Origin of the sequence: Streptomyces sp. NPDC088910 (assembly GCF_044749865.1) — a bacterium.
In the GTDB taxonomy this organism is placed as follows: Bacteria; Actinomycetota; Actinomycetes; order Streptomycetales; family Streptomycetaceae; genus Actinacidiphila.
Genome location: NZ_JBIVIV010000002.1, coordinates 237254 through 352596, shown reverse-complemented (window position 1 = coordinate 352596; position 115343 = coordinate 237254). Strand labels below are relative to the sequence as shown.

The 115343-nt window shown below is 71.9% G+C and carries 89 protein-coding genes, 3 tRNA genes, 1 pseudogene, 3 CRISPR repeat arrays and 1 riboswitch (1 of these 97 cut by a window edge); of the genes and pseudogenes, 48 read left to right on the top strand and 45 right to left on the bottom strand.

Going from position 1 to position 115343, the window contains the following annotated elements:
- A protein-coding gene (locus ACIP4Z_RS06110) for a serine hydrolase domain-containing protein (protein WP_401306009.1) crosses the window boundary here: on the top strand, nucleotides 1-53 show its end. The gene continues 1366 nt to the left of window position 1, outside the view; only the last 53 of its 1419 coding nucleotides appear in the window; the start codon falls outside the window, past its left edge; it ends in the stop codon at nucleotides 51-53.
- 289 nt (nucleotides 54-342) lie between these two features.
- Here the strand turns inward: ACIP4Z_RS06110 and ACIP4Z_RS06105 are convergent.
- Together ACIP4Z_RS06105 and ACIP4Z_RS06100 are read right to left on the bottom strand one after the other, a co-directional pair.
- Nucleotides 343-1659: pseudogene (locus tag ACIP4Z_RS06105) on the bottom strand (MFS transporter); the annotation flags it as partial.
- A 188-nt stretch (nucleotides 1660-1847) separates the two neighbouring features.
- Entirely contained in the window at nucleotides 1848-2309 is a 462-nt protein-coding gene (locus tag ACIP4Z_RS06100; RefSeq protein ID WP_355336767.1) for a MarR family winged helix-turn-helix transcriptional regulator, read from the bottom strand.
- Between the two features lie 649 nt (nucleotides 2310-2958).
- Between ACIP4Z_RS06100 and ACIP4Z_RS06095 the strand changes: the two genes are divergently transcribed.
- Nucleotides 2959-4137, top strand: coding sequence for a globin domain-containing protein (locus tag ACIP4Z_RS06095; RefSeq protein WP_401305431.1), 1179 nt, complete (start codon nucleotides 2959-2961; stop codon nucleotides 4135-4137).
- Nucleotides 4138-4167: 30 nt separating this feature from the next.
- Here ACIP4Z_RS06095 and ACIP4Z_RS06090 read toward each other — a convergent pair whose 3' ends face one another.
- The 3 genes from ACIP4Z_RS06090 to ACIP4Z_RS06080 all read right to left on the bottom strand — a co-directional run bounded on the left by ACIP4Z_RS06090 (nucleotide 4168) and on the right by ACIP4Z_RS06080 (nucleotide 6608).
- Nucleotides 4168-4671 (bottom strand): NUDIX hydrolase, encoded by a 504-nt coding sequence (locus tag ACIP4Z_RS06090; RefSeq protein ID WP_355336765.1) that lies wholly within the window; start codon nucleotides 4669-4671, stop codon nucleotides 4168-4170.
- A 261-nt stretch (nucleotides 4672-4932) separates the two neighbouring features.
- Nucleotides 4933-6039 carry a cystathionine gamma-lyase gene (locus ACIP4Z_RS06085; protein ID WP_401306006.1) on the bottom strand — a complete coding sequence of 369 codons (1107 nt, stop codon included), beginning with the start codon at nucleotides 6037-6039 and terminating at the stop codon, nucleotides 4933-4935.
- A gap of 191 nt (nucleotides 6040-6230) precedes the next feature.
- The gene (locus tag ACIP4Z_RS06080) at nucleotides 6231-6608 is read right to left on the bottom strand and encodes a phage holin family protein (RefSeq protein WP_355336636.1); all 378 of its coding nucleotides are present in this window, start codon (nucleotides 6606-6608) and stop codon (nucleotides 6231-6233) included.
- Nucleotides 6609-6688: 80 nt separating this feature from the next.
- On the opposite strand from ACIP4Z_RS06080, the gene ACIP4Z_RS06075 reads away from it, so the two are divergent.
- Together ACIP4Z_RS06075 and ACIP4Z_RS06070 are read left to right on the top strand one after the other, a co-directional pair.
- Entirely contained in the window at nucleotides 6689-7006 is a 318-nt protein-coding gene (locus ACIP4Z_RS06075; RefSeq protein WP_355336635.1) for a cupin domain-containing protein, read from the top strand.
- Between the two features lie 121 nt (nucleotides 7007-7127).
- The gene (locus tag ACIP4Z_RS06070) at nucleotides 7128-7349 is read left to right on the top strand and encodes a DUF5326 family protein (protein ID WP_355336634.1); all 222 of its coding nucleotides are present in this window, start codon (nucleotides 7128-7130) and stop codon (nucleotides 7347-7349) included.
- On the opposite strand, the gene ACIP4Z_RS06065 is transcribed toward ACIP4Z_RS06070, so the two are convergent.
- A complete protein-coding gene (locus ACIP4Z_RS06065; RefSeq protein ID WP_401305428.1) occupies nucleotides 7306-8691 on the bottom strand; it encodes a YibE/F family protein in 1386 nt (461 codons plus the stop codon). The genes ACIP4Z_RS06070 and ACIP4Z_RS06065 overlap by 44 nt on opposite strands.
- A 60-nt stretch (nucleotides 8692-8751) precedes the next feature.
- A riboswitch (TPP riboswitch) is annotated at nucleotides 8752-8897 on the top strand.
- Here ACIP4Z_RS06065 and thiC point away from each other — a divergent pair.
- On the top strand, nucleotides 8890-10749 hold the full coding sequence (gene thiC, locus ACIP4Z_RS06060) for a phosphomethylpyrimidine synthase ThiC (protein WP_401305426.1): 1860 nt from the start codon (nucleotides 8890-8892) through the stop codon (nucleotides 10747-10749). (Overlaps the previous riboswitch by 8 nt.)
- A 58-nt stretch (nucleotides 10750-10807) precedes the next feature.
- Here the strand turns inward: thiC and ACIP4Z_RS06055 are convergent, their stop codons facing one another.
- Nucleotides 10808-12061: a helix-turn-helix domain-containing protein gene (locus ACIP4Z_RS06055; RefSeq protein WP_401305424.1), complete on the bottom strand. Its 1254-nt coding sequence runs from the start codon at nucleotides 12059-12061 to the stop codon at nucleotides 10808-10810.
- A 183-nt stretch (nucleotides 12062-12244) separates the two neighbouring features.
- Here ACIP4Z_RS06055 and ACIP4Z_RS06050 point away from each other — a divergent pair, with 183 nt between their 5' ends.
- The 5 genes from ACIP4Z_RS06050 to ACIP4Z_RS06030 all read left to right on the top strand — a co-directional run bounded on the left by ACIP4Z_RS06050 (nucleotide 12245) and on the right by ACIP4Z_RS06030 (nucleotide 16159).
- Nucleotides 12245-12685, top strand: coding sequence for an ATP-binding protein (locus tag ACIP4Z_RS06050; protein ID WP_401305422.1), 441 nt, complete (start codon nucleotides 12245-12247; stop codon nucleotides 12683-12685).
- The gene (locus ACIP4Z_RS06045; protein ID WP_401305420.1) at nucleotides 12682-13182 is read left to right on the top strand and encodes a hypothetical protein; all 501 of its coding nucleotides are present in this window, start codon (nucleotides 12682-12684) and stop codon (nucleotides 13180-13182) included. The genes ACIP4Z_RS06050 and ACIP4Z_RS06045 overlap by 4 nt, the downstream gene beginning before the upstream one ends.
- Before the next feature lie 297 nt (nucleotides 13183-13479).
- A complete protein-coding gene (locus tag ACIP4Z_RS06040; protein ID WP_401305418.1) occupies nucleotides 13480-14517 on the top strand; it encodes a LuxR C-terminal-related transcriptional regulator in 1038 nt (345 codons plus the stop codon).
- 40 nt (nucleotides 14518-14557) lie between these two features.
- Nucleotides 14558-14896 (top strand): hypothetical protein, encoded by a 339-nt coding sequence (locus tag ACIP4Z_RS06035; protein WP_401305416.1) that lies wholly within the window; start codon nucleotides 14558-14560, stop codon nucleotides 14894-14896.
- Between the two features lie 270 nt (nucleotides 14897-15166).
- On the top strand, nucleotides 15167-16159 hold the full coding sequence (locus ACIP4Z_RS06030; RefSeq protein ID WP_401305414.1) for a helix-turn-helix domain-containing protein: 993 nt from the start codon (nucleotides 15167-15169) through the stop codon (nucleotides 16157-16159).
- Here the strand turns inward: ACIP4Z_RS06030 and ACIP4Z_RS06025 are convergent.
- The 3 genes from ACIP4Z_RS06025 to ACIP4Z_RS06015 form a co-directional block, all read right to left on the bottom strand.
- Nucleotides 16099-17079: a hypothetical protein gene (locus tag ACIP4Z_RS06025; protein WP_401305412.1), complete on the bottom strand. Its 981-nt coding sequence runs from the start codon at nucleotides 17077-17079 to the stop codon at nucleotides 16099-16101. The two genes, ACIP4Z_RS06030 and ACIP4Z_RS06025, sit on opposite strands and share 61 nt — an antisense overlap.
- Nucleotides 17080-17317: 238 nt before the next feature.
- A complete protein-coding gene (locus ACIP4Z_RS06020; protein ID WP_401305410.1) occupies nucleotides 17318-18664 on the bottom strand; it encodes a metallophosphoesterase in 1347 nt (448 codons plus the stop codon).
- 228 nt (nucleotides 18665-18892) lie between these two features.
- A complete protein-coding gene (locus ACIP4Z_RS06015) occupies nucleotides 18893-19993 on the bottom strand; it encodes a LacI family DNA-binding transcriptional regulator (protein ID WP_355336624.1) in 1101 nt (366 codons plus the stop codon).
- Nucleotides 19994-20344: 351 nt separating this feature from the next.
- On the opposite strand from ACIP4Z_RS06015, the gene hisC reads away from it, so the two are divergent.
- The 5 genes from hisC (at nucleotide 20345) to ACIP4Z_RS05990 (ending at nucleotide 29783) form a co-directional block, all read left to right on the top strand.
- Nucleotides 20345-21430: a histidinol-phosphate transaminase gene (gene hisC / locus ACIP4Z_RS06010; protein WP_355336623.1), complete on the top strand. Its 1086-nt coding sequence runs from the start codon at nucleotides 20345-20347 to the stop codon at nucleotides 21428-21430.
- 180 nt (nucleotides 21431-21610) lie between these two features.
- Complete coding sequence (locus ACIP4Z_RS06005) at nucleotides 21611-23113, top strand: cytochrome ubiquinol oxidase subunit I (RefSeq protein ID WP_401306004.1); 1503 nt, start codon at nucleotides 21611-21613, stop codon at nucleotides 23111-23113.
- Nucleotides 23114-23184: 71 nt separating this feature from the next.
- Nucleotides 23185-24195 carry a cytochrome d ubiquinol oxidase subunit II gene (gene cydB / locus ACIP4Z_RS06000; protein ID WP_355336621.1) on the top strand — a complete coding sequence of 337 codons (1011 nt, stop codon included), beginning with the start codon at nucleotides 23185-23187 and terminating at the stop codon, nucleotides 24193-24195.
- A 77-nt stretch (nucleotides 24196-24272) separates the two neighbouring features.
- Nucleotides 24273-27887 carry a thiol reductant ABC exporter subunit CydD gene (gene cydD, locus ACIP4Z_RS05995; RefSeq protein ID WP_401305407.1) on the top strand — a complete coding sequence of 1205 codons (3615 nt, stop codon included), beginning with the start codon at nucleotides 24273-24275 and terminating at the stop codon, nucleotides 27885-27887.
- 36 nt (nucleotides 27888-27923) lie between these two features.
- Nucleotides 27924-29783 carry a GAF domain-containing protein gene (locus ACIP4Z_RS05990; RefSeq protein ID WP_401305405.1) on the top strand — a complete coding sequence of 620 codons (1860 nt, stop codon included), beginning with the start codon at nucleotides 27924-27926 and terminating at the stop codon, nucleotides 29781-29783.
- Between the two features lie 37 nt (nucleotides 29784-29820).
- Here ACIP4Z_RS05990 and ACIP4Z_RS05985 read toward each other — a convergent pair whose 3' ends face one another.
- Together ACIP4Z_RS05985 and ACIP4Z_RS05980 are read right to left on the bottom strand one after the other, a co-directional pair.
- A complete protein-coding gene (locus ACIP4Z_RS05985) occupies nucleotides 29821-30735 on the bottom strand; it encodes an HAD family hydrolase (protein WP_401305403.1) in 915 nt (304 codons plus the stop codon).
- 386 nt (nucleotides 30736-31121) lie between these two features.
- Nucleotides 31122-31565 (bottom strand): DUF6344 domain-containing protein, encoded by a 444-nt coding sequence (locus ACIP4Z_RS05980; RefSeq protein ID WP_401305401.1) that lies wholly within the window; start codon nucleotides 31563-31565, stop codon nucleotides 31122-31124.
- A gap of 189 nt (nucleotides 31566-31754) precedes the next feature.
- On the opposite strand from ACIP4Z_RS05980, the gene ACIP4Z_RS05975 reads away from it, so the two are divergent.
- On the top strand, nucleotides 31755-32666 hold the full coding sequence (locus ACIP4Z_RS05975) for an amidohydrolase family protein (RefSeq protein WP_401305399.1): 912 nt from the start codon (nucleotides 31755-31757) through the stop codon (nucleotides 32664-32666).
- Between the two features lie 10 nt (nucleotides 32667-32676).
- On the opposite strand, the gene ACIP4Z_RS05970 is transcribed toward ACIP4Z_RS05975, so the two are convergent.
- The 7 genes from ACIP4Z_RS05970 to ACIP4Z_RS05940 all read right to left on the bottom strand — a co-directional run bounded on the left by ACIP4Z_RS05970 (nucleotide 32677) and on the right by ACIP4Z_RS05940 (nucleotide 42336).
- The gene (locus tag ACIP4Z_RS05970) at nucleotides 32677-33351 is read right to left on the bottom strand and encodes a TetR family transcriptional regulator (RefSeq protein WP_401305397.1); all 675 of its coding nucleotides are present in this window, start codon (nucleotides 33349-33351) and stop codon (nucleotides 32677-32679) included.
- Complete coding sequence (locus ACIP4Z_RS05965) at nucleotides 33348-34844, bottom strand: MFS transporter (RefSeq protein WP_401305395.1); 1497 nt, start codon at nucleotides 34842-34844, stop codon at nucleotides 33348-33350. The genes ACIP4Z_RS05970 and ACIP4Z_RS05965 overlap by 4 nt, the downstream gene beginning before the upstream one ends.
- A 224-nt stretch (nucleotides 34845-35068) precedes the next feature.
- Nucleotides 35069-35971, bottom strand: coding sequence for a TauD/TfdA dioxygenase family protein (locus ACIP4Z_RS05960; protein ID WP_401306002.1), 903 nt, complete (start codon nucleotides 35969-35971; stop codon nucleotides 35069-35071).
- A gap of 239 nt (nucleotides 35972-36210) precedes the next feature.
- Nucleotides 36211-36966, bottom strand: coding sequence for an ATP-binding cassette domain-containing protein (locus ACIP4Z_RS05955; protein ID WP_391043497.1), 756 nt, complete (start codon nucleotides 36964-36966; stop codon nucleotides 36211-36213).
- A gap of 151 nt (nucleotides 36967-37117) precedes the next feature.
- Complete coding sequence (locus tag ACIP4Z_RS05950; RefSeq protein WP_355336612.1) at nucleotides 37118-38197, bottom strand: ABC transporter substrate-binding protein; 1080 nt, start codon at nucleotides 38195-38197, stop codon at nucleotides 37118-37120.
- Between the two features lie 171 nt (nucleotides 38198-38368).
- Nucleotides 38369-39229, bottom strand: a complete 861-nt coding sequence (locus ACIP4Z_RS05945) for an ABC transporter permease (RefSeq protein ID WP_401306000.1) — start codon at nucleotides 39227-39229, stop codon at nucleotides 38369-38371.
- A gap of 635 nt (nucleotides 39230-39864) precedes the next feature.
- Nucleotides 39865-42336, bottom strand: a complete 2472-nt coding sequence (locus tag ACIP4Z_RS05940) for a tetratricopeptide repeat protein (protein ID WP_401305393.1) — start codon at nucleotides 42334-42336, stop codon at nucleotides 39865-39867.
- Between the two features lie 254 nt (nucleotides 42337-42590).
- On the opposite strand from ACIP4Z_RS05940, the gene ACIP4Z_RS05935 reads away from it, so the two are divergent.
- Both ACIP4Z_RS05935 and ACIP4Z_RS05930 read left to right on the top strand, forming a co-directional pair.
- Nucleotides 42591-42785, top strand: coding sequence for a hypothetical protein (locus ACIP4Z_RS05935; RefSeq protein WP_401305391.1), 195 nt, complete (start codon nucleotides 42591-42593; stop codon nucleotides 42783-42785).
- Between the two features lie 173 nt (nucleotides 42786-42958).
- Nucleotides 42959-43861, top strand: coding sequence for an LLM class flavin-dependent oxidoreductase (locus tag ACIP4Z_RS05930; protein WP_401305389.1), 903 nt, complete (start codon nucleotides 42959-42961; stop codon nucleotides 43859-43861).
- A 32-nt stretch (nucleotides 43862-43893) separates the two neighbouring features.
- Here ACIP4Z_RS05930 and ACIP4Z_RS05925 read toward each other — a convergent pair whose 3' ends face one another.
- The 4 genes from ACIP4Z_RS05925 to ACIP4Z_RS05910 form a co-directional block, all read right to left on the bottom strand.
- The gene (locus ACIP4Z_RS05925; RefSeq protein WP_391158902.1) at nucleotides 43894-44844 is read right to left on the bottom strand and encodes a MerR family transcriptional regulator; all 951 of its coding nucleotides are present in this window, start codon (nucleotides 44842-44844) and stop codon (nucleotides 43894-43896) included.
- Nucleotides 44845-44872: 28 nt separating this feature from the next.
- A complete protein-coding gene (locus ACIP4Z_RS05920; protein WP_391042111.1) occupies nucleotides 44873-45766 on the bottom strand; it encodes a metal-dependent hydrolase in 894 nt (297 codons plus the stop codon).
- A gap of 132 nt (nucleotides 45767-45898) precedes the next feature.
- On the bottom strand, nucleotides 45899-47716 hold the full coding sequence (locus ACIP4Z_RS05915) for an SDR family oxidoreductase (protein WP_401305998.1): 1818 nt from the start codon (nucleotides 47714-47716) through the stop codon (nucleotides 45899-45901).
- A 98-nt stretch (nucleotides 47717-47814) separates the two neighbouring features.
- The gene (locus ACIP4Z_RS05910) at nucleotides 47815-48744 is read right to left on the bottom strand and encodes a M24 family metallopeptidase (protein WP_401305386.1); all 930 of its coding nucleotides are present in this window, start codon (nucleotides 48742-48744) and stop codon (nucleotides 47815-47817) included.
- A gap of 226 nt (nucleotides 48745-48970) precedes the next feature.
- On the opposite strand from ACIP4Z_RS05910, the gene ACIP4Z_RS05905 reads away from it, so the two are divergent.
- The 5 genes from ACIP4Z_RS05905 to ACIP4Z_RS05885 all read left to right on the top strand — a co-directional run bounded on the left by ACIP4Z_RS05905 (nucleotide 48971) and on the right by ACIP4Z_RS05885 (nucleotide 53612).
- A complete protein-coding gene (locus ACIP4Z_RS05905) occupies nucleotides 48971-50089 on the top strand; it encodes an ABC transporter ATP-binding protein (protein WP_401305996.1) in 1119 nt (372 codons plus the stop codon).
- 4 nt (nucleotides 50090-50093) lie between these two features.
- Nucleotides 50094-51017, top strand: coding sequence for an ABC-2 transporter permease (locus tag ACIP4Z_RS05900; protein WP_355336761.1), 924 nt, complete (start codon nucleotides 50094-50096; stop codon nucleotides 51015-51017).
- Entirely contained in the window at nucleotides 51014-51931 is a 918-nt protein-coding gene (locus ACIP4Z_RS05895; RefSeq protein WP_401305384.1) for an ABC transporter ATP-binding protein, read from the top strand. Before ACIP4Z_RS05900 ends, ACIP4Z_RS05895 begins: the two co-directional genes overlap by 4 nt.
- Nucleotides 51932-52013: 82 nt before the next feature.
- Nucleotides 52014-52733, top strand: coding sequence for an ABC transporter permease subunit (locus ACIP4Z_RS05890; RefSeq protein WP_355336760.1), 720 nt, complete (start codon nucleotides 52014-52016; stop codon nucleotides 52731-52733).
- A gap of 198 nt (nucleotides 52734-52931) precedes the next feature.
- Nucleotides 52932-53612 carry a rhomboid-like protein gene (locus tag ACIP4Z_RS05885; protein WP_391158912.1) on the top strand — a complete coding sequence of 227 codons (681 nt, stop codon included), beginning with the start codon at nucleotides 52932-52934 and terminating at the stop codon, nucleotides 53610-53612.
- Nucleotides 53613-53673: 61 nt separating this feature from the next.
- Here ACIP4Z_RS05885 and ACIP4Z_RS05880 read toward each other — a convergent pair whose 3' ends face one another.
- The 9 genes from ACIP4Z_RS05880 to ACIP4Z_RS05840 all read right to left on the bottom strand — a co-directional run bounded on the left by ACIP4Z_RS05880 (nucleotide 53674) and on the right by ACIP4Z_RS05840 (nucleotide 64518).
- Nucleotides 53674-54525 (bottom strand): HAD family hydrolase, encoded by an 852-nt coding sequence (locus ACIP4Z_RS05880; protein ID WP_401305382.1) that lies wholly within the window; start codon nucleotides 54523-54525, stop codon nucleotides 53674-53676.
- Between the two features lie 116 nt (nucleotides 54526-54641).
- Nucleotides 54642-55928, bottom strand: coding sequence for a serine--tRNA ligase (gene serS, locus ACIP4Z_RS05875; protein ID WP_355336600.1), 1287 nt, complete (start codon nucleotides 55926-55928; stop codon nucleotides 54642-54644).
- Nucleotides 55929-56530: 602 nt separating this feature from the next.
- Nucleotides 56531-57460 (bottom strand): prephenate dehydratase, encoded by a 930-nt coding sequence (pheA, locus tag ACIP4Z_RS05870; RefSeq protein ID WP_355336599.1) that lies wholly within the window; start codon nucleotides 57458-57460, stop codon nucleotides 56531-56533.
- A gap of 79 nt (nucleotides 57461-57539) precedes the next feature.
- A complete protein-coding gene (gene efeB, locus ACIP4Z_RS05865; RefSeq protein WP_401305993.1) occupies nucleotides 57540-58886 on the bottom strand; it encodes an iron uptake transporter deferrochelatase/peroxidase subunit in 1347 nt (448 codons plus the stop codon).
- Nucleotides 58887-58909: 23 nt separating this feature from the next.
- Nucleotides 58910-60952, bottom strand: coding sequence for a copper resistance CopC/CopD family protein (locus ACIP4Z_RS05860; protein WP_401305379.1), 2043 nt, complete (start codon nucleotides 60950-60952; stop codon nucleotides 58910-58912).
- A 68-nt stretch (nucleotides 60953-61020) separates the two neighbouring features.
- Nucleotides 61021-61557, bottom strand: coding sequence for a copper chaperone PCu(A)C (locus ACIP4Z_RS05855; RefSeq protein ID WP_401305377.1), 537 nt, complete (start codon nucleotides 61555-61557; stop codon nucleotides 61021-61023).
- Nucleotides 61554-62318, bottom strand: coding sequence for an SCO family protein (locus ACIP4Z_RS05850; protein WP_401305375.1), 765 nt, complete (start codon nucleotides 62316-62318; stop codon nucleotides 61554-61556). Before ACIP4Z_RS05850 ends, ACIP4Z_RS05855 begins: the two co-directional genes overlap by 4 nt.
- Before the next feature lie 285 nt (nucleotides 62319-62603).
- Entirely contained in the window at nucleotides 62604-63353 is a 750-nt protein-coding gene (locus tag ACIP4Z_RS05845) for a YcnI family protein (RefSeq protein ID WP_401305373.1), read from the bottom strand.
- A 298-nt stretch (nucleotides 63354-63651) separates the two neighbouring features.
- Nucleotides 63652-64518, bottom strand: coding sequence for a hypothetical protein (locus ACIP4Z_RS05840; RefSeq protein WP_401305371.1), 867 nt, complete (start codon nucleotides 64516-64518; stop codon nucleotides 63652-63654).
- A 205-nt stretch (nucleotides 64519-64723) separates the two neighbouring features.
- Between ACIP4Z_RS05840 and ACIP4Z_RS05835 the strand changes: the two genes are divergently transcribed.
- On the top strand, nucleotides 64724-65167 hold the full coding sequence (locus tag ACIP4Z_RS05835; RefSeq protein WP_391042124.1) for an ATP-binding protein: 444 nt from the start codon (nucleotides 64724-64726) through the stop codon (nucleotides 65165-65167).
- Nucleotides 65168-65225: 58 nt separating this feature from the next.
- On the opposite strand, the gene ACIP4Z_RS05830 is transcribed toward ACIP4Z_RS05835, so the two are convergent.
- Both ACIP4Z_RS05830 and ACIP4Z_RS05825 read right to left on the bottom strand, forming a co-directional pair.
- Complete coding sequence (locus ACIP4Z_RS05830; RefSeq protein WP_355336757.1) at nucleotides 65226-66638, bottom strand: aminopeptidase P family protein; 1413 nt, start codon at nucleotides 66636-66638, stop codon at nucleotides 65226-65228.
- Between the two features lie 451 nt (nucleotides 66639-67089).
- Nucleotides 67090-68712 carry a PP2C family protein-serine/threonine phosphatase gene (locus ACIP4Z_RS05825; RefSeq protein WP_401305368.1) on the bottom strand — a complete coding sequence of 541 codons (1623 nt, stop codon included), beginning with the start codon at nucleotides 68710-68712 and terminating at the stop codon, nucleotides 67090-67092.
- A 783-nt stretch (nucleotides 68713-69495) separates the two neighbouring features.
- Here ACIP4Z_RS05825 and ACIP4Z_RS05820 point away from each other — a divergent pair.
- Nucleotides 69496-70209 carry a bifunctional DNA primase/polymerase gene (locus tag ACIP4Z_RS05820; protein WP_401305366.1) on the top strand — a complete coding sequence of 238 codons (714 nt, stop codon included), beginning with the start codon at nucleotides 69496-69498 and terminating at the stop codon, nucleotides 70207-70209.
- Nucleotides 70210-70418: 209 nt separating this feature from the next.
- Nucleotides 70419-70688 carry a hypothetical protein gene (locus ACIP4Z_RS05815; protein WP_391042128.1) on the top strand — a complete coding sequence of 90 codons (270 nt, stop codon included), beginning with the start codon at nucleotides 70419-70421 and terminating at the stop codon, nucleotides 70686-70688.
- Nucleotides 70689-71436: 748 nt separating this feature from the next.
- Here the strand turns inward: ACIP4Z_RS05815 and ACIP4Z_RS05810 are convergent.
- From ACIP4Z_RS05810 to ACIP4Z_RS05800, 3 genes are all read right to left on the bottom strand, one after another.
- Nucleotides 71437-72399 (bottom strand): DUF5926 family protein, encoded by a 963-nt coding sequence (locus tag ACIP4Z_RS05810; RefSeq protein ID WP_188281531.1) that lies wholly within the window; start codon nucleotides 72397-72399, stop codon nucleotides 71437-71439.
- Between the two features lie 190 nt (nucleotides 72400-72589).
- Nucleotides 72590-73420 (bottom strand): ATP-binding protein, encoded by an 831-nt coding sequence (locus ACIP4Z_RS05805; RefSeq protein ID WP_401305363.1) that lies wholly within the window; start codon nucleotides 73418-73420, stop codon nucleotides 72590-72592.
- A 228-nt stretch (nucleotides 73421-73648) separates the two neighbouring features.
- Nucleotides 73649-74566, bottom strand: coding sequence for a glycerophosphodiester phosphodiesterase family protein (locus tag ACIP4Z_RS05800; protein ID WP_401305361.1), 918 nt, complete (start codon nucleotides 74564-74566; stop codon nucleotides 73649-73651).
- Between the two features lie 189 nt (nucleotides 74567-74755).
- Between ACIP4Z_RS05800 and ACIP4Z_RS05795 the strand changes: the two genes are divergently transcribed.
- Entirely contained in the window at nucleotides 74756-76555 is a 1800-nt protein-coding gene (locus ACIP4Z_RS05795) for a S1C family serine protease (RefSeq protein ID WP_401305359.1), read from the top strand.
- A gap of 36 nt (nucleotides 76556-76591) precedes the next feature.
- A tRNA-Ser gene (locus tag ACIP4Z_RS05790) sits at nucleotides 76592-76678 on the top strand.
- Nucleotides 76679-76873: 195 nt separating this feature from the next.
- Here the strand turns inward: ACIP4Z_RS05790 and ACIP4Z_RS05785 are convergent.
- On the bottom strand, nucleotides 76874-77734 hold the full coding sequence (locus ACIP4Z_RS05785) for a hypothetical protein (RefSeq protein ID WP_401305357.1): 861 nt from the start codon (nucleotides 77732-77734) through the stop codon (nucleotides 76874-76876).
- Between the two features lie 205 nt (nucleotides 77735-77939).
- Nucleotides 77940-79373: direct repeats of the CRISPR family, unit length 29 nt; unit sequence CTGCTCCCCGCCCGCGCGGGGCTGTTCCC.
- A gap of 1123 nt (nucleotides 79374-80496) precedes the next feature.
- Between ACIP4Z_RS05785 and casA the strand changes: the two genes are divergently transcribed.
- The 7 genes from casA to cas2e are packed head-to-tail and all read left to right on the top strand — an operon-like array spanning nucleotide 80497 to nucleotide 89723.
- Nucleotides 80497-85185: a type I-E CRISPR-associated protein Cse1/CasA gene (gene casA / locus ACIP4Z_RS05780; protein ID WP_401305991.1), complete on the top strand. Its 4689-nt coding sequence runs from the start codon at nucleotides 80497-80499 to the stop codon at nucleotides 85183-85185.
- Nucleotides 85185-85934: a type I-E CRISPR-associated protein Cse2/CasB gene (casB, locus tag ACIP4Z_RS05775; RefSeq protein WP_401305355.1), complete on the top strand. Its 750-nt coding sequence runs from the start codon at nucleotides 85185-85187 to the stop codon at nucleotides 85932-85934. The genes casA and casB overlap by 1 nt, the downstream gene beginning before the upstream one ends.
- Nucleotides 85816-86994, top strand: coding sequence for a type I-E CRISPR-associated protein Cas7/Cse4/CasC (gene cas7e / locus ACIP4Z_RS05770; RefSeq protein WP_401305989.1), 1179 nt, complete (start codon nucleotides 85816-85818; stop codon nucleotides 86992-86994). The genes casB and cas7e overlap by 119 nt, the downstream gene beginning before the upstream one ends.
- The gene (gene cas5e, locus ACIP4Z_RS05765) at nucleotides 86991-87686 is read left to right on the top strand and encodes a type I-E CRISPR-associated protein Cas5/CasD (protein ID WP_401305353.1); all 696 of its coding nucleotides are present in this window, start codon (nucleotides 86991-86993) and stop codon (nucleotides 87684-87686) included. The genes cas7e and cas5e overlap by 4 nt, the downstream gene beginning before the upstream one ends.
- Nucleotides 87686-88387, top strand: coding sequence for a type I-E CRISPR-associated protein Cas6/Cse3/CasE (cas6e, locus tag ACIP4Z_RS05760; protein ID WP_391158963.1), 702 nt, complete (start codon nucleotides 87686-87688; stop codon nucleotides 88385-88387). The genes cas5e and cas6e overlap by 1 nt, the downstream gene beginning before the upstream one ends.
- A 3-nt stretch (nucleotides 88388-88390) precedes the next feature.
- A complete protein-coding gene (cas1e, locus tag ACIP4Z_RS05755) occupies nucleotides 88391-89344 on the top strand; it encodes a type I-E CRISPR-associated endonuclease Cas1e (protein WP_401305351.1) in 954 nt (317 codons plus the stop codon).
- A 10-nt stretch (nucleotides 89345-89354) separates the two neighbouring features.
- Nucleotides 89355-89723 (top strand): type I-E CRISPR-associated endoribonuclease Cas2e, encoded by a 369-nt coding sequence (cas2e, locus tag ACIP4Z_RS05750; protein WP_391158967.1) that lies wholly within the window; start codon nucleotides 89355-89357, stop codon nucleotides 89721-89723.
- 156 nt (nucleotides 89724-89879) lie between these two features.
- Nucleotides 89880-90944: direct repeats of the CRISPR family, unit length 23 nt; unit sequence CCCGCGCCCGCGGGGCTGTTCCC.
- Nucleotides 90945-91254: 310 nt separating this feature from the next.
- On the opposite strand, the gene ACIP4Z_RS05745 is transcribed toward cas2e, so the two are convergent.
- From ACIP4Z_RS05745 to ACIP4Z_RS05735, 3 genes are read right to left on the bottom strand one after another with little or no spacing between them, the layout of a single operon-like run.
- Nucleotides 91255-91503, bottom strand: coding sequence for a hypothetical protein (locus ACIP4Z_RS05745; RefSeq protein WP_401305348.1), 249 nt, complete (start codon nucleotides 91501-91503; stop codon nucleotides 91255-91257).
- On the bottom strand, nucleotides 91503-91913 hold the full coding sequence (locus ACIP4Z_RS05740; protein ID WP_401305988.1) for an ATP-binding protein: 411 nt from the start codon (nucleotides 91911-91913) through the stop codon (nucleotides 91503-91505). The genes ACIP4Z_RS05745 and ACIP4Z_RS05740 overlap by 1 nt, the downstream gene beginning before the upstream one ends.
- A 46-nt stretch (nucleotides 91914-91959) precedes the next feature.
- Nucleotides 91960-92367, bottom strand: a complete 408-nt coding sequence (locus tag ACIP4Z_RS05735) for an NUDIX hydrolase (protein WP_401305986.1) — start codon at nucleotides 92365-92367, stop codon at nucleotides 91960-91962.
- A gap of 106 nt (nucleotides 92368-92473) precedes the next feature.
- On the opposite strand from ACIP4Z_RS05735, the gene ACIP4Z_RS05730 reads away from it, so the two are divergent.
- The 7 genes from ACIP4Z_RS05730 (at nucleotide 92474) to ACIP4Z_RS05700 (ending at nucleotide 100119) form a co-directional block, all read left to right on the top strand.
- Nucleotides 92474-93262, top strand: a complete 789-nt coding sequence (locus ACIP4Z_RS05730) for a GntR family transcriptional regulator (protein ID WP_401305346.1) — start codon at nucleotides 92474-92476, stop codon at nucleotides 93260-93262.
- Nucleotides 93263-93447: 185 nt separating this feature from the next.
- The gene (locus ACIP4Z_RS05725) at nucleotides 93448-93798 is read left to right on the top strand and encodes a hypothetical protein (protein WP_401305344.1); all 351 of its coding nucleotides are present in this window, start codon (nucleotides 93448-93450) and stop codon (nucleotides 93796-93798) included.
- A 351-nt stretch (nucleotides 93799-94149) separates the two neighbouring features.
- Nucleotides 94150-94605: direct repeats of the CRISPR family, unit length 29 nt; unit sequence CTGCTCCCCGCGCCCGCGGGGCTGTTCCC.
- Between the two features lie 1186 nt (nucleotides 94606-95791).
- Complete coding sequence (locus ACIP4Z_RS05720; protein WP_188281503.1) at nucleotides 95792-96097, top strand: hypothetical protein; 306 nt, start codon at nucleotides 95792-95794, stop codon at nucleotides 96095-96097.
- 148 nt (nucleotides 96098-96245) lie between these two features.
- The gene (locus ACIP4Z_RS05715) at nucleotides 96246-97409 is read left to right on the top strand and encodes a ribokinase (protein WP_401305342.1); all 1164 of its coding nucleotides are present in this window, start codon (nucleotides 96246-96248) and stop codon (nucleotides 97407-97409) included.
- 90 nt (nucleotides 97410-97499) lie between these two features.
- Nucleotides 97500-98531, top strand: a complete 1032-nt coding sequence (locus tag ACIP4Z_RS05710; protein ID WP_401305340.1) for a bifunctional MaoC family dehydratase N-terminal/OB-fold nucleic acid binding domain-containing protein — start codon at nucleotides 97500-97502, stop codon at nucleotides 98529-98531.
- Nucleotides 98528-98929, top strand: coding sequence for a MaoC/PaaZ C-terminal domain-containing protein (locus ACIP4Z_RS05705; RefSeq protein WP_391042189.1), 402 nt, complete (start codon nucleotides 98528-98530; stop codon nucleotides 98927-98929). Before ACIP4Z_RS05710 ends, ACIP4Z_RS05705 begins: the two co-directional genes overlap by 4 nt.
- Nucleotides 98926-100119, top strand: coding sequence for a lipid-transfer protein (locus ACIP4Z_RS05700; RefSeq protein WP_401305338.1), 1194 nt, complete (start codon nucleotides 98926-98928; stop codon nucleotides 100117-100119). Before ACIP4Z_RS05705 ends, ACIP4Z_RS05700 begins: the two co-directional genes overlap by 4 nt.
- Before the next feature lie 175 nt (nucleotides 100120-100294).
- On the opposite strand, the gene ACIP4Z_RS05695 is transcribed toward ACIP4Z_RS05700, so the two are convergent.
- Nucleotides 100295-100594: a hypothetical protein gene (locus ACIP4Z_RS05695; protein ID WP_355336556.1), complete on the bottom strand. Its 300-nt coding sequence runs from the start codon at nucleotides 100592-100594 to the stop codon at nucleotides 100295-100297.
- A 374-nt stretch (nucleotides 100595-100968) separates the two neighbouring features.
- On the opposite strand from ACIP4Z_RS05695, the gene ACIP4Z_RS05690 reads away from it, so the two are divergent.
- From ACIP4Z_RS05690 to ACIP4Z_RS05675, 4 genes are all read left to right on the top strand, one after another.
- Nucleotides 100969-102102, top strand: coding sequence for a DUF1906 domain-containing protein (locus ACIP4Z_RS05690; RefSeq protein WP_401305336.1), 1134 nt, complete (start codon nucleotides 100969-100971; stop codon nucleotides 102100-102102).
- Nucleotides 102103-102666: 564 nt separating this feature from the next.
- Nucleotides 102667-103191 carry a SigE family RNA polymerase sigma factor gene (locus ACIP4Z_RS05685; protein ID WP_355336554.1) on the top strand — a complete coding sequence of 175 codons (525 nt, stop codon included), beginning with the start codon at nucleotides 102667-102669 and terminating at the stop codon, nucleotides 103189-103191.
- Nucleotides 103192-103394: 203 nt separating this feature from the next.
- On the top strand, nucleotides 103395-105044 hold the full coding sequence (locus ACIP4Z_RS05680) for a long-chain fatty acid--CoA ligase (RefSeq protein ID WP_401305333.1): 1650 nt from the start codon (nucleotides 103395-103397) through the stop codon (nucleotides 105042-105044).
- A gap of 277 nt (nucleotides 105045-105321) precedes the next feature.
- Entirely contained in the window at nucleotides 105322-107301 is a 1980-nt protein-coding gene (locus ACIP4Z_RS05675; protein WP_401305331.1) for a hypothetical protein, read from the top strand.
- Between the two features lie 617 nt (nucleotides 107302-107918).
- Here ACIP4Z_RS05675 and ACIP4Z_RS05670 read toward each other — a convergent pair.
- Together ACIP4Z_RS05670 and ACIP4Z_RS05665 are read right to left on the bottom strand one after the other, a co-directional pair.
- Nucleotides 107919-111953 (bottom strand): PAS domain-containing protein, encoded by a 4035-nt coding sequence (locus ACIP4Z_RS05670; RefSeq protein ID WP_401305329.1) that lies wholly within the window; start codon nucleotides 111951-111953, stop codon nucleotides 107919-107921.
- Between the two features lie 286 nt (nucleotides 111954-112239).
- Entirely contained in the window at nucleotides 112240-112839 is a 600-nt protein-coding gene (locus ACIP4Z_RS05665) for an SSI family serine proteinase inhibitor (protein ID WP_401305327.1), read from the bottom strand.
- A gap of 180 nt (nucleotides 112840-113019) precedes the next feature.
- On the opposite strand from ACIP4Z_RS05665, the gene ACIP4Z_RS05660 reads away from it, so the two are divergent.
- A tRNA-Ser gene (locus ACIP4Z_RS05660) sits at nucleotides 113020-113113 on the top strand.
- A 177-nt stretch (nucleotides 113114-113290) separates the two neighbouring features.
- Nucleotides 113291-113363: transfer RNA gene (locus tag ACIP4Z_RS05655), tRNA-Arg, on the top strand.
- Nucleotides 113364-113676: 313 nt separating this feature from the next.
- On the opposite strand, the gene ACIP4Z_RS05650 is transcribed toward ACIP4Z_RS05655, so the two are convergent.
- Entirely contained in the window at nucleotides 113677-114534 is an 858-nt protein-coding gene (locus tag ACIP4Z_RS05650; RefSeq protein WP_401305325.1) for a nuclease-related domain-containing protein, read from the bottom strand.
- Between the last annotated feature and the right edge of the window lie 809 nt (nucleotides 114535-115343).

Here is a 115343-nt window from a genome sequence, read left to right as displayed (position 1 = left end):
CTGGCTCCGGTTCCGGTTCCGGTTCCGGGCAGGGGAACTGGCCGGTGCGCTGAGGCCGTTGGCCTCGGGAGTGCGGTCGGCGCCGTCCTGAGCGCTGTCCTGAGTGCCGTCCTGAGCGCTGTCCTGCGTGCCGTTCCGCGTGCTGTCCTTCGAGCCGTCCGAGGACGGGGGCCTGAGCAGGACGGCGGCGACCGCGGCGCCGAGGGCCAGCAGTCCGGCGGCGACCACGAAGGCCAGGTGGTAGCCGCTGGTCAGGGCGGCCGGTACGGAGTGGCCCGCGGCGAGCTTCCGGTCGGTGCGGGCGGCGGCCAGGGCGGCGAGTACGGAGAGGCCGAGCGCGCCGCCGATCTGCTGGGCGGTGTTGAAGACGCCGGACAGCAGCCCGGAGTCTGCGGGGGTCGCCTCCGACATGCCCAGCGTCATCAGGGAGGGCATGGCCAGGCCGAAGCCGACGCCGAAGACCAGGATCGCCGGGAGGATGTCGGCGGGGTACGAGGCGTGCGCGGAGGGGGCCCTCGCCAGGATGAGGAAGCCGCCCGCGAAGAGCAGCAGGCTGGGCAGCAGGACGGCGCGCTGGCCGAAGCGGGCGCCGAGCCGGGCGGACAGCAGCAGGGACATCACGCCGATCATCGCGCCGGTCGGCGCCAGCGCGAGCCCGATCCGCACCGGGCCGTAGCCGAGCACCTGCTGGAGGTAGAGGCTGGTCATGAACTGGAAGCCGAAGCCGCCCGCGACCATCAGCGCCAGCACCACGTTCGCGCCCGAGACGATCCGGGAGCGGAAGATCCGCAACGGCATCAACGGCTCGGCCGCCTTGGTCTGACGGATCAGGAACCCGGCCAGCAACAGGGCGGACAGCGCCGCGAGTCCTGCGGTGGCGGGGGACGTCCAGCCCCGGCCGGTGGTCCCGACGATGGTGTAGACGCCCAGCATCAGCGCGGCGGTGACCAGGACGGCACCCGGCGCGTCGACCCCGGGACGCGCGCTTCCGGCGCGGGGCTCAAGGGGTTCACCACGGGGCTCGCGGGACTCACCATTGGGCTCTCGGGACTCGCGGGGCTCGCGTACGGCGGCCGGGCGGTCGTCGGGCAGCAGGCGCAGGCTGAGCAGGGCGGCGGCCGAGCCGATGGGGAGGTTGACGAAGAAGATCCAGTGCCAGTTGATGGCCTGGGTGAGGATGCCGCCCACGAGCAGGCCGAGGACGCCGCCCGCGGACTGCACGAAGCTGTAGACGCCCATGGCGCGGGCCCGGCCGCGGGCGTCGGGGTAGAGCACGATGACCATGCCGAGGCTGACGGCCGAGACCATCGCACCGGCCGCGCCCTGGACGAAGCGGGCCGCGATCAGCAGCCCCGCGGAGTCCGCGAACCCGCACAGCAGCGAGGCGACGGTGAACGCCGCCAGGCCGGTGACCAGGATTCTGCGGCGGCCGAACAGGTCGCCGAGGCGGCCGGCGAGCAGCAGCAGCCCGGCGAAGGCGATGAGGTAGGCGTTGACCACCCAGGCGAGGCTCGACTGCGAAAAGCCCAGGTCGCGGCGGATGGACGGCAGCGCCACATTCACGATCGTGCCGTCGAGGATGATCATCAGGGTGCCCGCGCTGAGCACCGCGAGAGCCGCGCCGCGCGACGATCCGGCGGCATGGGGACGGAGTGGCATGAGGTCGCCTCCTGGCGAAAGGGATACCAGGAGCGACCGTAGCAGATGGTTTTGTTGAAGACTATCTCTTACGGGCTTACCTTGCGGGCGCGTGCCCGGCGGTGGAGCGGTGCGGTGTGCTGCGGTGCGGTGTGCTGCGGTGCGGGGTGCTGCGGTGCGGGGTCGGGGGCGGACCGCGGCGGAGCGGGCTACTTGCGGGACTGGCGCGGGCGGCGCACTCCCTGGCCGCCGTCCGGTGCGCCCGCGGGGGTCGCGAGATGGCCGTTGACCAGCCGGTTCAGCGCGGAGACAAAGGCGGTGCGCTCGCTCTCCGGCAGCGCGCCGAGCACGTCCTCGTGCACGTGGTCGACGATCTCCTGGCCCTCGGCCACGACCTTCTCGCCCGCCGGGGTCACCTTGATGATCCGCGCGCGCCGGTCGGTCGCCGACGGCACCCGCTCGGCCAGCCCCGCCCGCTCCAACTGGTCGACGGTGACGACCATCGTGGTCTTGTCCAGGTCGGACAGCTCGGCGAGCTGCGCCTGGGTCCGCTCGGCCTCCAGCGCGTGCGCCAGCACGCAGTGGGCGCGCGGCGACATGCCGATCTCCGCGAGCGCCGCCGACATCTGGGTGGCCAGTACGTGGGCGGTGTGCTGGAGCAGGTACGACATGTCGGCGGTCCGCGCCGACAGGGGGACGTGCGCTGCGGTGGTCGCGGCCTCTGCGGTCGCTGCTGTCTCTGCGGTCATGCGTCGAGACTAGCAAAATAGGTCCGCTACGGGACGATCCCGTAGCGGACCTATCGCGGACGGCGGACGGGACCCCGTGGAGACCTGGAGACACGGACTCCGGGGACGGCGCGGCGGATAGTACGCGAAACCGTTTCTCCAGTGGTGACGCTTCGCGCTATTCGTCCGGTGCCCTCACGCAGCGTGGCACGCTCACACGGCACCGCAGGCGAGCTGAGCGAAGGATCGACCACCGGGAGTTCGGGGCCACGTGATCATGGATGCCAAGACCACCGACCCGGCCTCACCGGCGTCTCCGCAGCCCAGGGGGCGGCGCCGCAAGATCGCGCAGCCCCGGCAGGAGCCCGCCGCACCCATGACGCGGCCCGCCGCCGCGCAGCGGCAGGAGCCGGGACCAGCGCCGGAACCCGAGCCGGAGCCGCGCGCTTCGGCGCCGACCGAGCCGTCCGCGTACACACCGGCGTCGATACCGGCGTCGGCGTTCACGGCCGCACCCGCATCCGCATCCGCACCGGCACCGGCACCAGCACCCGCACCGGCACCCGCGTTCGTACCGCCTCCCGTACCGCGGATGCCCGGACCCGAGACGCCCGCGTCCCCGGCGGCCTCCCCGGCCGGGTCCCCGTCGCCCGACGCGCTCCTCATCCGCCGCACCATGGAGGAGATCGGGCCGGTCGCGGACCGGACGGTCTCGTACTTCTACGCGCTCCTCTTCATCCACCACCCCGAGCTGCGCGACCTGTTCCCCGCCGCGATGGACGCGCAGCGCGACCGGCTGGTCAAGGCGCTGCTGACGGCGGCCGAGCACATCGACGACCCGGCGGCGCTCGGCGACTACCTGTCGCACCTGGGCCGGGGGCACCGCAAGTACGGCACCCGCGCCGAGCACTACCCGGCGGTCGGCGAGGCGCTGCTCGGCGCGCTCGCCCGGTACGCGTCGGCGGTGTGGGGCCCGGAGACCGAGGCCGCGTGGGTCCGCGCGTACGCCGCGATCTCGCAGACGATGATCGACGCGGCGGCCGAGGACGAACGGCACGCGCCGCCCTGGTGGCAGGCCGAGATCGTCAGCCACGAGCTGCGGACCCCCGACGTCGCGGTGGTCACCGTACGGCCCGACCAGCCGTACGCCTTCCTCGCCGGGCAGTACACGATGGTGGAGACCCCGTGGTGGCCGCGGATCTGGCGGAACTACTCCTTCGCCGCCGCGCCCCGCGACGACGGCCTGCTGACCTTCCACATCCGCGCGGTCCCGGCGGGCTGGGTCAGCAACGCGCTGGTCGGCAGGGCCCGCCCCGGTGACGTCGTGCGGCTCGGGCCGCCCTCCGGTTCGATGGTGGCCGACCACGCCTCGGACGACGGCATGCTCTGCCTCGGCGGCGGCACCGGCATAGCGCCGATCAAGGCGCTGGTGGAGGACGTCGCCCGGCACGGGCGGCGGCGCCCGGTCGAGGTCTTCTACGGCGCCCGCCGCACCAGTGACCTCTACGACCTCAACACGATGCTGCGCATGCAGCGCGAGCACTCCTGGCTGTCGGTCCGCACCGTCGTCGCCGACACCCCCAGCGACGCGCTGTCCGGGCCGCTGCCGGACGCCGTACGCGCGCACGGGCCGTGGGAGGCGTACGACGCGTATCTGTCGGGGCCGCCCGGGATGATCCGCAGCAGCGTGGACACGCTGGTGCGGATCGGGATGCCGTCGCACCGGATACGGCACGACCTCGTGCAGGAACTGGTCGCGGCGGGGGACTGACGCGACCGGCCGCCGGTCCCCTCACGGATGTCAGCCGAGGTCGGGGCCGAGCAGGCCCAGCACCCCTTCGATGTTCGCGTCCAGGTAGTGCCGCAGGGTCAGCGGCACGATGTCGACCGAGGCCAGGCCCATGCGGCTGAAGGGCACGCGCACGATCTCGTACTCCCCGCAGGGCTCGTCGATCTCCGGGCCGTGCCGCTGGTCGAGGTCCATGGACTCCAGGCGGCAGGCGAAGAAGTACTGCACCTTCACGCCGTGCGAGCCGTCGTCCGCGATGTGCTCGACGGTGTCGACGAAGGCGGGCACCACATCGGTGACCTTGGCGCCCAGCTCCTCGTCGACCTCGCGGTGCATGGCCGCGACCACGCTCGCGTCGTCGTCCTCGACCCCGCCGCCCGGCGTGAGCCAGTACGGGGCGAGGCCGGGCTTGGTGCGCTTGATCAGTACGAGCCGGTCGCCGTCGAGAACGATGGCGCGGGCCGTGCGCTTCACCACCGGCCGGGTGGTGGGGCCGTCATGCGTGTCCGGGGGCATGGTGGACATCTGCCGCAGTGCGCGCGGCGGCAAACTTGCCGCACCGCACAATTCCCGGCGCCGCCCCGGCGAATCGGAGCGCACCCCTCCGCCGCCGTGCCACCGCCGTGCCGCCGTGCGCCCGCGCGCCCTCACCCGTACGAAGACGCGCCTGAGCGCGCGGACGACCACGCGCTCACCCGTACGAAGACGCGCCTCGCCCCCCGGCGCCCGCGCCTTCACCCGTACGAAGACGCGCCTCGTCCCCCGGGGCCCGCGCGCTCACCCTGACGAAGACGCCGCTTCGTCCAGCGCGCGCAGCACATCGGCCACGATGTCCTCGGGGTCCTCGACACCCACCGAGAAGCGGACGAAGCCGGGCGGTACGGCGTCGCCGCCCCACCGTCCGCGGCGCTCCGCGGTGCTCTGGACGCTGCCGAAGCTGGTCGCCTCTGAGGTGAGGCGCAGTGCGGCCAGGAAGCGTTCGGCGTGGGCGCGGTCGGGGAGGGTGAAGGAGACGACGCCGCCGAAGCGCCGCATCTGGGTGGCGGCCACGGCGTGCGCGGGGTCGGACGGCAGGCCCGGGTGACGTACGTCCGTCACCTCGGCGCGGTTCAGCAGCTCACTCGCGAGGGTGAGCGCGTTCGCGGACTGCCGGTCCACGCGCAGGGCGAGCGTCGCCAGCGAACGGTGGGCGAGCCACGCCTCCATCGGCCCCGGAATGGCGCCGACCGTCTTGCGCCACTGCCTCACGCTCGCGTTCAGCCCGGCGTCGCGCGTGGTGACGTAGCCCATCAGCAGGTCACCGTGCCCGTTGAGCGCCTTCGTGCCGCTGGCCACGGAGAAGTCCGCGCCCAGGGCGAGCGGGCGCTGCCCGAGCGGCCCCGCGAGGGTGTTGTCGACGGCGACCAGCGCGCCCGCCGCGTGCGCGGCGTCCGACAGCCGGCGGATGTCGCACACGTCCAGGCCCGGATTCGACGGCGTCTCCAGCCACAGCAGCCGCGCGCCCTCCAGCGCCGCGAGCTGCCCGTCGCCGACGGTCGGCGCGAGCCGTACCGTCACGCCGTACGACTCCAGGCGCTCCCGCAGCGAGCGCGTCGCCTGGTAGCTGTCGGACGGCAGCACCACGGTGTCGCCCGCCCGCACCTGGGAGAACAGCACGGCGGCGACCGCGCCCATGCCGGAGGCGAAGGCGAGCGTCGCGGCGGCCGGGTCGCCGGGGCACTCCAGCTCCGAGACGGCCGCCTCCAGCCGCTCCCAGGTCGGATTCTCGTCCCGGCCGTACGTGTACGGGCCGCTGGCCTCGCCCGGCAGGTGGTAGTGCGAGACGAAGACCGGGCCGGGGAGCGAGGGTTCGTACGCGGTCGCCGGGGGCCGTCCCGCGTGCACGCTGCGGGTGCTGTCGCCAGCGGCCTCCGGCCGGGCGGCCTGATGCCGTTCGGCCGCCCGCTGTGCCGCTTCGTGTCCCGCGGCCCCCTGGTCGGTCCCCCGCCCGGTCTCCTGGTCGGCCCCCAGCTCGGTCTCGCGCCCGGCCCCTTGTGCCGCCCCCTGCTCGGTCCCCTTCTCAGGGTGGTGACTGGTCACTCGTCGTCCGGAAGGACGACGGCCAGCGCCCAGGAGACGATGCTGATGATCAGACCGCCGAGCACCGCGGTCCAGAAGCCGTGGACGTGGAAGTCGAGGCTGAGTTTGTCGGCCAGCCAGGAGGTCAGGAGCAGCATCAGGGCGTTCACCACCAGGGTGATCAGCCCGAGGGTGAGGATGAACAGCGGGAAGGACAGAACCTTCACGACCGGCTTCACGAGCCAGTTGACGACGCCGAAGACCAGGGCGACGAGGATGAGGGTGAGGACCTTGTGCCAGGTGCTGTCCCCGGTGAGCGTGATGTCCTTGAGCAGCCAGACGGCGACCGCGAGGGCACCGGCGTTCGCCAAGGTCTTGACGATGAAATTCTTCATGGTGTGATCGTCGCAGACCTGATCACCCAAGCAAGAGACCGGACAAGTACCGGACGGAGTCCGGACAAGGGGAGTACGCGATGAAGGTGTTCCGGCTGGACGACCTGGACGCGGAGCGGGCCGCCAACGAGGGGGCGTATCTCCGTTTCCTGCGCGAACGCACCATGTCGGCCGGGCTCTACGCGCTCAAGGCCGGGGAGAACGACCCCCAGCAGCCGCACGCCCAGGACGAGATCTACCTGGTGGTCAGCGGCCGGGCGGCGATCACCGTGGGGGAGGAGACGACCACCGTGGGTCGCGGCAGCGTCGTCTACGTACCGGCCGGGACCCCGCACCGCTTCCACCACATCACCGAGGACCTCAGGGTCATGGTGGTCTTCTCACCCCCGGAGCCCTAAGGGTGCGTTCAGGGTCGTATCCGGCCTCCTGGCCCTCCGCCGGAGGCATCGGTGGCCCTACAGTCGAAGTATCGGCGGAACACCGCCAGGACCCGAGAAGGAGAAGGAGACCGAGGACATCATGGAGAAGCTGCTGAAGGGCCTGCCGTGGTGGGTGAAGTGGGTGGCCATCCCGGTCATCGCGCTGATCGTCTTCGGCTCGCTGATCGCCAGCCTGGTGAGCATCGTCTTCGGACTGCTCTTCAAGGTGATCGTGTTCGTGGTCCTGGTCGGGGCGCTGGTGCTGGTCGTCAAGCGGGTCACCGGCGGCGGTGGCTCCTCCGGGTCGGGGCGGGACTGGTAGGTCCGGCGGGGCCGGTCGCGCCCTTGCCGCCGTTGTCGTCACCGTTCTTGCCGCCGCTCCTCTCGTGCCGGTCGGCGCTGACCACCAGCGCCGCCAGGGCCGTGGTCAGCGGCACCGAGGCGACCAGGCCGATGCTGCCCACCAGGGTGCGGACGATCTCCTCCGCCACCAGTTCGCTGCTGGCCACCCGCAGGACGCCGCTGCGCGCGATCGAGAAGAGCAGCAGCAGCGGCAGCGCGGCGCCCGCGTACGCCATCACCAAGGTGTTGACCACCGAGGCGATGTGGTCGCGGCCGATCCGCATACCGGCGCCGTAGAGTTTGCGCCAATTCGCGCCGGGATCGGCGTCCTTCAGCTCCCACACCGCCGAGGTCTGGGTGACGGTGACGTCGTCGAGCACGCCGAGCGAGCCGATGATGACTCCCGCGAGCAGGACGCCCTTGATCTCGATGCCGGGATAGAGGCTGTGGATCACGCCCGTCTCGTCCGAGGTGTTGCCGGTCAGCCGCGCCCAGTCGATGAAGACCGAGCCCAGGACGCCGATCAGCAGCAGTGAGCAGAGCGTGCCGAGGACGGCCACCGAGGTGCGGGCGTTGACGCCGTGGCACATGTACAGCGCGATGAGCATGATGGCGCTGCCGCCGACCACCGCCACCAGCAGCGGATTGTCGCCGCGGAGGATGGCCGGAAGGATGAAGAGGGTCAAGATCCCGAACGAGACGATCAGTGCGATCAGGGCCATCAGACCGCGCAGCCGTCCGACGACGATCACCGCGACCGCGAAGATCCCGGCGAGCAGCGCGAGCGGGAAGCCGCGGTCCACGTCGGTGACCGAATAGCGCAGCCCGGCGGGGGCGTTGGGCGCGTACGCGAGGACCACGCCCTCGCCCTTGGTGTAGCGGCGGGACTGGTCGGGGTGCACGATCTCGGTGAAGGTCGTCCCCTTGTCGGGCCCCGACTCGACCTCGATGGTGGCCTTCTGGCAGGTGTCGCTCGCGGCCGACGACGACTGGCCCGGGTTCTCCGCCTTGCAGGACACGTCGACCAGTCGCACCACCTTGCCCTGCCGGGTCTGCTGGTCGAAGCCGACGCCGCTGCGGGCGTGTTGGGGCGCGCCGCCCGGCCACAGCACGATCAGGCCGACGACGACGGCGGCGGCGAAGGGGACCAGGATCGCGGCGATGACCTTGCGCAGGTGCTGGGAGACCGGCGGCACGGGGCCGTGACCGTGGCCATGACTGTGGCTGTGTCCGTGACTGTGCCCGTGGCTCGCGCCGGGGCCGGGGCCAGGGCCGTGGCCGGGTCCGGGGCCGGGACTTGGGCTCTGCGGGGGCTCTTCCACGGGCTGATCATCGCAAGATCCCTGGTGCCTGTCCTCGCCGAACCGCTACCGTGGGGGCACCTTTGCAAACGCGGGAGCTCGGAGCACCGGGCTGAGAGGGCGCTGAACCTGTTGCCGGCACGGCATGACCGCCGGGACGAACGCTGCGCCGACCGCTGAACCTGTTACCGGGTAATGCCGGCGTAGGGAGTGGGTCTCATGACCATGCAGGACGCGCACACGCCTGAATCCAACGGGGACGAATCCGCCCGTACGGAGTCAGTCGGCTCGAACCGTACGGAAGCGGCCGGCTCGAACCGTACCGAAGTGGACGGTCCCGTACGGGACATCGGCTGGCACAAGTCGTACGTCGTCGGATCGCGGCCGGACCTGCGGGTGCCGGTCCGGCAGGTGCACCTCACCAATGGGGACGCCGTGACGCTGTACGACACGTCGGGCCCGTACACCGATCCGTCCGTGGAGACGGACGTCCGGCGCGGGCTCGCCCCGCTCCGGGAGCACTGGATCATCGCGCGCGGCGACACCGAGGAGTACCCGGGACGGCCGGTCCGCCCCGAGGACGACGGCCTCAAGCACACCTCGCCGCGCGGCGGGCTCCGCAATCTCGACGCGGTCTTCCCCGGCCGCCCCCGGCTCCCCCGCCGAGGCCGTACCGGGACGCCGGTCACCCAACTCGCCTACGCCAGGCGGGGCGAGATCACGCCGGAGATGGAGTACGTCGCGCTGCGCGAGAACGTCCCGTCCGAGATCGTCCGGGACGAGATCGCCGCGGGGAGGGCCGTACTGCCCGCCAACATCAACCACCCGGAGATCGAGCCGATGATCATCGGCAAGCGGTTCCTGGTGAAGGTCAACGCCAACATCGGCAATTCGGCGGTCACTTCCTCCATCGAGGAGGAGGTCGACAAGATGACCTGGGCCACCCGCTGGGGCGCCGACACGGTCATGGACCTGTCCACCGGCCGCAACATCCACACCACCCGCGAGTGGGTGCTGCGCAACTCCCCCGTCCCCATCGGCACCGTCCCGCTCTACCAGGCGCTGGAGAAGGTCGACGGCCGCGCGGAGGAGCTGAGTTGGGACGTCTACCGCGACACCGTCATCGAACAGGCCGAGCAGGGCGTCGACTACATGACGGTGCACGCGGGCGTGCTGCTCCGCTACGTCCCGCTGACCGCCCGCCGCAAGACCGGCATCGTCTCGCGCGGCGGCTCGATCATGGCCGCGTGGTGCCTGGCGCACCACCAGGAGAGCTTCCTCTACACGCACTTCGAGGAGCTGTGCGAGATCCTGGCCGCGTACGACGTCACGTACTCGCTCGGCGACGGCCTGCGCCCCGGCTCCATCGCGGACGCCAACGACGAGGCGCAGTTCGCCGAACTGCGCACCCTCGGCGAGCTGAACACCATCGCCAAGCGGCACCAGGTGCAGACGATGATCGAGGGCCCCGGGCACGTGCCCATGCACAAGATCAAGGAGAACATCGACCTCCAGCAGGAGATCTGCGAAGAGGCCCCGTTCTACACGCTCGGCCCGCTCACCACCGACATCGCCCCCGCCTACGACCACATCACCTCCGGCATCGGCGCCGCGATGATCGCCTGGTGGGGCACCGCGATGCTCTGCTACGTCACCCCCAAGGAACACCTCGGGCTGCCCGACCGCGACGACGTCAAGACCGGTGTGATCACCTACAAGATCGCCGCCCACGCCGCCGACCTCGCCAAGGGGCACGAAGGCGCCCAGGCGTGGGACGACGCCCTGTCCGACGCGCGCTTCGAATTCCGCTGGGAAGACCAGTTCAACCTCGCCCTCGACCCCGCCACCGCCCGCGCCTTCCACGACGAGACGCTCCCCGCCGAGCCCGCCAAGACCGCCCACTTCTGCTCCATGTGCGGCCCGAAATTCTGCTCGATGAAGATCTCCCACGACATCCGCCGCGACCACGGCGGCCCAGTAGCCCCCGCCTCCGCCTCCGAGGCCGAGCTGGGCATGGCCCAGAAATCCCGCGAATTCGCCGCCGCCGGCAACCGCGTCTACCTGCCGCTGGCGGACTGACACCCGAGGGCCCCGGCACCCCGGTGCCGGGGCCCTCACCGGGTGGATGTGGTGTTGATCAGTCGTTGTCTTTGAGAACGGTCGCCAGCTGACGGCCCTCCTTCGCTCCTCGCCGCATGAGGACGGCGGCGGTGGTGTGGAGTTCGTTCCATGAGTGCGGGCGGCCGATGTCGGAGGCGTCCGGGACGCTCGCCAGGGCCACAGTGGCGGCGCGCGCTGATTCGCCCGATGCGGCGAGGGCGTGGGCGAGGCACGTGCGATACCAGGTCTTGTCGCGCCGATACTCGTCCGGTAGGGCGTCGAGTCCGGCTGTCAGGTGGTCAACGGCCGATTGCCAGTCGTGCAGGTGCATGGCCGCCATGCCGCGTTGCAGGGTGAACCAGGTCTCGCCGTAGAAGTACATCCAGACCGGCTCGTCCTCCGGGTGGGCGGAGGCTCGGGTGATGATGTCCTGGGCTTCGTCCAGCAGGCGGTGGGCGTCGTCGGCTTCGCCGTTGAGGGCGTGCCCTCGCGCCGCCATCTGCGTGGCCATCCCCTGTACGCCGAGCGAGGTGCCAGGAGCCGACCAGCGCGAGGCTTCGGCGAGTTTGACGCATCGCGTGCCACGGCCCCTCGACCAGGCCATGTGGGCCTTCATGTTGAGGGTCGTGGCCGCCATGTTGGCGTCCCCGGCTTCCAACGCCCATTCGTGGGAGCGGTCGTACCAGGCCAACGCCGTGGCCGCATCGTCCTGGTCCTGCGCCATCCACGCGAGGAACTGGGCGTGTTCGGCAGCGAGCCGTACGACACGGTCGGCCAGCGGGCCACGGGCGCCCGCGTACAAGTCGACGACTGTGCGCAGTTGGTGACGCATGACATCGACGAGCGGGCGTGATCCGATCTCGTCCTCGGCCCTGCGGTGTTCGGCCAGCAGCCGGTCGAGCCAGTCGAGGGTGGGCGCGTCCACCCGGCGCGAGGTCTCGACAACACTGGTGACCCGTACCAACAGGTCCTCGTCCGGTGCGATCCCGGGCAGGGCCAGGCCCGATACGGGCGCCTCGGGCGACTGCCGGTGTTTCGTAGGGGAGTTGAGGGAAGCGGGGATACCCAAGCCGTCCACGATGCGCTGGCGTACTTCGGCCGAGGTCACGCGGCGATTTCCGCGCTCGATGTCGGAGACATCGGGTTGGACGAGTCCGACGCGTTCGCCGAGCTTGGTCTGGCTCAGGCCGGTGAGCTTTCGGTACGTACGGAAGACGGCGCCCCAGTCCTCACTGGTGACCGCCGCCGCTAATTGCGGGTGGGACCACAAGATCCCGGGAGTATCCCCCATACCTCAAATATAGGACGACCCCATAGGGACGTGGGATGGGTTCAGCAGGCTCTCGCCGCAAGGGTTTTGAGGGTGAGATCCGCGCGACCGGGTGAACGATCCGGTGGTGTGGCCGACCTGACGAGAGCGGGCTGACATGCGCGAGTTCATCCACCGCCATTGCGGACGTACGGGGGCTGTGCGGTGAGGACGGGAGTGCTGGAGGGGCGTCCTTCGGTCGCGGTGCATCGGTGGCGCCGCGACCCCCGCAACGTGGCCAAGGCGCGGCATGCGCTGCTGGGTCACATGGGTGAGTGGGGCATGACCGGACTGGCGGACACCGCCGTACTTGTCCTGTCGGAGTTGTTCACCAATGCCGTGCGGCACGCGCGGGGGCCGCAGGACCGGCTGGTCGAGACCCGGTACGAGCGGCTGACGGACGGCGCGCTGCGGATCGAGGTGCATGACGCCAACAGCGTCCGGCCCGAAGCCCGGGAGCCGTCCGTGGACGCCGAATCCGGGCGCGGCCTGGCCCTGGTCGACGTACTGACCGCCGGACGCTGGGGAGTGAGTGAACGCTTAGGCGTCGGGAAACTCGTCTGGGCCGTGTGCGCCGACGACACCGCTGACGAGGTGCCCCGGTGAGCCTGCGGGAAGCACTGCGGCTACGGGCACGGGAACCGTCGTACGAGGCGGGCGACCCGTGCGAGGACTGCGGCAACGCCCTCGTGCTGTGCGTTCAGTGCGGTGAGGACGTGCGCTGTCCGAACTGCGTTCCGTACGAACGGCCCTCGGCACGGGACGAGGCCCTGCGCGCCACGGTTCGGCTGGTGCGGGACCATCCCGAGGCGGGACTGCTGGCCGGGGCGCTGGCCTGTTCGCCGCCCGCCATGCTCGGCTGGGTCGGTATGACGTTCGTCGCACCCGGCCTGCTGCGCACCGGGGGCGCTCTGGCAGGGGCCGTCGCGTGCGGTGCCTTTCTCGCCATGGGCGTGACGGCGGGCGGGTTGCCGCTTGCCGGGGAGGTTCCCACCTGCCGGATCAACCGCACGACAGCGCCGTACGACCGCTGGTCGTGGACCGGAGCCGGGGCGGTGGCGGTCCAGATCGTCCTGGTGTCCCTCGGCGTCGCGGCCGCCTGAGGCCGCCCCGATCCCTGACGGCCGCTTCGGGCACCGGCCACGCACTAGCCTGAAGCCGAAGGCCCCGGCGCGATATGTCGGGGCCCTCGGCTTGTGTACGGCCGCTTCCGCGTGCGTACGGGAGGCCGGCGGAGGCGGCTCCGGCCTTGCGGCGCAGCTTGCGGCGGGCCCCCTGGCGCTGCTCGGCGAACAGCACGAGGGGCACCTCGTGAAGACCTGGTGGACGGGCTGTTGGGGGAAAAGGGGGGTGGGGGAGAATCGGGCGGGTCGGGTGGTGGGTGGGGAAGAGGGCAGGGGATGGGGCAGGCGAGGGGTGAGGGGCGGGATATCGAGTCCGCCGTCGTGATCTATACGGCGGTGGCGAACGGCGGTGGGGCTCCGTACGCGGGGCTGGCAGGGCTGGTGGGGCTGGACGAGGGGCGGCTGGAGTCGGGGCTGCGGACCTTGAAGGGCATGGGGCTGGTCCGGCTGGTGGAGGGGCGGGTCGAGACCGTCGACCCGGACGCCGCGCTGGCGGTGGCGATGGACACGTATCTGGGCACGGCCGCGGCGCAGTTGCGGAACGCGGCGGAGCTCAGCGAGACGACGCAGGCGCTGCTGACGGTGTTCCGGCCCGCGGCGGCACGGCTCCAGGAGCAGGTGGTCGTCCAGAACTTCGAGGACCTGGAGACCCGGCTGAGCGCGCTGGCCGACATCGACGCCACCGCGCGGGAGTCCGTGGACTCGCTGCACCCGGGCCCGATGCCGCAGGACATGGCGGTGCTGGAGCACTCCCTGGCCGGGGACGCGGCGATGGTACGGCGCGGGGTGCGGGTCCGCGCCCTGTACCCGCGCTCGCTGCTCCAGATCCCGAAGTACAGCAAGTATCTGAACGACCTGACCGACGTGGGCGTCGGCGTCCGGCTGATCGACCACGGCCCGCACGACCTGCTGGTGGTGGACCGGCACACCGTCGTCCTGCCGGGCGTCCCGCACGTACGGTCGTCGATGACGCTGGTGCGCGGCGCGGTGCTGGCCCGCTCGTACGTCTCGGTCTACGAGGACTACTGGCTGCGGGCGAAGCTGATGCCGCACATGGCGCGCGGCGGCCAAGCCACCCCCGCCCCCGACAGCGACGACGACCCCGCCGCCGCCACGGACTTCACCGACCAGGAGCGGACCATCATCCGGCTGATGGCCAACGGCTACAGTGACGACCGCATCGCCAGGACGCTGGGCGTCGCCCGGCGCACCGTGCAGCGCGTGATGACCAAGCTGATGGAACGGCTCCAGGTCTCCAGCCGCTTCGAGGTCGGCCTGAAGCTGGCCCGGCTGCTCGACCCGGACGACCTCTGACCCGGCCGCACCGTCCCCCCGCGGGCCGCAAAGTACGGGCGTGCGCCGCCACCGTCCATCCACCGCATCCGGGACGCCCACCGCACCCGGGACACCCACCGCATCCGCGCGACCACCGCATCCGCGCGACCACCGCATCCGGGACGACCACCGCATCCGGGACGACCACCGCATCCGGGACGACCACCGCATCCGGGACGACCACCGCATCCGGGACGACCACCGCATCCGGGACGCCCACCGCACCCGGGACACCCACCGCACCCGGGACACCCACCGCACCCGGGACACCCACCGCATCCGAGACGCCCACCGCACCCGGGACACCCGCCGCACCCGGGACGCCCACCGCACCCGCGTGACCACCGCATCCGCGTGACCACCGCATCCGCGTGACCACCCCGCGTGACCACCCCACCGTACTGGTGAACCACCCCACCACCCCACCGCCCCACCACCCCACCACCCCACCACCCCACCACCGAAGTGTGTCGCACTTGGGACAGTGCCCGATGTGGACAAGGCGATTCCGGCGGCTCGCGAGCATCCCCGCTTAGCATGAGCGGGGGCGCGAAATCGCAGGCCGCGGACGCCGGGTGACCCCTCACCCCCAAGGACGCGGCAGCCGAGAAGATCCGGGGGACAAGCCATGGACCGTCGTTCCGACGAGGACCCACCGCTGATCCAGGAGTTCCTGCGTGAGGCCCGCAGAAATTTCGTGGGCGAACCCGAGCCCATCACGGGCCACAACGGTTACCGCCCGCCGGGCCTGAGCCAGCACGCGGTGGCCCAGCGCCTGGGCATATCACCGCGCCTCTACCAGGACTGGGAGGGCTGCGGACGCCCCATCCCCGCCCACCGCCTCGACAGCCTCGCCAACGCGCTGCGGCTGGACTCGCGCAAGCGCGACGAGCTGTGGTTCATCGTCACCGGCGGCTACCCGCCGCGCGGCCCGGCGGAACCCGACCCCGAGGCCGTCACCGGCTGGACGTCGTACCTCCACGCGCTCCAGGTCCCCGCACTCACCGTGGACGGCGCCTGGCGGATTCTGGAGACCAACCAGGCGTGGCGCCAGCTCTTCGAGCCCGCGGGCCAGCCGCCGCCCGCAAATCTGCTGCGCTTCGTGCTCTTCGCGCCGTACGCGCGGCAGTTGTGCGCCGAGTGGCGGACCGGCTGGGCGACGGCGTTCCTGCGCCAGCTCCGGCTCCAGGCGCAGACCGCGCACCACCAGCCGCAGACCGGGCCCGACCAGGAGCTGCTCCGCGTCATCGCCGAACTGCGCGAGGACCCCGAACTGGCCCGGCTGTGGCAGACGGAGAGCGAGTCCACCCGGGTCGCGCTGCACCACGACGGCCAGGTACGGCTGCTGCGGCCACCGGCCGGCGGTTACGTCCAGCGGGTGCGCATGCTCGTGTCGTCCCCGGCGCACGATCCCCGGCGCCGAGTGCTGATGTTCATGCCCGCCGTGACGGCGCCCGGCCTGGCGGGGCCCGCCGGGACAGCACCCGGTACGACGGCGTCCGCGACGACGGCGCCCGGTACGGCGGGCCCCGCCGTCCCGACGCTGCGCAGGACCGGCCCCTACTCGGGCGTGTTGTCGGGGCCGCCGAAGTCCGGGCTGGTGAAGTCGGGACTGCTGTAGCGCGGACCGGAGAAGCGCGGCGCGGCGGGCGGCAGCGGCGCGGCCGGGTCGGGCGCCGGACTGCTGAAGTCCGGGCGGGAGTAGCCCAGTCGCGGCATGCGGCTGAGGTCCTGCCCGGTGGCGGGGCCGGGCACCGGGCTCACCGCCGGGCCGTGCGGCGGCTCGTGGGCGCTGGTCGGGGCGAGCGCCGCGCCGGCCGCCGCGTCCTCCAGGAAGGGCAGCATCCCGCGCTCCAGCAGCGCCCGGTACCAGGCGTCGCGCGCGTCGGCGACCTCCGGCGGCAGCGCGTCGGGCGAGTCGTGTATGGCGGAGGAGCCGTCGCGCAGCGCCGTGAGCAGCAGTCCGACCGCGCCGAGCAGTATCGACGCGGCGGTGACGGCGGCGAACAGCCAGCCCGCGGTGCGCAGCGGCGACGCGATGGCGGGCTCGGGGGCCATCGCGCGCAGCGCGTAACCGATCAGCAGGAAGATCACGGCGGCGGCGCCCGCGAGCAGCGGCGTCAGGACGGCGAGGACGGCGATCAGGCCCGCGCCGGAGCCCGCGCCCTCCGCGACGCCCATCGCCGCGTAGCCGAAGGACCGGTTGTCGCGGGCGCGCGCCGACTCGCGGGCGGCCTCCCGCGACGCCTCCCGGACGCCGCGGTACGTCTCGTACTCGGCGGTCGCCGCGTCGGCGATGAGTTCGGCCGCGCCGAGCGCCAGGGTGCGCAACTGCTCGCTGTTCAGGGCGGAGTGACCGTTGGAGTGGTTCGTCCGCCGCGAGGCGGGGCGGCTCTCCGCCACGTCCCCGCCGTCCGGCCCGAGGGCCCGCTCACGGTCGGGTCCGTGATCCCGCAGGACCGTGCGCAGCGCCTCGTCCAGCGCGCGTTCAAAGTCCGGGCGGTCTTCGGTGAGCAGGTGTGGAGCGCTGGTCATGTGCATCCCCCGATGCTCCGACTCCCCGAGCGCGGCCGGTGTTCCCCGAGGGGAACCGGCCCGGTCGGCCGAGTACGCGGAGAGCGGCGTGCCTACGGATACAGCGATGGTAGAGCGGGGAGGCGAGACCGTGACAGGGTGCAACCAGGAAATCTGACGGCGCGAAATGTGCCGGACACCGACACGCCACCCCAAAGACGCCGCGCGAGACGCCCGGCCCGCCGCGCGGAGCGCGACGGACCCGCTAACCCACCAGCGGCAGTTGGGCGACCAGCAGCCGTCCGTCCATCGTGACGCCGCCGTCCATCGCCACCGCCAGATTCTCCGCGTAGACCATCGGTCCGTTGACGGTGTGCACCCGCTCCTCGCCGTCGGCCGGATATTCGCCGCCGACCTCGCCGAGCAGGTACGGGATCGGGCTGTGCCCGTGCACGACGCGGTTGCCCCCGTAGGTGCCGAGCAGTTCGCGGGCGGCCCGCGGCCCGCCGTCGCCGCGGAAGGCGAACCGCTTGGTGAGCTTGCGGAACAGGTCCCAGCACTCGTCGGCGTCGCCCCGTTGGAGCACGCCGGTGACCGTGTCGTTCATCTCCTCGACGCTGCTGCCGTAGTCCAGATACGCGGTGGTGTCGGAGTGCACCAGCAGGTGGCCGTCGGTGACGTGGGCCGCGTCCAGCCGGGACATCCAGGTCAGATGGCGGTCCTCGAGACGGTCCATGTCGGTCGGCTGGCCGCCGTTGAGCCGCCAGGCGGCGAGGAAGGAGGCGGTGCCGCCGGTGGAGTTGACGGGGGTGTCGCCGAACCGGTGCGCGCCGAGCAGCAGCAGTTCGTGATTGCCCATCAGGGCACGGCAGTAGCCGCCCGCCGCCGCGGCCTCCGCCGAGAGCTGCATGACCAGTTCGATGACGCCGATGCCGTCGGGGCCGCGGTCGGTGAAGTCGCCGAGGAACCACAGCCGGGCGCTGCCCGCCGCCCAGTGGCCCTCCTCGTCGACCAGGCCGCACTCGCCGAGCGCCGCCAGCAACTCGTCCAGATAGCCGTGCACATCGCCGACCACGTACAGCGGTCCCGGCCGGTCGCCCGCCGCGCCGTCCGCGGTGATCACCGGCAGGTCGTGGGCGGTCGGCGTGTACTCCGCGGGGACCAGGGGCGCGTCGGGTCGCGTCGGCTCGTACGCGGCGGGCCGCTGTGCGGGCGGCGCGCTGTCGTACGCGGGCGGCACCGGTGGTACGGCGGCGCGGGCCGGTTCGTACGCCGGTGCCACACCCGCCCCGCCGGTGGTCGCCGACGGCACGGGCGGTACGGGCGCGGCGGCCGGGACCGCCGGTGCCGTGCCGGCCGGAGCCGGAGCCGAATCGATCAGCATGGGAGCCGGTTCCGTCGGAGCCGGAGCCGGAGCCGGAGCCGCGGCCCCGCCGTACCCGCCGGACGTCTCCCCGTAGCCGCCGCGCGGCTCGAATCCGACCGTCGGCTCAAACGCCGGAGCCGTGCCGAAACCGGCCGTCGGCTCGTGCCCGGACACGTACGCGGACGCCTCGGGACGCCAGCCTTCCGAAGTCCCGGGCTCGGGTCCCTGACCTGCCCCCTGAGTCATCGACCCCTCCACGATCGCGCCGCCATCCGCCCATCATAGGAATGACGCTGTCGCGTTGTGACATACCCAGGCACCTGGTTTTCGCAGGGCGCAGACAAACCATCCCTTAGCTCCCTCGTACGCCCGCACGATTCGTCTTCCGGCCGTCGGCGGGGGCTCGGTCACCCGTTCGGCCGATCACTCGCGGGGGTGCCCGGCGGAGCCCTCCGGCCGGACGGCCGCTCTTCCTCAGCCGCCCGCGGGCCCCCGCGGATGACTGACCGTCGTGCGGTGCGCGCGCCGCTGCGAAGAGGTGCGGACGATCAACTCGGTCGGCATCACCTGCTGTACGGGATGCGCGCCGCCGACGCCCTCGATGGCGTCGATGAGCAACTGCACGACCGCCGTACCGATCCGGCGCGGTTTCAGCGACAGCGTGGTGATCGGCGGTTCGGTGCTGGCGTAGACGGTGCTCTCGCTACAGCAGACCAGCAGCAGGTCGTCGGGCACGCGCAGGCCGTAACGGCGGGCGGCGGCCAGCAGATCGGTGCCGTTGGGGTCGAAGAGCCCGTAGACGGCGTCCGGGCGGTCGGGCCGCGCCAGTAAGCGGTCGGCGGCGACCGCGCCCGCCCGCGGGTCGTGCGCGGGATACGACTCGTAGACCGGCTCCTGGCCGACCCGCTCGCACCACTCCAGATACGCGGTGGTGGACAGCCGGGTGTACGTGTCGGTGGTGGTGCCGGTGAGCAGGCCGATCCGGCGGGCGCCCGCGGCGGCGAGGTGGTCGAGGATGCCGAGGACGGCGGCCTCGTGGTCGTTGTCGACCCAGGCGTGCACGGGCACGCTGCCCGCCGGGCGGCCGTCGCTGACCACCGGGACGCCCTGCCTGACCAGTTCGGCGACCAGCGGGTCGTGGTCGGAGGGGTCGATGACGACGGTGCCGTCCAGCGCCACGTTCCCCCACACGTCGTGCCGGGAGGAGGCGGGCAGGATGACCAGGGCGTAGCCGCGGGCCAGGGCGGCGGAGGTGGCGGCCCTGGCCATCTCCGCGAAGTACGCGAATTCGGTGAAGGTGAACGGTTCTTCGCCGTAGGTCGTCACGGTCAGGCCGATCAGGCCCGATCTGCCGGTGCGCAGTGTGCGGGCGGCGGCGGACGGGCGGTAGCCCAGCCGGTCGGCGACCTCGCGCACATGGCGGCGGGTGGCGTCGGGCAGTCGGCCCTTGCCGTTGAGTGCGTCGGAGACAGTCGTGATCGAGACTCCGGCGGCGGCGGCGACGTCCCTGATGCCCGCCCGCTCAAGCCGGCGTCCGATGGGCCGGCTCGCCTGGTGGTTCCCTGCTGCTGTCATGGCCTGCCGATATTAGGACGGCGCTGGTCCGGTCGGCGCCTGCCGTTTCTACCCCCCAGAAGATAGGTTTCTGCAAGATCGAACTCCGTATGCAAGGTGGAATATGCAGGCGGCAGGGCGTGCCTTGTGGGTGATACCGGCGCGGGTGCGGCCGATGCCCGTCCATTGGTCCACCGACAGGAGTGACGTCAACTCACTCCTACGAGGGACGCGGGGTGCCTTTTTTTGGCCGCCTTCTCTCCCCCGGACTCCGTCCGGGGGCGCCCCCATGGGCGGCTCAGACCCGGTATCGACAGTCGATCGCGGGTACCGCACCTCCACAGGGGGCGCGGGCGCTCGTAGGGTGTGGCCATGACCCCCAAGCTGCGCGCGGAACTGGACGGCATCCCCACGTACAAGCCCGGGCGACCCCCGGCCGTGGACGAGAGCGGTGCCCAGGCCGGGCCCGCCTTCAAGCTGTCCTCCAACGAGAACCCGTACCCTCCGCTGCCCGGTGTGCTGGAGGCGGCCACCGCCGCCGCGGCCACGTTCAACCGCTATCCCGACCTGGCCTGCTCGGCGCTGACCGCCGAGCTGGCGGGACGTTTCGGCGTGCCCGAGGCACACGTGGCGACCGGCACCGGCTCGGTCGGCGTGGCCCAGCAGTTGCTCCAGTCGACCTCGGGCCCCGGCGACGAGGTGATCTACGCCTGGCGGTCCTTCGAGGCGTATCCGATCATCACCCGGATCAGCGGCGCGCTGCCGGTGCAGGTGCCGCTGGACGCGGACGAGGTGCACGACCTGGACGCGATGGCGGCGGCGGTCACCGACCGCACGCGGCTGATCTTCGTCTGCAATCCCAACAATCCGACCGGCACGGTGGTGCGCCGGGCCGAGCTGGAACGATTCCTCGACCGGGTGCCGTCCGACATCCTGGTGGTGCTGGACGAGGCGTACCGCGAATTCATCACCGACCCCGATGTTCCCGATGGAATCGATCTGTACCGGGACCGTCCGAATGTGGCGGTGCTGCGGACCTTCTCCAAGGCGTACGGCCTGGCGGGCCTGCGGATCGGCTTCGCGGTGGCGCACGAGCCGGTGGCGGCGGCGCTGCGCAAGACGGCGGTGCCCTTCGGCGTGAGCCAGCTCGCGCAGGACGCGGCGGTCGCCAGCCTGCGCGCGGAGCCGGCGCTGCTGGAGCGGGTCGCGGGCCTGGTCACCGAGCGGACCCGGGTGGTCGAGGCGCTGACCGCGCAGGGCTGGACGGTGCCCGAGACGCAGGCCAACTTCGTCTGGCTGCGGCTGGGGGAGCGCACCACGGACTTCGCGGCGGCGGCCGAGCGGGCCGGCACCACCGTCCGCCCCTTCGCGGGCGAGGGCGTACGGATCACCATCGGCGAGACCGAGGCCAACGATCTGCTGCTGCGGACCGCCGAAAGCTTCCGCAAGGAGCTGTGACGCGGCGGCGCGCCCGTCGGCACGATCCCCCGAAACCCACTCCCACCTGCGCTTTCGCCCCTTGCGACCCCCCGGTTGCAGGGGGCGAACTGCTGTGCGTAATACTGAGCTTGTGAATGTATTCACGTTCACAAGCTGATCGGGTTGTAGGAGAAAAGGAGACGGATCGTGCAACTCGCAATGGGTCCACTGGACGTCGCCCGATGGCAGTTCGGCATCACGACCGTCTACCACTTCCTCTTCGTGCCGCTGACGATCTCGCTGTCCGCGCTCACGGCCGGACTCCAGACCGCGTGGGTGCGCAGCGGCGACGAGAAGTACCTGAGGGCCACCAAGTTCTGGGGCAAGCTCTTCCTGATCAACATCGCCATGGGCGTGGTGACGGGCATCGTCCAGGAGTTCCAGTTCGGCATGAACTGGTCGGACTACTCGCGCTTCGTCGGCGACATCTTCGGCGCCCCGCTCGCCTTCGAGGCACTGATCGCCTTCTTCTTCGAGTCCACCTTCATCGGCCTGTGGATCTTCGGCTGGGACAAGCTGCCGAAGAAGATCCACCTCGCCTGCATCTGGATGGTCTCGATCGGGACGATCCTGTCCGCGTACTTCATCCTGGCCGCCAACTCCTGGATGCAGCACCCGGTCGGCTACCGCTACAACCCGACGACCAAGCGCGCGGAACTCACCGACTTCTGGGCGGTGCTCACCCAGGACACCGCGCTGGCGCAGTTCTTCCACACCATGTCCGCCGCCTTCCTCACCGGCGCCGCGTTCATGATCGGGATCGCCGCCTACCACCTGGCCCGTAAGCAGCACATCTCCGTGATGCGCTCCTCGCTGCGCCTCGCCCTGGTCGTCGCCGTCGTGGCGGGCGCGCTCACCGCGATCAGCGGCGACACCCTCGGCAAGGTCATGTTCAAGCAGCAGCCGATGAAGATGGCCGCCGCCGAGGCGCTGTGGGACGGCCAGAAGGGCGCGCCCTTCTCGATCTTCGCGGTCGGCGACGTCAACAAGGGCCACAACAAGGTGGCCATAGACATTCCGAACCTGCTGTCCTTCCTGGCCACCGACAACTTCAACGCCTACGTGGGCGGCATCAACGACGTCAACAAGGAAGAGCAGGCGAAGTACGGCCCCGGCGACTACCGGCCCAACATCCCCGTCGCCTACTGGGGCTTCCGCTGGATGATCGGCTTCGGCGTCGTCTCGATCGGCGTCGGCGCGGCCGGCCTGTGGCTCACCCGCCGCAAGTTCTGGCTCGCGCCCGCGCACCGCACGGGCGACGACGAGGTCCCGCACCTGATGCTCACCAGGAACGGGCAGATCGGCCCCCGGCTCACGCGCTGGTACTGGTGGATCGCCCTGTGGACCATGGCCTTCCCGCTGATCGCCAACTCCTGGGGCTGGATCTTCACCGAGACCGGCCGCCAGCCCTGGGTGGTCTACGGCGTGCTGCGCACCCGCGACGCGGTCTCCCCCACGGTCTCCACCGGCGAGGTCTTCACCTCCCTGATCGTCTTCACCCTCCTCTACGCGGCTCTCGCCGTCGTCGAGGTGCGGCTGCTCCTGAAGTACGCCAAGGCGGGGCCGCCGGAGCTCACCGACGACGACCGCCGCTCCCCCACCCGGATCGGCGGCGACGACGACGGCGCGGACGCCGACCGCCCGATGGCCTTCTCGTACTGAGCGTCCGTACCGACTGTTCCGTACCGACTGATCCGTACCGACTGTTCCGTACTGACTGAGAGGAGTGCGACGTGCATCTGCACGACGTCTGGTTCGTCCTCATCGCGGTCCTGTGGACCGGCTACTTCTTCCTTGAGGGCTTCGACTTCGGGATCGGCGTCCTGACCAAGCTGCTGGCCCGCGACCGTACCGAGAAGCGGGTCCTGATCAACACCATCGGCCCGGTCTGGGACGGCAACGAGGTGTGGCTGCTCACGGCGGGCGGCGCGACCTTCGCGGCCTTCCCCGACTGGTACGCCACCCTCTTCTCCGGCTTCTACCTGCCGCTGCTGATCATCCTGGTCTGCCTGATCGTGCGCGGCGTCGCCTTCGAGTACCGAGCCAAGCGCGACGACGAGCGCTGGCAGCGCAACTGGGAGAACGCGATCTTCTGGACCTCCCTGGTCCCGGCGCTGCTCTGGGGCGTCGCCTTCGCGAACATCGTGCGGGGCGTGAAGATCGACGCGAACAAGGAGTACGTCGGCAACTTCTGGGACCTGCTCAACGGGTACTCGATCCTCGGCGGACTCGTCACCCTGAGCCTGTTCACCTTCCACGGCGCCGTCTTCGCCTCGCTCAAGACCCTCGGCGACATCCGCGACCGGGCCCGCGCGCTGGCCACCCGCGTCGGCGTGCTCACCGCGCTCCTCGCGCTGGCCTTCCTGACCTGGACCCAGGCAGCGCACGGCGACGGCCGCAGCCTGCCCGCGCTGATCGTCGCGGTCGTCGCCCTGGTCGGGGCCCTCGGCGCCAATCTCGCGGGACGCGAGGGCTGGTCGTTCGCGCTGTCCGGCGTCACGGTCGCGGCGACCATCGCCATGTTCTTCCTGACGCTCTTCCCCGACGTCATGCCGTCCTCGCTGAACGACGCCTGGAGCCTGACCGTCACCAACGCCTCCTCCACGCCGTACACGCTGCGGATCATGACGTGGTGCGCGGGCATCGCCACGCCCCTCGTCCTGCTCTACCAGGGCTGGACGTACTGGGTCTTCCGCAAGCGCATCGGCACCCAGCACATCGCGGGCGCGGCGACCGGTCACTGACGCGACCGATCACTGAGGGCCGATCACTGAGGGCCGATCACTGACAGCCGGTCACTGACCGAAGGGAGATGTTCCACGTGAAACCTGTCGATCCGCGACTGCTGCGGTACGCGCGTACGACCCGGGTCTTCCTCGCCGGGGCGGTGCTGCTCGGGCTGGCCGGGGCGGGGCTGATCATCGCCCAGGCGGTGCTGATCGCCGATGTGGTGGTCGGCGGGTTCCGGGACGGGGAGGGTGTCGGGGAGCTGCGCGGGACGCTCGCGTGGCTGGTGGCGGTCGCCGTCGGGCGGGCGCTGGTCGGCTGGCTCACCGAGCTGTGCGCGCACCGGGCGGGGGCGGCGGTGAAGTCGCAGCTGCGCGGGCAGCTGCTGGAGCGGGCCACCGCGCTGGGCCCCGGCTGGCTGACCGGGCGGCGCAGCGGTGAGCTGACCACGCTCGCCACCCGCGGGATCGACGCGCTGGACGACTACTTCTCGCGGTATCTGCCGCAGCTCGGCCTCGCGGTGGTCGTGCCCGCGGTCGTACTGGCCCGGATCGTCACCGCCGACTGGATCTCGGCCGCCACCATCGCGGTGACGCTGCCGCTGATCCCGCTGTTCATGGTGCTGGTCGGCTGGGCGACCCGCGAGCGGATGGACCGGCAGTGGAAGCTGCTGGCCCGGCTGTCCGGGCACTTCCTCGACGTCGTCGCGGGGCTGCCCACGCTCAAGGTCTTCGGCCGGGCCAAGGCGCAGGCCGACAACATCCGCGCCATCACCGGCGAGTACCGGCGGGCCACGCTCAAGACGCTGCGGATCGCGTTCCTGTCCTCCTTCGTCCTCGAACTGCTCGCCACCATTTCCGTCGCGCTGGTCGCGGTCGGGATCGGCATGCGGCTCGTCCACGGCGAGCTGTCCCTGCGGACGGGCCTGCTGGTGCTGATCCTCGCGCCCGAGGCGTATCTGCCGCTGCGGCAGGTGGGCGCGCAGTACCACGCGGCGGCCGAGGGGCTGGCGGCGGCGGAGCAGGTCTTCGAGGTGCTGGAGACCTCGCCGCGGACCGGGGCGGGTGCGGTACGGGGGCGGGCCGCCGCGCCGGATCCGCGGGGTGCCGCGATCACGGTCGAGGGGCTGGTCGTACGGGAGGGCGGGTCGCTGGCCGCGACGACGTTCACCCTCGCGCCGGGTGAGACGGTGGCCGTCACCGGGCCCAGCGGGGCCGGGAAGACGACCCTGCTCAACGCGCTGCTCGGCTTCGTTCCCGCCGCCGAGGGGCGGATTCTGGTCGGCGACACCGACCTCGCCGCGATCGACCCGGCCGACTGGCACCGCTGGATCGCCTGGGTCCCCCAGCACCCGCACCTGTTCGCCGGGACTGTCGCCGACAACGTACGGCTCGCCCGGCCCGACGCCGACGACGCCGCCGTACGTACCGCGCTCGCCGACGCCGACGCGCTCTCCTTCGTCTCCCCCGCCACCGTCCTCACCGAGGACGGCACGAACCTCTCCGCGGGTCAGCGCCAGCGCATCGCCCTGGCCCGCGCCTTCCTCGCCGACCGCCCCCTGCTTCTCCTCGACGAGCCCACCGCCAACCTCGACGGCGCCACCGAGGCCGAGATCGTCACGACCCTCCACCGCCTCACCGCCACCCGCACCGTCCTCCTCATCGCCCACCGCCCCGCCCTCCTCCCCCTCGCCACGAAAGTCCTCCCCCTCCGCCCGCCCCGCATCTCCGCCGTCGACGGCGACCCGACCGCGGCGGGGGACGGGGCGTCTGCGGCGACGGGCCGGGTGCCTGGCGGCACGGTGGTCTCCGCGGGGGACGTCACCCCGTCCGAGCCCACGCCTGTCGTGGCGGCGGCTCGTGCGGCCGCGACGGCGGATGGCGGGGTTCTCTGGCGGGTGGGGCGGGCGGCTGTGGGGGTGGTGGGGCGGTCCGGGCCGGAGGCGCTTCGCGTTCGTGGTGGCGGGGCGCGGGGGCGGTTCGTGGGGGCCGTCGGGCTGGGGGCGGCGGCGTTGCTGTCGGCCGTGGGGCTCATGGCGACGTCGGGGTGGCTGATCAGCCGGGCGTCGCAGCAGCCGCCGGTGCTGTATCTGATGGTGGCCGTGACGGCGACGCGGGCGTTCGGGATCGGGCGGGCCGTGTTCCGTTACGGCGAGCGCCTGGTGGCGCACGACGCGGTGTTCCGGGCGCTGGCCGGGGTGCGGGTGGCGGTGTTCCGGCGGCTGGAGCGGCTGGCGCCCGCGGGACTCGGCGGGACGCGCCGCGGTGACCTGCTCTCGCGCCTGGTCGCGGACGTGGACGCCGTCCAGGACCACTACCTGCGGTGGCTGCTGCCCGCGCTGACCGGCGGCCTCGTGTCCGTGGCGACCGCGGCCTTCACCGGCTGGCTGCTGCCCGCCGCCGGGCTGATCCTGGCCTGCGGGCTGCTCGCCGCGGGCGTGGCCGTCCCCGCGCTGTCGGCCGCCGTCGCCCGCCGCACCGAGGCGCGCCTCGCGCCCGCCAGGGGCGAACTGTCCGCCCGCGTCCTCGGCCTGTTCACCGGCACCGCCGAACTGACCGTGGCGGGCGCCCTCCCGCGCCGCCGCGCCGACGCCGCGCGCGCCGACCGTACGCTCACCCGGATCGCGGCCCGTTCGGCCGCCGCGACCGCGCTCGGCGCCGGACTGACCGCGCTGGTCAGCGGGGTGACGGTGACGGCGTGCGCGTACGTCGGCGTCCGGGCCGTCAGCGGCCACCACCTCCAGGGCGTCGCGCTGGCCGTGCTGGTGCTGACGCCGCTGGCCGCCTTCGAGGCCGTCGCCGGGATGCCGCTCGCGGCCCAGCAGCGGCAGCGGAGCCGGCGCTCGGCGGCGCGGGTGAGCGAGGTGCTGGACGCGCCGCTGCCCGTACGCGAGCCGGAGCGGCCCGCGACCCCGCCCGCGTCACCGTTCCCGCTGGTCGTACGGGAGGTGACGGCCCGCCACCCGGGCCAGGACGCACCGGCGCTGGACGGCGTCGGCCTCACCCTCACCGAGGGCCGCAGGATCGCGGTCGTCGGCGCCTCGGGCGCGGGCAAGACGACCCTCGCGCACGTACTGCTGCGGTTCCTGGACACCGAGTCGGGCACGTACACGCTGGCGGGGCAGGACGCGGCGGGCCTGGACGGCGACGACGTACGCCGCCTCGTCGGCCTGTGCGCCCAGGACGCGCACGTCTTCGACAGCACCGTCCGGGAGAATCTGCGGCTCGCCCGCCCCGGCGCGGACGACGGCGAACTCCGGGAGGCGCTGGCCGCCGCCCGGCTGGACATCGACCTGGACACCCTCGTCGGCGAACACGGCGCCCGGCTGTCCGGCGGCATGCGCCAGCGCCTGGCCCTGGCCCGCGCGCTGCTCGCCCGTTTCCCCGTCCTCGTCCTGGACGAGCCCGCGGAACACCTCGACCTGGCCACCGCCGACGCCCTGACCGCCGATCTGCTGGCCGCCACGCGCGGCCGTACGACGCTGCTGATCACCCACCGGCTGGCCGGTCTCGCGGGCGGCGCGGTCGACGAGATCGTGGTGCTGGAGCGGGGACGGGTCGTGCAGCGCGGCGGCTACGAGGAACTGGCGGCGGCCGAGGGGCCGTTCCGCCGCACCCTGGAGCGGGAACGGCTCGCGGACACGGCTCTGGCGGGGGCCACGGCCGCCGCCTCGGGACCGCGTTCGCTCGTGGGCACGGGCACCGCCTGACTTTCCCGGACATACGCCACCAAATAACCTCGGCTCATGGCCTCAGACAGCGAGACGCCCGGCGGGACGCCCGCGGAAGCGCGCCAGGAGACGGCCGGGGCGGCCCCGAACGACGAGGACGCCCCGGCATACGCCCCGGCCTACGGCGCGGCACCCCCCGCGGGACCGACCTCTTCCGGAGACGCTCCGGGCGACGGGGAGACCCCCGAGCCGACCACCCTCAGCTTCCAGGGCATCGCCTCCCAGATCACCGTCCGGCTGCCGGAACTGCTGGAAGCGGTCGTCTCGGTCGGCACCGGCATCGAGCTGCACACCACGCTGCGCCGCATCGTGGAGACGGCGGCCGAGCTGGCCGGGGCGCGTTACGCCGCGCTCGGCGTCCTCGACGCGGACGGCTCGGGACTCGCGGACTTCATCACGTACGGGATCAACGAGGCCGACGCCGAGCGGATGGGCGCGCTGCCCGACGGCCACACCGGGCTGCTCGGCGAGCTGATCCGGCACCCGGTGCCGCTGCGGCTGGCCCACCTGTCGGACGACGCCCGCGCGGTGGGCCTGCCGCCCGGCCACCCGCCGATGAGCAGCTTCCTGGGCGTCCCGATCCGCGTCCACACCGAGATCTTCGGCAATCTCTACCTCACCGAGAAGCGCGGCGGCCGGCAGTTCACCGACGAGGACACCGCCATGCTGCGCATCCTCGCCATGGAGGCCGGGATCGCGATCGGCAACGCCCGGCAGTACGAGGCCACCCGGCAGCGCGAGCACTGGATCAGCGGCGCCGCCGCCGTCACCACGGCCCTGCTCACCGGGGACGGCACCAGCGACGCGCTCGACGTCGTCGCGGTGTGGGCCCGCAAGCTCGCCGAGTCCGCCGCCGCGCTGGTCATGCTGCCGAGCCTCGACGAGAACGGGGCCGGGGACGGCGGCCTCGAGGTCGTCGCGGCCTCCGCCGCCGAGCCGGCCGGCATGGTCGGCACCGTCATCCCGCCGCAGAATCCGATCGCGGCCCAACTCCTCAACGGCGAGGCCGTCTTCGTGGCGGACGCCGCCTCCGACCCGCGCACCACCACGCGGCTGGCGGAACGCTTCGGGCCGACCATGATGCTCCCGTTGCGGAGCAACGACCGTGTCATCGGCATCCTCGCGCTGCCGCGCGAGCCCGGCGGCCGTCCGTTCACCGAGGCCGAACGCGTACTGGCCACCCAATTCGCCGCCCAGGCCGCGCTCGCCCTCGTCCTGGCCGACGTGCAGCGCGACCGCGAACGCCTCGCCGTCTACAAGGACCGCGACCGTATCGCCCGCGACCTGCACGACCTCGTCATCCAGCGGCTCTTCGCCACCGGCATGATGCTGGAGGGCGCGGGGCGCAGGGCCCGCACGCCCGAGGTGCGCGAGGGCATCGGCCACGCCGTCGACGAACTCGACGCCACCATCCAGGAGGTGCGCACCGCCGTCTACGCCCTCCAGCAGGCGCCCGACGACGCCCCCTCAGGACTGCGCGCCCGCGTCCTGCGCGAGGTCGGCACCGCCGCCGTCCCGCTCGGCTTCCAGCCGTCCGTACGTTTCATCGGACCGGTCGACGCGCTGGTGGGCGAGCCCACCGCCAAGAACCTCGTCGCGGCGCTGCGCGAAGTCCTCTCCAACGCCTTCCGGCACGCCCGCGCCTCGCGCATCGACATCACCCTCGACGCCACCGCCACCCTTCCCGGCGGCGGCGACGCGGTCCGCCTGACCGCCACCGACGACGGCGTCGGCATCCCCCCGGCCGGCCGCCGCAGCGGCCTGCGCAATCTCTCCCGCCGCGCCCAATCGCTGGGCGGATCGAGCCAGTTCGGGCCGGGCCCCGAGGGTGCGGGCACGACGGTGCGGTGGGAGGCGCCGCTGCGTACGGACTGACCGGGCGGTGCGGTGCGACTGGCCGTCCCCGTACGGGCTAGGCGGTTCCGTCGCCGTGCCGGGCGGCGATGATCCGCTCGATGACGCGGGCGACCCCGTCGTCGTTGTTGGACTCGGTGCGGTGCGTGGTCGTGGCCAGGACGCGGGGATGGGCGTTCGCGACGGCGTACGACGTACCGGCCCATCCGAGCATCGCGAGGTCGTTCGGCATGTCGCCGAAGGCGACGACCTCGGCGGCGGACACCCCGCGCTCGGCGCAACATCGCGCCAGCGTCGTGGCCTTGCTGACGCCCGCGCCGCTGATCTCCAGCAGCGCGCTGTCGCTGGACCGGGTGATCTCGCCGTGCTGCCCCGCCACGCTCAGCCCGATGGCGAGGAATTCGTCCGGGTCGATGGACGGGTGCTTGGCGAGCAGCTTCAGCAGCGGCTGGCGCGGGTCGCGCACGGCGAGCAGTTCCTCGATCGGGGCCGTGGGGCCGAAGTCCGGCTCGATGACGCGGGGGTAGTCCGGCTCGCGGTAGAAGGTGTCGGCGCGTTCGACGGCGAAGGTCGTGCCGGGCACGGCGGCGCGCAGCGCGTGCGCGACGGCGAGGGCGTCGTCCTCCGGCAGCGGGAACGCCTCGATCAACTCGCCTTTGTGCAGGTCCCAGACGGAGGCGCCGTTGGCCAGGATGGCCATGCCGTGCCCCGCGAGGTGGGCCGCGACGGTGTCCATCCAGCGTGCGGGGCGCCCGGTGACGAAGAAGACCTCGATGCCCGCGGCCTCGGCGTCGGCGAGCGCCGCGACCGTACGCGGGGACACCGTCTTGTCGTCGCGCAGCAGCGTGCCGTCCAGGTCGGTGGCGATCAGCCGCGGCGGAGGGGCGGTGTAGGAGGCGGCGGACGACACGTCCGCTGATCGATGCTGCCCGCTGGGCTCATTGGCTGAGGTCACGGGCCCATCCTTGCGCATCCTTGCCCCGCCCGCACAAAGGTGCGGATACCCGCTCAGCCGAGCCCGTTTCGGCCGCGATTCCGGCTTGATCCCATCGCTCCCGGGGGCGTCACAGGGGCGCGGGTCACGCGATCACGGCAGGGGTACGGGCTGACGGACTGGCAGCGGATACGGCTGACGGTACGACTGGCTGGTGCGGCCGCCGGCGCGGCTGCTGGTGCGGCTGCTGGTGCGACGAGGGTGAGCGCTGCGCTTGTGGGGCGCAGAAATCTGTGGGGTTGGTGCGGTGCTGGTCGTACAAGAAGCTTGTACAGAAGGGGAGTTCGTGCGGGGACTGCGTCCCGGAAGTTCCTGCGGGATCTCCGTGCGGGGACCACCTACGGGATCTACGTACGCGGTCCGGCTCAGCGGACGAGCACCGCTTCGTCCGCGGTGCTGGTCAGGGCGTGGTCCGCGAGGGCCGGACTGGCGGGGTACGGCAGGGCCTCGCCGGTGTCCGGGGAGATGCTGCGGGCGGAGGGGGAGGAGCCGTGCGCCTCGGCCCTGATGCGCTGCTTCATCGTGGGCGGCAGCGAGCGGCTGCTGGGGCGCGGGGCCGGCAGCAGTGCGGCGCAGGACGGTGTCCTGGTGGGTGTCGGCGTGGCGCCCGTACCGTTCGCCGCGGCGACGGCTGCGGCCGGGACGGTGGCGGCCGGGACGGTGGCGGCCGGGACGGCGGCGGCCTGGTCGGCGGCGGTGTGGACGCGGGCGGTGCGGGCCGGAGTGGCGAAGCCGAGCCCGGCGACGAGCTTGAGGAGCACGCCGACGAAGGCGCTCCAGAAGGCGGTGACGTTCTTGAAGACGTTCATGACCTCTCGATTCCTTGGTGCGGAAATCTGACTTCTCCGATCATGAGGAAGACGGCACGGAATCGTGGGAGCCGCACCCCGGATTCGCGGATATACACATAAACGCCACTCATTCGGACCAAGGGGGTCCTGTGCCGCCCCGCACCGACGGGGCCCGGCCGGTCCTGACGCGCTGGATAAGGTGGCGGCGTGTCCCCTCCCGAGGAGCCGCCCCGGCGCGGCGAACAGGCCGAGGTCGCCGCGTTCCGCCAGGCCCTGGGCCTCGACGCCCTCATCGACGTGCACACCCACTTCATGCCCGAGCGCGTCATGGCCAAGGTGTGGGCGTACTTCGACGCGGCCGGTCCGCTCGTCGGCCGCGCCTGGCCGATCGCGTACCGCGAGGAGGAGCGGCGGCGTGTCGAGACCCTGCGCGGCTTCGGCGTCCGGGCCTTCACCTCGATGCTCTATCCGCACAAGCCCGGCATGGCGCGCTGGCTGAACGACTGGGCCGCCGACTTCGCCGCCCGCACCCCGGACTGCCTGCACACCGCGACGTTCTTCGCCGAGCCCAGCGCCCCCGACGACGTACGCCGCGCCCTCGCCCAGGGTGCGCGCGTCTTCAAGTGCCACCTCCAGGTCGGCGGCTACGACCCCAACGACCCGCTGCTCGACGACGTCTGGGGCCTGCTCGCCGACACCGGCGTTCCCGTCGTCACCCACTGCGGCTCCGGCCCGGTCCCCGGCCCCTTCACCGGCCCCGCCCCCGTCGCCGCCCTGCTCGCCAGGCACCCGCGGCTGCGGCTCGTCGTCGCCCACCTGGGAATGCCGGAGTACGAGGACTTCCTCGGCCTCGCCGAGCGGCACGAGCGGGTCCTGCTCGACACCACCATGGCCTTCACCGACTTCAGCGAGTCCGCCGCCCCTTTCCCGCCCGCGGCCCTGCCCCGCCTGTCCGCCCTCGCCGACCGCGTCCTGCTCGGCACGGACTTCCCCAACATCCCCTATCCCTACGCCCACGCCCTCCACGCCCTGGAATCCACCGGCCTCGGCGCCGCCTGGCTCCGCGCCGTCTGCCACGACAACGCCGCCCGCCTCTTCGCCCTCCCGGCCCTCCCCTAGCTGTATTGACCTAGCGGGCGGAGTTGGGGTCAGGGGCCGGGTCCGGGCCGGAGTCGGGGTTCGGGCTCGGGTCCGGGGCGGAGTCGGGGTCCGGGCTCGGGGCTTGGGGGGTCAGCATCTGGAGGAGGAGGGTGCGGAGCTCGGCGTCGGGGAGGGCGGGGAGGCGGGTGAAGGCGCCGGAGCCGCGGGCCAGGACGACGCCGATGAAGGCGGCGGCGATGAGTTCGGCGCGCAGGGCGGGGTCGGGGGTGCCCTCGGCGAGCAGGCGCCGGTGGAGGGGGTCCACGACACGGCGGTGCAGCTCCGCGCGGGTGGCCTGCTGACCGGCCGGGTCCTCGTGGGGGCGGACGGCGACCTGGTAGACGGGGTTGGGGCCGTGGCGCCGGGTGCGGTCGAGGATGGTCGCCAGACGGTCGGGGTCGAGGAGGTCGACGATGTCGTCCGGGCCGTCGTTGGTGCGCAGCGTGGCGATGTAGAGCTGGGCCTTGCCGCCGAAGTAGCGGGCGATCATCGCCGGATCGACCCCGGCGCGGCTGCCGATGGCCCGCGCGGTGGTGCGGTCGTACCCGTGCTCGGCGAACAGCTCGCCCGCGGCCTTCAGCAGGCGATCGCGGCTGCCCGCCGCGTCGCGCCGGTGCTGGGCCGCCCCGGCGGGCCGTTCGTCGGCCGGTGTCGTTCCACTCATTCCGCGGCCGTTCCGTCCAGTTCGTGGAGGTCGTCGTGTTCGCCGGGCCGCGCCCGCACCCGGGGGCGCGCCTGGGCCGCCACCGCGGGCCGTGCCGACGGGCCGGGCCGTGCCGACGAACCGCGTCGGCGCCACGGCACGGCCACCGCCACCACGGCGGCGGCGAGCCAGACGCCGCAGCTCAGCAGCCCCACCGCACTGTACCCACCGGACGTGGGGAACGCCGCGCCTTCCGCGGTGTGCGCTTCGAGCACGGCCGCGCTCAGCGCGCTGCCGACCGCGTAACCGATGTAGCGCAGCACCTGGTTGAAGCTCATGGCGCTGCCCGTCTCGTGCGCGGGCACCGCGCGGACGAGGAAGCCCGGCACGACCGCGAAGATGACCCCGACGCCGAGGCCCGCGACGAACATGACCGCCATGATCTGCGCCATGTTCCCGCGCCACGCGGTGAACAGGGCCATCGCGGCGAGCAGCACCAGGCAGCTCATCGGCAGGACCCGCTGGGGCGAGATCCGGCGGACCAGTACCGGGGTGAGCCTGTTGGCCAGGAAGCTGCCCAGGGAGAACGGCGTCAGGGCGAGACCGGCCACGACCACCGTCCGGCCCAGCCCGTACCCCGTGGTGGCGGGCGTCTGCACCAGCCTGGTGACGGTGGACAGCAGCAGGTACATGCCGACGCCCGCGAGCACCGCCGCGACGCTCGCGGTCAGCACCGCCCGGTCACGTACCAGCCGCAGTGTGACCAGCGGATGATCCGTACGCAGCTCCCACCACACCCAGCCCGCGAAGAGCAGGACGGACGCGGCGATCATGCCGTCCACGCGCGCCGAGGCCCAGCCCCAGCTCTCGCCCTCGCTGATCGCGACCAGCAGCGACGCGGTGGCCACGGCCAGCAGCACCGCGCCGACCCCGTCCAGCCGGACGCGGGCGCGATGCCGCGCGGCCGGGACGACCCACGCGGCGGCGGCCAGGCCGAGCACGCTGACGGCCACGCCGAACCAGTACGCCGCGCGGACGCCGCCGCCCTGCGCGATCAGACCGGTGAGCGGATAGCCCAGGCCCACCCCCGTCACGGCGGTGATCGACAGCAGGGCGATCACCGGAACGGCGCGGGCGGCGGGCAGTACGTCCCTGGCCACGGCGATGGTCAGCGGCGTGAGCCCGAGACCGATGCCCTGGAGGGCGCGGCCGACGAGCAGCGCGGCGAAGCCCAGGGGGAGCGCCGCCAGCACGCAGCCGACGACGACCAGCGCGAGGGTGCCGACGACGACGGTCCTGCGGTGCGGCCCGTCACCGAGCCGCCCCATCACGGGCGTGGCCACCGCCGCCACCAGTTGGGTGATCGTCAGCGACCACTGCGCGTCGGTCACGGACACGTGGTCCATCGAGGCGATGGACGGGATGAGCGGTGCCCCGAGGCTGCCGATCACGGCGGTGACCAGGCATATGAACGCCAGGCAGGGCACCAGTGCCCGCGACCGTGCCGACTCCATCGTGCTCCTCGCGCCCGGGCCCTGAGGCACCGTGTGATGCGTGCGCCCGACAGGGGCGGACCGATGCCTACAGCCGATGTCTACATGTGATGTCTACACCTGATGATAAGCAGATGTGATCGGCGCGATCAGCCCCGCCCCCGGGGTCCGAGGCCCGGGGGCGGGGGGTGGGGCGGGTTTGGCGCGGGCGGCGCGGGCCGGAGCGGACTTCCTGGTGCCGCCCGTCAGCCCACGGCTCCGGCTCCGGCTCCTGCTCCTGCTCCGGCTCCGGTTCCTGCTCCGGTTCCTGCTCCTCCCACGGGGCCGACCGGCGTGTCCCCGCTCAACGTGATGCGGTGCATGACGCGGTGCTGGTCGCCGTAGTCGCGGTTGGCGTAGTGCGCGGTGCTGCGGTTGTCCCACAGGGCCACGTCACCGGCGCTCCACCGGTGGCGTACGAGGTGCTCGGGCTTGGTGAGGTGGGCGTAGAGGATGTCGAGCAGCCCCCGGCTCTCGTGGTCCGACACTCCGAGGACGTGCGAGGTGAAGCCCGGGTTGACGAAGAGCCCCTTGCGCCCGCTCTCGGGGTGCACCCGCACCACGGGGTGCTCCACCGGCTTCAGCTCGGTGTACTCCTCTCCCTCCCACACGTTCCCGCGGCCCTTCCTGCGCTGGGCCAGGTAGTACCCGAACTCGCGGGTGCCGTCGTGCACCGCCGTCAGCGAGTCGGCCCACGCCCGCAGCCCCGGCGACAGCGACTCGTAGGCGAGCTGGCTGTCGGCCCATGTCGTGTCGCCGCCGTTGGGCGGCAGCAGCACCGCGCGCAGTACGGAGATCGCCGGCGGGCGCCGTACGAACGTCACGTCCGTGTGCCAGACGTCCGCGAAGCCGTTGTCCTGGCTGTCGACGGCGTACACCTCGGGGGCCACGTCGCCGGAGTCGTGGATCGGGTGCCCGGTGGTGACCTCGCCCAGGCGGCGGCCGAACTCGATCTGCGCCGCGTCGTCGATGTCCTGGCCCCGGACGAAGAGCACCTTGTGCTCCACGAGGGCCGCCCTGATCGCGGTGACCTGGTCGTCGTCCAGCCGGCCGAGGTCGATGCCGTGGATCTCCGCGCCGAAGCGCGGGCCGAGCGGGGTGATCGGCAGACGGGACGCCGTTGACGACGGGGACGGCCTTGACGACGTCGTCGGACGGTCGGCGTCGGTTACGGCGGGCTGCTCGCTGGTGATGCTCACCTGTGGTTCCTCCTCTGTCGCGGATGGTGTGGGTGTCGCGGGTGCCGCGGGTGCCGCGGGTGCCGCGGGTATCGCGGATGTCGCGGATGTCGTCGATACGGAGCGCGGGTGTCGTGGATGGAGCGGTCGTGAGGACCGGGGACCAGGGATCAGGCCGCCGCGGCCTTCACGGTGTGCGCGACCCGGGCGCGCAGCTCGGCGAATTCCTCGCTGTCGCGCAGCGCGTCGGCGTCGATGTCGCCGCGCGGCAGCGGGATCGGCAGGTCGAGGGCCACGGTGCCCGGCCCCTTGGTCAGCACCACGATGCGGGTGCCGAGGAAGACCGCCTCGTCCGCCGAGTGCGTGACGAAGACGGTGGTCCGCCCGGTCTGCGCGGTCACCAGGCGTACGTCCTCCTGGAGCCGTTCGCGGGTCAGCGCGTCGAGCGCCGCGAACGGCTCGTCCAGCAGGAACAGCGGGTGGTCGGCGGCCAGGGCGCGGGCGATGGCGACGCGCTGCTGCTGGCCGCCGGAGATCTCCCAGATCCGCCGCTTCTCGGTGCCCTCCAGGCCGACGCGCGCGAGGAGTTCCGCACGGCGCCGGGGCCACTGATCCCGGTCGACCCCGGCGTAGCGCAGGGCCAGGTCGATGTTGCCCTTCACCGTGCGCCACGGGAAGAGCCGGGGCTGCTGGAACACCACGCCGGCCGCCTTGCCGGGCAGCGGCTCGACGCCCGACACCCGTACCGAGCCGTGGGCGGGCCGCTCGAATCCGGCGATCAGCCGCAGCAGCGTGCTCTTGCCGCAGCCGGACGCGCCGACGAGCACCAGGAACTCGCCCGCGGGCACGGTCAGATCGACCGGTCCCACGGCCGTCACCGCCTCCTCGCCCTTGCCGTACCGGTGGGTGACGCGGTCGAGCGCGATGACCCCGGCGGCGGGTGTGGCGTCGGCACGGTCGGTGTCGGAGCGGTTGGCGTCGGAGCGGGTGGTGTCGGCACGCGTGGCGTCGGCAGCCGCGGCAGCCTCGGGCCCGGTGGTCTTGTCGGCCGTCCGGCCAACGGTCCCGCTCGCCGTCTCACTTGAGGACATCGGGCAGCCCCTTCAGATACAGCGCCTTGCCGACGACGTCCTCGGACGGCGCGGCGTCGATCTGCTTCTGGTCGGCCAGGAACCGGGCGGTGCCGGTGAGATACGTCGCGAGCTTGCCCGGCTGCCCCTCCGTACCCAGCCACGCGGCGGAGGCCACCTCGTCGGGGGTGAGGAACACGCCCTGCGCGAGCTGCTTCCTGGCGTCGTCCGCGCTGATGTTCAGCTCGGCGGAGACGGCCTTGACCGTGCCCTCGGGGTCGGACTTGAGCAGCCCGAGCGCCTGCGCCTGCGCCTTGCGCCACACGTCGATCGCGTGCGGGTCCTTGGCGATCAGCGCGTCCGAGACCACGGCCAGGTCCAGCGTCGGCTTGCCGCCCGCGCTGATCTCCTTGCTGCTGATCAACTGCGTTCCGGTCTTGCGCAGTTCGTCCAGGGTCGGCAGCCACACATACGCGGCGTCGATGTCCCCCCGCTGCCACGCGGCGAGGATCGCCTGCGGCTGGAGGTCGACGAGCTTGACGTCCGACGCCTTGAGGCCCGCCGCGTCCAGCGCCGCCAGCAGGCTGTAGTGCGAGGTGGAGGCGAACGGCGTCGCGACCGTCTTCCCCTTGAGACCGGCCACATCGGATATGCCGGTGCTCTTGCGGGCCACCAACGCCTCGTTCTCGCCCGCGACATCGAGGATGAACGCGGCCTTGTACGGGATCGGCGAGGAGCCGGAGATCCCGCGCGCGAAGGGGCTGGAGCCGAGGGCGCCGATGTCGAGGGACTTGCCCAGGAACGCCTGGTTGACGCTGGCGCCCGAGTCGAACTTGATCCAGGTGATCTTGTAGTCCGGCAGCGCCTTCTCCAGCAGCTTGTGGTTCTTCACGAGCAAGTCGCCGCTGGGGAAGGCGAAGTAGCCGATGCGCAGCCGCTTGGAACCGCCGGACGAGCTGCCGCCGTCCGAGCCGCAGGCGGTGAGGGCGACGGAGGCCGCGGCGGCCAGCGCACCGCCGAGCAGCAGGCGGCGCGAGGGTCCTTGGGCGGCGGTGCCGACGGGAACTCGGTGCTTCCAGGCAGACATGGGGAGCCGTTTCTGTGCGAGGAGGGGACGGGCGGGGCGAAGGGCGTACGGGGTACCGGTTGCGGGCCGCGGGTCGCGGGTTACGGGGCCCGAAGCCGCGGGCTGCTCGCTGCTGGCTGCTGGCTGCGAGGGACCGGGCCACGGACGGGGGGGCGGGCGGTCGGCCGGGAACTAGGAACGGCCGCGCCACGGCACGACGCTGCGCTCCAGCCACAGCAGCAGACCGTCGATGACGAGTCCCGAGACGCCGATGGTGAAGATGCCGACGAGCACCACCGGCGTGTTGTTGTAGTTGGCGGCGTCCTTGACCATGCCGCCGATGCCGGGCAGCCCGTTGACCAGCTCGGCGGCGACGAGGGAGGAGTACGTGACCCCGACCGCCAGCCGGACGCCGGTGAGGATCTCCGGCAGCGCCGACGGGGCGATGACGTCCCGCATGACGTCCCACCGCGACCCGCCGAGCGCGTGGGCCGCTTCGACAAGGCCGCGCGGCGCGGCGGCGACGGCCGCGGTGGTCGACACCGCCACGGGCGGGAAGGCGGCGATGGCCAGCAGGGTGATCTTCGGTTCCTCGTTGATGCCCAGCCAGATGATCAGCAGGGAGAAGTACGCCAGCGGCGGCAGCGTCCGCAGGAAGGTGATCCAGGGCTCGAACAGCGAGCGCACCCAGCCGACCGTGCCCATGAGCAGGCCGAACAGCACTCCGAGGGCGATGCCGATACCGCCGCCGATCGCGATGCGGCGCAGGCTGATGGCCAAGTGGTCGATGAGAGTGGTGCCGTTGTAGCCCCGCACCCCGTCGTGGGTCGTGGACACGTCGATGAACGCGTCCCACACCTTGGCCGGGGGCGGCACCAGCGTCTCGCTCCACTTCCCGCTCGCCGCCAGCAGTTGCCACAGCACGAGGAAGAGCAGGAGCGAGCCGAGCGGCAGCGCGAGACGGCGTACGCGCGCCCAGACGCCCTTCGCGCGAGGACGGCCGCGCCCCGGCGGATCGGTCGGATCGGCCGGGTCGGTCGGATCGTCGGATATCGCGGCGGGACCGGCTTCTGGCAGGCGTGAGGTGGCGGACAACGGACTGCCTCCATGGGGGTGCCAGGGCAGGCGCGGTCGACGTCAAGCGACAGCGGCGACTGTCCCCGAGCGAGAGCAGAAGGGGAAAAGGGCAGAGCCGAACGCCCCACGACGGGGTGGGCTCAACGAAGTTCGGGAAAGGGGCCGCGCCGGGTCGAGGACCGAACGGCGGGCGGCGTCAGAGACGCGTGATCAGCGACAACACGAAACCGGGCGTCGGCACAGGTCGATGACCAGGCGTCGCACCAAAAGATCGTGATTCATGGGTCATATTTGTACAGCAGACCCGTCCCCGCACCAAGAGTCCGTCCACCCTCTGGTACGAACCCCTCCGCCCCCGCCCCCCTGACGCGCCCGGCCTGGGGTTCGGGACCGCCTGTACGTATGACCATCTGTCCTGGCGGAGCTTCCGGGACAAGCCGTGGTACGGCGCGGTGCCGACGCTGACCGCCGCCGCCGCGGTCACCGCCCGGATGCGCCTGGGCACCCTGGTGACGTCGGCCAAGCCGCGTTCATGCATCACGAGCTGACCTTGGACTATTCGTCATCTGGGCACACCCGGACCGACGATCGGATGATCCGCACAGAGCAACCTAATGCCGCACCACATACCGGAACCCGTAGAAGGTCATGCGCTCCAGTTCGTCGTATTGGCCGTCCAGGACCGATTCGTGCAGGGCGCGTTCCCATAGGGTGACGTCCGCGCCCCGGCAGCCTGTGATGTGCTCGGTTGCGGTCTCCTGGAGAAGCGACGGGATCTTGGTTGCCTCGGGTCGGCCCTGGGCCGCGTACGCCTCTTGCGCCTGCCGAAGCGCCGCAGTACCTGCTGCCGTGTCTCCCCGGACGAGGTGGGCACGGCCCAGAGTGAGCAGAGCGCCAGCCGCGACGACGGGGTCGCCGCCGTCTTCGGACAGCGCGAGCGCGCGGATCGCGCAGTCCAGGGCCGGTTCGGCGTAGCACTTGGGACAGACGGCGAGATAGAGAGCGGCGAGATCGGTCAGGATGATGAGCTGGCTGACCCGGTCCCCGCGTTCGAGGGCGATCCGCAGGGCATGGCACAAGTGCCAGATACCGCAGTTTCCATAGGTCACCGCGTTCCAGTCCATGAGGATGAGCGCGAGGTTCACGTGCGCGCCCTGCCGTGTGTTGGTGTAGCTGCCGCGGGCACCGTGGCGACTGGTGCTCAGCACGGAGAGCGCCGTCACCAATGTGTCGGCGGCCTCGGAGTGCCGACCGAGCTTGCGCTGTGCGTCGCCTAGGGCGACGAGCGCCTGAACCGCTCCCAGCTCGTCTCCTTGGGAGCGGCAGATGTCCAGGTCGGCCCGGTGGTTGGACGCGGCGTCGTGGTACCGGCCCAGCTGGAACTGGACGAGGCCCAGGTTGTGCAGCGCCCTGCCCCGGACGAGCTCATTCGGTGCGAGCAGCGCCGCGCGTTCCAGGTGGGGCAGCGCCTCGGCGGACCGATGATCCGCCCGGTAGGCGTTGCCGAGGTTCGAGGACGCCATGGCGAACTCGTACGCGCTCAGGTTGTGTGCCGCCTCCAGGGTCGCTTCGGCGGCGGCGGTCCACTCCCGGCCTAGTCTGCGGAACTCCCAGTACGTCGACATGTCGTTGGCCAGGTGCACCGCTTCGCGACGCCGGCCGTGTTCGCAGGCTGCCACCACAACCGCGGCGACAGCGCGGTGTTCGGTGTCCAGCCACTCGACCGCCTGACGCCGGTCCTTCGCGCGGCCCGTGTCCCGGGAGACACTGCGGCAGGTCGCCGGGACGCGCCGCCTGTAGTGGTGCAGCATCCGGTCCAGAGCGGCCTCGTACTCCCCGGGCGCCACCTGTTCGGCCGCGTACAGGCGCAGGAGGTCGTGCGTGTCCCAGCGGCTGTCCGGCCGTCTGCGCAGCAGGTGGCGCCGGACCAGGTCTGCCAGCAGGCGGTAGGTGTCCTGGGCGCTGCGGTCGAGACCGATGGCGGCCGTTTCCTGGCCGATGTCCGGGCCGGGCAGGGCGCCGATCAGTCGGAAAGCGCGTTGGGATGCGTCGGCGAGCCGGTCGAAGGACAGGTCGAACGCGGCGCGCACGGCCAGCGGACGGCCGTCGGCATCCACGTCGTCATAGCTGAGCAGGCCGAGCCGGGCGTGCGCCTGGGAGAGGGCCTCGGCCTGGGCGGCGAGTGAATGGTAGGGGTCGTCGCGCAGTTGTGCGGCGGTGATGCGCAGCGCCAGAGGCAGGAAACCGCACAGCTCGGCGATCCGGCGGGCTGCGCCGGGCTCGGCCGTCACCCGGTTGTCGGCGGGGCACGCCTGGCGCAGTGCACGATCCAGCATCAGGACCGACTCCTGCTCGGACAGCGAGTCGAGCCGGACGACACGGGCCGACGGGAGCGCCGAAAGCGTGTCGCGGGACGTGACGAGCAGCCGGTGCGGAGGATGAGGTACCAGTCCTGTCAGCTGCTTCGCGGACACGGCGTTGTCCAGCACCATCAGCACCGGCGGCCGTCCGGCGAGCAGGGAGCGCAAGGCCCCGGCCCGCTCCCTCGCCGGCGGCGGCGCCGCACGTCGACCCAGATCGCGCAACAAGACCGCAGCGGCCCCAGCGGCGTCGAGGGAGGCATCCGGGCTGAAGCCGAGCAGGTCGACGAACAGCACCCCGCCGGAAAACCAGCCCGCCCGGCGGGCCCGGTCGGCGACGTGAACTGCCAGCGTGGTCTTGCCGACACCCGCCATGCCGGCGGCGACGAGCACAACCTCCGCCGGAGCACCCGGCTCGAGTAAACCGAGGAGTTCGCTCACCTGGGCATCGCGCCCGGTGAAGTCCGCGATGTCTGCGGGCAGCGTCCGGGGGCTCACCGGCTTCCTGGGCGCGCCGGGTGGTTTCTTCCGGGGCCGACCGCCGCGCTTCTCGGCCACCCGCTGATCGTTGGCATTCCTCAGCAGTTGGCTCCACGCGCCCTCGCTGCGCTTGGTGACCTGCGCGCCCCGCTCAGCGGCCATCTGCTGCAGCACGCCCACGAGCGTGAGGAAGACCGGCGAGCCGGACTTGGGCAGGCTCTGCCCGAGCAGCCAGGGATTCACCGTGGACAAACTGACACGATCGCCGAGCGCCTCGGTGCACCGCCTCACCAGCGCCTCCCGAGGAGGGCTGCCCGCCACTGCGTAGAGGCGCGCCACTTCGGCCAGAAGCCGCCCCGCCAGGTCCTCCGTCCCCGGTAATCGGGTTCCGCCCACACACGCCTCCGGAAAACTCGGCTCACCGCAGTTGACCAGACTATTAGCGCTTCCCGCCCACCCTCGCGCGTTGCCGGAAACCCGCCGTGGACCGGAGAAAGATGCCTCCGCCCAACGACCACCCGGAGGCAGCCGTGCACTCGTCCCTGATCCCCCTGATCGCCGTCCTCACCGGCGCCGCCCACGCCACGACCATCGCGATCGCCGCACTCACCTCGCTGGGCGCCCGCACCCCGCACCGCCGCCGCGACGCACGCAAGACCCTTCGCTTGCTGCTCCGGATACCCCGCCGGTAGCGGCGGGTCGGCGCTCCCGAGGGAAGAGGCTCGCGGCCGCCGAGGCCACTGGATACGACGACATGCCCAGAGGCCGTCGGGCAGCGACGAGTAGCAGACCCGCCCTGCCAAGTGCTCCGCTACGAGGCACGCGGGAGGGTCGGGTGGCTCCGGCCAGCCGTAAGCTCCCGAGCATGAGCTTGCGTTTGAGTGTTGTGATTTTGCCGATCTACCGTTGGGCCGCCGAGGGGCGGGAGGTGTGGCGGCGGGCCGAGGACCTGGGGTTCGGGACCGCCTATACGTATGACCATCTGTCCTGGCGGAGCTTCCGGGACAAGCCGTGGTACGGCGCGGTGCCGACGCTGACCGCCGCCGCCGCGGTCACCGGCCGGATGCGCCTGGGCACCCTGGTGACGTCGCCGAATTTCCGGCACCCGGTCACGCTCGCCAAGGACTTGATGACGCTCGACGACGTGAGCGAGGGGCGGGTGACGCTGGGGATCGGCGCCGGGGGGAGCGGGTTCGACGCGACGGCGCTGGGGCAGGAGCCGTGGTCGCCGCGGGAGCGGGCGGACCGGTTCGGGGAGTTCGTACGGCTGCTGGACCGGCTGTTGACGAACGGCCAGGTGTCGTACGAGGGGGAGTTCTACTCGGCGCACGAGGCGCGGACGATTCCGGGGTGCGTGCAGCGGCCGAGGATTCCGTTCGCGGTGGCGGCGACGGGACCGCGGGGGATGCGGCTGGCCGCGCGGTACGGGCAGGCGTGGGTGACGACGGGGGACCCGGCGCTGTACGAGACGGGGACGCCGGAGGAGTCGCTGGCGGCGGTACGCGGGCAGGTGGAACGGCTGGGCGCGGCGTGCGCGCAGGCCGGGCGGGACGTGCTGAAGGTGCCGAAGGTGATGCTGACCGGCTTCACCCCTGACCAGGGGCGCCCGCTGGAGTCGGTGGACGCCTTCGTGGACTTCGCCGGCCGCCACGCGGAGGCTGGAATCGACGAGATGGTCATCCACTGGCCCATCCCCGACAGCGACTTCGACACCGACCCCGCCGCCTTCGAGCGGATCGCCCTGGAGGCCCCCGCCCAACTGGCCTGATCCGCGCGCCGGGTGGTCAGTGTGCAAGGTCGTCAGCGCGCCGGGTCGTCGGGGCGCCGGTCGGTCAGGGCGTCCATGCGGCGGGCCGCGATCTCCCGGTCGGCGGCGGCCGTCACGAACTCCGGTACGTGATCGGGCCCGACCAGCTCCCGGACCGCGGCGACCGTGGCCGCCGGGAGGGGCACCGGGACGTGCGAGGGCGGCTCGGCGGCCGGGCGCGGCGGCGGCGCGGGGAGCACGGCGTCGCCGAGGTGACGGCGTACGTGCTCGGTGGCGAGCATCCGCATGGCGCGTGCCAGCTCCGCGTCCACGGTCTGCTGGGCCAGCGGGCGCAGCCGCCGGACCAGGGCCGCCGCCTCCTCGGCCTCCTCGTCGGTCGGCGGGTGGCGCAGGAACCGCTCGAAGACGTACTCCGTGGTGAACTCCAGGAACCGCTCCGAGATGTGCTCGACCTGGACCCGCAGCTCCCGCAGATGGCCGGTGATCGCGGGCAGCGGCACACCGGCGGCGTGCAGCTCCGCGGCGACCGCCAGCTCCTGGGGGCTCGGTACGAGGAATTCCTCGTCGCTGCCCGGCACCGGCTCCAGGATGCCCAGTTGCAGGCCCTCCTCGACGGCCGTCAGATCCGCCGTCCCGCCGAACGCCTCGATCAGCTCGGCCAGGCTGATGCGCGCGGGCGTCTCGTCCGACCACGGCCGGTCCACCTCCCCGACCAGGCCGAGCACTCCGCCGAGGCCGGTGCCCGCGTCCCACGCCGCCAGCAGCTCCTTGATGCTGGCCAGCGTGTAGCCGCGCTCCAGGAGATCGGCGATCTGCCGTAGCCGGGCCAGATGCGTGTCGTCGTACACATTGGCCCGGCCGCGGCGCTCCGGCTTCGGGAGCAGCCCGCGGTCGGTGTAGGCGCGGATCGTACGGACCGTCGTCCCGCTCAGATGGGACAGGTCCTCGATCCGGTACGCGCGCTGCTCGGCGGCGGTGGTCACGCCCACACTCCTCCGTACTCCTCGGTGGTCAGGAGGCCGCGGTGCGGCCCGCCGGTCTTTCGCTGGCCCTGGCCGCGGGGGACATGGCCAGATACTCGACGGCCTTGCTCAGCGACCCCTCCTGTGACGGATGGTACGACCGGCGCAGGTACCTGGGCATCGCCCCGTTGAGCGCGGCCCAGGACGGCAGCAGGCCGCGGCGGGCGGCGGCGCGGTGGTTCCTGAACAGGTACTTGCCCTTGACCAGCCCCGGGTCGTGCCGCATCAGGTAGCGGGCCCCGACCACCCACAGATAGAACAGCGTCGGCCACGCGAACGCCATGCCCTCCGCGCGCCGCAGATACCGCCCCGCGCCGCCCCCGCCGACGTGCTGGTACATGTCGAACGCGACCGCCCGGTGCTCGACCTCCTCCGCGCCGTGCCAGCGCAGCAGGTCCAGCATCACCTCGTCGGTGTCCACCTCGTCCAGCGCGTCGGCGTCCAGGATCCAGTCGCCGAGGACGGCGGTGAAGTGCTCGATCGCCGCGATCAGCGACAGCCGGAACCGCAGCCACTCGCGCCGGGTGACCGGCGCGCCCCACGGCGGCTTCTCGCCGAGCAGCACGTCGAACATCCACTCCACGTGCTTGGTGTAGCCGCTGGTGTCGAGATTCTGCTCGGCCAGGTGCTCCAGTACATACGCGTGCTGCACGCTGTGGGTGGCCTCCTGGCCCATGAACCCCTTGACGTCCTTGAGCAGTTGCTCGTCGCTGACGTAGGGGAGCGCCTCCTTGAACACCTTCACGAACCACCGCTCCCCCGCGGGCAGCAGCAGATGCAGCACATTGATGACGTGCGTCGCGGTCGGCTCGCCCGGAATCCAGTGCAGAGGGGTCTGCTTCCAGTCGAACGTGACCCGGCGCGGCTTGATCGCGTAACTCATGGCGGTGCGTCCTCCTTCGGAGAAGATCGGCGGTGTCGGCGTGGGGATCGGTGTCGGTGTCGAGGCCGGTGTGGGGATCGGTGTGGGGATCAGTGCTGCCGGCCCGGTGCCGGTGGTGAGCCGGCGGCGGGGCTACAGCGGCGGGTCCACGCGGGCCAGCGCCCGCAGCGTCTTGGGGGAGAGCCGGGACAGCAGCCGCGCCCCGCGGGCCTCCGGCGTGACCGGGACGACCGCGGAGTCGCGCTCCACCGCCCGGACGATCGCGCGGGCGACCTTCTCCGGCGGGTAGTTGCGCAGCCCGTAGAGCCGGGCGGACCGCGCCCTGCGCCGCTCCTGCTCCTCCTCGCCGACCCCCGCGAACCGCGCGCTGCGGGTGATGGGCGTGTTGACCAGCCCCGGGCAGATCGCGCTCACCCCGATGCCGTGCGGCGCCAACTCCGCCCGCAGGCACTCGCTGAGCATCAGCACCGCCGCCTTCGACGTGCTGTACGCGGGCAGGGAGCGGGACGGCTGGAAGGCGGCGGCCGACGCGGTGTTGACGATGTGACCGCCCTGGCCGCGCTCCACCATCTGCCGGCCGAACAGGCGGCAGCCGTGGATGACGCCCCACAGATTGACGTCGAGCACCTGCTTCCAGTCCTCGGGTGTGGTGTCGAGGAAGGCGCCCGCCAGACCGATCCCCGCGTTGTTCACCACCACGTCGGGGACGCCGTGGAGGCCGGCCGTGCGCTCGGCCAGTTCCTCCATCGCCTCGGCGTCCGACACGTCGACGGTCTCGGGCCACGCGTCGGGCGCGCCGATCAGCCGGGCCAACTCGGCGGTTCTGGCGGCGCCTTCCGCGTCCCGGTCCACCGCGACGATCCGCGCGCCCGCCTCCGCGAAGGCGAAGGCGGTGGCCCGGCCGATGCCGCTGGCCGCGCCGGTGACCAGCACCAGTTGGCCGCCGAACCGCTCCTTGGCACCGGTCTCCGCCTTCCCGAGCACCGTCCCGCCCGCCCCGGTGACGGTCGAGGTCGCGGCCGGGACGGCGGGGCCGCCGTACTCGTGCGCCGTGACGAACTCGCCGATCCAGCGCGACAGTTGCTCGGGCCGCGAGCGCGGCACCCAGTGCTTGGCGGCCACGGTGCGCCGGGTCAGCCGGGGCACCCACTGCTCCAGGTCGTCGTAGAGCCGCTGCGACAGGAAGGCGTCGCCGGTCGGCGTGATGAGCTGCACGGGGACATGGGCGTACGCGTCGGTGCGCGGACTGCCCAGCCTGCGGCGGACGTTGTCCCGGTACAGCCAGGCGCCGTGCGCCGCGTCCTCGGGGAGCGAGGCGGTCGGGTAGCCGTCGGACGGCAGCTTCTCGGCGCGGGAGAGCAGCTTGGGCCACTGCTTGCCGAGCGCTCCGCGCCAGGCCAGCTCCGGCAGCACGGGGGTGTGCAGCGCGTACACGTACCAGGACTTGGCCCCCTGGCCGACCACTTGGGCGACCCGGCGCGGGGTGGGGCGGCGCACCCGGCGCTTGATCCAGTGGCCGAAGTGGTCGAGCGACGGGCCCGAGATCGAGGTGAAGGAGGAGATCCGGCCCTCGGTCCCGCCGACCGTGACGAATTCCCAGCCCTGCACCGAACCCCAGTCGTGCCCGACCAGGTGCACCGGGCGGTCCGGGCTGACCGCGTCCGCCACCGCCAGGAAGTCCTCGGTGAGCTTCTCCAGCGTGAAGCCGCCCTTGAGCCGCGCCGGGGCGCTCGACCTGCCGTGCCCGCGCACGTCGTAGAGCACCACGTGGAAGCGGTCGGCGAGCAGGCCGGCCACCTCCGACCACACCTCTTTGCTGTCCGGGTAGCCGTGCACCAGCACCACCGTCGGCAGCGCCGCGTCCCCGTACTCGGCGACGCACAGCCGTACGCCGCCGCCCCCGGTCACGAACCTCTCCCGCGCCGCCGCGTCGGCCGCCCCGTCCCGCACCTCCCCGTCCCGTACCGCTTCGCCCGGGCTCTCGCCGCCGCCCTCGCCCGGACCCGCGCCCTCGTCCCGGTCGTCCCGCTCTTCCCACTGGTCCCGCGTCACGCCGCCACCCCCGTCCCCGTCCCCGAACCCGATTCCGTGCCCGTCCCCATCCGTGACCTCGACATCGATCCCGTCCTCGTGTCCGCGTCCGTCTCCCGCCAGCGCCTGACGTGCGGCAGGTCGTCGTCCAGCCAGTAGGCGTCGGTCTCCGTGACCACGAGGATCTCCTCGAACTTCGCGCCGGTGCCGCGGAATCCCACATGTGGCTCCACCGCCCACAGACCGGGGTATGGGGGGTGGTCGGACATGCGGCGCGGACTCCACAGCGGTGACCAGCCCTCGCGGTGTCCGTGCAGGGCGTCGGAGGCCAGCCCCTTCAGGCTCCGCGTGCCGAATCCGGCGATCCGCGGCGACCAGCGGCGCTCGCGCACCCGGTCGACCTTGTGGGCGATCACGCCGAAGGGATACGCGCGATGCCGGTTGGCGTACCCCTGCCTGACCATCAGCCGGTCGACGTCCTGGTAGACGGTGCGCAGCGGGCGCCGCTCGCGCACCCCGCGCAGGATCAGCTCGCGGTGCTCGCGCAGATCCGCCATCAGCCGTTCCTGCACCGGATTGGGGCCGAGCGAACCGGAGTAGCCGACGTCGGCGGTACAGCCCGCGTATACAGGGGCCAGGTCGAGGATGAACGGCATGCCGGGTTCGAGCCGCCGCCCGGTCGGGAAGAACTGGAGCGGCACCTTGAAGCCGGTGAAGGCCGTACGGTCGCCGAACCAGGCGAAGGGCAGATGGAACCAGTCGCGGACCCCGCGCTCCCGCGCCCACACCCGCATCGCGTGCGCCGCGTCCCGCTCGGTCATCCCCGGCCGCAGCTCCGCCGCGACCGCCTCCGCGCACGCGTACGCCAGCCGCTGCACCTCACGGAACCCGTCGAGCCCGTCGACCTCACGGAACCCGTCGCGCCCGCCGTCCCACCCCTCGCCCATGGCCGCTCACCCCAGACCCCGCGCCGACATTCGAAAGCTGACAGCAATCAATGTGACATCGGCTCGTGGCAAGGTCAAGAGCCCCGCGACCCCCTGTGGATAACTCCCAGAAACCCCCCGACCCCTACGGGTGGTCAGCCCGCAGGAGTACCCCGATCGCGGCGGATCCGATCCTCGGGACGGACGCGGGACTGTCTCGCCCGCCACTACGGTCGGACACGTGACTGTGATCGCTACCGAAAGCCTGAGCAAGCGGTACCCGAGGGTGACCGCTCTTGACCGGCTGACCGTCGACATCACCCCCGGTGTGACCGGGCTGGTGGGTGCCAACGGCGCCGGGAAATCGACCCTGATCAAGATCCTGCTGGGACTGTCCCCGGCGACCGAGGGTCGTGCCGCCGTGCTCGGACTCGACGTGGCCACCAACGGCGCCGAGATCCGCGGCCTCGTCGGCTACATGCCCGAGCACGACTGCCTGCCGCCCGACGTCTCGGCGACCGAATTCGTCGTCCACATGGCCCGGATGTCGGGGCTGCCGCCGACCGCCGCGCGCGAGCGGACCGCCGACACGCTGCGCCACGTCGGCCTCTACGAGGAGCGGTACCGCCCGATGGGCGGCTACTCGACGGGCATGAAGCAGCGCGTCAAGCTCGCGCAGGCGCTGGTCCACGACCCGCAGCTCGTCCTGCTCGACGAGCCGACCAACGGCCTCGACCCGGCGGGCCGCGACGAGATGCTGGGCCTGATCCGCCGCGTGCACACCGACTTCGGCATCTCGGTGCTGGTCACCTCGCACCTGCTCGGCGAGCTGGAGCGCACCAGCGACCACATCGTCGTCATCGACGGCGGCACACTGCTGCGCGCCTCCTCCACCAGCGACTTCACGCAGGCCACGGCGTCGCTCGCGGTCGAGGTCACCGACCGTGAGAAGGAGCTGCTGGCCGCGCTGACCGGCGCCGGGCTCACCGCCCAGACCAAGGGCCACCTGCTGCACGTCGACATAGCGGACGACGCGACGTACGACACCGTCCGCGACGCCGTCGCCGCTCTCGGGGTCGGCCTGGTGCGCATGGAGCAGCGCCGCCACCGCATCGCCGAGCTGTTCACGGACGACGAGGACCTGACGTACGACGACCCGGACGACCCCGACCGCCCGGACCCCGACCCCCCGCACGACCCCGGGGGCACGAGCACCCCGCACGACCCCGGCACCCGGCCCGACAAGAGCACTTCGCACGACAAGAGCACTTCGCACGACACGAGCACCCCGCCCGGCAAGAGCACCCCGAACACCCCGGACACCGCGACCCTGACCAAGGAAGGAGAAGGCCGTGACGCAGCCTGACACGGTGACGCCCGGCACGCCGAACCCCGGCCCCCCGGGCACCGGCACCGCCCCCGACGTCATCCACAACATCGGTTACCGCAAGTACACCGGCCCGCGCCTCGGCCGCGCCTACGCCCGGCGCTCCCTCTTCAGCCAGAGCCTGCGCGGCGCGTACGGCCTCGGCCGCAGCGCGAAGTCCAAGGTGCTGCCGATGATCCTGCTCGCCGCGATGTGCGCGCCCGCGCTGATCATGGTGGCGGTCGCGATCTTCACCAACATGACGAAGCTGCCGGTCGACTACACCCGTTACGCGGTGATCCTCCAGGCGGTCATCACCCTCTTCGTCGCCTCGCAGGCCCCGCAGTCGGTCTCCCGCGACCTGCGGTTCAAGACCACGCCGCTGTACTTCTCGCGGCCCATCGAGCGCGTCGACTACGTGGCCGCCAAATACGCGGCGCTCGCCACGGCGCTGTTTCTGCTGACCGCGCTGCCCCTGCTCATCCTCTACATCGGCGCGCTGCTGGCGAAGCTCAGCTTCGGCACCCAGACCGCCGGGTTCGCGAAGGGTCTGGTGTCCGTACTCCTGCTGTCGCTGCTCTTCGCGGGCATCGCGCTCGTCATCGCCGCGATCACCCCGCGCCGCGGTTTCGGCGTCGCCGCGATCATCGCGGTGTTCGTCATCACCTACGGCGCGGTCTCCAGCGTCCAGGGCGTCGCCTCCGTGCAGGAGAACTACGAGGTGATCGGGTGGCTCGGCCTCTTCTCGCCGATCACGCTGATCGACGGCTTCCAGACCTGGTTCCTCGGCGCGAGCTCGGCCTTCCCGCACGCCTCGGGACCGCCGGACGCGCTGGCCGGCATCGTCTACCTCCTGGCCGTCCTCACCATCATCACCGGCAGCTTCGGCCTCCTGATGCGCCGCTACCAGAAGGTCGGTCTCTCGTGACGACGATCAGCATCGACAACGTCTCGCGCTGGTTCGGCAACGTGGTGGCGGTCAACGACATCACCATGACGATCGGCCCCGGTGTCACCGGCCTGCTCGGCCCCAACGGCGCCGGAAAATCCACCCTCATCAACATGATGGCGGGCTTCCTGGCCCCTTCCACCGGCGCCGTCACCCTCGACGGGACGCCCATCTGGCGCAATGAGCAGTCGTACCGCGAGATCGGCATCGTGCCCGAGCGCGAGGCGATGTACGACTTCCTCACCGCCCGCGAGTTCGTGGTCGCCAACGCGGAGCTGCACGGCCTGCCCGACCCGGACGCCGCCGCCCGGCGGGCGCTCGCCACGGTCGAGATGGAGTACGCCCAGGACCGGCAGATCGACACGTACAGCAAGGGCATGCGGCAGCGCGCCAAGATGGCGTCCGCGCTGGTCCACGACCCGTCGGTGCTGCTGCTCGACGAGCCGTTCAACGGCATGGACCCCCGGCAGCGGCTGCACCTGATGGAGCTGCTGCGGCGGATGGGCACCGAGGGCAGGACCGTCCTGTTCTCCTCGCACATCCTGGAGGAGGTCGAGCAGCTCGCCCACCACATCGAGGTCGTGGTGGCGGGGCGCCACGCGGCCTCCGGCGACTTCCGCAAGATCCGCCGCCTGATGACCGACCGCCCGCACCGCTATCTCGTACGGTCGAGCGACGACCGGCTGCTCGCGTCCGTGCTGATCGCGCACGCGTCCACCGCCGCGATCGAGCTGGACTGGTCGGAGAAGGCGCTGCGCGTCCAGGCCATCGACTTCGCCGGATTCACCGAATTCCTGCCCCGGATCGCCCGCGACCACGGCATCCGGCTCTTCACCGTCTCGCCGTCCGACGAGTCCCTGGAGAGCGTCTTCTCCTACCTGGTCACGGCATAAGGAGCCGACACAGATGTCCGCCACACAGACCCCCGCGCCGCCGAGCGGCAGGGCCGCGGCCCCCGCCCGCTCAGGGCCCGCCGTGTTCCACCCCACCGTGGCCCGGCTCACCTACCGCGCGCTGCTCGGCCGCCGCCGCGCCCTGCTGCTCTTCGCGCTGCCGATGCTGCTGCTGATCATCTCCGTCGCGGTCCGCGCGCTGACCGGCGCGGACGACTCCACCGCCAACGACATCCTCCAGGGCTTCGCGCTCAGCGCGATGGTCCCGCTGGTCGGCGTCATCGCCGGCACCGGCGCCATCGGCCCGGAGATCGACGACGGCGCGATCGTCTACCTGCTGGCCAAGCCGATCAGACGGTCCACGATCGTGTCCACCAAGCTCATCGTGGCGATAGGCGTGGTCGCCGCCTTCTCCGCCATCCCCACCCTGCTCGCCGGATTCATCCTCAACGGCAACGGGCAGAACGTCGCGGTCGCCTTTGGGGTCGCCGCCGCCGTCGCGTCCGTCGCCTACGCGGCGATCTTCCTGATGCTCGGCGTCCTCACCCGGCACGCGGTGATCGTCGGCCTGGTCTACGCCCTGGTCTGGGAGTCCGTCATCGGCAATGTGGTGCCGGGCGCCAGGACCCTCAGCGTCCAGCAGTGGTCGCTCGCGGTCGCGCAGAAGCTGGGCCACGGCGGCATCGTCAGCTCCGACGTCGGTCTGCCGACCGCGATCGTGCTGCTCGCGGTGGTCACCGTCGGCACCACCTGGTTCGCCGGACACAAGCTGCGCACCCTCAAGCTCGCGGGTGAGGAGTAGGGACCGGGGTACGTCACCCGCAGGGAAGGGACCGGGGCCGAGGCACCCGCTGGGAAGGGACCGGGGCCGAGGCACCCACAGGGAAAAGACCACCCGCGGGAACGGGAACACGGTGTGACGGCGGCGCAAGCTGTGAATGCGGTGTCAATGGAAGGGAGCGAGTCGCAGCCCGGCTGTGATCGGTGAAGACTGGTCGCGATGGCCCCGGCTCACGAGTCCTCCACCGCCGCCCGCGAGCGCCGCCGCGTCACCCCGAGTGACGCGCGGCGCTTCGCCGCGCAGTGGATACGTGCCTCGCCCGGCACCCACATCTGGCTGCTGATCCTGATCATCACCAGCGGCATCGTCGCCGTCGTGTCGCCGCACGTCCGCTCGTATCTGCTGCACCACGTCAGCACCAACCTGGTCCAGCTGCGGCAGCACCCGCTGCGGGTGCTGTTCGCCAGCGCCCTGTGGATAGAGACGCCCTCGGGCCTCGTCCTCTACTTCTTCCTCTTCGAGCTGATCCACGCCCCGGCCGAACGCTGGCTCGGCACCTGGCGCTGGCTGGTCGTCGTCGCGACCGCGCACATCGGCGCGACGCTCGTCAGCGAGAAGGCCGTCATGTTCGGCATCAGGGACCAGCGGCTGCCGCGCTCCCTCGCGCACACCGTGGACATCGGGGTCAGCTACGGCCTCGCGGGCATCGTCGGCGTCCTCACGTATCTGGTGCCGCGCCCCTGGCGCTGGGGATATCTCCTCGGCGTGCTGGGCTTCTTCGGCTATCCGCTGCTCGGCGACGCGACCTACACCGACCTCGGCCACTTCACGGCCGCGCTGATCGGCCTGAGCTGTTACGCGATCACGCCGCCGGGGCGCGCCCGCGAGAAGACCGCCTGAGCGCCGCGACCCCGCCCCGACCCCGCCCCGACCCGGCCTCCAGCACACCCGGGCGGGCCGTTCAGAACGGCCCGAAGAGCCGTTCCAGCACCACCGCGATGCCGTCCTCGTCGTTCGACAGCGTCACCTCGTCGGCGACCCGCCGCAGCTCCGGATGGGCGTTGGCCATCGCCACGCCGTACCCCGCCCAGGCGAACATCGGCAGGTCGTTGGGCATGTCACCGAAGGCGATCGTCTCGGCGGCCGTCACGCCGAGCCGCCGCGCGGCCAGCGAGAGCCCGGTCGCCTTGGTGAGGCCGAGCGGCAGCAGCTCCACGATGCCCTCGCCCGCCATCGTCACGCCCACCAGGTCACCGGCCACCTCGCGGGCGGCCCGCGCCAGACCGTCGTCCCCCAGCTCCGGGTGCTGTATGTACAGCTTGTTGATGGGCGCGGACCACAGCTCGGCCGGGTCCGACATGAGGATGACCGGCAGCTCGGGGTTGTACCGGTACCCCTCGCCGATCAGGACGTCGCCGGCCAGGCCGTCGCGGCTGGCCGCGAGGAACAGCGGGCCCACCTCGGCCTCGATCTTGGCCAGCGCGAGCCCGGCGAGCTGCCGGTCGAGGGTGACCGAGGTCAGCAGCCGGTGCGCGCCCGCGTCGTAGAGCTGCGCGCCCTGGCCGCAGACCGCCAGGCCCTCGTAACCGAGGTCGTCCAGTACGTGCCGGGTCCACGGCACCGAGCGGCCGGTGACGATGATGTGCACCGCGCCCGCCGCCACCGTCGCGGCGAGCGCGTCCCTCGTCACCCGCGAGACGGTGTTGTCGCCGCGCAGCAGCGTCCCGTCCAGGTCGGTGGCGACCATCCGGTACGGAAGCCGCGCCGCGTCGGTCGCGTCGGCGGCCGGGGCCCTGTGCGCGGCCCTGTCCATGGCTCTGTCCGCGGCTCCGGTGACGGTACCGGCTTCGGCGCCAGTCACGGCTTCGGCTCTGTCCGCGGCCCCCGCACCCGGTCCTGTACCGGCGAGGGCCCCGGCCTCCGACTCGCTCACTTGGCGCTGGACGTGACGGGCTCCAGCAACTCCCGGCCGCCCAGGTACGGCCGCAGCACTTCCGGCACCCGTACGGAACCGTCCGCGAGCTGGTGGTTCTCCAAGATCGCCACGATCGTCCGCGGCACCGCGCACAGCGTGCCGTTCAGCGTGGCCAGCGGCCGGGTGCCCTTCTCGTCACGCAGCCGGATCGACAGGCGGCGGGACTGGTACTCGGTCGTGTTCGACGTCGAGGTCAGCTCGCGGTACTTGCCCTGCGTCGGGATCCACGCCTCGCAGTCGAACTTCCGCGACGCCGAGGAGCCCAGGTCGCCCGAGGCCAGCTCGATCACCTGGAACGGCAGCTCGAGCGCGGACAGCCACTGCTTCTCCCAGGCCAGCAGCCGCTGGTGCTCGGCCTCCGCGTCCTCCGGCGTGGTGTAGACGAACATCTCCACCTTGTCGAACTGGTGGACGCGGATGATGCCGCGGGTGTCCTTGCCGTACGAGCCCGCCTCGCGCCGGTAGCAGGGCGAGAAACCGGCGTAGCGCAGCGGCAGCTTGCCCGCGTCGATGATCTCGTCCATGTGGTACGCGGCGAGCGGGACCTCGGAGGTGCCGACCAGGTACAGGTCGTCCTTCTCCAGGTAGTAGACGTCGTCCTCGACCTGGCCGAGGTAACCGGTGCCCGCCATCGCGGACGGCTTGACCAGGGTCGGGGTCAGGACGGGCGTGAAACCGGCGGCGGTGGCCTGCGCGACGGCCGCGTTGACCAGGGCCAGTTCGAGCAGGGCGCCGACACCGGTCAGGTAGTAGAAGCGCGAGCCGGACACCTTGGCACCGCGGTCGACGTCGATGGCGCCGAGCAGTTCGCCCAGCTCCAGGTGGTCCTTGGGGGTGAAGCCCTCGGCTGCGAAGTCGCGCGGCGCGCCGTGCTGTTCGAGGACGACGAAGTCCTCCTCGCCGCCGATCGGCGCGTCCGGGTGGACGAGGTTGCCGAGCTGGAGCAGGAGCCGCTGGGCCTCTTCCGCCGCCTCGTGCTGCTCGGCGTCCGCGGCCTTGACGGCGGCCGACAGCTCGCCGGTCCGCTTGAGCAGCTCGGCCTTCTCCTCGCCCTGCGCCTTCGGGATCAGCTTGCCGAGCTGCTTCTGCTCGGCGCGCAGCTCGTCGAAGCGGGTACTGGACGACCTGCGCCGCTCGTCGGCGGAGAGGAGGGAGTCGACGAGCGCGACGTCCTCTCCACGGGCGCGCTGCGAGGCGCGCACACGGTCGGGGTCCTCACGAAGCAGACGAAGGTCAATCACGCGACCAGGTTACCGGGGAGCGGGCATCGGCCGCGACAACTTACGGACTTTATGGTGTCCTTTGTCCGCTTCGGGGGTAAAGCGAGGAAATTCCGTAAAGGGGAGAAAGGGGGGACGGTCAACCAAATTCGCCGCGTCCCTCCCCCGGGTCATCGCGCCTGTGGAGAACCGGAGTTGATCATCGCCGCCGGGGCTCCGGCGGGGCCTTCGTGGGCCTCTCGGGGGTCGTCCGGCCGAAAGTTATCCACAGGCTGCTGGGGATTTCCATTCTTTGTCCACAGGGTGTGGGGAAGATCTGTGGAGAAGGAGGGAGATCTTTCGGCCGGGCTCGATGCTCGGCTATGGATTCCCCCTTCAAACCCGTTCCACACTCACTTTCGAGTGAGAAGTGTTCCCTCGGGAGAGTTGGTCGGGGGAATTGGGGTGACGAGGGGTGACCTGCCCCGCTGTGGACAGCGATGGTGTCTGTGTACAGATTTGTCGACTAGGTCGGGTTGCTGTGTCGACATGTCCCCAGTTACCCACAGGCTGCGCTCGAAGCCTGTGGATAACTTTTCCCCACGGTGGAAGAACACGCTCTGCCCGGTTCAGGGCCGCCCGCCTCAGGCCCGCCCGTCCAGCGCCCGGTTCAGCCAGTCCGCCGCGTCCGTGAACTCCGAGTCCGTCGTTCCCCGGGCCACCCGCACCTCGACCTCGTCGGCCCGGGGGTACGAACCGAGGAAGCGGACGTTCAGGCAGCGGCGGCGCAGCCCCATCAGCGTCTCGCCGACCCGGCGGTCCGTGAGGTGACCCTCGGCGTCCACCGAGAAGCAGTACTGACCGAGGCCGCGACCGGTCGGCCGGGACTCGATCCGCATCAGGTTCACCCCGCGGATCGCGAACTCCTGGAGGAGTTCGAGCAGCGCGCCGGGGTGGTCGTCGCGCAGCCAGAACACCGCCGACGTCTTGTCCGCGCCGGTCGGCGCCGCCAGCCGCGCCGGACGCCCGACGAGCACGAAGCGCGTCGTCGCGTTCTGCGCGTCGCGGATGTCGGTGGCCAGCGGTTCGAGACCGTACGTCGGCGCCGCGAACTCGCCCGCGAAGGCGCCGTCGAAGCGGCCCTCCTGCACCAGCCGCGCGCCGTCCGCGTTCGACGCGGCCGACTCCCACACCGCGTCGGGCAGATTGCCCGACAGCCAGTTGCGCACCTGAGACTGCGCGGCCGGGTGCCCGGTCACCGTCTTCACGTCGGACAGCGCGGTGCCCGGCCTGACCAGCAGCGCGAAGGCGATCGGCAGCAGCACCTCGCGGTAGATCATCAGCGGGTCGCCGAACGCCAGCTCGTCGAGCGTGGCGGTGATGCCGCCCTCGACGGAGTTCTCGATCGGGACCAGCGCACCGCCCGCCTCGCCGTTGCGCACCGCGTCGAGCGCCGCGGGCACCGACACCATCGGTACCAGCTCGCGCGTGGCGGCCTCGGGCAGCAGCCGCAGCGCGGCCTCGGTGAACGTGCCTTCGGGACCCAGATAGGTATAACGGCTCGCTGGCGACATGCGTTCAGCCTAATGGCCCGCACCGACCCGGAATGCCGGTCTGTTCATCAGCCCGGAACACCGCCACCAGATCGTGCGATCACCCTTCGAGTAGCCGCTGACCCACGTATTCTCCGGGCCCGCAGCCGCCCGGCACCGCGAAGAGTCCGCTCGCCTCGTGCCGCAGGAAGCGCGAGAGGCCGTCGCCGCCGTCCAGCTTGCGCTGCACCGGCACGAAACCCTTGAGCGGATCGGCCTGCCAGGCCACGAAGAGCAGCCCGGCGTCCGGAGTCCCGTCCGTCCCGATGCCGTCGTGGTACGAGAACGCCCGCCGAAGCATGGCGGCGCCGCCGTTGGAGGCCGGGGCCGCGACCCGGACGTGCGCGTCGCCCGCGATGGCCAGGGCGCCGTCCGCGCCGACCTTCGCCAGGTCGACCGGTGTGGTCTCGGTGCCGCCCGACAGCGGCGCCCCATCCGACTTGCGGCGCCCGATCACCTTCTCCTGCCGGGCCACCGACAGATGGTCCCAGGAGTCCAGCAGCATCCGGATGCGGCGGACGACGGCGTACGAACCGCCCGCCATCCAGGCCGGGGAGCCGGAGTCGGCGGAGCCGCCCGCCGGTACGAAGATCCGCTGATCGAAATCGGCGTCGGTCGGCTTCGGATTGTTGGTCCCGTCGATCTGGCCCATCAGATTGCGCCCGGTCATCGGGTGCGCGGTCGCGCCCGGTGTCCGGTTGAACCCGTTCATCTGCCAGCGCACCCCGGCGGTGTCCCGCGCCGCCTTCTGGAGCACGCGCAGCGCGTGGAAGGCGACCAGCGCGTCGTCCGCGCCGATCTGCACCCACAGATCGCCGTTGCTCCGCTTCGGGTCGAGGGCGTCGCCCGCGAAGTCCGGCAGCGGTGCCAGCGCTCCGGGCAACCGCCCGGTCAGCCCCGTACGGCCGAAGAAGCTCCGGCCGAAACCGAAGGTGACCGTCAGCGAGGACGGCCCGGCGTCGTACGCGATCTGATCGTCGTACGACGAGGACAGCGCGTCCCGGCCCCCCGGCGAGGTGCCGCTCCGCGTCCCCGACTGTGTTCCGGGTCGCGTCATCGTCGTTCCCGGTCGCGTCATCGTCCGTACCGCGTCCGACCAGCGGCGCAGCAGCGCGGCGGCGGCCTTGCGGTCCGCGCCCGGTACCAGGTCGAAGGCGACGAGGTGGCCGACGGCCTGCGCGGGCCCGACGATTCCGGCCTGCCGCGCGCCCTCGAAGGGGACGTACGCGGAACCGACCGTGTTCAGCGCGACCGGTTCGTCCCGCACGGCCCGCGCGACGCCCGCACCGGCACCGCCGCCGACGACCAGTCCGGCCGCGCCCGCGGCCCCGGCCGTACCGAGCAGCCGCCGCCTGCTGAGCCCGGCGGGGGCCGCGTCCTCGGTCCGCACGGACTCCGCGGGCTTCACGTCTTCCGCCGACTCGGATGACTTCACGGGTTGACCTGCATGTTCCTCGTCTCCGTCACTTCGTCGATGTCCGAGGTGCGGACGGTGACGGCCACCTGCCAGGCGCCCGGCAGCGGCAGTTGGACGCCCGCCGCGGTCCAGTGGCCCACCGTCAGGTGCTGCAAGGGGACGTCGATGGGGCCGATCTTCTTGGCCGGCAGCGTGAACTGGAGGCGCACCTCCGGCACGTCCACCGAGCTTCCGGCGGGCGTGCTGAGGAAGAGGTGGACCTCGTTGGCGCCCGACCGGGCGGGGGAGACCGTCAGGCCCGCCGTGCCCTTGCCGTGGGGACCGCCGGTGTCGTACGGGATGGACAGGACGACCTCGGTCGGGGCCGTCGCGTTCCCGCCGCCGGTCGCCGCGGGCGGCGCCTTGAGGTCCTTCTGCTCCTCCGCGGCCCGGCCCGGCTGCGAGCCGGTCAGCATCGTGGTGACGGTCAGCAGGACGACGGCGATGCCGACCTCTATCAGGACCGAACGCCGGAGCCGGTTGCGCGCGGGATCCGCGTCGCGCACCTTCTTCGCCTTCGCCGAGTCCCGCGCGTCCTGCTGCCGCCGCAACTGCGCGGCCCGCGCCGGGTCCTCGGAGCCGGACCCCGTACCCGCCCCGGCGGAATCCGAACCCGAACCCGAGCCCGTACCGGAGCCCTTGCCCCTGGCGGAACCCGTACCGGACCCGGTACCGGACCCCGTACCCGACGCCGTACCGGCGGACGCGGCGGCCGGAGCCCCCACCGCGGACGCCACCGCCTCCGTCCGCGCCACCGGCGTCACCCCCAGCTCCCGCGTCCAGCGCCGCGAGAACCAGGCCACGCCGACCAGCGCGCACACCAGCCAGATCTTGATGAAGAGCAGCTGCCCGTAGTGGGTGTCGAAGAAGGCCGCCCAACTGCCCATCTGCCGCCACGCCTGGTACGTGCCGGTGCCGATCAGGGTCGTCACGGCGGTGAGCGCGATGAGGGAGAAGCGGCGCACGGCGTACGGCTCGACCGTACCGGCGGTGGAGCGGGCGAACAGCGCGGTCAGCAGGGTGATGAGCCCGCCCAGCCAGACCGCCATGGACAGCAGGTGGACGATGTCGACCGGCATCGCGACCTGCCGCTGGATGCCGACGGAGGCGTGCTCGGCCATCGCCCAGGTTGCGGCGATGCCGATCGCGACGACCGTGCCGCCGATGCCCAGACCCCAGGCCAGGTCGGCGCGTTCCTCCGGGTCCTCGCGCTTGGCGTAGCTGCCGAAGAGCACGGCGAGGAAGACGGCCGCCGCCGCGAGCAGCAGCAGCCGGGAGACGAGCGCCGCGCCCGGCCGGGTCTCCAGCACCGCGCGCATCACATCGGGGTCGACCGCGTCGCCGAGCCCGGTGCCGTTGGCGTACGGGCCGCGCAGCATCAGCAGCGCGATGGTGGCCGCGACCAGCGTCGCCCAGCCGCCCGCCGCGATCCGCCGCATGGGACGCAGCAGGGCGCCGCGCGGCCAGCACACGGACAGGAACACCGCGCTGCCGACCAGCAGCGCGAAACCGGCGTAGGCGAAGTAGCGGGCGATCCCGTAGAGCGTGGACGCCGCGCCGCCGCCCGCCGCCGCCGCGCCCGACAGGTCGACGCTGGTCTTGGAGGCCGCGCCGACCGAGAAGGTGAACGCCCCGGCCACCGGGTGGCTGTCCTGCGACACCGCCTTCCACGCCACGGTGTACGTGCCGTTGCCGATGCCCGGCCGCAGCCCGACGGTGGCCGTGGACCCGGAGTCCTTGCCGCTGTCGTGCTGCGGCTTGCCGACCGCCACGTCCTTGCCCTGCGGGTCGAGCACGCGCAGCGAGTCCGCCGACAGCAGCACGCCCTCCGAGAAGGTGAGCACCACGCGCTGCGGCGCGCTCTGCACGACCGAGCCGTCGGCCGGGTCGGTACGGAGCAGCGCCGCGTGCGCGGACGCGGGCGCAGCGACGCCGAGCAGCAGCGCGAGCAGCCCGCCGAGGCAGGCCGCGAGCGCCGCCAGCCGCCGCCCGCCGGTCTGGCGACGTGGTGGCCTCAAACGTGGCAACCGGGCGTTCTTCTTCGCTGCGGGCGCTGTGCGCGCTGGCGTCGCTGGGTTCACTGCGGTCAGCCCTTCGGGTCCGGGCGGTACGTCGTCGCCTCGACGGGCACGGTGACCGTGACCGTGGCGGGCGTGGCATGGGCGAAGTGGAGTCGCAGGGTGACTGTTTCACCGACCCGCGGCTTGTGGGTGAGGTTCTCCAGCATCATGTGGTCGCCCCCGGTGCCGAGGGTGAGGGTGCCGCCCGCCGGTACGGTCAGGGCCGTCACCTGGCGCATGGTGGTGCCGGTCGTGCTGTGCAGGGTGACGTGCGCGGCCAGCGGTGTGCTGACCGAGGTGAGTTCGGCGTCCCCGCCCCCGGCGTTGGCGACGGTGACGTACGCGGCGGCCTCGTCGGTCAGCAGCGGCTGCGGTATGTACCCGCCGCTCACCGACACTTTGCCGGACCCGCTGCCCGACCCTTTGCCGGACGCGCTGCCGGACGCCTTGTCTGACCCCGCGCCGGACCCGGACGATCCGTCGCTCAGCGCGACGCCCGCGCCGGTCGCCAGCGCCACCGCCGCGACACCGGCGACGGCGCCCAGCAGCGCGCGCCGCCTCACGGCGCCTCGCTCCTGACGATCTTCGGCAGGTCGGCCGCGAACTGCCCGGCCGTCGTCCCCGACATGTAGAGGACGTGCGCCTTGTCGTCCTTGGGCCAGAAGGCCAGCACCTCGGCGCCGTGCGTGACGGTGACGCTGCCGTCCTTCTCCTTGACCGGCGGGTCGATGCCGACGCCGACCGAGCGGGCCGCGGCCTGGATGGCGTCGAACTTACCGGTCAGTCCGATGAAGGACTTGTCCATCGCGCCGAGCCACGCCGTCAGCCGCGCAGGGGTGTCGCGCTCCGGGTCGGTGCTGACGAAGACGACCCGCAGCGCGTCCTGGTCGGCCTTCGGCAGCTTCGCCTTGGCCAGCGCCAGGTCGCTCATGGTCGTCGGGCAGACGTCGGGGCAGTGCGTGTAGCCGAAGAAGAGCAGCATCGGGTGGCCCGCGGTCTCCTTCACCAGGTCGTACGGCTTGCCCTGGTTGTCGGTCAGCACGAGCGCGGGCTTCGTGAACGGCGTGTCGAGCAGCGTGCCCGCCTTCTGCGGCGCTTCGGCGGACACCGCCGCCACATTGGCGTTCGCCGACGAGTCGCCGGAGCCGCCGCAGCCGGACAGCAGCAGCGCCCCCGCGACGGCGAGCACGGCGGCCCCGGTCACGGCGGTGGTACGGGCACGGGTGCGGGTGCGCGTACGGGTCGTGCCGGTCGTGCCGGACGTGCCGGACGTGCCGGTCGTGCGCGGGGAAGCGGTCGTGCGGGTGGAGCGGGTGGTGCGCATGAAGGTGATGCCCCTTCAGTGGACGGGTGGTGCCGGGCGGCCACGGCTCGCGTGGCCGCCCAGCGGGCTGTTCGGGTCGAACGGGACCGCGAGCGGTCCGGTGGATCCGGTGGAGCAGGTGCTTCAGGTGCTTCAGGTGCTTCAGGTGAATCCGGCGATCCGGCCGACACCGGTCGAGCGAGGACCGGCGTCGGCCGTCAGCCGGACCAGCCGTCGGTCGGACCAGCCGTCGGCCGGACCAGCCGTCGGCCGGAGCCGTCGGCCGGAGCCGTCAGGCGTCCGGCGTCAGGCCGACGGGTTGCGGCGGCGACCGGCGAAGACGCCGTAGCCGATCCCGATCGCGCCGACCACGATTCCGGCGACGCCCAGCGCACGGGCGGTCCCGTCGCTCGTGTCGGACGAGGCCGCCTGCGTACCGGCGGACGAGCCGCCGGACTTGGCGTCGGCGGCCGGGGTCGCCGTCACGCTCGGCGTGGCCGAGGCGCCGTCGGAGGCCGCCGCCACTGTCAGCTTCAGGGTCGGCGCCGGGTGCTGCGGCTCGGCCTGGCCCTCCTTCGGCACGTCGATCCAGCGCACGATGTCACCGTTGTCGTACGTCTGGAGCGTCTTGAAGACCAGCGCGTCGGTGGTGGCGGGCAGCGGCCCGAACGACACCGGGAACTGCTGGAACTGGCCCGGCGCGATCTTCCCGCCGCTCCACGTGATCTTCGTGACCGCCTCGTCGATGGTGCCGTCGTCCGACTTCAGCGGGGTCGCCAGCTTCGACTTCGTCACCTGCGCCGTCCAGCCGGGCACCGGCTGGATCGAGACCGAGGCGACCGGGTGGTCGGTGGGCAGATTGACCTCGACCTTCGTCGTGGACGCGCTGTCCTCCTCGTTCGGCACTTTGAAGGCGACCGTGCTGTAACTGCCCTGGGCCGCGCTGTTCGGCGTCACCGTGACATGCGCGAAGGCGGGCACGGCGGCCAGCAGGACGGTGGCACCGGCGAGGGCGGCGATGGTCGCGGCACGGCCGCGCATACGTGAGCTGCTCATTACGAGGGTGCTCCAGTTCTCCACAGGTCTGTGGGAAGTGGGCTGACGGTGGCATGGAACCGCGGACCACGGCGCGTCAGGCGCCCGCGGTCGGCGGAGGCGTGGGCGGACCCGCGCGCCACCGTCGCCGTGCTCCCCGGAAGGCGGCGTAAGTCCTATGGACCTATGCCGTATAAGTCCTATGGACCTACGTAGGACCGATGGACTCATCAGCCCAGTGAGGGCCTCTCAGGTCCGCAAGGACCTGCGAGTCCCCGGGGGCCTACGCCAAGGGGGGATTCGGCGGGGGTGCGTCGCGTCAGACCGCCGCGAGGCCGAACGGCGGCCCGCGCCTGGCCAGCGAGTGCCGCAGCAGCCACACCGTGCGGTGCCTGGCCGCCGTCGCGTCCGCCGTGCAGCGCCGCCGGGGCCGTACGCCCGCGGTCCCGGCCGCCTGCGCCGCGAGCGCGGACAGCAGCGCGTGGGCGCGGCGCAGTACGGCGGGCGAGAGCGCGGCCAACTCGGCGGCGCCGCGCACCGACAGCCGTATCAGCCGCCAGAGCGCCGCCTCGCCGCGCCGCAGCACCCAGCCCGCCACCACGGCGGCGAGCAGGTGGCCGAGGAACATCGGCAGGGAGCAGAAGGGCAGCGACATCACGGCGTGCGCGACGCTTCCCGTACCGTCCGCGGCCGTACCGCCGCTCATGTCCATGCCCGGGGTGTGCACGGGCGCGCCCATCGCGGACGGGTCGAGCCCCGCTTGCTGGACGACCCACTGCGCCTTCCGCGGGGTGAGCGGCGCCGCGGCCGTGCTCCCGCAGACCAGCCGGGCCGCGACGGCCAGCAGGCCGCCGGAGCCGGACCCCGCGCCGCCGCCGTGCCCGGCGGCCGTCGTACTCGCGCACATCTGCCCGGCGTTGAAGACGCTGTGCAGCGCGAGCTGTCCGACGGCGAGGGCGGCGGCGATGCCGGGCAGGGTGCGTTCGCGCCCCGCGAGCGGCGCCACGACCGCGAAGACCGAGAGCCAGCCGACGACCAGCGCCCACACCGGCACCGTACGGCCGGACGCCATCGCGTGCCCGACCGCGGCCAGCACGACGCAGACCGCGGTGAACACCGCGGCCCGCAGCAGTCGCATTCCGGCGCCGGCGCGCACGGAGGGGACGGAGCCCCGCGTGGCAGTCATGACGGCGGTCATCTTCTCACCGCACGCTCCGGGCGGATACGGCGGGTGTCCGGCTCGCGGGGGTGTGCGCGTGAAGTCCCCTTACACCCGTACGCCGGGCATGGGCATCCGCCGAATGAGCGATATCACGTCAACATCGCGCTTACGGGACGCTCTTCGCGGCAATACGTAACCTTATGTCGAGCCGCAGCCAGGAGGCTGGAGCATGAGCATCTGGTGGTCACTCCATTTGCGGCGCGAGGCTGCGAGCGTTCCGCTGGCCAGAAGGCTGCTGATCGGGACCATGGAGACGGCCGGAGTCGATCCGGACATCTCCTTCGACCTGGCGGTGGCCCTCTCGGAAGCGTGTGCCAACGCCGTCGAACACGCCGGATCGGGCACGGAGTACAGCGTCACCGCGCGGATCGACGGCGACCAATGCCGTATCGAGGTCGCCGACTCCGGTCCCGGATTCCCCCGCGACCGCTTCCGCCACCCGGCCCGGCCGCTGAGCCCCAGGGGCCAGCAGGCCGAGCACGGACGCGGACTCTTCCTCATCGAGGCGCTGGTGGACCACGTCCACTTCCAGAACCGGCCGGGTCACGGCACGGTCGTCTCCTTCGACAAGGTGCTCAAGTGGCGTGACGACGCCCTGCTGAAGGCGTCGTAGCGCCACTCGACTCCGGTTCCGGTGGGACCGGCTGGTGGGGCCCGGCCGGGACCGGTGTTCAGCCGCGCAGCCCCGCCATCCACGCCTCGACCTCGTCCGAGCGCCGCGGCAGCGCGTCCGACAGATTGCGGTTGCCGTCGTCCGTCACCAGGATGTCGTCCTCGATCCGGACGCCGATGCCGCGGTACTCCTCGGGCACCGACAGGTCGTCCGCCTGGAAGTACAGGCCGGGCTCGACCGTCAGCACCATGCCGGGCTCCAGGGTGGAGTCCACGTACGCCTCGGTCCGCGCGTGCGCGCAGTCGTGGACGTCCATGCCGAGCATGTGGCCGGTGCCGTGCAGCGTCCAGCGGCGCTGGAGGGCCAATTCGAGCACCCGGTCGACCGGGCCTTCGAGCAGCCCCCACTCGACCAGCTTCTCGGCCAGCACGCGCTGCGACGCCTCGTGGAAGTCACGGAAGGCCGCGCCCGGCTTCACCGCGTCGATACCGGCCTGCTGGGACTCGTAGACCGCGTCGTAGACCTTGCGCTGGACCGGCGAGAAGCTGCCGCTGATCGGGAGGGTGCGGGTGACGTCCGCGGTGTACAGGTGGTGGGTCTCCACGCCCGCGTCGAGCAGCAGCAGGTCGCCGGAGCGGACCGGGCCGTCGTTGCGCACCCAGTGCAGGGTGGTGGCATGCGGGCCCGCGGCGCAGATCGAGCCGTAGCCCACGTCGTTGCCCTCGACGCGGGCGCGCAGGAAGAACGTTCCCTCGATGTACCGCTCCGAGGTGGCCTCCGCCTTGTCCAGGACCTTGACGACGTCCTCGAAGCCGCGCGCCGTCGAGTCGCACGCCCGCTGCAACTCGGCGATCTCGAACTCGTCCTTCACCGCACGCAGCGCGGACAGGAATTCGGTCAGCTCGGCGTCGCGCTCGGCCGTCACCTTGTCGGTGAGCGCCGCCTCGATGCCCGCGTCGTGCCCGCGCACCACGCGGACCGGACCGGCCGCCTCGCGCAGCGTCTCCGCGGCCTTGCGGACGTCCCGGCACGGCATCCCGAGCAACTGCTCGGCCTCGGTGAGGCTGTGCCGCCGCCCGACCCACAGCTCGCCCTGGCCGTCCAGCCAGAATTCGCCGTTCTCCCGGTTGGAGCGCGGCAGCAGATACGCGGTCGCCGCGTGCCCGCCGCCCTTGCGCGGCTCCAGCACGAGGACGGCGTCCTGCGTCTGGTCACCGGTCAGATAGGCGTACTCGGTGGCCGCCCGGAAGGGGTACTCGGTGTCGTTGGAGCGGGTACGGAGATTGCCCGCCGGTACGACGATCCGCTCGCCGGGGAAGCGCTCGGACAGCGCGGCGCGGCGCGCGGCGGCGTACGCGGCCTGCGGCAGCGGGGCCAGGCCGTGCAGCTCCGTGTCGGCCCAGTCGGCCTTCATCACGGCCGCCAGCTCGTCGGAGACAGCCGGGTAGAGGCGGTTCTTGCGCTGCTTGATCGGCTTGTCGTCGCCGTCCGCCGCGTCCGTGGCCGCCGCGTCGCCGTCCGCCGTGGCCGCCGCGTCGGTGGCCGCTTCGACTGCCGCGTCCGTGGCCGCCTCGGCCGCCGTCACGGCCGTCCCCGTCGTCTCAGGAGTCTCGGGCGTCTCCTGTCCGACCCGCTCGACCTGCTCGTCCGGCTGTGCCTGGGCCTCGGCCACGTCCTGTCCTCCTCGCTGTCGTCGCCATAGCTGCCTGGAGGTCCCGCCGGGACCCGCTATGGACCTCTACGCATCGTATGTGCGCGCGGAAGAGGGCGTGCGGGGGGCATAGGTCCTGAATCGCTCACGAATCAGGACCGGGCGGACCGAAGCGGACGCGAGTGACCGCGGCCCGTCTCTCTAAGGGGCCCGTCTCGCAGGGGCCCGTCTTCCGCAGTCGCCCGTCTCTCAGGGGCCGTCTCTCTCCGCCTCAGCCGAAACGGACGGCGAGCAGGACGACGTCCTCCACGCCCTCTGACCGGTCGAGGCCGTCGGGCAGGACGGCGTGCAGGATGTGGTCGACGAGACGGTCGGGGTCGTCGCGGGCCGGGCGCGGGGCGCTCTGCGCGGCGGCGTGCAGCCGGGCGAGCGCCCGGTCGGCGGACTCCCCCGTACGGTGCAGCAGCCCGTCCGTGAACAGCACCAGGGTCTCGCCGGGCCGCGCGTACAGCTCGACGCTGGGCGCCTCCCAGCAGCTGAGCATGTTCAGCGGCGCGGACAGCGACGTCTCGACGTACTCGCAGCGGCGGTCGCCGATCACCAGCGGCGGGCAGTGTCCCGCGCCCGCCAGGATCAGCTTGCGGCCGCCGGGGCCGCCCGCCGGGCGCGGGCCGCCGTTCGCCGCCTCCGCCTCCACGTACGCGAACAGTGCCGTCGCGGACCTGGCGGGCTCGGTGAGCCGCATCAGCAGTTCCAGGTCGGACAGGACCGCGACCGGGTCCTCGCCCTCCATCACCGCGTACGCGCGCAGGCTCGCGCGCAGCCGTCCCATCGCGGCCACCGCGCCGGGGCCGCGCCCCGTCACCCCGCCGACGGCCAGGCCGAGCGCGCCCTCGGGCAGCGGCAGCGCGTCGTACCAGTCGCCGCCGCCACGCGGATTCGTCCGGTGCCTGACCGCCAGCCGTACGCCGGGGACGCGCGGCAGCCGTTCCGGCAGCAGTTCCGCGGCCAGCGCCGCCGTGGTGTCCCGTGCGCGCCGCAGGTCGAGCACGCGTGCGGTGTGCTCGGCGGCGAAGCGCAGATACAGGCCCATCAGGCGGCGCTGCCGGTCGTCGGGTTCCGCGGGTTCGTCGTAGAACCACACGGCCGTGCCCAGCCTGCCGGCCGACTGCGCCGTCAGCCGCAGCGCGTAGCTCGCGCCGAGGCCGAGCTGGACGGCGACCTCGCGGTGCCGCCGGTCGAGGCCGGGTTCGTGCAGCAGGTCGGCATGGACGCGTTCGCCGTCCGCGTCCCGCGCCGCTGATCCGTCCTTCGCCGCTGATCCGTCCTCTGCCCCCGATCCGTCCCGCGCTCCTGATCCGTCCCGCGCTCCTGATCCGCTCGCGTCACTCGGCACGCCGGTGTCGGAGGCGGACGTACGGGGTACGGGCACGGTCTCGATCGTGCCGAGGTCGGCGTGGCCGAGGCCGAGGCCGACGGTGCGTTCGGGGCCGAGGCCGTCGGCCGGCTCCAGCGCGACCATGCCGCGGCGGGCGCCGACCAGGGTGGCCCCGGCGCGCAGCACCTCGTGCAGCGTGTCGTCCAGCGCGGTCGTCCGGGCCAGCCGCTCGGTCAGCTCGTGCACCAGGGACAGGTCGCACACCCAGGAGGCCAGCCGGTCCTGCACGGCGGGGGAGCCGTACCGGTCACCGGCCGCTTCCTCCGGCGCCCGGGGACGGCCCGCACCGGGTACGGTCACGGGCTTGGCCGCGGGTTCGGCGGCCTGGTCGGTCACGGGCGCGGTCGCGGAACCAGTCGTGGAATCGGGTGCGGAACCGGTCGTGGAATCGGGTGCGGAACCGATCGTGGAATCGATCGTGGAATCGGCCGCCGGTTCCGTCGCCGGTACCGTCACCGGTTCCGTCCTCGGTCCCGCCGGTTCCGTCGCGGGTGCGGGCGGAGCGGCGGGGGAGACGGCGGGGACCGCGGAGGCGGCCGTGACCTGCGCAGGGCCTCCCGCGGGGGACGCATTCTGCGCCGCCGCGGAAGGAGGTGGCTCTGTTCCGGCCACTTTTTTCATGTGAGCGGCGCTCATGGCCGGGGGCTTCCGGCCAGTCGCCAATGGATGGGGCATTCCGCGCTTTTCGTCCGCAAAGCGCGGCGCATCTGCATCAATAGCATCGCAAACCCCCATGTCGTGGCGCGTCGCTACCAAGGAACCCACTTGTACACGCACAATCGCGGGCATGTCCAGGATTGTCCTGGTAGACGGAGTGGCGTCGGGACGTGACCGGTGTCACGTGCCGTGGTGCGCCGGTGGCCTGGAGTAGCCGTCGAACCGCCGCAGGTTGGCCAGAAAGAGCTACCCCCGTCTCATGCGCGCTGTCGACTGATCCCGGCCAACAGCGCGTCATATTTGCGGGTGATGGGTAGGAACCCGGAGTCCGGCTCAAGCGTCGTAGTACGTAAGCAATTGACAGCCGACCCCACCCCGAGTGGCGAGCGGGAGCTGCGCCCAACGGGATCCACGACTAGTGGCTCGCGATCGGGGCAAGTGAGCAAGCGCCATGCGCACGCCACCCACCGCCACGTTCCACGCTCGGCCGGCGGCGTGATGCGCTGCCTCGTGAACGGCGTGCTCGACAGATACGTGTGCAAGGGCAGATCCCTGGGCGTTAACGGAAAGGAACGAGCGCTGATGCGCGAGATCCTCGGAAGGCGACGCAAGCTCTCACTGCCGCGAAAGGGGCGGACCGCGTTGCGTGACGCGGCGCTCACCTATGCCGAGCAGTGGCAATGGCGTGTGGTGCCCGGTGTCGGATACGACAAACGCGGCACATGGCGGGCGACCGGTGCGCAGCCGTGCGCCTGCGCCCGCCCCAACTGCCCGGTGCCCGGCGCCCATCCGCACGAGCCGGGACTCCTGGCCGCCACCCGTGACCCGCGCATGGTGCGCTGGTGGTGGACGCGCAGGCCGGACGCGCCGGTGGTCCTCGCGACCGGCGACCGGGTGTCCGCGGCGAGCCTGCCCGCGGTGGCCGGCACGCGGGCGCTCGACGCGATCGAACGCCTCGGCGTACGGCTCGGCCCGGTGGTCGCCACCCCCACCCGGTACGTGATCCTCGTCGCGCCCTACTCGCTCGCCGAGCTGGGCGAACTCCTCGACAGCCAGGACTGGGTGCCGACGTCGCTGCGCTACCACGGCGACGGCGGATACGTGGCGCTGCCGCCGTCGAGCAGCAGCGCGGGGCAGCTCCGCTGGGTGCGGCCCCCGGTGGCCGAGGCGACGGGGCCCGACGCGCCGGTCGGGCTCGGCGGCGCCGCGCCGTGGCTGCCGCGGATCGGCGACCTCGTGGACGCCCTCGTCCGCGCGGGCCGGACCGCGCCGGACGGCGACCGGCTCACCTATTGATCCGCGTATTGATGCGCCGCGTTGACACCGCGCCTGTTCTGAACGCTGTTCAGGGCGGGCGCGGTGTCGTTCGCCGCGCGCTCTGTCACTCGTTCGGGTAGCCGAGGGCCCCGGCCCTGCGCTGAACGGCGCCTGATCGTTCCGAAGTCCCCGGTCCGCCCGCTACGTTCGGCGGACCGCAACCGTCGAGCGCAGGTGGGGTCGTGCCCGTGGAGCCGAAGTCACAGCCGCAGCCGCAGCCGCATTCGCAGGCCGTTCAGCAGGTCGCGCAGGACCATGTGTCGGGGCTGCGCATGGTGGCCCTCGCGAGCGTCGCCGCCCTGGCCGTCGTCCTGCCGCTGGCCGCCGCCACGGACGGCCCCTCGGAACACCCGGGCCACGGCGGCCACTCCGGCCACGCGGGCCTCGGGGCCCCGCACGCCAGGACCACGTCCGTGGACGGTTACGGAATGCTTCCGCCGCCCGCCGAAGGCACCTGAACCGCTACCGACCGGTACGACGAAAAGCGTCGCCGTCGTCTCCCTCGCATGGCGAAAAGCGCCGTCCGGCGCACCGCGGGCATGGAAACGCCCGGTCGCTGGCGACGGGGGATGCACCAGCGACCGGGCTGACCAAACGGTAACAAGACTTCGTCCGTTAGCAAATTCCCCGACGCCGACGGGGCGCCGATTAGCCGCGATTCAACGGGAGTTGTGACCGGAATCACGGCCTCCCCCTCCGTGCCGCCCCCGCCCCCGCCGACCGGTGGTCCGCGGACCTCCCGATCTGCCCCGCCGGGGCGGGTGGTGAGGTGCGGGAGCGTCGTGGCTGGTGGCGCAGTTCCCCGCGCCCCTTAGAAGATCGGTTCGCCGCCTGGGCGAAAGTGGGTGCGCCCTGTCAGGGGCGCGGGGAACGGCGCGGGTAACCCACCACCGGCGGGTGGTCCGGCGGCGACCGGACTGCCCCGCCGGGGCGGCTGGTGACGTGCGGGAGCGTCGTGGCTGGTGGCGCAGTTCCCCGCGCCCCTGAAAAGCGGGCCCTCCGTCCGCCTGGACGAAAGTGGGTGTGCCCCGTGAGGGGCGCGGGGAACTGCGCGGCCAGCCCCCACCGGCGGGTGGTCCGGGGGCGAGCGGACTGCCCCGCCGGGGCGGGTGGTGAGGTGCGGGAGCGCTTCGGCCGGGGTGGCGTGCGCCACCCGTACGGCTGGAGGCCGTGGAATGGCTCGCCGCGAGGCGGAGGTGGTCGGCGTCAGCTCAGGGTGATCTGGCGGTTGGTGAAGCCGCTGCGGGCGCGCCGCTCGTCGGCGGTGAGGGGGCCGGACTTGGCAAGCGTCTCGGCCAGACGCTCGTTGAAGGCGGCGGCGGGCTTCTCCACCTCGTCGGCGCCCATGCCGACCGGCAGGTCCCACACCGGCACCACGAGCCCGTGCGCGCGGAAGGAGCCGACCAGCCGCGTACCGTCACCCAGCGACGACACCCCGGCGGCGTGCAGCCGGGCCAACGCGTCGAGCAACTCCTCCTCGGGGTGCGGCATGACCCACCGCAGGTGGTTCTTCTCCGGCGTCTCGCACCAGTACGCGGCGTCCACGCCGGTCAGCCGTACGGTCGGGATCGCCGCCTGGTTGGCCCGCTCCAGCGACGCGGCCACCTCGCCGGTCGCCGCGTCGGCGTCCTCCAGCCAGAACTCGAAGCCGCTGTGCACCTCGGGCGTGAAGGGCGCGTCGAGGTCCAGCACGTCCTGGAGGCGCGGCCCGTCCTGCGGCGGGCGGCGGCCGTCCACCGGATTGCCGGGCGCCGCGGTGAGCGCGCGCAGCAGCGTGTCGGCGAGGTCGCGGCTGACGTCACCGGACGCCGCCTCGTTCTGGAGGCCGAGCAGGACGGCCCCGGTGTCGCGGCGCAGTCCGGGCCACGCCATCGGCAGCACGGTGCCGAGCGTCACCGAAGGAACGCCGTCGGGCAGCGCGTCCTTGAGGGTGAGCGGGGCGGTCGCCGCCGGGACCAGCTCGCGCAGGGCGACCCAGTCGCACTCGCCGGGCAGCCCCTCGAACGGGCGGCGCACCAGCTCGGTCACCGCGTGCGACGCCTCGCGGCCGTGACACGCCTTGTACCGGCGGCCCGAGCCGCAGGGGCAGGGCTCGCGCGCGCCGACCACCGGGACCTCTCCGCTCGTCGGGACCTTCGTCTTCGTCGCGGTCGCGCGCTTCTTGGCCATGGCTCGGTCTCTCCCGTAACGGCGGTGTTCCGGCCGTGAGCCTAGCGCCCGGCGCGGTCGCCGCCGGACCACGGCGAGGCGTGCGGAGGGGGCGGGGGAGATTACCGGGGCGCCCTGCGTGCTGTGCCCCGCGCGGCCCGGCCCGGCTCTGTGCGGCCCGGCGCGCCGCCCTACGCCTGGACCCGCGACCTCAGCCGCGTTCGTCGACCGCGCCGAAAGCCGTGTTCAGCGACCCGAGCGCGTCGAACGCTTCGATCGATTCGGCCAGGTCCATCGACATGCCCATCGGCAGGCCGCCGCCCGCACCGACGATCGGACTGATGCCCGTACCGCCGATTCCGCCGAGTCCGGCCCGCTGGCCGCGCGTGCCGCCCGTACCGCCCGCGATCACCGGGTCGTCGCGGCGCGCGTGCCGGGCGCGTACCGGAAGGACCGCCCAGACCGTCACCTCGCCGGGCGCGTCGTCGCGCACGCCCCAGCGCAGCGACAGGCTCCCGACGATGCCGAGGCCCCGGCCGCCGTGCGCGCTCAGGGAGGGGGTGGAGGGGCGTGGCCTGGTGGGGCCGCCGCCGTCGGTCACCTCGACCGCGAGGAGTCCGTCCGTGCCTATCGCCCACGCGGCGCGTATCCCGCACTCGCCGCAGTCGGCGCGGTCGCTGTCGGTACGGCCGCCGTCCGTACGGCCGCTGCCCGTACGGCCGCTGTCCGTCCGTGGGCTGTCGTGACGGCCGCCGGCCGTCCAGTCGTCGTTCACCGTACGGGGAGTGTCCCGGGCGGACCGTGCGCCACCGGCGTCACCGCCGCCCCCGGCCTCGTGCGTCTCCAAAGGACGCGCGTGCCGGAAGGAGTTGCTCAGCAGCTCCGACAGGATGAGGACGGCGTCGTCGATCACCGGCTCCGGCACGTCCTGCGCGCACAATTCGTTCCGCAGTTTCCGGCGCGCCACCGCGACGCCGGTCGGACCATGGGGCAGGGCCATGGTCGAGGACGTAGGCACCTCCTGCGCCACCATCAACGACACCCCCGAGACCTCCTTCACGCCCTTGCGCCACGGGATGGATGCCCTCTGCGACTCGGCCGGAAACAAGCCAACCGCGATCTATTGACGTACTCCGTACACATTCACGACGCACAATTGCAGCCCGAACACGATACGAACGCGCCGGGGTACGCCCTGTGACGGCTGTCGCCTGGTGATGTCGGCTGCTCTGTGTTGACTCCTGCTGTGGCCTGCGGACATCTGTGAACTTCAACGACCCAGTTGGGACAGAACCGCACTCGGGCGGTTGGTGATGATGGAATCCACCCCGAGCCGTACGCACAACTCGACATCGGCGGGTTCGTCCACCGTCCAGACGTGGACGCGGTGCCCCGCCTGGCGCAAACGCGCCACGTATCCCGGATCGGCGCGCACGATCCGCATGCTCGGCCCCGCGATCCCGACGCCCGCCGGCAGCCACCCGCTCCAGCGCCGGGGGAGCGCGTGGCGCACCAGGAAGACGGTGGGGACCGCCGGCGCGGCCAGCCGTACCCGGCGCAGCGCCCCCGGCGAGAAGCTCATCACCCGCACCTGGGCGGGCTCCCCGCGCGCCGGGCGGTCCATGCCGAAGTGCCGCAACAGGTCGAGCAGCCGCCGCTCGACCTGGCCCGACCACCGCGTCGGGTGCTTCGTCTCGATCGCCACCTCCAGGCGGCGGTCGGTGTCCGCGACCAGTTCCAGCAGGCGGCGCAGCGTGAGGACGCCGCTGCGTTCGCGCACGGCGTTTTCGTCCTCTTCTTTTACGCGTCCCGCGCGGGCACCTCTTATATGCGCGTCTTTCGCACGGGCGTCTCCTGGGTGACGGTCCCGGCTTCCGGCGCCGCCGGGTCCGCCGCGGCCGTCCTTCCACGAGCCGAAGTCCAGCGCGGCGAGGTCGGCCAGGGCGAGGGAGGAGACGGCGCCCCGGCCGTTCGACGTACGGTCCACCCGCCGGTCGTGGACACACACCAGCTCGCCGTCCGAGGTCAGCCGAACGTCGCAGTCCAGGGCGTCGGCCCCGTCCTCGATGGCTTTCCGGTACGCGGCGAGCGTATGTTCTGGTACGTCCGCGGAGGCGCCTCTATGGGCGACGACCTGGACAGGTCGCCCCTCCGGAAACGCCTCCGGGACCGCGCGCGCGTAAGTCACCGTGTCATGGTGCCACCGTCTCCCCGGCGGCCCGGTAACACGGCCGTACGACGGGTACGCGAAGATGCACAGCTACCGCTTACGGCGGTCCGACACGCCGTGGGAAATGCTGTGTTCGGCCCACCACCTTGTTCCGCACCCGGTTCGGAATCCTGTTCAGAACCTGTCCCGACCCTGAGGAGAATCGCTGTGAGCACCGAGAACGAAGCCGGCTCCGGCTCGGCTGCGGAGTCGGCAGCGCCCGCGCCCGACGGTGCCTCGGCGGCCCAGGCCCCCGTACCTCCTGCCGCTCCGCCGCTCGCCCCGCCGCCCGCTCCTCCGACGGCCCCTCCGGCCGCCCCGCCCGCGCCCGCCGCTCCCCCGGCGTCCGCGGACGGCGAGTCGCGTACGGAGATCCTGCCGGAGGTACGGGACGCGGCTCCGGTGCCGCCCGCGGATCCGTACCGGGCCCCGGCCGACCCGTACTCGTCGCCGTCCTCCTCCTCTTCTTCTTCCTCTTCGCCCGCGCCCGCGCCTTCGCCCGCGCCTTCGCCCGCGCCTTCGCCGTCGCCCTACGGTCCGCCGAGTGGGCCGCCTTCGCCGTACGGGACGCCGCCTGCCGCGGTGTTCGCGGCGGAGCAGCCGCCCGCGGGGCCGGGCGCGTTCGGTGCGTCGGGTACGTCGGGTACGGAGCAGGGCGCGGGGGCGGGCCACGGCGGGGCGGGCCACGGCGGGTCCGGCCACGGTGGCGGGCCGCACGACCCGTTCGCCGCGCCGTCGTCCCCCTACGGCGCGGCGAACGCGCCCGGTACCGGCCAGCCCGGCGGCCCCGGCGGTCTGCCGCCGGCCTGGGGCACGCACGTTCCCCCGCCGCCGAACGACGGCCGCAAGCGCCGCGGCGGCATCGGCGGCATGGTCGCCGCCGTCCTGGTGGCCGCGCTGGTCGCGGGCGGCGTCGGCGGAGGCGTCGGCTACGCGATCGCCGACCACAACGACAAGTCGAGCTCCACCTCCTCGACCACCGTCTCCGACTCCGGCAGCCAGAAGGCGTTCAACCGCGCCCCGACCTCGGTGGCGGGCATCGCCAACAAGGCGCTGCCGAGCGTCGTCACCATCAAGGCCAGCGGCAGCCAGGAGAGCGGCACCGGCACCGGTTTCGTCTACGACACCGAGGGCCACATCCTCACCAACAACCACGTGGTCGCCCCGGCGGCCAGCGGCGGCAAGCTCACCGTCACCTTCTCCAACGGCAAGACGTACGACGCGGCCGTCATCGGCCGCGCCCAGGGGTACGACGTGGCCGTCATCAAGCTGAAGAACGCCAGCGGCGTCAAGCTCACCCCGCTGCCGCTCGGCAACTCCGACCAGGCGCAGGTCGGCGACGCCACCATCGCCATCGGCGCTCCCTTCGGCCTCTCCGGCACGGTCACCACCGGCATCGTCAGCGCCGTCCACCGCCCCGTCGCCTCCAGCGACGGCCAGGGCAGCAGCGCCTCCTACATGAGCGCGATCCAGACCGACGCCTCGATCAACCCCGGCAACTCCGGCGGCCCCCTCCTCAACGCCAACGGCGCCGTCATCGGCATCAACTCCGCCATCCAGCCCGCGGGCAACAGCGACCCCGGCACCCAGGGCGGCAGCGTCGGCCTCGGCTTCGCCATCCCCATCAACCAGGCCAAGCGCGTCGCCGACCAGCTCATCAAGACCGGCCAGCCCGTCTACCCGGTGATCGGCGTCAGCCTCGACACCCAGTACCAGGGCGACGGCGCCAAGATCTCCACCGACTCCAATACCGCCATCACCTCCGGCGGCCCCGGCGCCAACGCCGGCCTCAAGCCCGGTGACGTCATCACCCGCTTCGACGACACCCTCATCGACAGCGGCCAGACCCTCATCGGCGAGATCTGGCAGCACTCCCCCGGCGACAAGGCCACCATCACCTACACCCGCAACGGCACCTCCCACACCACCACCGTCACCCTCGGCCAGCGCACCGGCGACAGCAACTAGCCCCCACCCACTAAGCTGTCCCCGCGCCCCGCGCCAGGAGGCTTGCCCGAGCGGCCTAAGGGAACGGTCTTGAAAACCGTCGTGGCAGCGATGTCACCGTGGGTTCAAATCCCACAGCCTCCGCGGTAGGTAGTGAACATGCAGGTGGGGTCGGGTCTCGATGCGATCGGGAGCCGGCCCCACCTTTTGTGTGTCCCGCTCGCGTGCCACCGAATCCCACCGATGACCAGTGCGTGTGGTCAACCTGTGGTCAGGTTTCGCGACCCCTTCTGCGGACTACGCTCCGCTATCCCGTCTGGTCAGCGAGTGCTTGGATGATCAGCTCGTTGGCCCGGTCCTGCACGCCGCGAAGGATCTTCTCGCGTAGAAGCGGAAGAGCACGGCGGCGCTGTGCCCGGCCCGCCGTGCGGCCTCCACCGGGTCGACGCCCGCCACCTTTCCCCGCGCCGCCTGCCACATCTCGGTGTACTCGGTGGAACGTACGCGCCCGCCGCCGACAGCGCGGAAGAGCCGGCCGTCCGGAGCGGTGCCGTACGTCCTGATGTGCTCGCGGAACATGCGGACGAGGACCGGCGGAATCGGCACCGATCTGGTCGCCTTGCGTGCACGGCGCTTGAGTCCGCGCTTCTCGTACGGCTGCCCGTCGTCGGTCCAGCCCGATCCGACTTCGGGCCGTGACTCGGAGAGGACGAGTTCGCCCCAGGCATCCTCGTCCTCCTCGTCGGGGAGGAGGCACCCTGTGTCGCCGAGTGCTGCGGCTTCGGAGGGTTGTGTCGAGGCGTAGTAGAGGCAGCCGAAGAACGCTTCGAGATGCTCGCCGACGTGGCCGCCGCTTCCCGTTCCCGGGGCCGCGCCTTCGAACGCATCATGCTTCTGGGCGGTGACGACGTCGTTGAGGCCGCCCACGACCTCAACGCCGCTGCCCTCGCAGTCGACTGGCAGGCCACCGGCAAGACCCCGGACACCCTGGAAGCCTGGCGCGACCGCAACCGCGCCACCTTCCGCGCCATCAACGCGTTCCACGAGGCCGCCCGCGTGGACCTCGGAGTCTCGGGCAATGTCACCGGCGAAGCCCACCCCGCCCGTGATCTCCTCCTCCCCCCGGCCCGCCGCGACAACAACGCCGGCACCTGAGGGCGATGCGGGGCTCTCCTTCCTTGCGTCCTCTCGGCCGTCCATGGTCCCTGGGTGGCCAATGGATGCTAAGGATGTCGTGGGGCTCGCTCCCCGCCTGCACGTTGCTGTGTCGAAGAGCGGGCAAGTCTTGGCCTGGTGGCGAAGTGCCTGAGTATTGGCGGATTATTGCAATAAGGAATATATGTCCGAATCTCGGCAGGTGAGTAAAATTGGCCGTCGAACCGAATAAAGCCCCAGGTCATTCACTCTGCTCCCCGCCCGCGCGGGGCTGTTCCCAGCCTGTCCGTCACCGAGCGCGCCGTGATCGCCTGCTCCCCGCCCGCGCGGGGCTGTTCCCAGGAATGCAACCCGCGCTCCCGGCTGGAGCGTCTGCTCCCCGCCCGCGCGGGGCTGTTCCCGGCCTCCTCATCGACCGCCTCGGCACCCAGCCCTGCTCCCCGCCCGCGCGGGGCTGTTCCCCATCCTGGAAGGGCGAGGAACAGGGCAAACCGCTGCTCCCCGCCCGCGCGGGGCTGTTCCCGCGGGCGCGCCCTTGCAGATGGTCAGGCCGTCCTGCTCCCCGCCCGCGCGGGGCTGTTCCCGCGGTGTCGCCAGCGGACCGCGATCCGGTCGACTGCTCCCCGCCCGCGCGGGGCTGTTCCCGGGTGCAGGCCGGCCGCGAGGCAGACGGCGAGCTGCTCCCCGCCCGCGCGGGGCTGTTCCCTGCTCGCCCGACTCAGGGAAGTCAAGGGCGACCTGCTCCCCGCCCGCGCGGGGCTGTTCCCCGACGTAGCCTGGACGTGCGGTGGTGAGCGCGCTGCTCCCCGCCCGCGCGGGGCTGTTCCCAGCTCCCTGCGCAGCGCCGACGTCTCGATGCCCTGCTCCCCGCCCGCGCGGGGCTGTTCCCCGACGTAGCGCCGAGCTGCTGACTCACGTCGGCTGCTCCCCGCCCGCGCGGGGCTGTTCCCGTCGGGTCCGGCCTGTCCGCCCTGCCCTCGACCTGCTCCCCGCCCGCGCGGGGCTGTTCCCCGCCGGTCGCCGACATAGAGGGGCTACGGAACCTGCTCCCCGCCCGCGCGGGGCTGTTCCCAAGCCTCACGCCGAAGCCTCGAAACGTGACGGCTGCTCCCCGCCCGCGCGGGGCTGTTCCCGGGCATTCATGGAGGTGGCGGAAATTCCCAAGCTGCTCCCCGCCCGCGCGGGGCTGTTCCCGCCGCCCTCAGGGGAGGGCATCCGGGGGCTCCCTGCTCCCCGCCCGCGCGGGGCTGTTCCCGCTGTGGTGCGTTCGCGGCCCTTCACCGAGGCCTGCTCCCCGCCCGCGCGGGGCTGTTCCCACCCGCGTAACGGCGCACGACGGCACTCTCGTCTGCTCCCCGCCCGCGCGGGGCTGTTCCCTCGGCGTACGGCTCCCGGACCCAGCGGTGCGCGCTGCTCCCCGCCCGCGCGGGGCTGTTCCCCTGTCGCGTGGACAGCACATCATCTGCGATTGCTGCTCCCAGCCCCGCGCGGGGCTGTTCCCTACGCCCAGGTCGGATGGCGCTACGGCGGCAACTGCTCCCCGCCCGCGCGGGGCTGTTCCCTGGATCAGTGCCGTCTCCAGCACGCTCTTGAGCTGCTCCCCGCCCGCGCGGGGCTGTTCCCTCCTCGGGCGCCTGCCCCACCGCGCTCCCTCCCTGCTCCCCGCCCGCGCGGGGCTGTTCCCGCTTACGATGGACGTGTGCTCCCCGCGCGCGGGGCTGAACCCAGGTGCAGGCCGATCACGGCGAACCTCTTGTAGTGCTCCCCACACACGTGGGGTTATTCAGCCGGGTCGGTCTGCATCGAGAACTTCCGCTGTGCGGCGCAAACTTGGCTTGTCGGACTTGATGGCGGCAACTGGGCGGCGCCTCAGCCTGTCGACGCTCGACGCTCTACTCGGCGTCGGTCTTATGAGGGTTGCTCCGTAGGTCTGCATCTCGCGCACCGGCAGCGTGCGACAGGAGGTCGGGTCAAGACTCGCGTCCCTGTTGGTTAGACCCTCGGCGTTGGCCCCTACCTGGGTCCGTGCCGGGATCCGTGCCCTGGGAGGCGTGCAGGCGGCACGCGGTTTCAGTAGATCTATGCCGAGCAATCAGGGTTCGCTGAGGTCAATTAACCAGGTACAGGTAGAACAAGGCGGACCTCCCTGTGTAAAAGGCGTAAAAGGCAGTGAGTGCCACCTTCAAATGCGTGCGGTGTGCGCGTGCGGCTCGTCATTGCTGCTACGCGTCCAACGACCCGTCAGCACAACACCGTTGGCGAGGCGAGAGCGAGAGGCGTGCTCCAGAAGAGCATGCTCTTCGTCAAAAAAATGACCGGGCCCATGTGTGCGATCCGTTCCAGCGGAGGCACGAGCCCGGTCATGTCCTTCCCCCTGAAGTAGCACCTGCAGAAAGGAAGAACTGTATGTTAGCAAACCGTCGACAAAGCAGGCCGCCCCGCACTGTCCAGCCGGTGGATGTGCCAAGTGGTCTTGTCACACTGGTGGTTACGGGAGGCGGTGCCTCCCTGCCCGTCGGGGCGTGGCTTCGCGTCGCGGTGCTCGTGTTCGTGTTCGTGTTCGTGATCCAGGTCATCCTGGTAATGCCGCGAGCATACCGATCATCCTGGTCGCCGGTGCGGTTCTAAGGACACCTTGTGTGTGCGGTGAGTAGCTTCGACTCACCGCACACACGGCAAGTAACGGGTTCGATCAAACATCTACCATCGGACAGCCGTGGGTGAAGAATCGTTGGCACCGGTGATCACTATTGGTCAACTTGCGCAATGGTGTTGTCGGACGTGGATCGACGGTGTCGAATATGCCAATGGCTCAGCCTCGAATAGCACTCCTGAGGTCTGCCTTCTCCCTCTCTGTCGCGGCGCGGAGCGCGTGGGGGAAGCATGATCGGGACACCGAAGGGTGGCTGCCGTTGTGGCGGCACATGGCGGACAGCGGGGCTGTGGCCTGCCGGTTGTGGGATGCGTGGCTGCCGGGGAATGTGAAGGCGCTGGTGGGGGAGGCGCTGCCCGGAGGGGTGGAGGACGGGCGGCGGTTGGTGGGGTGGCTGGCCGGGGTGCATGACATCGGGAAGGCCACGCCGGCCTTCGCGTGCCAGGTCGATCCGCTCGCGCAGGTCATGCGGGACCACGGTCTCGACATGCCGTCGTTCGAACGGCTCAGGGAGGACCGCAAGTTGGGCCCCCACGGGCTGGCCGGTCAGCTCTTGTTGAGTGAGTGGCTCAATGAGAGGCACGGGTGGTCCAACCGGGTCAGCGGACAGTTCGCCGTGGTGATCGGCGGCCACCATGGTGTGCCGCCAGGGCACCAGCGCCTTCACGATCTCGCGCTGCATCCTGAGCTGATACGTACGCGGGGGAAGAACGAATCGCGCTGGAAGGCCGTGCAGTTCGAGCTGATGGCCGCCTGCGCGGAGGTGGCGGGCATCCGTGAGGACGACTTCAGCGCGTGGAAGTCGGTGAAGCTCTCCCAGCCGGTCCAGGTCACGCTGACCGCGATCGTGATTCTCGCGGACTGGCTCGCCAGTTCGGCAGACCTGTTTCCGTACATCACGGCGGAGGGGACGCGGCGGTCGCAGTCGGAACGGTTGGAGGCGGCCTGGCTGGGCCTCGACCTTCCCGGCCCCTGGGAGCCGGACGAACCGGCGGGTACAGCAGCCGACTTGTTCGCCGCGCGCTTCGACCTACCGCAGGGCGCGTCCGTCCGCCCCGTGCAGGAACAGGCGGTCGGCATCGCGCGGGAAATGGACCCGCACGGCCTGTTGATCATCGAAGCACCCATGGGTGAGGGCAAGACGGAGGCGGCTCTCGCGGCGGCAGAAATTTTGGCCGCGCGCACCGGGGCGGGCGGTTGCATGATCGCATTGCCCACGCGGGCGACCGGCGACGCGATGTTCGCCCGGCTGATCGACTGGATCGGCCGACTGCCGTCCGACGGGCCGCAGTCCGTCTTTCTCGCCCATGCCAAGTCCGCGCTCAACGACACCTGGGCGGGCCTCGCCAGCCGCAGTGCCCGCACGGTCGCGGCGGTCGATCTCGACGGCGGGGACGAGTTCGACGGCCCCAACGCCCGGCAACGACGTCGTCCTTCCGGACTCCAGGCCCACCAGTGGCTACGTGGACGGAAGAAGGGGCTGCTCGCGTCCTTCGCGGTGGGGACGATCGACCAGGTGTTGTTCGGCTCGTTGAAGAGTCGCCACTTGGCCCTGCGCCACCTCGCATTGGCGGGCAAGGTCGTCGTGATCGACGAAGTCCACGCCTATGACGCCTACATGAGCACGTACCTGGAACGTGTGCTGGAATGGCTGGCCGCATACCGGGTTCCGGTCGTGCTGCTGTCGGCGACCCTGCCCGCCGGCCGCCGCCGGGCGCTCGCCGAAGCGTACGCAGGTCACCCGGTGTCCGAGGCCGACCGGTCCGGCGACACGTCCGCCGCAGCGTCCGCCGGGACGTATCCACTGCTGACCGCCGTCTCGCCCGGCGGCCCCACCGTGGTCCGGCAGCCTCCCGCCGCGTCCGGCCGCCGCACCGACGTCCATGTTCAGCCGCTCGACGACGACGTGACCATCCTGGTCGACCGCTTGGAGGACGAACTCAGCCAAGGCGGTTGCGCACTGGTGGTACGTAACACCGTCAACCGCGCGCAGGAAGCGGCGGGGCGGCTGCGGGAGCGCTTCGGTGAGGAGCGGGTCACGGTCGCCCACTCGCGCTTCGTCGCTGCCGACCGGGCCCGCAAAGATGTTGAGCTGCTCGACCGCTTCGGCCCCAGGAGCAGACGCCCCGAAGGCGCGCACATCGTCGTGGCGACCCAGGTTGTCGAGCAGTCCCTCGACCTCGACTTCGATCTCTTGGTCACCGACCTTGCCCCGGTCGACCTGATATTGCAGCGGATGGGTCGGCTCCACCGGCACGACCGACCGCGCCCCCCTCGCCTCCGGGACGCGCGCTGCCTGATCACCGGCATAGCCGACTGGGCACAGGATCCGCCGGAGATCGCCCGCGGCTCGGTCAAGGTCTACGACGGAGAACACCTGCTGCTGCGCTCGCTTGCCGTCCTCCGGCCGCACGTGGAAGGGCGCCCCTTACGTCTGCCCGAGGACATCAGCCCACTCGTACAGGCGGCGTATGGCGATGATCCGCTCGGCCCGGACAGTTGGGCCGCAAAGATGGACCAGGCCAGAGTCGCCTACCGCGCGCTCCTGGCCGAGAAGTCCGACCGGGCCGAGGCATTCCGGCTCGGTCCCGTACGCCGCGCGGGTCGACCGATCATCGGCTGGACCGACGCCGGAGTCGGCGACGCCGACGACACCGCGGCAGGACGCGCCCAGGTACGCGACACCGACGACACGCTCGAAGTCCTCGTGATCCAGAGGCGAAGCGACGGAACGCTGACCACATTGCCGTGGCTGGACAAGGCAACGGGCGGACTCGACCTGCCCGAGCACGCCGTACCGCAGGGGAGAGCGGCCCGCGCCGCCGCCGCGAGTGCGCTGAACCTCCCCTGGCACTTCTCCAAATCCTGGGTGATCGACCGGACGATCCGCGAGTTGGAGAAATTCTGTCCTGCGGCCTGGCAGGTGAAGGAAAGCCCTTGGTTGGCAGGGGAGTTGTTCCTGGTCCTCGACGAGGACCGCCGAGCCCGGCTGGTCGGTGCCGAGGTCCGCTACAGCCCGTCCGACGGGCTTCTCGTGGTGCCGGAAGGTGCCCACGACGTAAGGGTGGTAGACGGAGTGCCCTCATTCGACCTGGTGTCCCGGCCCTGGATTCCCGTGCAGCGACTGGACGGGACGACGGACGAGATGTCCCTGCGCGACGTCTTCGCAGAGGCTGCCGGGCTGCGGCGGATCGTCGGCGACGTACCGACGCAGGAGTTCGCCCTGATTCGACTACTGCTCGCCGTCCTGCACGACGCCGTGGACGGCCCGCGAGAGATCGAGGACTGGGGTGAACTGTGGGAGTCCGACGAGCCCTTCACCGCGGTACCGGAGTATCTCGACCGGTATCGCGACCGATTCGATCTGCTCCATCCTCAGCAGCCGTTCCTCCAAGTCGCCGGTCTGCACACGGAGAAGAACGACATCGGTCCACTGAGCAGAATCGTCGCCGACGTTCCCAACGGCGATCCCTTCTTCAGCATGCGTCAACCCGGTCCCGATCGGCTCGGATTCGCCGAGGCGGCGCGCTGGCTCGTGCACACTCACGCTTTCGACACGTCTGGGATCAAGTCGGGAGCCGTTGACGATCCGAGGGCGAAAGGCGGCAAGGGCTACCCGTCAGGTGCGCTGGACGTCGGTTGGGCCGGGAACCTCGGCGGCGTCTTCGCCGAAGGCGACACCCTCAAGGAAACCCTGCTGCTCAATCTGATCTCTGCGGACAACGACTTCCTCCAGGTCCACACGGACGACAGGCCCGTATGGCGCCGACCTCCCCTCGGCCCGCAGCCGATCGCGGCGGACCCCGACGACCCCCGCCCGTCCGGCCCTCGTGACCTCTACACCTGGCAGAGCCGACGCATCCGTCTGCACCACGGCGACGGCGAGGTGACGGGTGTCGTCCTCTGCTACGGCGACCCCTTCGCCGTGCGCAACCGGCATCGGCGCGAACCCATGACCGCCTGGCGCGACAGTCCGACTCAGGCGAAGAAGTGGGGCGAGCCTCAAGTCTTCATGCCGAGCCAGCACGACCCGAGCCGCGCGGCGTGGCGCGGTCTCGCCGCTCTTCTCGGTGACAAGGGCCGGGGGAGGGAAGGCGCCGAGCAGCGGCAGAGAGCAGAGCGCACTCTGCCGCCCGGAGTCGTCCAGTGGCTTGCCCGGCTCACGTACGAGGAGTATCTGCCGCGACTCGGCCTGCTGCGCACCCGGATCGTCGGGGCCAAGTACGGCACACAGCAGTCGGTCATCGACGAGATCACGGACGACGAGATCCTGCTCCCGGTCGTCGCGCTTCACGCGGAGCGACCCCTCTACGGGAAAGTCGCAGTCGCTGCCGTCGCCGACGCCGATGACGCGGTGAGGGCGCTGGGCCACCTCGCGGGCAACCTCGCCCAGGCAGCCGGTTCCGACCTGGGACCGGCCACGGCCACAGCCCGTGACCTCGGCTTCGCCGCGCTGGACAGCCCGTACCGGGCGTGGCTCAGCGGCCTGCGGAACATCTCCGACCCTGAGGAGTACCGCGGTCAGTGGCAGCGGACGGTCGGTACGACGATCCGCGCCCTGGGGCGAGAACTCCTCAACGACGCGGGGCCGGCGGCGGCCGAGGGACGGTACGTGGACCTGCCGGACGGCAATGGCCGACGCTGGCTGAATGACGCACAGGCCGAACTGTGGTTCCTGGTGAACCTGAGGAAAGTCCTGCCGTTGGCGCCGAGTCCGTCTGTCGCGCCCACCGGCGCCGCGATCGGCTCGGGCGGTGCGGAGTCCGGTGAGGAAACAGTGCTCGTCGCTCACTACGCGGCCGGCACACAAGACGCAGCAGACGCAGCAACGGAGCCCGCGTGATGACCACAACCGTCCCCAACCCGTCCGGCGCCCGCGGATACGACCTCATTGGCACAGCGACCGACCGCTGCATCCGCAGGCTCCAAGGCGGCTACCGAAACGACCGGCCGGCCGCGGTCGCGACCGTGGCCAGGCTGCGGCGCGGCGTCGGCCGTCCCGCCTACGACGTACAGGACCTCTGGGGACTGACCGGCACGGAGGAACTCGCTCTCGTCATCGCCGAATCCGCGACCGGCACCGTACAACGGCCGGACGAGGAGCGAGCGGACGAGGCGCTGAACATGGCCGTCACCTTGTGGGCCCTGCACCAGCAGTCCCACCGCGACACCGACACACACGTCCCCGGTTACGGGCTCGGCCGGTCCGTGCGCCTGCTGATGGTGCCCGCGGCCGTCAGGACAGTGGGCGGTCCGGCCCCGGCATCACCGGTCCCTGTGCCGTCCGAACCGGAGATCGACGAGGTGATCCGCCGACGGTTCGTGCGGGTCGGCACCGCCACCACCCTCGATGTCCTCGCCCAGCGCCTGCGGGAGATCGTCCTGCTGCTTCGGAAGAACTCCATTCCGCTCGACTACGCGCTCCTGGCCGATCAGCTCTACCGCTGGTCTTCAGACCGTTCCGCCCAGCAACATCAACCGCGACGACACCGGATCGCCCAAGACCGCGGTCTACGGAGGTGTCCGTCGGGCCCGGGTCTCCAGCCAGGCCTGGAAGCGGGCCACGCGAAAGGCGTTCGACGACCTCGTTGACCCTGCAGAATTGGGCGTGCGAACCAAGAAGGTCGCTGAAGCGGTCGCGGAGCGGATCCTCGCGCACGAGCCGGCCCTTGACCGTACGGCCGCGCTCGCGCTGGCCGCCGAGACGCTGCGTACCGCCACCGGTTCGAAGATCGATCCGCCCAAGCGCAAGGCCAAGGAGGGCGAGCCCGAACCAGCGCCGGAAGCGTCGTACTTGATGTTCCTCAGCGCCCGCCAGCTCGACGCGCTCGCGGAACTCGCCCTCAAGGGCAGCGAAGGCAAGGGCGATGTCGCCGTCCTCAAGGGCTTCTTCAAGAACAAGGACAACAAGGCTCTCGCCAAGCACCTGGTGGACACCCGCCACTCGGTCGACATCGCACTCTTCGGCCGAATGGTCGCCGACGATGCCGGACTCAACGTCGAGGCGGCCACCCAGGTCGCCCACGCCCTGAGCGTGCATGCCGTCGACAACGAATCGGACTACTACACGGCCGTGGACGACCGGAACACCGGCGCGGAACCCGGCGCGGGCATGATCGGCGTCATCGACTTCAACTCCGCGACGCTCTACCGGTATGCGGCTCTGGATGTCGACCGCCTGCATGCCAACCTGGGCGCGGGACTGCGCGAGGAAGAGCACGCGGCGGCTCCGACCCGTCGCGCCGTCGAGGCGTTTCTGGAGGGCTTCATCACGTCTCTGCCCAGCGGCAAGGTCAACACCTTCGGCAATCACACGCTGCCGAGCGTCGTCCTCGTCAAACTCCGTTCGAAGCGGCCCGTCAGCTTTGTGGCGGCCTTCGAGCGAGCCGTCGCCCCGAAGCGCCGCGAGGACGGCTTCGTCGAGGAGGCGTGCCGCCGACTGGCCGCTCACGTACCGGAGTTGGAAGCGGCGTACGGTATCGCGGGCGACGAAGGAACCTGGCTTGTGCGGGTGGGCGAGGGAACCGGGCCGCTCGCCGCCCTTGGCGAGAGCATCAGCATTCCCGAACTGGTTTCGTCGATCGGCGAGTCGGTGGCTGAGCGGTTGATCCATGGCACGGCGGATTCCGCAGGGCGGGAGTCCGGCGCGTGAGCGTGCTCCTGCTGCGCCTGGCCGGTCCATTGCAGGCATGGGGCTCAGCCGCGCGATTCGCCCGCCGCACCACCGAGAACGCCCCCACCAAGAGCGGCGTACTCGGCTTGCTGGCCGCTGCCGAGGGCAGGGAACGCGATGCCGACCTCAGCGATCTGACGGAGCTGCGCTACGGCGTCCGCGTCGATCAACCCGGCACGCGTATCAGGGACTTCCAGACCGCCCACCACTTCGACACGGACAAGGCGATGCCGTTGTCGGAGCGCTTCTACCTGGCCGACGCCGTATTCGTGGCGGCGGTCGAGGGGGAACCCGCGCTGATCGGGCGCTTGAACGCGGCCGTACGGGCACCGGTGTGGCTGCCGTATCTGGGACGCCGCTCGTGCCCACCGTCCCAGCCGCTCGACCTGGGTGTGTGCGACGACGCGGACATTGTGACGGCGCTGGGAGAGGTGCCCTGGCAGGCATCGGGCTGGTACCGGCATCGTCACGGCACGCCGCGCGAGCTTGCGCTGCTGCTCGACTGCCCGCCCGGCACGTCCCCCGACCAGAGCTTCCGTGACGCGCCGGTCAGCTTCGACCCGCGGCACCGGCGTTACGGGCTGCGCGGTGTGGTGGCGGACTGTGTTCCGAACCCGTCTGTCGAGCGCGCCTCTGTTCACGATCCGACGTCGAGCCTGGGAGCCGTGTGATGTTTATGACCCGGTTTCGCCTCAACACCGCCCGCCGTGACGGCCGCGCATTGCTCGGTTCGCCGCACCGGATGCACGCCGCCGTCGCGATGGCGTTCCCCGAACTGCCCGTGCGAGACGGCTCAGGGCCGCGTGTGCTCTGGCGCGTCGACCGCAACTCGGCCGCCGAAGTGGTGCTGTTCGTCGTCAGCCCCACCCGTCCTGACCTGACACATCTGGTGGAACAGGCCGGCTGGCCCGCCGCCTCGGACACACCGGGCTGGCAGACGTACGACTACGGGGCCTTCCTCGCCCGGCTGTCCGTCGGGAGTACGTGGACCTTCCGGCTCACCGCCAACCCCGTGCACTCCATCCGTCGCACGGACGACGAGCAACGCAAGCGCACCGCGCACCTCACCGCCCGCCATCAGAAGGCGTGGCTGCTGGAGCGGCAGGCCCCAGCGGGCTTCGCCGTCGTCGAAAAGCCGCCCGAGACAAGGCTGTTGGAGTACGGCGACGAACTCCAGCTCGTCCTCCGGGACAAGCGGGACCTGCGGTTCGCAAAAGCAGCCGAGCGCCGCACCGTCTCCCTCACCTCGATCACGTACGACGGCCGGCTCACGGTGACCGACCCGGACGCGCTGCGCCGCACCCTCACCCAGGGTCTGGGCAAGGCGAAGGCGTACGGGTGCGGGTTGATGACCCTTGCTCCGGTGGGCTGACCGATGAGCACGCTCGGCAGGCGCGGCGCCGCCACGCCGCGCGAACTCACCCGTATCGGGGACCGGTTGTCCTTCATCTACCTGGAACGGTGCGTCGTCCACCGTGACGACAACGCCATCACGGCCGAGAGCGCCGACGGCGTGACACACATACCGTCCGCCACGATCGGCACGCTGCTGCTCGGTCCCGGCACGCGTATCACCCACCAGGCGATGAGCGTCCTCGGCGACTGCGGGGCGGGCGTCGTCTGGGTCGGGGAGCACGGCGTCCGCTTTTACGCGGGCGGGCGCGCTCTGACCCGCTCCTCCGGACTGGTCGAGGCCCAGGCTCTCGCGTGGGCGAATCCGCGGCGACGGCTGGACGTCGCCCGTGCGATGTACCGTCTGCGGTTCCCCGACGAAGACCCGGCGGGCAAGACGCGCCAGGAACTCCTCGGCATGGAGGGGCGCCGCCTGCGCCAGTGCTACCGCGCCGAATCCGAACGCACCGGCGTTCCGTGGCGCCGCCGTGAGTACAACCGGGACGACTTCGCGGCTGGTGACCCGCCCAACCAGGGTGTCACCGCTGCGGCTCAGTGCATGTACGGCATCGCGCACGCCGTCGTCGCCGCCCTCGGCTGCTCGCCGGGCCTCGGGTTCGTGCACTCGGGTCACGAACGCTCCTTCGTCCTCGATATCGCCGACCTCTACAAGACCTCGGTGGGCATTCCCGCGGCCTTCGACGCGGCGGCGGAAGGACCGGAAGACGTGGCGTCCCGAACGCGGCGGGCCGTCCGGGACCGGGTCAACAGAACGCGGCTGCTGGAGCGTTGCGTACAGGACATCAAAGACCTGCTGGGCTACGACGCCGTGCGGGAGGATTCGGACACCGCGGCAGGCGACCGCGTAAGTCTCCAGTCCGACCACGGCGTCGAAGTCGAGAGCGGCCGCAACTACGACTCCGAGATCGTTTGGTGAGGGCATCCCCGTGACCGTCATCATCCTCACCAACTGCCCGGCCGGTCTCCGTGGCTTCCTGACCCGCTGGCTCCTGGAGATCTCCCCGGGCGTCTTCCTCGGCACCCCGTCCGCCCGTCTTCGCGACGTCCTCTGGGCCGAGGTCCGCCAATACGCCAACCAGGGCCGTGCCCTCCTCGCCTACCAAACCGACACCGAGCAGGGCTACACCTTCAAGACCCACGACCACGCCTGGCACCCGGTCGACCACGAGGGCCTCACTCTCATCCACCGCCCCCACCCCGGCCGCCGCTCCGACTCCTCCCGCTCCTCCGCCTCCCCACCCACCACCGGTTGGAGCAAGGCAGCGAAGCGCCGCCGCTTCGGCGGCGGAAGCTGAGGGGTGCGCGATGCGGTGGCGCGGAACCCGCGCCGCGCCGTGCGCGGCGCGCCGTGCGCGGCGCGCGAGCGACGGGGACATCGAGGCGATATGTCCGAATCTCTCAACTTAAGTAAAATCCGGTGCTGGCCGTTCCAAAACACCAGGCCAAACACTGTGCTCCCCGCGCCCGCGGGGCTGTTCCCTGCTTCATCGCGGCTTCGCGGTCCCGGCCGCAGTGCTCCCCGCGCCCGCGGGGCTGTTCCCGACGATGCGTGCGCACATAGATCCCCCATGGAGTGCTCCCCGCGCCCGCGGGGCTGTTCCCGGCGGGTGCACGGCGAAGGTGTGCATCTGCGCGTGCTCCCCGCGCCCGCGGGGCTGTTCCCACGACCATCGTGCGGAGCAGGCCGTGCAGGTAGTGCTCCCCGCGCCCGCGGGGCTGTTCCCGTCACAGTAGTGCGGGACATGCTTCTGTCGCCGTGCTCCCCGCGCCCGCGGGGCTGTTCCCAACGCAGAGCGCGACAAGTCCGCCGTCGACATGTGCTCCCCGCGCCCGCGGGGCTGTTCCCCATCGTTTTACCAGGTCAGACGAAGCTAAGCTGTGCTCCCCGCGCCCGCGGGGCTGTTCCCGCCCTGGAATACATGGCCCTGCAATCGTGGCTGTGCTCCCCGCGCCCGCGGGGCTGTTCCCCAGCCGTTCCAGCGCCACCCGTCGGGATCTTGGTGCTCCCCGCGCCCGCGGGGCTGTTCCCTCCACGGCAACGACCTTCAACTCCAGCGCCAGGTGCTCCCCGCGCCCGCGGGGCTGTTCCCGAGGCCAAGGCCAGGGCGACGTGACGGGCGTTGTGCTCCCCGCGCCCGCGGGGCTGTTCCCTTGCGCCGCGGCATGTACGTATCCCGCGGCGAGTGCTCCCCGCGCCCGCGGGGCTGTTCCCGAAGAGCGCTATACCGCCGAGGTCGTCCGGTGGTGCTCCCCGCGCCCGCGGGGCTGTTCCCTCCTCGAGGAGCTGGCGGTGTCGCTGGCGGAGGTGCTCCCCGCGCCCGCGGGGCTGTTCCCGACGTGACGCGGGTGAAAACGGCGCTCAACTCCTGCTCCCCGCGCCCGCGGGGCTGTTCCCCCCACGGTCATCGAACTGGTCTGGCTTCCCGACTGCTCCCGCGCCCGCGGGGCTGTTCCCTCCCGGCGCGTCTCGCGGGTGGGCTGGAGACCGTGCTCCCCGCGCCCGCGGGGCTGTTCCCGGTCTGTTCGTGCCGGGGTATCAGCCGCACGTGTGCTCCCCGCGCCGGTCTCTGTGCCGGGGGCGTCGGTGACGGAGACCGTCATGAGCTGGCCCGAGAACGCCTGGTGATGGGTGATGTCGGCCAGTTCGATGGTGAACCGCTGGGGCGGTACGTCGCTCGCGCTCGGGTCGTCTCTCGCCGACGCGGGCAGGTAGCCGGTCGCGGTGTAGCCGATGGTCGTGGTGATGGTCCACGTCGGCTGTCCGTCGCCCCGGCTCGTTGCGCCGGACCCCGCGCTCGTGCGTTTCGTCGTTGCTCCGTTCATGGGTCACCGTCCTTCCGCGGCCGGTCGGCCGGATGCGGGTAAGGCCGGCGCTTCGGGCGAGTGCTGCTCGATCGCCGCGGCGACCTTCTGCCAGGCCGTGAAGACGTTCATCACTTCGTGCTCGGGGGCGTGGGTGAGGTCCAGGAGGAAGCGGCGGATCAGGACTTCGTTGCTCAAGGTGTTCTGGATGCGGGCGATCGTCCACAGGCTGTGGGCAGCGGGTGCCGCCGTCGACGGTCGGCCGGGGGTCATTAGGCGTCCTTGGGCTGCGTGAGGTGGGCGGTCACGGTGTGGCCGTGCTGGTCGCCGCGGGTCTCGACGTGGTGGGCGAGGGCGGTGACCATGGCCAGTCCGCGGCCGTGGGTGTCCTCGGCGTCGGGGTGTTCGACGGTCGGTGCGCTTTTCGTGCCCCCGGAGTCGGTCACCGAGATGGAGACGACGGCGGGGGAGACGGCGAGGCTGACGTGGAACGCCCCCGTGCTCCCGCTGGCGGTGTGGAGCACGGCGTTCGCACTCAGCTCGGTGACGATGAGCGCCGCGTCGTCCGCGTAAGGGGAATCGCGCAGGACATCGCGGGTCCCGCGGCGTACGCGGCCAACTTCTTCGAGTGAACCTGGGCACGTCAGTCCCCAGACTCGCGGCCTACTCATATACTCGTGTATACAAGTTACTTTCTGCTGGTGGGCGGCCAGGTGCGAACGGTTTGAGCTAGACGAGTTTGACGCCGTCGTGCGCGCGCACGGCCGGCGGAGACATCGCGTCCAGGGCGTCGAGCACGCGGATCGCGTACGCCTCGTCCGCGAGTTCGGAGACTTCTTCCCGGGTGACCCAGCGCAGGGCGCTGGTCTCGGTGCCGGTGGAGGGCTCGCCGTCGATCGCCTCGCAGCGGAAGACGAGCGAGACGATGAGTCCGGTCATGTTCTTGTAGACACCCGTCAGGGTGGCGGGCACAGCGATCTTGACGCCGGTCTCCTCCAGGACTTCGCGCTGGAGCGCGTCGGGGATGGTCTCCCCCGCCTCAAGGACTCCGCCGGGCGGTTCCCAGTGACCGTTGTCGCGCCGCCTGATCAGCAAGGCGCGACCGGCGTCATCGACGATGACCCCGGCGACGCTCACGGAGTGCGGGCGCTCGATTGCCACGTGCCTCATCCTCTCGGGTGGCTAGGCTGCCCACCGTAGCAACAAAGGTCGGCCACTCGTCTAGATATCCAAAGGAGTACGCATGCCCGTTCTTCCCTCCGGCGTCCTGGGGGCGCTGGACCCGACGAGCGACCGCGCGGTGTTCCGCCAGATCGCCGACCAGTTGCGCGAAGCGATCGACAGGGGCAAGTTCGGCGAGGGCGACAAGCTGCCCTCCGAGACGGAGTTGGTCGAGCACTACGGCGTCTCGCGGATGACCGTACGGAACTCGCTGTCCGTCCTCCAGGGCGAGGGCCTGGTGGTCTCCGAGCACGGCAAGGGCGTCTTCGTACGGCCCCGCCCGCCCGTGCGGCGCCTCGCCTCTGACCGCTTCGCCCGCCGGCACCGCGAGCAGGGCAAGTCGGCGTTCATCGTGGAGGCTGACGGTGCGGGCAGTCACCCCACCGTGGATAGCCTGGAGATCAAGGAGGAACGGCCGAGTCAGGACATCGCCACCCGGCTCGGTGGCCCCCGTCGCGTACTGGCCCGGCGCCGCCGCTATCTCCTCGACGGCCGCCCGGTCGAGTTCGCGACGTCGTACCTCCCGTTGGGCCTGGCCCGTGGGACTCCCATCGCCGGGCCGGACCCCGGTCCTGGTGGCATCTACGCCCGCCTCGAAGAACTGGGCCACCGCCTCGACCACTTCGAGGAGGAGATCCGCGCCCGCATGCCCGCGCCGACTGAGGTGAAGACGCTCCAGCTCGCGTCCGGCGTGCCGGTGATCCATCTGGTCCGCACGGCGTTCGACACCGAAGGGCGTGCCGTGGAGGTCTGCGACACGGTGATGGCGGCGGACGCGTACGTGCTGGCGTACCAGCTTCCGGCCACGTGACCTGGGCGGACGGTGTCGCGACACGGGCAGGGACGGCCCAACTCCCTTGACTCGTACGCCTTCTCGGCAAACTCATATAGACGAGTAGCCAGATTGTGCGGCACAGTGGTTCTCGTGCCCGGTTCTTCGGGTGCACTAGACGACACTTGTCTAGACGACTAGCTGTCATGAGTGAAGGGAAAGCGTTGCGTTCCATCCGTGTGGAGACATCGGCGGCAACGATCCTGCTGACCGAAGCTCCGGAGGCGAGGATCAAGGACCGGCAGACCGGGGAGATCGCCACCGACGCGAACAGCGGTGAGCCGCTGATGACGGTCGGCGTGGTCCACATCGGGGACGGGGAGTCCTCGCTGCTCAAGGTGACCATCCCGCAGAGCGGTGTGGGCGAGGGGCTGGCCCTCGGCGCGCCGGTCGCGCTGCCGGGACTGGTGGCCCGGCCGTGGGAGAGCACGTTCAACGGGCAGCAGCGGCACGGGATCGCCTTCCGCGCCGCCGCCGTCGCCCCGGCGGCCTTCCCGGCCCAGGTGGGGGTCTGAGTCCGATGTCGGGCCTGATGACGCTGGTGGAGGTGGGTGGTGCCGTCACGGCTGTTGGCGGGGGCACCGCCTACCTGCGGGTTGAGCAACCGGCCGCGTACTGGTCCACCTCCTGCTTCCGCCAGCCCGCCGTGACAAGAACGCCAGCACCTGAGCGTGGTGCGCGGCCTTCCGTCCTTGCATCCCCTTGGCCGTTCGTGGCCCCAGGGCGGCGATGGATGCTCAGGATGTTGTGGAGCCGTACCTCTAGCCTGCACGTTGGCAGACTATTGCGATAAGGAAGGTATGTCCGAATCTCATCAAGTGAGTAAAATCGGCCGCCGGACCCAGTAAAGCCTCAGGTCATTTACTCTGCTCCCCGCGCCCGCGGGGCTGTTCCCTGTCCGGCGTCCGGTGCCGTCTCGGCGGCCTCCTGCTCCCCGCGCCCGCGGGGCTGTTCCCCGGCGCGGGCGGTACACGCCCGGCGGGCCCTCCTGCTCCCCGCGCCCGCGGGGCTGTTCCCTGCGAGTTGTCGGTCACGGTGTCGATCGCGTCCTGCTCCCCGCGCCCGCGGGGCTGTTCCCGTTCGTCAGCGCGGACCGGGTCGCGAGCGCGCCTGCTCCCCGCGCCCGCGGGGCTGTTCCCGCGGTCCGTGCCCGTCCTCAATGTGGACCCGTCTGCTCCCCGCGCCCGCGGGGCTGTTCCCTGTCAGACCGCAGCGTCGATCCGGAGACCGGCCTGCTCCCCGCGCCCGCGGGGCTGTTCCCACGGCCGCGTCGGGGCCGCTGCCGTTGCGGTACTGCTCCCCGCGCCCGCAGGGCTGTTCCGGGCACGGCTGCTCCCCGCGCCCGCGGGGCTGTTCCCTTCTGGTAATCGAGATAGTCGTGGATCCGGTACTGCTCCCCGCGCCCGCGGGGCTGTTCCCCGAGGTCATCACGAGGACTCCAACCGGACGTTCTGCTCCCCGCGCCCGCGGGGGCTGTTCCCGCCGCCGTGATGCCCTGCAACTGCCGCTGAAGCTGCTCCCCGCGCCCGCGGGGCTGTTCCCCGGGAGCTGGCCCGCGCGCAGGCCGCCGTGGACTGCTCCCCGCGCCCGCGGGGCTGTTCCCCATCCGGGCACCCGCGCGCAGCCGTTCATGCGCTGCTCCCCGCGCCCGCGGGGCTGTTCCCGGCGCCGAGCCTGGCGGGATCCTCGAAGTTGACTGCTCCCCGCGCCCGCGGGGCTGTTCCCGCACGTCATCCCGGTCAGCACCTCTGATGAGGCTGCTCCCCGCACCCGCGGGGCTGTTCCCACTTCGAGGTGCGCGACGCCCAGCCGGTCCAGCTGCTCCCCGCGCCCGCGGGGCTGTTCCCATCGACCGGTACCAGTTGATGCCGATCAGCACCTGCTCCCCGCGCCTGCGGGGTTGTTGCTCGGAGCGGGAGGGCGTTGGTTCATGCGTGTGGGCGACCTGTGGTCGGGGCGTCGTCTTCTTGAGAGGAAGGGCCAGGCACTTCGTGGGAAGGAAGCGGGGCGAGTCTGTATGGCCGAGCGGTTTTGAAGGCCGTCGTGGCAGCGATGTCACCGTGGGTTCAAATCCCACAGGCTCCGCGGTAGGTAGTGAGCATGCAGGTGGGGTCGGGTCTCGATGCGATCGGGAGCCGGCCCCACCTTTTGTGTGTCCCGTCGCGCTCCCTGTGTCGTCGGTTTCCGGTGGTGACCGGAAAATGGCTGAAAAGGGGCAGGAACGTTTTGGCGCTTGGGGGGACTGGGGGGTGGAGGGGATGGGGGGTGCGGGTGGGGGAAAGGTGGGGGATGGGGGGTTTGTCGACAGATCGTCACGCTTGCGGGGGAAAAGAGGGGGAGGGGCGGGTTCGGGAGGGGTGGGGTGGGCAACTCTGGTCTCGGCGACGCCGCTCGAAGAAGCAAGACGGCACCGCGGTCGGCCAACCGCGGTGCTCCGGATCGGACCGGGCTTCCACAAGTCCGGACAGTTCAACTAGTCCCGCAACATGTCCCCTTGGAGGGAACACCATGGCAAGCATCCGTACCGTCCGTGCCCTGGCCGCCGTTGCCGCACTGCCGCTGGCGGCCGTGCTGTTCGCCGGCACGGCCTCGGCAGACGACGGCGCGTTCGCGGGTGGCCACTCGAACGCGACGGTGGTGAGCAACTCCGGCGGCAACGTGGGGGGTGGCAACTTCGGCAATGTGACGACGACGCAGCAGGCGGCCACCGGGGCCGGGGCGTCGAACCAGAACAACACGGCGAGCGTGGCCGGTTCCGGCTTCACCGCCATCCACCAGGACAACGTCAGCATCCACTTCTCGCAGCTCTGGTGACCCGCGCCGCGGGTTCGGCGGCGGCGTGAGGGGGCGCCCCGCCACTCCTGACCGGTGACGCGTACGCGCGGCGGCACGCCATGTGCCGCCGCGCGCACGCGTTCCACGGCAGGATGATCGAAGCGGGGAACGGCAAGGACGGTGAACGGTGGGCAGGAGTACGGCGGACGGCGTGACGCTGCTGGTGGTGGGGTCGGCCAACGCGGACCTGGTGGTCAGGGTGGACCGCCATCCCGCGCCCGGCGAGACGGTGCTCGGTACGTCGGGCGTGGCCGTGCACGCGGGCGGCAAGGGGGCCAACCAGGCCGTCGCCGCGGGCCGGTTGGGCGCGCGGGTGGGTTTCTGCGGGCGGGTCGGGGCGGACGCGTACGGGGAACGGCTCACCGCCGAACTGCGGTCCGCCGCCGTGGACACGACCGCGCTCGGCACCGAGAAGACGGTGCCCACCGGCATCGCGCTCATCACGGTCGCGGCCGACGGCGAGAACGCGATCGTGGTGGTACCGGGCGCCAACACCGCGCTCACGGCGGCCGAAGTGATCGCCGCGGTCGGGCCGGCCGTTCGCGTGGTGTCCGCGCAGTGCGAGGTCCCGATGGACGCGGTACGGGCCGCCGCCCGCGCGGCCGAGCGGCACGGCGCCCGCCTGGTGCTCAACCCCTCGCCGCCCGAAGCCGTCAGGGACGATGCCGAGTCGGATCAACTCCTTTCCTGTGCGGACCCGTTGGTGGTCAACGAGCACGAGATGCGCGTCCTGCTCGGCGCGGCTTCCGCCGCGGAGGCCGACCCGCGTGACCTGCTCCGGCTCGGTGTCCGGTCCGCCGTCGTGACCTTGGGCGGCGCGGGCGTGACCGTCGTCGAGCGCCAGGACGTAAGCGCGGGCGGGCGCGAGGACGTAAGCGGGGGCGTACGCGAAGACGTGAGCGGGGACGTGCGTGCGGGCATACGCGAAAACGTACGCGCGGACGCGGAGCCGCCTCGGGGGCGTACGACGCGGCTGCCCGCCGTCCCGGTCGAGGTGGTCGACACGACCGGTGCGGGTGACGCCTTCACCGGTGCGCTGGCCTGGCGGCTGGCGGAGGGGGACGGGCTGGTCGAGGCGGCGGGCTGGGCGGTACGCGTCGGGGCGGCGGCGGTCGGCGAATCCGGTGCCCAACTTTCGTCCACAGCCTGTGGAAAACTTCTGGCCGAGAGCGAGGGGGGTCGCGGGCCGGGCGGAAAACCCGCACAAGAGTCCGCCCCCGCCGCTGTCCCCGGACCCGGACCCGCCCCCGATCCCGCCCCCGATCCCGGCACGGAAGAGCCCCCGGCCTGAACCCGCCACCCCCGCACGCCCATTGACAACAGCCGCCCTGCCGTCCGAATCTGACGGACAGTCAGATTGTTGAGGGAGGGCGGCTCCGCCATGGACGGATCGGACGGAACGGCAGAAAACGACCCGCTCCACGCCGAGTTGCGCCGCTACGAAGGCACCCCGGCCGCCACGGGCGGCATCGGCAAGGACCCCGTCAACGCCCCGATGATCCGCCACTGGTGCGAAGCCCTCGGCCACCCCGTACCCCCCGACGGCACCGCGCCCGCCACCATGCTCCAGGTGTGGACGATGGGCGGGCTGTCCGGCCACGAAGGACGCACCCCCGGCTACGACGACCTCCTCGGACGGCTGGACGAGGCCGGTTACGCGGCCGTCGTGGCGACCGACTGCGAGCAGGAGTACGTGGCGCCGCTGCGGCCGGGTCAGCGGGTCACCTTCGACGCGGTCGTCGAATCCGTCTCGCCGCGCAAGTCCACCAAGCTCGGGGCCGGTTACTTCGTCACCACCCGCACCGAGGTCCGCGCCGACGGCGTACTCGCGGGCATCCACCGCTTCCGCATCCTCAAGTACGCACCCGCGCAGGCAACTTCGGCGCGGGACCCGGCCCCCGCCCCCGCACGTACGAAGTCCGCGACCCGCCCCCGCCCGGTCGTCAACCGCGACAACGCCGCTTACTGGCAGGCCATCCGCGAGGACCGCCGACTCCTCATCCAGCGCTGCACCGCCTGCGGCACCCTGCGCCTGCCGTGGCTCCCCGGCTGCAACGCCTGCGGCTCCCCCGACTGGGACACCGTCCCCGCCTCCGGCACCGGCACCGTCTTCTCGTACGTGGTGATGCACCACCCGCCGTTCCCGGCCTTCGATCCGCCGTACGCGGTCGCGCTCGTCGAACTGGCCGAGGGCGTAAGGCTGTTGGGGAACGTCATCGGCGTCCCGTACGACAAGGTCCGGATCGGCGCGCCCGTCCTGCTCGACTTCCTGGACGCGGACGACGACCTCACCGTGCCGGCCTTCCGCGCCGTCGACACGGAACCCGCCGATAGGGGACCCGCCGATACGGGACCCGCCGACACGGAACCCGACAGTACGGTCACCACCCCTGAAGCGGAGGCCCCCGCATGACCGCCGTCGGCGACACCCTCCCGCCCCGCCGTATCGACGTCACCCACACCCTCGTCGTCGCCGGGGCGCTGGCCACGCGCGACTTCCAGGACGTGCACCACGACCCCGAACTCGCCCGCGCCAAAGGCTCTCCCGACATCTTCATGAACATCCTCACCACCAACGGCCTGGTCGGCGGTTACGTGGCCGCGCACTTCGGCCCGGACGCGGTGACGACGGCGGTACGCATCCGGCTCGGCGCGCCCAACTACCCCGGAGACACGATGGAGTTGACGGGTACGGTCACGGCGGTCGCGGACCGGACGGCGACCGTCGAGGTGGTGGGCGTGAACGCGCTCGGCCGGCACGTCACCGGCACGGTCACCGTGCAGATCCCGCAACTCCCGGAGGCGTCATGAGTGTTCGGCGGCGGGACGCGCTCGGCGGGCGGGCGGCCGTCGTCGGGATCGGGGCGACGGAGTTCTCGAAGGACTCCGGGCGCAGTGAGTTGAAGCTGGCCGTCGAGGCGGTGCGGGCGGCGCTGGACGACGCGGGGCTGACGCCCGGGGACGTCGACGGCATGGTGACGTTCACGATGGACACCAGCCCCGAGATCACGGTGGCGCAGGCGGCCGGAATCGGCGAGCTGTCCTTCTTCTCGCGCGTGCACTACGGCGGCGGCGCGGCGTGCGCGACGGTGCAGCAGGCCGCGATGGCGGTGGCGACCGGGATCGCGGAGGTGGTGGTCTGCTACCGGGCCTTCAACGAACGCTCCGGCCGCCGCTTCGGTTCGGGCGTCCTCGGGCGCGAGCCGTCGGCGGAAGGGGCGGCGCTCGGCGTCAACCTGCCCCCCGGTCTGCTCACCCCCGCCTCGTGGGTGGCAATGTCGGCAAACCGATATTTGTCCGTCTACGGACTGGAACCGTCGGTTTTCGGCCATGTCGCGGTCGCCGACCGCAGGCACGCGGCGAACAACCCGGCCGCGTACTTCCACGGCCGCCCGATCACCCTCGCCGACCACGCGGCCTCGCGCTGGATCGTCGAGCCGCTGCGGCTGCTCGACTGCTGCCAGGAGACCGACGGCGGCCAGGCGATCGTCGTCACCTCCGCGGAACGCGCCCGCGACCTGCGGCGCGCACCCGCCGTCGTCACGGCCGCCGCGCAGGGCGCGGGCCGCGCGCAGGAGCAGATGACCAGCTATTACCGGGACGCCGACGACCTCGCCCGGCTGCCCGAAATGGGCGTGGTGGCACGGCAGTTGTGGCGCACGAGCGGCCTCGGTCCGGCCGCCGTCGACGTGGCGGTGCTCTACGACCACTTCACGCCGTTCGTGCTCATGCAGTTGGAGGAGTTCGGCTTCTGCGGGCCCGGCGAGGCGGCGGACTTCGCCGCGGACGGCGGCCTGGAGATCGACGGCCGCCTCCCGGTCAACACCCACGGCGGCCAGCTCGGCGAAGCGTATCTGCACGGCATGAACGGCATCGCGGAAGCCGTCCGCCAGGTGCGCGGCAGCAGCGTCAACCAGGTCGCCTCCGTCGGCCACGCCCTCGTCACGGCCGGCACCGGCGTCCCCACCTCGGGCCTGATCCTGTCGGCGGACGGGGCCTGAGGGGGGCGCGGGGCACAGGGCGCGCGGCCTGAGGCAGGCACAGGGCGCGGGGCACGGGGTTCCGAAGGTCCGACGGTCCGAAGGTGCGGGGGTCCGGTGGGGTCGGGGTCCCGGACCCCCGGAGGGAAGGGCGGCGGCCGACCGGCCCAGGCCGTCGGCAGCCGCCGGAATCGTGTCAGGCCGTCGGAATCGCGCGCGTCGGGCAGTAGTCGGGATTCGGCGCGTTGAACCAGGCGTCGCCGCTGAACGCGTTGTACCGACAGGACAGCTCGGCGTGCGGGCTGTAGCTGCACACCAGCCAGCCCTGCCCGTACGTCCACACGTACAGACCGTGCGCGCCGTCGTTGAGGAAGTAGGGGCACATGTACGGGGTGGGCGGGGTCGACGCCTGAGCGGACGGGGCGGTGCCTGCGACAAGCCCTGCGGCGGCCAGCGCCACGGCGGCGCCCGCGGCGGCGATACGAGCACGGAGCACGAGAAGGTCCTCCCTACTGGGCCACGCGGTCGACGCCGAAGCGGCCCCGCTCGCGTGGGTGCAAATAGCGACGGGGTGACCGTAGCAATCCGACGCCATCATGCAAATAACCCACGTACTACGGTAATTTGCGTATCAGGCCCGCGTGTCGTCGGCGTATCCGAGTGCCGGGAAGCGCGCACGCGCAGCCGAGCGCGGTAGCGGGTCAGCAGGTCCGGGAGGGGGGAGGGACGGCCCCGACCTCGGGTCCGGCGCCGGCCGGGCGGAGCCGACGCGGCGGCAGTGCCCGCCGCCCGAGCGGTTCGGGGCCCGTACGGCCCGACCCGGCGGCGTGTCTCCGCCCGTGCGGGCCGCCCGCCACGTTGACTCGGCGAATGACCGAAACAAGTAGGTTTATCCGTTACGCGCACCGCGTGCGCCGTACGCGCCGCACTCGTTACGTCCTCGCCGCCGCGCTGACGCTGACCGGTCTGCTGTTTCCCGCGGTGTCGGCCGTCGCCGACAGCGATGTCCCGGCGGCCAGCGCGGGCCCCGCGAGCGCGGGGGCAGCGGCGGCCGACGGGCACATCGACCCCGTCGACAACAGGACGGACCCCGCCGGCTGGATCGCGGACGCCGAAGCCCAAGCCGCGGCCGCCGAAGCCCAGGCGTCGGACGACGGCCAAGCCTCGGACGACGGCCAGGTTCCGGACGGCGCCCAGGCTCCCGACGACGCCCAGGCCCCCGACGAGACCGGATTCCCCGGCACCGACGACGCCGCCACCTTCCCCGAGGACGCCGCCGTCGCCCCGCGCGTCTTCAAGGGCCGCGGCTTCGACACCTGCCAGGCCCCCGACCTCGCCACGATGCGCGCCTGGCGCGCCTCCTCCCCGTACCGCGCCGTCGGCATCTACTTCGGCGGCCGGGCCCGCGCCTGCAAGACGCAGCGCAATCTGACGAACAACTGGGTACAGCAGACCACCGCGGCGGGCTGGAGCCTGCTGCCGATCTACGTCGGTTCGCAGAGCCCCTGCGTAAGAGGGTCTAACAAGAACCCGTTCCGCATCGACCCCCAGCGGGCGACGGCCCAGGGCACGAGCGAGGGCGCGGACGCGGCGAAGGCCGCGGGCGCGCTCGGCATGAAGCGCGGCAGCGCGCTCTACCTCGACATGGAGGCGTACGACCTCAGGAAGGCGAGCTGCGCGAACGCGACGCTGTCCTTCGTACGTGCCTGGGACCGCCAGGTGCGGGCGCGCGGTTATGTGCCCGGCTTCTACAGCAGCGCCGACTCCGGCATCGCGCACATGGAGAAGGCCCGCAGGGCGGGTACGTCCGACCTCCCGGGCGCCATTTGGTACGCCCGCTGGGGCGTCGCCCCCACCCTCACCGCCGAACCGGTCCTGCGCCCCTCCGCCTGGGCCTCGCACAGCCGCATCCACCAGTACACGGGCGCCGTCACCGAGACGCACGGCGGTCACAAGCTGTCGATCGACCGCGACCTGATCGACGCGCCCGTCGCCAAGCTCTGAGCGCCCGCTCCTGAGCGCCCACCTCCTGAGCGCCCCAGTCGTGAGCGCCCCCTGCTGAGCGCCCACTCCTGAGCACCGGTCCGAGGCCGGTCCGAGCTTCCAGGACGCTCGGACCGCGCTGATGTACGACCACGGGCTGACGCCGAGGTCGTACGGGGCTGACCCGGGGATGACACCGGGACCTCCCCGGGGCGGACGTCAGGGCCGACCCCGGCGCGGCCCGTGGCGGCGACGGCCGCACGCGTACGGCGACGGCCCCCGCGTACGGCGACGGCCCCCGCGTACGGCGACGGCCCGGCGTACGGCGGCAGCCCGCACACGTAAAGCGGCGGTCCGCCCGTACGGCCACCGGGGCAGCGCCCGGACGGCGGCCACGGGCCCGCTCAGGGACCGTGTCCGCCCCCCCCGGACCCCGCTCTTCTCCGGAGGAACCCCTGCGGGACCCCGGCCCCCGGCTCCCCCCTCGGGGGGTGGGGACAACCCCCGTCCTACGACCTGAGAGTGATCCCGCTTCGGCACCTGCGGCCGATCCGCCACGGGCATGTCGGCTCCTAACGTGAAGCCATGACCACGCCTGTGTGCACCAGCGCCAATACGACGCAGTTCACGGCCTACGTCCGGACCAAGGGCCCGACGCTGCTGCGCACCGCGCGCTCCCTGACCCCCAACCCTTCCGACGCCGAGGACCTGCTCCAGACCGCCCTGACCAAGACCTATCTCGCCTGGGACCGGATCGACGACCACCGGGCCGTCGACGGATACGTCCGCCGTACGCTCGTCAACACGCGCACCTCGCAGTGGCGCAAGCGCAAGGTCGACGAGTTCAGCACCGACGAGGTGCCGGAGCCCGCCGCGACCGGCGCCCCCGACATCACCGAGCAGCAGGCCCAGCGGGACGCGCTGCTGCGCGCGGTCGCACGGCTGCCGCCGCGCCAGCGGGCGATGGTCGTCCTGCGGTACTACGAGGACATGAGCGAGGTGCAGACGGCGGAGGCGCTGGGCGTCTCGGTCGGCACGGTGAAGAGCGCGGTCTCGCGCGCCCTCGGCAAGCTGCGCGACGATCCGGAGCTGGAGCTGTGCGTCGCCTAGGGCCTGCCCGGGCCCTGGGGCGGGCGTCGCACACATCCCCACGACACGTGCCGCGCCGTCCGGCGGGCCGCGCCCCGGTCCCCCCGACCGCCGCGCCGCCCGGAACGAACCGGCGGCAATACCGCGCGGGGTAGTGACGTACCGATCGGTATGCACGCAGAATCGCGAGGACATTACCCTCGCGTAGCCGCCGGAGGCCCCCTGTGCTGAGCACGATGCAGGACGTACCGCTGACCGTCACCCGCATCCTGGTCCATGGGACGCTGGTCCACGGAAAATCGCAGGTCACGACCTGGACCGGGGAGGGTGAGCCGCAGCGCCGCTCCTTCCGCGAGGTCGGTCTGCGCGCCGTCCGGCTCGCCAACGCGCTGCGTGACGGGCTCGGGGTCGCCGAGGGCGACCGGGTCGGGACCCTCATGTGGAACAACGCCGAGCACCTTGAGGCGTACTTCGCGATCCCCGCCATGGGCTCGATCCTGCACACCCTGAACCTCCGGCTGCCCGTCGAGCAGCTCACCTGGATCATCAACCACGCCGCCGACCGCGTGATCCTCGTCAACGGCTCGCTGCTCCCGCTGCTCGCGCCCCTGCTGCCGCGGCTCGACTCGGTCGAGCACGTCGTCGTGGTCGGCCCCGGCGACCGCTCGGTGCTGGACGGCGTACGTCCCTCCGTGCACGACTACGAGGAGCTGCTGGACGGGCGGCCGACCACGTACGCCTGGCCCGAGCTGGACGAACGCAGCGCCGCGGCCATGTGCTACACCTCCGGCACCACCGGCGACCCCAAGGGCGTCGTCTTCTCGCACCGGTCGATCTACCTGCACTCGATGCAGGTCAACTCCACCGAGTCGATGGGGCTCAGCTCGCACGACACGTCGCTGCCCGTGGTGCCGATGTTCCACGTCAACGCGTGGGGGCTGCCGCACGCCGCCTTCATGTCCGGCATCAACCTGCTGATGCCGGACCGTTTCCTCCAGCCCCGCCCGCTGGCCGAGATGATCGAGAGCGAGCGCCCCACGCACGCCGCCGCCGTCCCCACCATCTGGCAGGGGCTGCTCGCCGAGCTGACCGCCAAGCCGCGCGACATCACCTCGCTCAAGCAGGTCACCATCGGCGGCTCGGCCTGCCCGCCCGCCCTGATGAAGGCGTTCGACGAGCAGCTCGGCGTACGCCTGTGCCACGCGTGGGGCATGACGGAGACGTCGCCGCTCGGCACGGTCGCGCAGCCGCCCGCCGGGGTCACCCCCGAGGAGGAGTGGGCCTACCGGATCACCCAGGGCCGCTTCCCCGCCTCCGTCGAGGCCCGGCTCATCGGCCCGGACGGCTCCGTCCAGCCGTGGGACGGCGAGTCCGCCGGTGAGCTGGAGGTGCGCGGGCCCTGGATCGCCGCCGCGTACTACGGCGGCGTCGGCGAGGAACCGGTGCGGCCCGAGGACAAGTTCAGCCCCGACGGGTGGCTGCGCACCGGTGACGTCGGCGTCATCTCGGACGACGGTTTCCTCACCCTCACCGACCGGTCCAAGGACGTCATCAAGTCCGGTGGTGAGTGGATCTCCTCCGTCGACCTGGAGAACCACCTCATGGCCCACCCGGACGTCGCCGAGGCCGCCGTCGTCGCCGTCCCCGACGAGCGTTGGGGCGAGCGCCCGCTCGCCACCGTCGTCCTGCGCGAGGGCGCCACCGCCGACTACGCCGCCCTGCACGACTTCCTCGCCGGGCGCGTCGCGCGCTGGCAGATCCCCGAGCGCTGGGCGATCGTTCCGGCGGTGCCGAAGACGAGCGTCGGCAAATTCGACAAGAAGGTCATCCGCAAGGCGTTCGCCGAGGGCGAGTTGGACGTCACGCAGCTCTGACGGTGTCCCGGCCGGGGGGTGGTGAGCCCCCGGAGTGCGACCGCTTGGCGACGGGCGGCTCCTACGAAGTGACCGTCCTTCGTACGCCTGTCGCCACGGCGGGCCGTGCCGCTTCGCAAACTTTCCCGGTTGCGCAATGATCAGGTAAAACGATCTGCTGGTGCGACGGGAAGAGCCTGGTCGGCTCGGCGGACGCCGCTTTCGACGCGCCCTCGGCCAGGACGGACACGGGTACTCCCATGACGCACCGATGATCAGCGACGGCGGGTCCGAGGGTGTGCCTGACGGCGTATACGGCGGCGGGTCCGGCGGTGTGCGCGGCGGCGGGTCCGCCGGTGTGCCCGGTGGTGTGCCCGACGCCGTATCCGACGACGTATACGGCGGCGGGTCCGATGGCACGTCGTACGCCGGGGGCACCGCGCGCCCGTGGCTCGCCGCCGACGCCCGCGGGTGGCGGGCGGCCGGGCCCAGGGCGGCGTGGGTGCGGCCGACCCTGCCCGCCGTGGTCCTGCTGGTCGCCGTGTTCGCCGCGGTCCTGATGAGTCCCGACCCCACCTGCACTCCGCAGGCGCCCTGCGGCGAGGAATGGGTGGACAAGACCGGCACGATGCTCTTCCTGCCCCACCTCGTGTGCCTGTTCTTCCTGCCGGAACTGGCCGTCCTGACCGCCCCGCTGCTCCTGCTCTACCTGGCCCGGCCCGGCCAGTGGGAGGGCGGGGCCGGCGAGAAGGTCGCGGCCGCGGTGGTCGTCGCCGCGCTGTGCTGGGGCTGGCTGGCCGTGGCGCAACGGCTGCGGGCCCGCCGCCGCCAGCGCGCCCTCATCGCGGAGGCCGCCGGGGGCGTCACCGCGTCCGCTCCCATGCCGGACGGCATCGAGCCGGGGCAGCGGGGCCTGTTCCGGCGGGTCGCCGGGCTGCTCATGTGCGCGGTGGGCGCCGCCCTGATCGTGACCGTCGTCGTACAGGACCGGGCCGATGACCGTACCGCGCGGGTGGCCGTGGCCCGGGACGTTCCCGTCGTCGCCTACAACCCGGACGATTACCTGCTCACGGTGCGCATGCCCGACGGCTCCCGTCACCGTTTCGACGTGGACGGCGACTACCGGGACGTCGGCACCGTGACCGTACTGCTCCACGGCGACTGGGTACGGCTGGCGGGCGAGCCGTACCCCGACGACCTGTCCCACTTCCTCCGCCAGGCCGGCGGCATGGCCCTCGTAGGGCTCGGCCTCGCCTCGGCGCTCTCGGGGCAGCTCGCCCGCCGCCGCGTGGTCGCCCTCCGGCGCGGCCCGGTACCGGTCCTGCGGGCGCGCGCCCGGACGAGGGCGGACGGTTTCACCGAGATATACGGCGCCGATGGCCTCGGTTCCGAGGCCGTGCTGCACTACGAGCCGTTTCCGCACGCCCGTTCCGGCGTACACGACGTCCTCCTCTACGGCGCGCTCAGCGAGGACGGCGCCCTCGTCCTGACGTCCGCCGAGAGCGGCCCCGCCGCGAAGCCGTCCGTCGAGGTGTCCCTGTCCCCGATACGCGGCGGGCCGGCCGTCGACCACGGCGACGCGGGCTCGACGGCCGGGCGACGGGATGCCGGACACCGTCAGGCCGCCGAGATCGACGTCCAGCGGGCCCTCGGCACCGTGGTGGCCGCCGCCGGGCCGGTGCGCTGGCACGCGGGGCCTGTCGCGCGCTGCGTCGGTGCGGTCATGCTCGTGACCGGAGCCGGAGCGGTGACGTCCGCCGCCGTCGGCGGCTGGCCCTGGTCGCGCGTGCTCTGGTTCTCCTTCGTGGCCCTCACCTGGTTCTACGGCGGCTGGCGCCTCATGACCTGGCAGATCACCGCGGACAGCGTCGGCCTGCGCGTCCGCGGCCTGCTGTCCTCCCGCGCCCGCCACATCCCCTGGGACGCGGTCGGCCACGCCCGCTACGGTCGCGGCGGCGCCCTGACCATCACGTGCGTGGAGGCCGACCCCGAGGGTTCCGGTGCCCCGGGTGGCTCGGACGAGGTTTCCGGTGCCCCGGGTGGCTTCGACGAGGTTTCCGGTGCCCCGGGTGGCTCGGAGGGTTCCGGTGCCCCGGGTGGCCCCGGTCGTCACCGTGGGCTCGGCGGTTCCGAGGAGATCTCCCTCGGCGTGGTCGGCTGGCCCTTCGCCGAGCGCCTCCTCAAGCGGCCCGGCCGTGCCGCCGTCGCCGCTGCCGAGATCACCGCCATGATCCGTCAGCCTGGCCTCCGGCCCGGCCCTCCCGAACACCTTCCCTGACCCACGCCGCGTCTGCCCTGCCGGGGCGGGTGGTGACGTGCGCGCTCGTCGTGGCTGAGCGCGCAGTTCCCCGCGCCCCTAAATGCCCGTGCCTGGCCCTCGGCCGAGAGGCGGTGCGGCCCGTTGGGGGCGCGGCCAGCCGCCACCGAATTGCCCCGCTGGGGCCGGTGGTGACGTGCGCGCTCGTCGTGGCTGAGCGCGCAGTTCCCCGCGCCCCTAAATGCCCGTGCCTGGCCCCCGGACAAGAGGCGGTGCGGGCCGTTAGGGGCGGGAGCGTCGTGGTTGAGCGCGCCCGCGCGGCGGCGGCCGCAGATTGAACACAGTCCCGCGCCCCTGAAAAGACCGGCCCACCGCCCGGACGAAAGACGGTGCGGCCCGTTAGGGGCGCGGGGAACTGCGCGGGCAACCCACCACCGGCCGGTGGTCCGGGAACAGCCGATCTGCCCCGTTGGGGCGGGTGGTGACGTGCGGGAGCGCCGTGGCTGAGCGCGCCGCCCGCGCGGCGGCAGCCGCAGATCAAGCACAGTCCGGTGCCCCTTGAAGGATCGGCTCGCCGCCCGGGGGAGGGAACCGCGCTGGGGCCGCGCCCCCAAAGACGGGGGACCTCCCCGGAGGGGTCAGGCTCCGATTTTGGCGAGCAAGTCGACGATGCGGGCCTGGACGTCCGGGCTGGTGGAGCGCTCGGCGAGGAAGAGGACGGTCTCGCCGGAGGCGAGGCGGGGGAGCTCGGCGGGGTCGATGTCGGCGGAGGTGTAGACGACCAGGGGGGTGTTGTTGAGGCGGGCGTTGCCGCGCAGCCAGTCGACGATGCCCTGGCGGCGGCGCCGGATGAGCATGAGGTCCATGACGACCAGGTTGGGATGCATCTGGGCGGCCTTGGACATGGCGTCGGTCTCGGAATCGGCGTGCGAGACCTGCATGCCGCGCCGTTCGAGCGTGGCCGCGAACGCCTGGGCGATCGGCTCGTGGCTCTCGACGAGCAGAACCCGCGGGGGGTGCTGCTCGCTGTCGCGCGGGGCGAGCGCCTTGAGGAGTACGGCCGGGTCGGCGCCGTACGCGGCCTCGCGGGTGGCCTGCCCGAGACCGGCCGTGACCAGGACGGGCACGTCGGCCGCCGCGGCGGCCTGCCGTAGCGACTGGAGGGCCGTACGCGTGATGGGCCCGGTGAGCGGGTCCACGAAGAGCGCGGCGGGCGGCTCGGCGATCTGCGCGTCGACCTCCTCGCGGGAGCGCACGATCACCGGCCGGTAGCCGCGGTCGGTCAGGGCCTGGCGGGTGGAGGTGTCCGGCTCGGGCCACACCAGCAGGCGGCGCGGCTCGTCGAAGGACTCCTCCATGCGGTCGTCGGCGATGTCGGTGACGTCGACCGCGCCATTGGGGCCGTCCAGCGGTTCGGGACCCTCGGCGGCGCCCTCCGCGGGCGCGCCTATGGCGTACGCCCGGCCGCCCGCCTCACGCGGCACCGGCGGCTGGGACTTCGGAACGGGATCGGCCGCCGGGACCGGCCGCAGCAGCGCCGTCTCGCGGTCGTCGTCGTCCGGCGCCGGGGCCTGGCCGGGGATCGCGGACCGGCCCGCGCCGCGCTGCGGCTGGGGTTCGGGGCGGCGGATGGGGAGTTGACCGCTGTCCGGGTCGGCCTGCGGGTGCTGACGGGCCTGCGTCTCGCCGCCGGGACCGTGCTGTTGCTGTTGCTGCTGTTGCTCGGGCCGGCCGTTCTGCTCGGGCTGGCCGTTCTGCTCGGGCTGACCCGGTTGTACGGGCTGCGGCTGCTGCGGCGGGTTCAGCCTGCGGCGGCGGCCGGAACCGCTCGCCGTCACCTGCGCGGGCAGCCCCGACTGGGCCTGCACCGCCTGCGTCTGGGTCTGCGGATCGCCCGCCTGCTGCCCGAACGGCATGCCCTGCCCGAGCGTACGCACGCTTATGGCACGGCCGTGGCTGCTCTGCGACGGGTCCTGCTGCGGCGCCGGGCCGCCGCGCTGCGGGGACGGTCCCGCCGTACCCGGTCCGGCCGCCGACGCGGCCGGAGCCTGCGGCGGCTGACCCTGGCCGGGCGACGGCGGCTGCGAGGACGGCGCCTGCTGCTGCGACGGCAGCGAGGTCGACGGCTGCGGATTCTGCGGCGCCGCGGGCCACGCGGTCGGCTGCGGCTGCGGGGGCTGCTGCGACGGCGCGGGCCACGACCGCGGCGGTACGGGTCCTTCCGGCTCCTCGTCCGCCGCCTGACCCGCGCTCTGTCCGGGGCTCGGCCAGGTCTGCGGCTGCGGCTGCCGCGGCGGCTCGGGCACGTGGCCCTGCTGCTGCGGTACGACGGCGGCGCCGCTGTCCGGCGCGGCGGTCTCGATGGCGCGGCGCGCGCGACGGCCGGTGCCCGCCTCGGGAGCGGAAAGCCCGCGCGGGTCCTGGCCGGGGCTCGGCTGAACAGGCGGCTGGACGGGCGGCTGGACGGGCGGCAGGGCGTGCGGGACCTGGGCCTGCGGAATCTGCGGCTGCGGAAGGTGGGTCTGGGGGAGCGGGCTCTGCGGAAGCCCCGCCTGCGCCTGCGGAAGCTGGCTCTGCGGAAGCCCCGCCTGCGCCTGCGGAAGCGCGAACTGCCCCTGCGGAAGCGCGGACTGCCCCTGCGGGAGGGCGGGTTGACCCGCCGCGCCCCCGCCTCGTTCCTGCTCCTGGTCGTCGGTCCTGGCCCGCCGCGCCCTGCGGCCGGTGGGCTGCGCCCCGTCGGCGGGCGCGATCTCGCGCCCCGCGCCGCCGTTGCCGCCCGCGCTCCCGCCGTCCGACTCGTCGCCGGGCCGACGCAGCGCGCGGCGCCGCCCGGTCGGGGCGGAGTCCTGGTCGGGCGCGGCCGGGATCGACCAGGGCGCGACCGCCGCCCCGCTGTCCTGCGGCGCCTGCCGCTGGTGCGGTGCCCGCCGTACGCCGCTCCCGGAGTCCGGCCCGGTGCCATTGCCCGCGCCCGGCGCCGCGTTCGACCCCTGCCCGGTGGTCCCGCGCATCGGCTCGGTCGGCAAGGGCATCACGGTGGTCTCGGACTCACGCGGCTGCTCCGACGCGTCGCCCGACCCCGACGTACCCGAGCCCGTACCCGAGCCCGTATCCGTACCCGTACCTGTTTCCGTACCGCCGTCCGTACGGCCGCCCGTGGCCGATTCCGTACCCGTACCCGAGGCGTCGGAAGCGGCGGCCGAGCCGTTCTTCTGACGGGCGCGGCCGACCGGGACCTCCAGGACGTACGCGCTGCCGCCGGGCACCTCGTGGGTCTGGAGCACGCCGCCGTGGCGTTCCACGATGCCGCGGGCGAGCGGGAGATGGACGGGGTCGCCGCCCGCGTGCGGGCCGCGGACGTCGATCCTTATGACGTCGCCGCGCTGGGCCGCCGCGACCACGATCGTCGAGTCACCGGCGTACGCGATGGCGTTGCCCGCCGAGTCGACGCCCGCGACGTCGGCGACGAGGTGGGCGAGGGCCTGCGCCATCCGCTCGGCGTCCAGGGACGCCTCGATCGGCGGCGCGTGCACCGCGTACTGCGCGCGCCCCGGCCCGATCAGCTCGACCGCGCCCTCCACGGCCGCGGCCACCACCTTGTCGAGCCCGACCGTCTCGCGCCGCAGCTTGTCCTCGCCGCGGTCGAGCCGCTGGAAGGCCAGCACGTTGTCGATGAGGGTGGTGATGCGGGAGTAGCCGGCGGACAGGTGGTGCAGGATCTGGTTGGCCTCGGGCCAGAGCTGCCCGGCCGGGTCGGCGGCCAGCCCCGTCAGCTCGCCGCGCAGTTCGGCCAGCGGCCCGCGCAGCGAGGTGTCGAGCAGCGCGCCGAGTTGCAGGGCGCGGGCGGCGAGCGCGTCGTACGCCGTACGGTCGGTGAACGTCATCACCGCGCCGACGAGCTGGTCGCCGTCTCGTACCGGCGCCGTCGTCAGGTCCACCGGCACCGCGCGGCCGTCCTTGCGCCACAGCACCTGGCCGCGGACGCGGTGCTTGCGCCCGGAGCGCAGCGTGTCGGCCAGCGGGGTCTCCTCGTACGGCAGCGGAGAACCGTCCCTGCGCGAGTGGTGCACCAGCGGGTGCAGCTCCTTGCCGCCCAGGTCGGTCGCCCGGTGGCCGAGGATCTGCGCGGCCGACGGGTTGACGAGGACGACCTTGCCCGCGGTGTCCACACCGACCACGCCCTCGGCCGCCGCGCGCAGGATCATCTCCGTCTGGCGCTGCTGGCGGGCCAGTTCGGCCTCGGTGTCGAGCGTGCCGGTGAGGTCGCGGACCACCAGCATCAGCAGCTCGTCGCCGGTGTAGTGGGGCGGCTGGGGCTCACCGAAGTCGGCGTACGGGGTGCGCGGGTCCTCCAGATTGGCGCTGGTGACCTCGACCGGGAACTCCGTGCCGTCGGTGCGCCGCGCCACCATCCGGGTGGGCTTCGTGCGGGTGTCCTCCGCGGCCTCGCGCGGGCTGCGCATCGAGCCGGGAATGCGCTTGGAGTCGAAGGAGGGCAGCAGGTCGAGCAGGCCCCGCCCCACCAGCGCCGTACCCGGCGACTCGAACGTCTCGATCGCTATCGCGTTGGCGTTGACCACCGTGCCGTTGACGTCGACCAGCAGCAGCGCGTCGGGCAGGGCATCGAGTATCGAGGCGAGGCGAGCAGCGCCTCTGGATGGCCTGCTGCTCACGAGACGCGTCCTCCCTGTTACCGCACGTGCCGCACTGTCCTGCGCCGCCGTTTTCCCGCGCTGATGTCCGCTCTTGCTTGCGCTTTCGTTTCCGCTCTTGTGCTGCCAGCTCTCACGGGCGGGCGGCTTGTCACGGGCGGCCCATCTTGCCGCCACCCCCGGGACATGTCACTAGACCGAGTGTACGGGTCGGGCCCCCTCGCGCGGCCCCGGATGTCCATGTGCCCCTTGGGAGCGGGGTGTTCGGGCGCCGCGTTCGGCCGGGGGCGCGCGGGTGTGGCGTACGTCACGAACGTACGGTCGTGTCCGTCCGCGTACCTCCGGCGCTCGCGTCGGCGCTGTTCACCGCGTCGCTCGCGGTATTCGCGCCGTTCAGGCCGTTCGCGCCGTTCGCGGCCGGGAGCGCGGGCACCATCCGCTGCCAGCGCGACACCTCGCAGCCGTTCGTCCTGCTGTACTCCTCGTCGACCGTCCGGCCCCGCCACACGCCCGTCACGTGGGCCGTCTGCGGTCCCCCGTAGATCATCGAGCACATCTGCCCCGCGGGCACCGCACGCTCCGGTCCCCCGATCTCCACGAGATGCTCACACGCCGGGTCGGTCTCCTCCTTCGCCCCGGCGGGGCCGCAGTCGAGGGTGTACGTCCGCGGCTGGGCGTCGGGCGCCGCCGCGTACGTCACGGTCAGGCGGCTCTCCATCAGCCGCTCGACGGGGGTGGGGCGCGGGACGCCGACCGCCGCGGCGCCGCCGGCGGCCACGAGAGGCGCGGCGAGGGGTGCGGCCAGGGTGAGGAACGCGAGGACGGTACGGGTGCCCTGTGGCGCGCGGGCGCCCTTCGGGGCGCGGTTCCGCGTCGTACGGGGTGCGGTGGCTCGGGGGTTTCGCATGCGCCCCTCCCTACCCGTGCGGGCCCGCCCGCCCCCGCAACCCACTCCTTCGTGGGCGCGTCCCGGCACTACCCCTTTGCCCTGCCCACCGGCGGCCTTGTACCGTAGTCTGCGATTGGTCGCGGCCCGCACGGCTGTGTCATCATCTGCACACGCGCCCGCTCACCCGGGCACGTACCAGGAGGCGTCGCCTAGTCCGGTCTATGGCGCCGCACTGCTAATGCGGTTTGGGCTTTACCGTCCATCGAGGGTTCAAATCCCTCCGCCTCCGCCACCACCCCGGAGCCCCGCCCGTCCTCCACCGACGGCGGGGCTCCTTCCGTTCCACCCCCCGGCCCCACCCCATTCCCGCAGGTCACCCCGCCTCCCGGTTATGGATTTCACCTCCCGCCACACCTCATGTAATGTTGTTCCCGCAACGCCGACCGGCCCAAAACCCCGCGAAGCGCTCGCACTCGTAGCTCAACGGATAGAGCATCTGACTACGGATCAGAAGGTTGCAGGTTCGAATCCTGCCGAGTGCACAGCAGGTCAAAGGCCCCTAGGGATCAATCCCCAGGGGCCTTTTTCATGCCGTACAGCAGCGAAGTACAGCAACCGCCTCGATCAGCCCTTGCCCATGGCCTCCGAGAGCTGTCGCAGCGCGTCGCGCACCTCTCCCTCACCGGCCTCGGCGTAGACCTCCATCGTCACGGTCATCTGCGAGTGCCGCAGAATGCGCTGCGCGACCTTCGGGTGGACCCCGAACGACCAGGCGAGCCGGCGAAGCGATCCTGAGAGGCGACAGCGGAGAGGTTCGTGCGGGCAACGTACCTGTCCTGGTGGCCCCGGCCGCGTTCAGCTTCGGCCCCAGTTGCGTCGATCGCGGGCCACCGCATACACAGCGTCGACTTGTTTGGGTAGCAGTACGCCAGCCAGCGGGGCGTAGGAAGCGAGCTGCCGTTCGCCTAGAGCGCGCACGTCGTGCAGCGTGGGGACCACGTCGAGACGGGCGGGTTTGACGAAGACGAGCAGGGGTTTCACCGCGACAGGGAAACCGCAGCCACGTTGCAGTACGTCTCTGGCGCGGACCGCCTCGGCGCGACTCTTGCGGACGTGCGGCCGTCCGGGGCCACGGTTGATCGTCACCGAGTCGTCTCCGACCCAGACATCCATGCCCGGGTAATTCTTCGTGTTGATCGTGAAGACTCCGCCGGGTCCGATGAGCAGGTGGTCGATGTCGTTCTTCGGCGAGAGCGGTATGGAGTGCAGTGTGCGCCAACCGTGCCGGTCCAGCCGGGCGAGTTCGCGACCGACGACGCGCTCACCGACCAGTCCGGATCGCCATGAGTCAGCCTCGGTACGTCGTCTGAGCAGCCATGCCAGCGAACGGCCGAAGAGGCCGGGAGAAAGCTCCGCCAACTTGGCCCGCAGGCTGGCGCCCGGCTCGTTGAGCGCCAAGTCGTAGGCGGAGGGAAGAGAGGAGCTCTGCGCGACTGTCGGCCCCTGAGCGGAGAGGGGTGGAGTGGGGGAGACAGGGGGGCGGGTGAGGTAGGGAGTCAAGGCTTCCAGGATCTCGTCACGGGAGCCGTTCGGTAGAACTTCGAGGTGTCCCGTCTTCTGGTCGAACCATGCCACGGCGGCGCCGTCCGGCCGGTTCACGTAGAGCCGCTCCTTGCCGTGGCGTTTCCACGCCGACACCCGCAGTTCGCCCATATTCCGCCCCCAGCAGCGACGTCCGAACCCTCATCGGAACAGCCGCGATGCCTGCGCACAAGGCCGCTTTCTCGGCCATTTACCATGCGACTTGTTACAAGATTCCCGACCTCATAAAGGCTCCCGGCTCCGCTACCGTTCTGCGGGGCGCGCTTTCCAGCTACGGCGTGCGCTCAGACTCCGGGATGAGCCCTCACCCGCCGGCGTCCGCCCGTTTCGTAGTAGTCAGGGTGGGTGCTCACATCCCACCTGCCATCGACCCGGGCAAGCCGAGCAGACGCGGCCCAGGGCGTCAAGGTCGTTAGTAAGTGGCGCGCTCCATCTTGACGCCCTGAACCACACCCCCTTCACAGGAGTGCGGGCCAGCGGCAGACGGGACGGGAGAAGGAAAGTGCTGGAATTTACCGGAGTAAAATTCCGGCCGAGACCCTTCCGATATGTGTCTGAATCGGGTAGCGTTCGGGTTACGGTTAGACGTGTACGCCGATCCGCTGCTGTGGCACCTACGCTGCCAACGGCTCATACGGTCAAGGCCCTCGGGGCCCACGCTCAAACTCGCCATGGCGTCTGCCAGTATCCGGCGGGTGCGTAGGGCTTGCCGAGAATGGGGCACATCATGGCTAAGCGCGGCAACAATGCGTTGAAGAGGAAGGCTCGTCTTCTCTCGCGCGCGGAGAACATCCCGTACAGTGCCGCACTTGCGCGGCTCTCGTCCTCTGACCTGCAGCCGACTTCGCGGTCGGTTCTACGACCGCGCGGGTCCACGTCCAGTCACACCCACCTGCTCAGCGCCGCTGCGAAGATGCAGC

Coding starts and splice junctions, on each gene's coding strand:
- ACIP4Z_RS06100 (WP_355336767.1), bottom strand. CDS start 2,309: ATGTCGTACCTGCTCCAGCACACCGCCCACGTACTGGCCACCCAGATG.
- ACIP4Z_RS06095 (WP_401305431.1), top strand. CDS start 2,959: ATGCCCGGACCCGAGACGCCCGCGTCCCCGGCGGCCTCCCCGGCCGGG.
- ACIP4Z_RS06090 (WP_355336765.1), bottom strand. CDS start 4,671: ATGCCCCCGGACACGCATGACGGCCCCACCACCCGGCCGGTGGTGAAG.
- ACIP4Z_RS06080 (WP_355336636.1), bottom strand. CDS start 6,608: ATGAAGAATTTCATCGTCAAGACCTTGGCGAACGCCGGTGCCCTCGCG.
- ACIP4Z_RS06075 (WP_355336635.1), top strand. CDS start 6,689: ATGAAGGTGTTCCGGCTGGACGACCTGGACGCGGAGCGGGCCGCCAAC.
- ACIP4Z_RS06070 (WP_355336634.1), top strand. CDS start 7,128: ATGGAGAAGCTGCTGAAGGGCCTGCCGTGGTGGGTGAAGTGGGTGGCC.
- thiC (WP_401305426.1), top strand. CDS start 8,890: ATGACCATGCAGGACGCGCACACGCCTGAATCCAACGGGGACGAATCC.
- ACIP4Z_RS06055 (WP_401305424.1), bottom strand. CDS start 12,061: ATGGGGGATACTCCCGGGATCTTGTGGTCCCACCCGCAATTAGCGGCG.
- ACIP4Z_RS06040 (WP_401305418.1), top strand. CDS start 13,480: ATGGGGCAGGCGAGGGGTGAGGGGCGGGATATCGAGTCCGCCGTCGTG.
- ACIP4Z_RS06030 (WP_401305414.1), top strand. CDS start 15,167: ATGGACCGTCGTTCCGACGAGGACCCACCGCTGATCCAGGAGTTCCTG.
- ACIP4Z_RS06025 (WP_401305412.1), bottom strand. CDS start 17,079: ATGCACATGACCAGCGCTCCACACCTGCTCACCGAAGACCGCCCGGAC.
- ACIP4Z_RS06020 (WP_401305410.1), bottom strand. CDS start 18,664: ATGACTCAGGGGGCAGGTCAGGGACCCGAGCCCGGGACTTCGGAAGGC.
- ACIP4Z_RS06015 (WP_355336624.1), bottom strand. CDS start 19,993: ATGACAGCAGCAGGGAACCACCAGGCGAGCCGGCCCATCGGACGCCGG.
- hisC (WP_355336623.1), top strand. CDS start 20,345: ATGACCCCCAAGCTGCGCGCGGAACTGGACGGCATCCCCACGTACAAG.
- ACIP4Z_RS06005 (WP_401306004.1), top strand. CDS start 21,611: ATGGGTCCACTGGACGTCGCCCGATGGCAGTTCGGCATCACGACCGTC.
- ACIP4Z_RS05990 (WP_401305405.1), top strand. CDS start 27,924: ATGGCCTCAGACAGCGAGACGCCCGGCGGGACGCCCGCGGAAGCGCGC.
- ACIP4Z_RS05985 (WP_401305403.1), bottom strand. CDS start 30,735: ATGCGCAAGGATGGGCCCGTGACCTCAGCCAATGAGCCCAGCGGGCAG.
- ACIP4Z_RS05980 (WP_401305401.1), bottom strand. CDS start 31,565: ATGAACGTCTTCAAGAACGTCACCGCCTTCTGGAGCGCCTTCGTCGGC.
- ACIP4Z_RS05970 (WP_401305397.1), bottom strand. CDS start 33,351: ATGAGTGGAACGACACCGGCCGACGAACGGCCCGCCGGGGCGGCCCAG.
- ACIP4Z_RS05965 (WP_401305395.1), bottom strand. CDS start 34,844: ATGGAGTCGGCACGGTCGCGGGCACTGGTGCCCTGCCTGGCGTTCATA.
- ACIP4Z_RS05950 (WP_355336612.1), bottom strand. CDS start 38,197: ATGTCTGCCTGGAAGCACCGAGTTCCCGTCGGCACCGCCGCCCAAGGA.
- ACIP4Z_RS05935 (WP_401305391.1), top strand. CDS start 42,591: ATGCCTCCGCCCAACGACCACCCGGAGGCAGCCGTGCACTCGTCCCTG.
- ACIP4Z_RS05930 (WP_401305389.1), top strand. CDS start 42,959: ATGAGCTTGCGTTTGAGTGTTGTGATTTTGCCGATCTACCGTTGGGCC.
- ACIP4Z_RS05920 (WP_391042111.1), bottom strand. CDS start 45,766: ATGAGTTACGCGATCAAGCCGCGCCGGGTCACGTTCGACTGGAAGCAG.
- ACIP4Z_RS05910 (WP_401305386.1), bottom strand. CDS start 48,744: ATGGGCGAGGGGTGGGACGGCGGGCGCGACGGGTTCCGTGAGGTCGAC.
- ACIP4Z_RS05885 (WP_391158912.1), top strand. CDS start 52,932: ATGGCCCCGGCTCACGAGTCCTCCACCGCCGCCCGCGAGCGCCGCCGC.
- ACIP4Z_RS05880 (WP_401305382.1), bottom strand. CDS start 54,525: ATGGACAGGGCCGCGCACAGGGCCCCGGCCGCCGACGCGACCGACGCG.
- pheA (WP_355336599.1), bottom strand. CDS start 57,460: ATGTCGCCAGCGAGCCGTTATACCTATCTGGGTCCCGAAGGCACGTTC.
- ACIP4Z_RS05850 (WP_401305375.1), bottom strand. CDS start 62,318: ATGCGCACCACCCGCTCCACCCGCACGACCGCTTCCCCGCGCACGACC.
- ACIP4Z_RS05845 (WP_401305373.1), bottom strand. CDS start 63,353: ATGAGCAGCTCACGTATGCGCGGCCGTGCCGCGACCATCGCCGCCCTC.
- ACIP4Z_RS05840 (WP_401305371.1), bottom strand. CDS start 64,518: ATGACTGCCACGCGGGGCTCCGTCCCCTCCGTGCGCGCCGGCGCCGGA.
- ACIP4Z_RS05835 (WP_391042124.1), top strand. CDS start 64,724: ATGAGCATCTGGTGGTCACTCCATTTGCGGCGCGAGGCTGCGAGCGTT.
- ACIP4Z_RS05820 (WP_401305366.1), top strand. CDS start 69,496: ATGCGCGAGATCCTCGGAAGGCGACGCAAGCTCTCACTGCCGCGAAAG.
- ACIP4Z_RS05810 (WP_188281531.1), bottom strand. CDS start 72,399: ATGGCCAAGAAGCGCGCGACCGCGACGAAGACGAAGGTCCCGACGAGC.
- ACIP4Z_RS05785 (WP_401305357.1), bottom strand. CDS start 77,734: ATGGACGGCCGAGAGGACGCAAGGAAGGAGAGCCCCGCATCGCCCTCA.
- casA (WP_401305991.1), top strand. CDS start 80,497: ATGGCTCAGCCTCGAATAGCACTCCTGAGGTCTGCCTTCTCCCTCTCT.
- casB (WP_401305355.1), top strand. CDS start 85,185: ATGACCACAACCGTCCCCAACCCGTCCGGCGCCCGCGGATACGACCTC.
- cas6e (WP_391158963.1), top strand. CDS start 87,686: ATGTTTATGACCCGGTTTCGCCTCAACACCGCCCGCCGTGACGGCCGC.
- cas1e (WP_401305351.1), top strand. CDS start 88,391: ATGAGCACGCTCGGCAGGCGCGGCGCCGCCACGCCGCGCGAACTCACC.
- ACIP4Z_RS05745 (WP_401305348.1), bottom strand. CDS start 91,503: ATGACCCCCGGCCGACCGTCGACGGCGGCACCCGCTGCCCACAGCCTG.
- ACIP4Z_RS05730 (WP_401305346.1), top strand. CDS start 92,474: ATGCCCGTTCTTCCCTCCGGCGTCCTGGGGGCGCTGGACCCGACGAGC.
- ACIP4Z_RS05720 (WP_188281503.1), top strand. CDS start 95,792: ATGGCAAGCATCCGTACCGTCCGTGCCCTGGCCGCCGTTGCCGCACTG.
- ACIP4Z_RS05710 (WP_401305340.1), top strand. CDS start 97,500: ATGGACGGATCGGACGGAACGGCAGAAAACGACCCGCTCCACGCCGAG.
- ACIP4Z_RS05705 (WP_391042189.1), top strand. CDS start 98,528: ATGACCGCCGTCGGCGACACCCTCCCGCCCCGCCGTATCGACGTCACC.
- ACIP4Z_RS05700 (WP_401305338.1), top strand. CDS start 98,926: ATGAGTGTTCGGCGGCGGGACGCGCTCGGCGGGCGGGCGGCCGTCGTC.
- ACIP4Z_RS05690 (WP_401305336.1), top strand. CDS start 100,969: ATGACCGAAACAAGTAGGTTTATCCGTTACGCGCACCGCGTGCGCCGT.
- ACIP4Z_RS05685 (WP_355336554.1), top strand. CDS start 102,667: ATGACCACGCCTGTGTGCACCAGCGCCAATACGACGCAGTTCACGGCC.
- ACIP4Z_RS05665 (WP_401305327.1), bottom strand. CDS start 112,839: ATGCGAAACCCCCGAGCCACCGCACCCCGTACGACGCGGAACCGCGCC.
- ACIP4Z_RS05650 (WP_401305325.1), bottom strand. CDS start 114,534: ATGGGCGAACTGCGGGTGTCGGCGTGGAAACGCCACGGCAAGGAGCGG.